Annotated in this window: 101 protein-coding genes and 6 pseudogenes (1 of these 107 cut by a window edge); 43 read left to right on the top strand and 64 right to left on the bottom strand. The window is 66.6% G+C overall.

Annotated features, from left to right (window positions below; all coding sequences use genetic code 11):
* Positions 1-21: pseudogene (locus VAPA_RS31575) on the bottom strand (IS630 family transposase) (its annotated part extends 525 nt beyond the left edge of the window); the annotation flags it as partial.
* A 117-nt stretch (positions 22-138) separates the two neighbouring features.
* Between VAPA_RS31575 and VAPA_RS31570 the strand changes: the two are divergent.
* A complete protein-coding gene (locus VAPA_RS31570) occupies positions 139-1,155 on the top strand; it encodes an IS110 family RNA-guided transposase (protein WP_021004311.1) in 1,017 nt (338 codons plus the stop codon).
* On the opposite strand, the gene VAPA_RS35665 is transcribed toward VAPA_RS31570, so the two are convergent.
* The 4 genes from VAPA_RS35665 to VAPA_RS31550 all read right to left on the bottom strand — a co-directional run bounded on the left by VAPA_RS35665 (position 1,112) and on the right by VAPA_RS31550 (position 7,170).
* The gene (locus VAPA_RS35665; protein ID WP_021004310.1) at positions 1,112-2,149 is read right to left on the bottom strand and encodes an IS630 family transposase; all 1,038 of its coding nucleotides are present in this window, start codon (positions 2,147-2,149) and stop codon (positions 1,112-1,114) included. The genes VAPA_RS31570 and VAPA_RS35665 overlap by 44 nt on opposite strands.
* 185 nt (positions 2,150-2,334) lie before the next feature.
* Positions 2,335-3,312, bottom strand: a complete 978-nt coding sequence (locus VAPA_RS31565) for an IS5 family transposase (protein ID WP_021004309.1) — start codon at positions 3,310-3,312, stop codon at positions 2,335-2,337.
* A 1,147-nt stretch (positions 3,313-4,459) separates the two neighbouring features.
* On the bottom strand, positions 4,460-6,091 hold the full coding sequence (ggt, locus tag VAPA_RS31555) for a gamma-glutamyltransferase (protein WP_021004307.1): 1,632 nt from the start codon (positions 6,089-6,091) through the stop codon (positions 4,460-4,462).
* 92 nt (positions 6,092-6,183) lie between these two features.
* Positions 6,184-7,170 carry a Bug family tripartite tricarboxylate transporter substrate binding protein gene (locus VAPA_RS31550; protein ID WP_021004306.1) on the bottom strand — a complete coding sequence of 329 codons (987 nt, stop codon included), beginning with the start codon at positions 7,168-7,170 and terminating at the stop codon, positions 6,184-6,186.
* A gap of 103 nt (positions 7,171-7,273) precedes the next feature.
* Here VAPA_RS31550 and VAPA_RS31545 point away from each other — a divergent pair, with 103 nt between their 5' ends.
* Positions 7,274-8,242, top strand: a complete 969-nt coding sequence (locus VAPA_RS31545) for a LysR family transcriptional regulator (protein ID WP_021004305.1) — start codon at positions 7,274-7,276, stop codon at positions 8,240-8,242.
* Between the two features lie 771 nt (positions 8,243-9,013).
* Here VAPA_RS31545 and VAPA_RS31540 read toward each other — a convergent pair.
* The 4 genes from VAPA_RS31540 to VAPA_RS31525 all read right to left on the bottom strand — a co-directional run bounded on the left by VAPA_RS31540 (position 9,014) and on the right by VAPA_RS31525 (position 11,679).
* A complete protein-coding gene (locus VAPA_RS31540) occupies positions 9,014-9,472 on the bottom strand; it encodes an SRPBCC family protein (protein ID WP_021004303.1) in 459 nt (152 codons plus the stop codon).
* On the bottom strand, positions 9,469-9,816 hold the full coding sequence (locus VAPA_RS31535; RefSeq protein WP_021004302.1) for an ArsR/SmtB family transcription factor: 348 nt from the start codon (positions 9,814-9,816) through the stop codon (positions 9,469-9,471). The genes VAPA_RS31540 and VAPA_RS31535 overlap by 4 nt, the downstream gene beginning before the upstream one ends.
* Before the next feature lies 1 nt (position 9,817).
* Positions 9,818-10,507 (bottom strand): glutathione S-transferase family protein, encoded by a 690-nt coding sequence (locus VAPA_RS31530; RefSeq protein ID WP_021004301.1) that lies wholly within the window; start codon positions 10,505-10,507, stop codon positions 9,818-9,820.
* A 128-nt stretch (positions 10,508-10,635) separates the two neighbouring features.
* Complete coding sequence (locus tag VAPA_RS31525; RefSeq protein WP_230559060.1) at positions 10,636-11,679, bottom strand: alpha/beta fold hydrolase; 1,044 nt, start codon at positions 11,677-11,679, stop codon at positions 10,636-10,638.
* Positions 11,680-11,985: 306 nt separating this feature from the next.
* Here VAPA_RS31525 and VAPA_RS31520 point away from each other — a divergent pair, with 306 nt between their 5' ends.
* Entirely contained in the window at positions 11,986-13,863 is a 1,878-nt protein-coding gene (locus VAPA_RS31520) for a CocE/NonD family hydrolase (RefSeq protein ID WP_021004299.1), read from the top strand.
* Between the two features lie 16 nt (positions 13,864-13,879).
* Positions 13,880-14,875, top strand: a complete 996-nt coding sequence (locus VAPA_RS31515; RefSeq protein WP_230559059.1) for an acyltransferase family protein — start codon at positions 13,880-13,882, stop codon at positions 14,873-14,875.
* 112 nt (positions 14,876-14,987) lie between these two features.
* On the opposite strand, the gene VAPA_RS31510 is transcribed toward VAPA_RS31515, so the two are convergent.
* Positions 14,988-15,737: an SDR family NAD(P)-dependent oxidoreductase gene (locus tag VAPA_RS31510; RefSeq protein WP_021004297.1), complete on the bottom strand. Its 750-nt coding sequence runs from the start codon at positions 15,735-15,737 to the stop codon at positions 14,988-14,990.
* Positions 15,738-15,841: 104 nt separating this feature from the next.
* Here VAPA_RS31510 and VAPA_RS31505 point away from each other — a divergent pair, with 104 nt between their 5' ends.
* Positions 15,842-16,729, top strand: a complete 888-nt coding sequence (locus VAPA_RS31505) for a LysR family transcriptional regulator (protein WP_021004296.1) — start codon at positions 15,842-15,844, stop codon at positions 16,727-16,729.
* Positions 16,730-16,741: 12 nt separating this feature from the next.
* Here the strand turns inward: VAPA_RS31505 and VAPA_RS31500 are convergent, their stop codons facing one another.
* The 5 genes from VAPA_RS31500 to VAPA_RS31480 form a co-directional block, all read right to left on the bottom strand.
* A complete protein-coding gene (locus tag VAPA_RS31500; RefSeq protein ID WP_021004295.1) occupies positions 16,742-18,199 on the bottom strand; it encodes a catalase in 1,458 nt (485 codons plus the stop codon).
* A gap of 12 nt (positions 18,200-18,211) precedes the next feature.
* The gene (locus VAPA_RS31495) at positions 18,212-18,808 is read right to left on the bottom strand and encodes an Ohr family peroxiredoxin (RefSeq protein WP_021004294.1); all 597 of its coding nucleotides are present in this window, start codon (positions 18,806-18,808) and stop codon (positions 18,212-18,214) included.
* Between the two features lie 36 nt (positions 18,809-18,844).
* Positions 18,845-19,426 (bottom strand): YceI family protein, encoded by a 582-nt coding sequence (locus tag VAPA_RS31490; protein WP_021004293.1) that lies wholly within the window; start codon positions 19,424-19,426, stop codon positions 18,845-18,847.
* 78 nt (positions 19,427-19,504) lie between these two features.
* Positions 19,505-20,260 carry an SDR family oxidoreductase gene (locus VAPA_RS31485; protein WP_021004292.1) on the bottom strand — a complete coding sequence of 252 codons (756 nt, stop codon included), beginning with the start codon at positions 20,258-20,260 and terminating at the stop codon, positions 19,505-19,507.
* Positions 20,261-20,327: 67 nt separating this feature from the next.
* Complete coding sequence (locus tag VAPA_RS31480; RefSeq protein WP_021004291.1) at positions 20,328-20,807, bottom strand: carboxymuconolactone decarboxylase family protein; 480 nt, start codon at positions 20,805-20,807, stop codon at positions 20,328-20,330.
* 289 nt (positions 20,808-21,096) lie between these two features.
* On the opposite strand from VAPA_RS31480, the gene VAPA_RS31475 reads away from it, so the two are divergent.
* Positions 21,097-21,393: a hypothetical protein gene (locus tag VAPA_RS31475; protein ID WP_021004290.1), complete on the top strand. Its 297-nt coding sequence runs from the start codon at positions 21,097-21,099 to the stop codon at positions 21,391-21,393.
* 74 nt (positions 21,394-21,467) lie between these two features.
* Here the strand turns inward: VAPA_RS31475 and VAPA_RS31470 are convergent, their stop codons facing one another.
* The 11 genes and pseudogenes from VAPA_RS31470 to VAPA_RS31425 form a co-directional block, all read right to left on the bottom strand.
* The gene (locus VAPA_RS31470; RefSeq protein ID WP_021004289.1) at positions 21,468-22,094 is read right to left on the bottom strand and encodes a peroxiredoxin-like family protein; all 627 of its coding nucleotides are present in this window, start codon (positions 22,092-22,094) and stop codon (positions 21,468-21,470) included.
* Positions 22,072-22,329, bottom strand: a complete 258-nt coding sequence (locus VAPA_RS34270) for a UBP-type zinc finger domain-containing protein (RefSeq protein WP_021004288.1) — start codon at positions 22,327-22,329, stop codon at positions 22,072-22,074. Before VAPA_RS34270 ends, VAPA_RS31470 begins: the two co-directional genes overlap by 23 nt.
* A 98-nt stretch (positions 22,330-22,427) precedes the next feature.
* Positions 22,428-24,110, bottom strand: a complete 1,683-nt coding sequence (locus tag VAPA_RS31465) for an electron transfer flavoprotein-ubiquinone oxidoreductase (RefSeq protein WP_021004287.1) — start codon at positions 24,108-24,110, stop codon at positions 22,428-22,430.
* A 12-nt stretch (positions 24,111-24,122) separates the two neighbouring features.
* Positions 24,123-25,022 carry a glutathione S-transferase family protein gene (locus VAPA_RS31460; protein WP_021004286.1) on the bottom strand — a complete coding sequence of 300 codons (900 nt, stop codon included), beginning with the start codon at positions 25,020-25,022 and terminating at the stop codon, positions 24,123-24,125.
* 223 nt (positions 25,023-25,245) lie between these two features.
* The gene (locus VAPA_RS31455; protein ID WP_021004285.1) at positions 25,246-25,665 is read right to left on the bottom strand and encodes a cupin domain-containing protein; all 420 of its coding nucleotides are present in this window, start codon (positions 25,663-25,665) and stop codon (positions 25,246-25,248) included.
* Positions 25,666-25,790: 125 nt separating this feature from the next.
* The gene (locus VAPA_RS31450) at positions 25,791-26,984 is read right to left on the bottom strand and encodes a bifunctional alpha/beta hydrolase/OsmC family protein (protein WP_021004284.1); all 1,194 of its coding nucleotides are present in this window, start codon (positions 26,982-26,984) and stop codon (positions 25,791-25,793) included.
* 17 nt (positions 26,985-27,001) lie between these two features.
* Entirely contained in the window at positions 27,002-27,388 is a 387-nt protein-coding gene (locus tag VAPA_RS31445; RefSeq protein WP_021004283.1) for an OsmC family protein, read from the bottom strand.
* Positions 27,389-27,445: 57 nt separating this feature from the next.
* Positions 27,446-27,631, bottom strand: a pseudogene (locus VAPA_RS31440) (flavodoxin domain-containing protein); the annotation flags it as partial.
* 43 nt (positions 27,632-27,674) lie between these two features.
* The gene (locus VAPA_RS31435; RefSeq protein WP_021004281.1) at positions 27,675-28,034 is read right to left on the bottom strand and encodes a hypothetical protein; all 360 of its coding nucleotides are present in this window, start codon (positions 28,032-28,034) and stop codon (positions 27,675-27,677) included.
* 13 nt (positions 28,035-28,047) lie between these two features.
* On the bottom strand, positions 28,048-28,665 hold the full coding sequence (locus tag VAPA_RS31430) for a glutathione S-transferase family protein (protein ID WP_021004280.1): 618 nt from the start codon (positions 28,663-28,665) through the stop codon (positions 28,048-28,050).
* 273 nt (positions 28,666-28,938) lie between these two features.
* Entirely contained in the window at positions 28,939-30,129 is a 1,191-nt protein-coding gene (locus tag VAPA_RS31425; protein WP_021004279.1) for an MFS transporter, read from the bottom strand.
* Positions 30,130-30,143: 14 nt separating this feature from the next.
* On the opposite strand from VAPA_RS31425, the gene VAPA_RS31420 reads away from it, so the two are divergent.
* A complete protein-coding gene (locus VAPA_RS31420) occupies positions 30,144-31,022 on the top strand; it encodes an AraC family transcriptional regulator (RefSeq protein WP_021004278.1) in 879 nt (292 codons plus the stop codon).
* Here the strand turns inward: VAPA_RS31420 and VAPA_RS31415 are convergent.
* From VAPA_RS31415 to VAPA_RS31335, 17 genes are all read right to left on the bottom strand, one after another.
* A complete protein-coding gene (locus VAPA_RS31415) occupies positions 31,019-31,624 on the bottom strand; it encodes an acyloxyacyl hydrolase (protein WP_021004277.1) in 606 nt (201 codons plus the stop codon). The two genes, VAPA_RS31420 and VAPA_RS31415, sit on opposite strands and share 4 nt — an antisense overlap.
* Positions 31,625-31,692: 68 nt before the next feature.
* Positions 31,693-32,493 carry a hypothetical protein gene (locus VAPA_RS31410; protein ID WP_021004276.1) on the bottom strand — a complete coding sequence of 267 codons (801 nt, stop codon included), beginning with the start codon at positions 32,491-32,493 and terminating at the stop codon, positions 31,693-31,695.
* A gap of 3 nt (positions 32,494-32,496) precedes the next feature.
* A complete protein-coding gene (locus tag VAPA_RS31405; protein WP_021004275.1) occupies positions 32,497-33,732 on the bottom strand; it encodes a hypothetical protein in 1,236 nt (411 codons plus the stop codon).
* A 146-nt stretch (positions 33,733-33,878) separates the two neighbouring features.
* Entirely contained in the window at positions 33,879-34,997 is a 1,119-nt protein-coding gene (locus VAPA_RS31400; protein WP_021004274.1) for an iron-containing alcohol dehydrogenase, read from the bottom strand.
* 123 nt (positions 34,998-35,120) lie between these two features.
* Positions 35,121-36,044, bottom strand: a complete 924-nt coding sequence (locus tag VAPA_RS31395) for a LysR substrate-binding domain-containing protein (protein ID WP_021004273.1) — start codon at positions 36,042-36,044, stop codon at positions 35,121-35,123.
* Between the two features lie 92 nt (positions 36,045-36,136).
* A complete protein-coding gene (wrbA, locus tag VAPA_RS31390) occupies positions 36,137-36,766 on the bottom strand; it encodes an NAD(P)H:quinone oxidoreductase (RefSeq protein ID WP_021004272.1) in 630 nt (209 codons plus the stop codon).
* 57 nt (positions 36,767-36,823) lie between these two features.
* On the bottom strand, positions 36,824-37,774 hold the full coding sequence (locus tag VAPA_RS31385; RefSeq protein ID WP_021004271.1) for a ring-cleaving dioxygenase: 951 nt from the start codon (positions 37,772-37,774) through the stop codon (positions 36,824-36,826).
* Positions 37,775-37,805: 31 nt separating this feature from the next.
* Complete coding sequence (locus VAPA_RS31380) at positions 37,806-38,486, bottom strand: nitroreductase (protein ID WP_021004270.1); 681 nt, start codon at positions 38,484-38,486, stop codon at positions 37,806-37,808.
* 171 nt (positions 38,487-38,657) lie between these two features.
* Complete coding sequence (locus VAPA_RS31375) at positions 38,658-39,545, bottom strand: tryptophan 2,3-dioxygenase (protein WP_021004269.1); 888 nt, start codon at positions 39,543-39,545, stop codon at positions 38,658-38,660.
* Entirely contained in the window at positions 39,542-40,945 is a 1,404-nt protein-coding gene (locus VAPA_RS31370; protein ID WP_021004268.1) for an amidase, read from the bottom strand. Before VAPA_RS31370 ends, VAPA_RS31375 begins: the two co-directional genes overlap by 4 nt.
* Before the next feature lie 113 nt (positions 40,946-41,058).
* Positions 41,059-42,081: a glutathione S-transferase family protein gene (locus VAPA_RS31365; protein WP_230559058.1), complete on the bottom strand. Its 1,023-nt coding sequence runs from the start codon at positions 42,079-42,081 to the stop codon at positions 41,059-41,061.
* Between the two features lie 200 nt (positions 42,082-42,281).
* Positions 42,282-42,905 carry a glutathione S-transferase family protein gene (locus VAPA_RS31360; protein ID WP_021004266.1) on the bottom strand — a complete coding sequence of 208 codons (624 nt, stop codon included), beginning with the start codon at positions 42,903-42,905 and terminating at the stop codon, positions 42,282-42,284.
* Positions 42,906-42,992: 87 nt separating this feature from the next.
* Positions 42,993-43,694 (bottom strand): dienelactone hydrolase family protein, encoded by a 702-nt coding sequence (locus VAPA_RS31355; RefSeq protein WP_021004265.1) that lies wholly within the window; start codon positions 43,692-43,694, stop codon positions 42,993-42,995.
* A gap of 21 nt (positions 43,695-43,715) precedes the next feature.
* The gene (locus VAPA_RS31350; protein WP_021004264.1) at positions 43,716-44,579 is read right to left on the bottom strand and encodes a hypothetical protein; all 864 of its coding nucleotides are present in this window, start codon (positions 44,577-44,579) and stop codon (positions 43,716-43,718) included.
* A gap of 36 nt (positions 44,580-44,615) precedes the next feature.
* A complete protein-coding gene (locus VAPA_RS31345) occupies positions 44,616-45,584 on the bottom strand; it encodes an alpha/beta fold hydrolase (protein WP_021004263.1) in 969 nt (322 codons plus the stop codon).
* Positions 45,585-45,703: 119 nt separating this feature from the next.
* Positions 45,704-46,747 (bottom strand): LysR family transcriptional regulator, encoded by a 1,044-nt coding sequence (locus tag VAPA_RS31340; protein ID WP_021004262.1) that lies wholly within the window; start codon positions 46,745-46,747, stop codon positions 45,704-45,706.
* Positions 46,748-46,913: 166 nt separating this feature from the next.
* On the bottom strand, positions 46,914-49,784 hold the full coding sequence (locus VAPA_RS31335) for an ATP-binding protein (RefSeq protein ID WP_021004261.1): 2,871 nt from the start codon (positions 49,782-49,784) through the stop codon (positions 46,914-46,916).
* 567 nt (positions 49,785-50,351) lie between these two features.
* On the opposite strand from VAPA_RS31335, the gene VAPA_RS31330 reads away from it, so the two are divergent.
* The 7 genes from VAPA_RS31330 (at position 50,352) to VAPA_RS31300 (ending at position 56,806) form a co-directional block, all read left to right on the top strand.
* Complete coding sequence (locus VAPA_RS31330; protein WP_080666938.1) at positions 50,352-51,125, top strand: sensor histidine kinase; 774 nt, start codon at positions 50,352-50,354, stop codon at positions 51,123-51,125.
* 162 nt (positions 51,126-51,287) lie between these two features.
* Positions 51,288-51,674: a hypothetical protein gene (locus VAPA_RS34265; RefSeq protein ID WP_021004258.1), complete on the top strand. Its 387-nt coding sequence runs from the start codon at positions 51,288-51,290 to the stop codon at positions 51,672-51,674.
* The gene (locus tag VAPA_RS31320) at positions 51,671-52,492 is read left to right on the top strand and encodes an alpha/beta fold hydrolase (RefSeq protein ID WP_021004257.1); all 822 of its coding nucleotides are present in this window, start codon (positions 51,671-51,673) and stop codon (positions 52,490-52,492) included. Before VAPA_RS34265 ends, VAPA_RS31320 begins: the two co-directional genes overlap by 4 nt.
* 38 nt (positions 52,493-52,530) lie before the next feature.
* Positions 52,531-52,779 (top strand): hypothetical protein, encoded by a 249-nt coding sequence (locus VAPA_RS31315; protein WP_021004256.1) that lies wholly within the window; start codon positions 52,531-52,533, stop codon positions 52,777-52,779.
* A gap of 82 nt (positions 52,780-52,861) precedes the next feature.
* The gene (locus VAPA_RS31310) at positions 52,862-53,491 is read left to right on the top strand and encodes a response regulator transcription factor (RefSeq protein WP_021004255.1); all 630 of its coding nucleotides are present in this window, start codon (positions 52,862-52,864) and stop codon (positions 53,489-53,491) included.
* Positions 53,488-54,108, top strand: a complete 621-nt coding sequence (locus VAPA_RS31305; protein WP_021004254.1) for a LuxR C-terminal-related transcriptional regulator — start codon at positions 53,488-53,490, stop codon at positions 54,106-54,108. The genes VAPA_RS31310 and VAPA_RS31305 overlap by 4 nt, the downstream gene beginning before the upstream one ends.
* Positions 54,101-56,806: an ATP-binding protein gene (locus VAPA_RS31300; protein ID WP_021004253.1), complete on the top strand. Its 2,706-nt coding sequence runs from the start codon at positions 54,101-54,103 to the stop codon at positions 56,804-56,806. The genes VAPA_RS31305 and VAPA_RS31300 overlap by 8 nt, the downstream gene beginning before the upstream one ends.
* Here VAPA_RS31300 and VAPA_RS31295 read toward each other — a convergent pair.
* The 9 genes from VAPA_RS31295 to VAPA_RS31255 form a co-directional block, all read right to left on the bottom strand.
* The gene (locus VAPA_RS31295) at positions 56,797-59,532 is read right to left on the bottom strand and encodes an ATP-binding protein (protein ID WP_021004252.1); all 2,736 of its coding nucleotides are present in this window, start codon (positions 59,530-59,532) and stop codon (positions 56,797-56,799) included. The genes VAPA_RS31300 and VAPA_RS31295 overlap by 10 nt on opposite strands.
* A gap of 224 nt (positions 59,533-59,756) precedes the next feature.
* Positions 59,757-60,113 (bottom strand): c-type cytochrome, encoded by a 357-nt coding sequence (locus VAPA_RS31290; protein ID WP_021004251.1) that lies wholly within the window; start codon positions 60,111-60,113, stop codon positions 59,757-59,759.
* A 10-nt stretch (positions 60,114-60,123) separates the two neighbouring features.
* Positions 60,124-61,884: a GMC family oxidoreductase gene (locus tag VAPA_RS31285; RefSeq protein WP_021004250.1), complete on the bottom strand. Its 1,761-nt coding sequence runs from the start codon at positions 61,882-61,884 to the stop codon at positions 60,124-60,126.
* Positions 61,885-61,897: 13 nt separating this feature from the next.
* The gene (locus VAPA_RS31280) at positions 61,898-62,647 is read right to left on the bottom strand and encodes a gluconate 2-dehydrogenase subunit 3 family protein (RefSeq protein ID WP_021004249.1); all 750 of its coding nucleotides are present in this window, start codon (positions 62,645-62,647) and stop codon (positions 61,898-61,900) included.
* Between the two features lie 61 nt (positions 62,648-62,708).
* Positions 62,709-62,942, bottom strand: a complete 234-nt coding sequence (locus tag VAPA_RS31275) for a hypothetical protein (RefSeq protein ID WP_021004248.1) — start codon at positions 62,940-62,942, stop codon at positions 62,709-62,711.
* Positions 62,943-63,535: 593 nt separating this feature from the next.
* The gene (locus VAPA_RS31270; RefSeq protein ID WP_021004247.1) at positions 63,536-64,633 is read right to left on the bottom strand and encodes an IS5 family transposase; all 1,098 of its coding nucleotides are present in this window, start codon (positions 64,631-64,633) and stop codon (positions 63,536-63,538) included.
* Between the two features lie 84 nt (positions 64,634-64,717).
* Positions 64,718-65,197, bottom strand: coding sequence for a carboxymuconolactone decarboxylase family protein (locus tag VAPA_RS31265; RefSeq protein ID WP_021004246.1), 480 nt, complete (start codon positions 65,195-65,197; stop codon positions 64,718-64,720).
* A gap of 120 nt (positions 65,198-65,317) precedes the next feature.
* Positions 65,318-66,235: an MBL fold metallo-hydrolase gene (locus tag VAPA_RS31260; RefSeq protein WP_021004245.1), complete on the bottom strand. Its 918-nt coding sequence runs from the start codon at positions 66,233-66,235 to the stop codon at positions 65,318-65,320.
* 247 nt (positions 66,236-66,482) lie between these two features.
* On the bottom strand, positions 66,483-67,895 hold the full coding sequence (locus VAPA_RS31255; protein WP_021004244.1) for an IS701 family transposase: 1,413 nt from the start codon (positions 67,893-67,895) through the stop codon (positions 66,483-66,485).
* Between the two features lie 334 nt (positions 67,896-68,229).
* Between VAPA_RS31255 and VAPA_RS31250 the strand changes: the two genes are divergently transcribed.
* Positions 68,230-70,023, top strand: a complete 1,794-nt coding sequence (locus tag VAPA_RS31250) for a PQQ-dependent methanol/ethanol family dehydrogenase (protein WP_021004243.1) — start codon at positions 68,230-68,232, stop codon at positions 70,021-70,023.
* Between the two features lie 10 nt (positions 70,024-70,033).
* On the top strand, positions 70,034-70,378 hold the full coding sequence (locus tag VAPA_RS31245) for a high-potential iron-sulfur protein (protein WP_021004242.1): 345 nt from the start codon (positions 70,034-70,036) through the stop codon (positions 70,376-70,378).
* Between the two features lie 46 nt (positions 70,379-70,424).
* On the opposite strand, the gene VAPA_RS31240 is transcribed toward VAPA_RS31245, so the two are convergent.
* The 4 genes from VAPA_RS31240 to VAPA_RS31225 all read right to left on the bottom strand — a co-directional run bounded on the left by VAPA_RS31240 (position 70,425) and on the right by VAPA_RS31225 (position 76,854).
* Positions 70,425-71,432, bottom strand: coding sequence for an FAD:protein FMN transferase (locus VAPA_RS31240; protein ID WP_021004241.1), 1,008 nt, complete (start codon positions 71,430-71,432; stop codon positions 70,425-70,427).
* Positions 71,429-73,543: a 4Fe-4S binding protein gene (locus tag VAPA_RS31235; RefSeq protein ID WP_021004240.1), complete on the bottom strand. Its 2,115-nt coding sequence runs from the start codon at positions 73,541-73,543 to the stop codon at positions 71,429-71,431. Before VAPA_RS31235 ends, VAPA_RS31240 begins: the two co-directional genes overlap by 4 nt.
* Complete coding sequence (gene pqqB / locus VAPA_RS31230; protein WP_021004239.1) at positions 73,540-74,472, bottom strand: pyrroloquinoline quinone biosynthesis protein PqqB; 933 nt, start codon at positions 74,470-74,472, stop codon at positions 73,540-73,542. Before pqqB ends, VAPA_RS31235 begins: the two co-directional genes overlap by 4 nt.
* 231 nt (positions 74,473-74,703) lie before the next feature.
* On the bottom strand, positions 74,704-76,854 hold the full coding sequence (locus tag VAPA_RS31225) for a sigma-54-dependent Fis family transcriptional regulator (RefSeq protein WP_021004238.1): 2,151 nt from the start codon (positions 76,852-76,854) through the stop codon (positions 74,704-74,706).
* A gap of 282 nt (positions 76,855-77,136) precedes the next feature.
* Between VAPA_RS31225 and pedF the strand changes: the two genes are divergently transcribed.
* The 3 genes from pedF to acs all read left to right on the top strand — a co-directional run bounded on the left by pedF (position 77,137) and on the right by acs (position 80,597).
* Positions 77,137-77,658: a cytochrome c-550 PedF gene (gene pedF, locus VAPA_RS31220; RefSeq protein WP_021004237.1), complete on the top strand. Its 522-nt coding sequence runs from the start codon at positions 77,137-77,139 to the stop codon at positions 77,656-77,658.
* 10 nt (positions 77,659-77,668) lie between these two features.
* A complete protein-coding gene (locus tag VAPA_RS31215) occupies positions 77,669-78,523 on the top strand; it encodes a substrate-binding periplasmic protein (RefSeq protein WP_021004236.1) in 855 nt (284 codons plus the stop codon).
* A 79-nt stretch (positions 78,524-78,602) separates the two neighbouring features.
* The gene (acs, locus tag VAPA_RS31210; protein WP_021004235.1) at positions 78,603-80,597 is read left to right on the top strand and encodes an acetate--CoA ligase; all 1,995 of its coding nucleotides are present in this window, start codon (positions 78,603-78,605) and stop codon (positions 80,595-80,597) included.
* A 46-nt stretch (positions 80,598-80,643) separates the two neighbouring features.
* On the opposite strand, the gene VAPA_RS31205 is transcribed toward acs, so the two are convergent.
* Positions 80,644-81,651, bottom strand: a complete 1,008-nt coding sequence (locus VAPA_RS31205; RefSeq protein WP_021004234.1) for a D-2-hydroxyacid dehydrogenase family protein — start codon at positions 81,649-81,651, stop codon at positions 80,644-80,646.
* Positions 81,652-81,665: 14 nt separating this feature from the next.
* Positions 81,666-82,658 carry a Bug family tripartite tricarboxylate transporter substrate binding protein gene (locus VAPA_RS31200; RefSeq protein WP_021004233.1) on the bottom strand — a complete coding sequence of 331 codons (993 nt, stop codon included), beginning with the start codon at positions 82,656-82,658 and terminating at the stop codon, positions 81,666-81,668.
* Positions 82,659-82,841: 183 nt separating this feature from the next.
* Here VAPA_RS31200 and VAPA_RS31195 point away from each other — a divergent pair, with 183 nt between their 5' ends.
* The gene (locus tag VAPA_RS31195; RefSeq protein ID WP_021004232.1) at positions 82,842-83,606 is read left to right on the top strand and encodes an IclR family transcriptional regulator; all 765 of its coding nucleotides are present in this window, start codon (positions 82,842-82,844) and stop codon (positions 83,604-83,606) included.
* 8 nt (positions 83,607-83,614) lie between these two features.
* On the opposite strand, the gene VAPA_RS31190 is transcribed toward VAPA_RS31195, so the two are convergent.
* Complete coding sequence (locus VAPA_RS31190; protein WP_041946703.1) at positions 83,615-83,956, bottom strand: lysozyme inhibitor LprI family protein; 342 nt, start codon at positions 83,954-83,956, stop codon at positions 83,615-83,617.
* 47 nt (positions 83,957-84,003) lie between these two features.
* Between VAPA_RS31190 and VAPA_RS31185 the strand changes: the two genes are divergently transcribed.
* Entirely contained in the window at positions 84,004-84,432 is a 429-nt protein-coding gene (locus VAPA_RS31185; RefSeq protein WP_021004230.1) for a hypothetical protein, read from the top strand.
* Positions 84,433-84,459: 27 nt separating this feature from the next.
* On the opposite strand, the gene VAPA_RS31180 is transcribed toward VAPA_RS31185, so the two are convergent.
* Positions 84,460-85,272, bottom strand: a complete 813-nt coding sequence (locus VAPA_RS31180; protein ID WP_021004229.1) for an alpha/beta fold hydrolase — start codon at positions 85,270-85,272, stop codon at positions 84,460-84,462.
* Positions 85,273-85,554: 282 nt separating this feature from the next.
* On the opposite strand from VAPA_RS31180, the gene VAPA_RS31175 reads away from it, so the two are divergent.
* From VAPA_RS31175 to VAPA_RS31165, 3 genes are read left to right on the top strand one after another with little or no spacing between them, the layout of a single operon-like run.
* Positions 85,555-86,577, top strand: coding sequence for an alpha/beta fold hydrolase (locus VAPA_RS31175; RefSeq protein WP_021004228.1), 1,023 nt, complete (start codon positions 85,555-85,557; stop codon positions 86,575-86,577).
* Between the two features lie 12 nt (positions 86,578-86,589).
* Positions 86,590-88,020 carry an aldehyde dehydrogenase family protein gene (locus tag VAPA_RS31170; protein ID WP_021004227.1) on the top strand — a complete coding sequence of 477 codons (1,431 nt, stop codon included), beginning with the start codon at positions 86,590-86,592 and terminating at the stop codon, positions 88,018-88,020.
* Positions 88,021-88,034: 14 nt separating this feature from the next.
* A complete protein-coding gene (locus tag VAPA_RS31165; protein ID WP_021004226.1) occupies positions 88,035-89,003 on the top strand; it encodes a quinone oxidoreductase family protein in 969 nt (322 codons plus the stop codon).
* An 8-nt stretch (positions 89,004-89,011) separates the two neighbouring features.
* Here VAPA_RS31165 and VAPA_RS31160 read toward each other — a convergent pair whose 3' ends face one another.
* Positions 89,012-90,010, bottom strand: a complete 999-nt coding sequence (locus tag VAPA_RS31160) for an AraC family transcriptional regulator (protein WP_021004225.1) — start codon at positions 90,008-90,010, stop codon at positions 89,012-89,014.
* Positions 90,011-90,190: 180 nt separating this feature from the next.
* Between VAPA_RS31160 and VAPA_RS31155 the strand changes: the two genes are divergently transcribed.
* The 5 genes and pseudogenes from VAPA_RS31155 (at position 90,191) to VAPA_RS31140 (ending at position 95,295) form a co-directional block, all read left to right on the top strand.
* On the top strand, positions 90,191-90,982 hold the full coding sequence (locus VAPA_RS31155; protein WP_021004224.1) for an SDR family oxidoreductase: 792 nt from the start codon (positions 90,191-90,193) through the stop codon (positions 90,980-90,982).
* Between the two features lie 28 nt (positions 90,983-91,010).
* Entirely contained in the window at positions 91,011-92,249 is a 1,239-nt protein-coding gene (locus tag VAPA_RS31150) for a styrene monooxygenase/indole monooxygenase family protein (protein ID WP_021004223.1), read from the top strand.
* A gap of 14 nt (positions 92,250-92,263) precedes the next feature.
* Positions 92,264-93,499 (top strand): annotated as a pseudogene (locus VAPA_RS35570) (styrene monooxygenase/indole monooxygenase family protein); the annotation flags it as partial.
* Complete coding sequence (locus tag VAPA_RS35335) at positions 93,473-93,997, top strand: flavin reductase family protein (RefSeq protein ID WP_223262507.1); 525 nt, start codon at positions 93,473-93,475, stop codon at positions 93,995-93,997. The pseudogene VAPA_RS35570 and the gene VAPA_RS35335, both read left to right, overlap by 27 nt.
* A 44-nt stretch (positions 93,998-94,041) precedes the next feature.
* On the top strand, positions 94,042-95,295 hold the full coding sequence (locus VAPA_RS31140; RefSeq protein ID WP_021004221.1) for a dienelactone hydrolase family protein: 1,254 nt from the start codon (positions 94,042-94,044) through the stop codon (positions 95,293-95,295).
* Between the two features lie 108 nt (positions 95,296-95,403).
* On the opposite strand, the gene VAPA_RS31135 is transcribed toward VAPA_RS31140, so the two are convergent.
* Positions 95,404-96,402, bottom strand: a complete 999-nt coding sequence (locus tag VAPA_RS31135) for a Bug family tripartite tricarboxylate transporter substrate binding protein (protein ID WP_021004220.1) — start codon at positions 96,400-96,402, stop codon at positions 95,404-95,406.
* 14 nt (positions 96,403-96,416) lie between these two features.
* Complete coding sequence (locus tag VAPA_RS31130; protein WP_021004219.1) at positions 96,417-97,538, bottom strand: aryl-sulfate sulfotransferase; 1,122 nt, start codon at positions 97,536-97,538, stop codon at positions 96,417-96,419.
* 107 nt (positions 97,539-97,645) lie between these two features.
* Here VAPA_RS31130 and VAPA_RS31125 point away from each other — a divergent pair, with 107 nt between their 5' ends.
* Together VAPA_RS31125 and VAPA_RS31120 are read left to right on the top strand one after the other, a co-directional pair.
* Positions 97,646-98,587 (top strand): LysR family transcriptional regulator, encoded by a 942-nt coding sequence (locus VAPA_RS31125; protein ID WP_021004218.1) that lies wholly within the window; start codon positions 97,646-97,648, stop codon positions 98,585-98,587.
* Between the two features lie 314 nt (positions 98,588-98,901).
* Positions 98,902-99,516, top strand: coding sequence for a hypothetical protein (locus VAPA_RS31120; protein WP_041946702.1), 615 nt, complete (start codon positions 98,902-98,904; stop codon positions 99,514-99,516).
* 798 nt (positions 99,517-100,314) lie between these two features.
* Here the strand turns inward: VAPA_RS31120 and VAPA_RS31115 are convergent.
* On the bottom strand, positions 100,315-100,980 hold the full coding sequence (locus tag VAPA_RS31115) for a hypothetical protein (protein WP_021004213.1): 666 nt from the start codon (positions 100,978-100,980) through the stop codon (positions 100,315-100,317).
* Between the two features lie 298 nt (positions 100,981-101,278).
* Between VAPA_RS31115 and VAPA_RS31110 the strand changes: the two genes are divergently transcribed.
* The 12 genes and pseudogenes from VAPA_RS31110 (at position 101,279) to VAPA_RS35660 (ending at position 113,301) form a co-directional block, all read left to right on the top strand.
* Positions 101,279-102,022: an NUDIX hydrolase gene (locus VAPA_RS31110; RefSeq protein WP_021004212.1), complete on the top strand. Its 744-nt coding sequence runs from the start codon at positions 101,279-101,281 to the stop codon at positions 102,020-102,022.
* 67 nt (positions 102,023-102,089) lie between these two features.
* Complete coding sequence (locus tag VAPA_RS31105) at positions 102,090-102,953, top strand: cysteine hydrolase family protein (RefSeq protein WP_021004211.1); 864 nt, start codon at positions 102,090-102,092, stop codon at positions 102,951-102,953.
* A 25-nt stretch (positions 102,954-102,978) separates the two neighbouring features.
* Positions 102,979-104,166, top strand: coding sequence for a nicotinate phosphoribosyltransferase (gene pncB / locus VAPA_RS31100; protein WP_021004210.1), 1,188 nt, complete (start codon positions 102,979-102,981; stop codon positions 104,164-104,166).
* 5 nt (positions 104,167-104,171) lie between these two features.
* Complete coding sequence (locus VAPA_RS31095) at positions 104,172-105,872, top strand: NAD+ synthase (RefSeq protein WP_021004209.1); 1,701 nt, start codon at positions 104,172-104,174, stop codon at positions 105,870-105,872.
* Between the two features lie 10 nt (positions 105,873-105,882).
* Positions 105,883-106,959 (top strand): NUDIX domain-containing protein, encoded by a 1,077-nt coding sequence (locus VAPA_RS31090; protein WP_021004208.1) that lies wholly within the window; start codon positions 105,883-105,885, stop codon positions 106,957-106,959.
* Positions 106,956-107,707: pseudogene (locus VAPA_RS35330) on the top strand (ADP-ribosylglycohydrolase family protein); the annotation flags it as partial. The gene VAPA_RS31090 and the pseudogene VAPA_RS35330, both read left to right, overlap by 4 nt.
* 223 nt (positions 107,708-107,930) lie before the next feature.
* Positions 107,931-109,949, top strand: a complete 2,019-nt coding sequence (arsA, locus tag VAPA_RS31080) for an arsenical pump-driving ATPase (protein ID WP_021004205.1) — start codon at positions 107,931-107,933, stop codon at positions 109,947-109,949.
* A 33-nt stretch (positions 109,950-109,982) separates the two neighbouring features.
* Positions 109,983-110,387, top strand: coding sequence for a DUF302 domain-containing protein (locus VAPA_RS31075; RefSeq protein ID WP_021004204.1), 405 nt, complete (start codon positions 109,983-109,985; stop codon positions 110,385-110,387).
* A gap of 171 nt (positions 110,388-110,558) precedes the next feature.
* Entirely contained in the window at positions 110,559-111,074 is a 516-nt protein-coding gene (locus tag VAPA_RS31070) for a hypothetical protein (protein ID WP_041946701.1), read from the top strand.
* A gap of 492 nt (positions 111,075-111,566) precedes the next feature.
* Positions 111,567-111,701: pseudogene (locus tag VAPA_RS34250) on the top strand (IS3 family transposase); the annotation flags it as partial.
* A 111-nt stretch (positions 111,702-111,812) separates the two neighbouring features.
* Positions 111,813-112,439: a type IV toxin-antitoxin system AbiEi family antitoxin domain-containing protein gene (locus tag VAPA_RS31065; RefSeq protein ID WP_461552109.1), complete on the top strand. Its 627-nt coding sequence runs from the start codon at positions 111,813-111,815 to the stop codon at positions 112,437-112,439.
* A pseudogene (locus VAPA_RS35660) lies at positions 112,436-113,301 on the top strand (nucleotidyl transferase AbiEii/AbiGii toxin family protein). Before VAPA_RS31065 ends, VAPA_RS35660 begins: the two are co-directional and overlap by 4 nt.
* Positions 113,302-113,454 lie beyond the last annotated feature (153 nt).

Raw genomic sequence — 113,454 nt, 5'->3', positions numbered from 1 at the left:
GCGATCCAGCGCCTGAATCTGATAAACATCTAGCCCGAGCGACTCCACCGTTCAACGGCCAGTCACTCGCTCGCGGCAGCGGGTGGCGCTTCTTGCTTGCGCGCGATTCACCATAGGGCGCCTACGAAGGAGATCGATATGGAACTGTACGCGGCGATTGACTTGCACTCGAACAACAGCGTCGTGATGGTGATCGATGCGCAGGATCGGACAATGTTCGCCGAGCGCCTGCCCAATGATCTCGGTGCCATCGTGGCCGCTCTTCGATCTTGCTCGGGCACGTTGCGCGGCGTGGCGGTGGAGTCGACCTACAACTGGTACTGGCTGGTCGACGGACTGCAGGATGCCGGCTTCACCGTGCACTTGGTCAATACCGCCGCGGTCAAGCAGTACGATGGACTCAAGCATGGAGGTGATTTCAGCGATGCGCGTCACCTCGCTCACCTGCTGCGTCTGGGCATTCTGCCGGTGGGTCATATCTACCCTCGCGCGCAGCGCGCCCTACGCGACCTGCTGCGCAAGCGCAGCCAGCTCGTGCGACAGCGCAGTACCCAGATCCTGAGCATCCACAACCTGATAGCGCGCAACCTCGGCGCGCGCATGAGAGGTGACTCGATCAAGCGCATGGAGCCAAAGGATGTCGATGCCATGGAACTGCTTGAGGAACAGAAGCAGGCCCTGAAGGCAAACCTGGCGGTGATGGATTGCCTCGACGAGCAAATCCACCAACTCGAGCGGAGCATCTTGGCCAAGCTCAAGTTGCGCGAAGACGTCAAGGCGCTCAAGACCGTCAGCGGCGTCGGCGACATTCTGGCGCTGACCATTGCGCTGGAGGCCGGAGACATTGACCGCTTTGCTGGCCCCGGCAACTTCGCGTCCTACGCGCGCATGGTCGACAGCCGTCGCGAATCGAATGGCAAGAAGAAGGGCGAGGGTAATGCCAAGTGCGGCAACAAGTTCCTCGCCTGGGCCTTCATCGAGGCGGCGCATTTTGCAGTGCGCTTCGACGCCACCATCAAGCGCTGGTACCAGAAGAAGTGCGCGAGTCGCTTGAGCGTCATCGCGATCAAGGCGGTGGCGCACAAGCTAGCGCGGGCCTGCTATCACGTGATCAAGCATGGACAGCCATTCGACGTTGCGAAAGCGTTCGGATGAGGCGCTCGAAAGGAGCTGAAACGATCAAAGGGACGACGTCGGACAGTGTTGTAGAAGAGCAGGAAAAACCACGAATCTGATTGCACGCTGACGTCGATCCCGCCCAACTCGACAAGTTCGTTGCGCCCGTACCGTGAGCCACAAGGAGTTGGATCACCATTCGGTGAAGCCATACATCTGTGCGGCCAGCTGGCCTGGCTGCAAGGCATGGACACGGTGGGGAACAGAGGGTTTTCTGGGGCTGCCAAGGCAGCCAGGGGCCAAGCACCGCTGAGGCGCGCAGGCCTTGATCCTGATGGGTGACTGGTGCGCTACGGCGTGACCACCGTTTGAGAACCAAGTGCGTGTCGAAATCGAAGATTGGGATTACAGGGATTGGAAGGAACGAGTGAGCGAAATGGCGGGGCGTCCGCAGAGATGTGCTCGGCCCTCTTGACGCGGGGGCTAATGGGTGGCTCTTCTCGTCCACGCACAGGACCATCGCCATGAGCGGCGGGTCCAAGTACAGCCCGACGATGTCGCGCACCTTCTCCACAAACAGCGGGTCGCTGGAGAGCTTGAAGGTCTCTTGGCGATGAGGCTGGAGCCCGAAGGCGCGCCAGATGCGAGACACCGCCGTTTGCGACAGCCCGGTCTCGCGCGCCATGGTGCGGGTGCTCCAATGTGTCGCCGCGTCGGGAACGCTCTCCAGCGTCTTGGCAATCACGGCGTCGACCCGCGCGTCGTCGATCGTTCGCGGTGCTCCAGGCCGAGGGGCGTCCAGTAGTCCGTCCAGCCGGTGCTCGACGAATCGGGCGCGCCACTTCGAAACCGTCTGCTGCGTCACGCGCTGGCGACTCGCAACCACCTTGTTGTCCACGCCTTCGGCGCAGGCCAGAACAATGCGAGCGCGCAACGCCAACGCCTGCGCGGTCTTGCGCCGCAGCGTCAGCGCCGTGAGCTGCTCGCGTTCGGATTCGCTCAGCACCAGTTCTGCCTTGGGTCTTCCTCGCATGGCCGCCTCGTCGTGTGCATACGGTACACGATTGATTCGGCTCTTCTCGATTAGTTCAACGAACTTCTAAGGAAGGTCTGAACAGGTCACCAATTGGCGTGCGATGAAGGCCAATGGTGTGCACGGAGACGAATCGCACCGCCAGATGCGCCGAATCGACGAGGTCTGCCCCTCATCCAGCGCCCTCAGGCTGTTTGCGGACACACCTGTCCCATCACCGCCATCAGTTTCTTGCGCGCCATCCACAGATTGGACAGCGCAAACAACGTGATCACATGCGCCGTGTTCTTGGCCAGCCCCTTGAACCTCACCTTCACGAGACCGAACTGGCGCTTGATCACCCGGAACGGATGCTCCACCTTTGCGCGCACTCTGGCCTTCTCATATTCGTTCTTGCGCGCTCTGGCCTTGGCACGTCCCTCGGGCATCTTCGCCATGTCGCTGGGCCGGCCCGCAATGTGCCACTGCACATCGCGCTTCACCCGCGCCTGCGCGCCCCGGTAGCCCGAGTCGGCCCACACCTGCTCTTCCTTGCCATGCAGCAAGTCATTCACCTGTTCCACGTCTGCCTCGTTGGCTGCGGTAGTCGTCACCGTGTGCACCAGTCCCGACTCGGCATCCACCGCGATGTGCGCCTTCATGCCGAAGTGCCACTGGTTGCCCTTCTTCGTCTGATGCATCTCGGGGTCTCGCTCGCCCGTGCTGTTCTTGGTGGAACTGGGCGCCGCGATGATCGTGGCGTCCACGATGGAGCCGCGCTTCAGGAGCAACCCCTTCCTGGCCAGGTGGGCGTTGACCTGCTTGAAGATGTCTTCGGCCAGATCGCTGGCTTCCAGCAGGTGACGGAAGTTCAGGATGGTCGTCTCATCGGGGATCGCCTCCAGACCGAGTCCGGCGAACGTGCGCAGCGAGGCGATCTCATACAGGGCTTCTTCCATCGCCGGGTCGCTCAGAGCGAACCAGTTCTGCATCAGGTGCACGCGCAGCATGGCTTGCAGCGGGTAGGGCCGACGGCCTCGGCCCGCCACTGGATAGTGGGGCTCGATGACCTTGAGCAGCGCTTTCCACGGCACCACCAGTTCCATCTCGGCAAGGAAGACTTCGCGCCTCGTCTTCTTCCTCTTGCCCGCTTGCTCCGCATCCGCAAAACTGATCTGACTCATTGCTCATGCTCCTTTGCAGGGGTCAATCCTTCATGCAAGAAACGTGCTCTTGTTCAGACCTTCCCTAACTCACGACACTAGGACACGATTGATGAAATCATCGCTGGGTCTTTATGACGAGAGTGCGTGTTGCCGCCTACGCGGCGGGCGGTGTTCCCCATTGGGCGGCTCACGCGCCAGGGCCAACGGTTTTTAACCAACCAACGGTAATGGGGTGTTTACGTGCCTTTGGTTATCGTCGGTTGGTCTGCGGCACCGGGCGAGGGGCATCACCGTGTAGGTGTGTGGCCTCAGCGTCCACGCCAAAACCGCCACCACCGGGGTCGTGTGGCCCTCATCTCGAGTGGCCTCATATCGAGGGTGTCGTAGTTGGTGAATGGCGCACCGGCACGCCTTCGCAATTCAGTTTCGAGTTCGTGGGCTATCCCGCGCGCGTGAAGCTCTCCCGCGAGCGCTTTCCTGCGCCACTCGATCGCCATCGCACTCAATGCTTCGTCGGTCCACTCCTGGTTTGTGATCATGAGTAGATTCTGCCGCTGCTGCTCATCTCTTTTACCCCGACTGCGCATGCGCTGTCGCGCGCAAGCCAATACTCAACACGGTGCCTCTGCATCATTCCGCTTTCGTAAACGCCCGTCTTGGCCAAGCGGCCATTGAGGAGTGACAGCGGTCGGCATCGAGGCGTTTCCCTGAGCAATTTCTTTCTTCCCCTTGCCTCTACCAGCGCCGAACCGCTGTCGAAAGCCAGTGTGCGCGGCGCAAGTGAAGCCAGAGTGAAGTCTGTGCAGGAGTCCCGTGAAACGATACCGGTCGTCTTGCAACAAGCCACCCTCGGATGGGAAAAGCATGCGCTTGCATGCAGCGAGGCGTGCTTGAGGCCATGCCCTCTTTCCGATTCGATCGCCGACAGCAGCGATACTCCATCGAAGCGACGGCCCCTTGCGAAACAGGGAAGACGGCTTGTGACAGGCTGTTGAGCGAGTTTCAGCAACTGAATGAGCGCTCCAGACAGCTCATACAACCGCGCAATCACACTCGACACCTCGTTGACGTGGTGCCGGTACGACATCCCGCCCGGCTTCTTGAGCTGGCATCAGCGGCTCTTCAATTCCCTCCAGCGCCCCAACAACAATTCGGACCCAGCCGATCAGCGCGCAGGATCCATGCGCAGCCGGTACGCCACGCCATCGCGGCCGGGGTCGGCGCCGCCGTGCAGGCCATCGGCCTGTACCTGCACGCCGTGCACCCAGCCGATGGTGTAGTTGTACGGGTTGCGGCCAATGGCGTAGCCCTGTGCTTCCAGTGTGCGCGTGACGGAACGCGGAATGCGGTTACACACGTCGATGGAGTTGCTGGTGGACGAGAAGCGCGGCGCCGACACGGCAGCCTGCACCTCCATGCCGTGGTCGATCACGTTGAGCAGCACCTGCAGCACGCCCATCGCGATCTGCGTGCCTCCGGGGGCGCCGAGCACCACGTCGAGCTCGCCGTCCTTGAAGGTCATGGTGGGGCACGACGAGGTGAAGCGGCTCTTGCCGGGCTGGATGCTGCCTGCGCGGCCCGGGCGCGGGTCGAACACGCCCATGCAGCCGTTGTAGAGGAAGCCCATGCCCGGGGTGATGATGCCCGAGGGCATGGCGAGCGAGTGAGTGAGGGACACGGCGTTGCCGTCAGCGTCCACCACGCTCAGGTGGGTGGTGTCGCGCGGCACGGGCGCACCGGGGTTCACGCGCTCCACGTTGAAGCGATGACCCGTGTGGATCTGCTCGGCCACTTCGCGGGCCATGTCCTTGGACAGCAACTGATCCAACGGCACGTCGAAGAACTTCGGGTCGCCGATGCAGCGGTCCTTGTCGATCGTGGCCTTTTTCATGGCCTCGCACACCTTCTGCAGGTAGGCGGGGCCGTTGTGCTCCAGGCTCGCCAGATCGAAGTGCTCGAGGATGTTGAGCATCTCCAGCAGCATGGCGCCGCCGCCCGGAGGTCGGTTGGTCGTGATGGTGCGGTCGCGGTAGCGGCCCACCAGCGGCGGGTTGCGCTGCACTTGGTAGCGGGCCAGATCGTCGCGCGTGATCAGCGCGCCCAGCGACTGCAGGTGCGCCACCATTTTTTGCGCCAGGTCGCCCTGGTAGAACGGGCGCGCGCCTTCCTCGGCAATCTGGCGCAGCACGGCGGCCATGCCTTCGTTGCGCAGCGGCGCACCGATGGGCTTGGGGCGGCCGTCGGGGCGGCAGTACAGCTGGCGGCTGTCCTCGCAGTACTGCAGTCGCTCCAAGTTGCCGACGCGGCCCATGGTGGGCTCGTCGATCCAGAAGGCGTGCATGCCGGGTCGCACAAAGTAGCCCTCCGCCGCCCATCGGATGGCGGGTTCCACCACCTGCTGCCACGGCAAGCGGCCATGCGCCTGGTGCATGGCCTCCAGGCCCTTGAGGGTGGCCGGCGTGCCGATGGACTGGGGGCCGATGTCGTTGACCCGGCCCTTGAGGATGAAACCAAAGCCGTCTTTGGTCTCGCCCTCCAACAGGTGCTCCCACATGTCTTCCCTGGCCGCCAGCGGCGCGGGCGAGTGGAAGTCGAAATATTCATGCACCTGGGCGCCGGGCAGGTACACGGCGGCGGTGCCAAAACCTGCGATGCCGCACATCAGCGGGTCGACCACCGTCTGGGCCAAGGCAGTGGCCACGGCGGCATCCACCGCGTTGCCGCCTGCGCGCAGGATGTCAATGCCGGATTCGGCGGCCTCCGGCTGCGGGCAGACCACCATTGCTTCTTTTTTCATGAGGTGTGATGACGAACCCCTTGCTGCATCGGCGATACGGCAAGGGGTGAAGATGGAAGGAAAAAGGGACGGCGCTTGCGCAAGCCGCCGGCTTACTTGGCGCTGAGATTCAGCGCCCCGAGCGTGGGGCCCCAGGCCTTGGCGTCACGCGCCGCCGTCTCCATGACCAGCGCGGAAGCGCCCGACATGGGAATCACGCCCATGCTCTTGAGCTTGGCCTGCACGTCGGGGCTGTTGTGAAAGGCTGCCGTCGCTTTGTTGAGCTTTTCCACGATCTCGGGCGGCGTGCCGGTGCGTGCCACCACGGCACTCCAGCCCATGTTGTCAAAGCCCTTCACGCCCAGCTCACCAAGGGTGGGCACATCAGGCAGCTCAGGGGTGCGCTGTGGCGACAACACGGCCAGTGGATTGAGCTTGTGGTTCTTGATGTGGGGCAGGGCCGTGCCATACACCGGTGCCATCACTTCGGTCTGCCCACCGATGGTGGCCAGGATGCCGTCGGCCTCGCCCTTGTAAGGGATGTGGGTCATCGAAATGCCCAGGGCATTGGACACGAGCTCGACCGCCAGATGGGTGGAGTTGCCCAGTCCGGCGGACGCGAAGTTCAGCTTGCCGGGCGCCGCCTTGGCTTTTTCCGTCAGATCCTTGAGCGTCTTGATGCCCGTGGCCGGATTGGCCGACAGCACGAACGGCACCGTGGTCAGCATGGTCACGCCAACAAAATCCTTCTCGGGGTTGTAGGGCAGCGGCTTGTAGGTGAATTGGTTGAGCACCATCAGCGACACGCTGCCCAACAGCAGGGTGTAGCCATCGGCGGGCGCATTCAGCGCGCTCTGTGCGGCAATGAGGCCGCCCGCACCGGGCTTGTTCTCCACCACGATGGTGGCGCGAATGGCCTTGCCTGCGTGCTCCGCCCACATGCGTGCAATCGTGTCGCTGCTGCCGCCCGGGGCCTGCGATACGACCAGGCGCACGGGCCGGCTGGGGTAGGAGGCTTGCGCGTACACGGTGGTGGCCGTGGCGGCCGCGACCGCGACGCCCATCAGGATCTTGTAGACGTTCGTGATTGCTTTAGGCACAGGGATTCCTCTGAGGGTCTGACACAAAAAGATGAAGTAATTTTCATGACAACCCTGCTATCCACCTAGTGAAAATGCAAAATGGATATATGAAGATTTACTCATGATTGAACGTTCAGAAGGCCTCTCCTGGGCGCGGGGCATCAAGGTCCGGCATCTGGAATCCTTTCTGGTTCTGGACGAGGTGGGCACGCTGACCGAGGCGGCGGCGCGGCTGCACATGACGCAATCTGCCATGTCGCACTGGCTGGCAGAACTGGAACGCGTGGCGGGCACGCCGCTGATGGTGCGTGGGCGCAAGGTGCAGCTGACGCCTGCGGGGCATCTGCTCAAGCGGCTGGCCATCACCGTGCTGGGAGATGTCGTCCGCACCGGCCGCGAGATGCATGCGGCGGCCGCGGGACGCGTGCCGCGTCTGAACGTGGGCAGCGTCTGGGCGGGCATCGCCGGCGGCCTGCCCGAAGCCGTGACCGCGTTCCAGCAGCGCCATGCCGATGTGGCCGTGTCCATTCACGACGGGCTGTTCGACGACCTGCTCAAGGGCCTGGACACGCGTGCCATGGACGCCGTGATCGGCGTTCTGGATGCAAGGGCGCACCAGCCGCAGCTGGCGCATCACGTGCTCTTCGACGACCAGGTGAGCATCGTCATCGGCCAGGGCAGCAAGCACTGGGACAGCGACCAGCCGCTGGGCTTTGCCGACGTACTGCGGGAGAAATGGGTGATGCCGCCCCTTGGCACGCTCACTCGCATCCAGATGGATGCCTATCTCATCGAGCAACAGGCATCGTGGCTGGTGCCCAAGGCAGAAACCGCCTCGCTGGCCATGATGCAGGCCCTGCTGCAAAAGGGCGACTATGTCGGCGTGTGTGCGGAATCCATGGCGGACTACATGGCCTCGCTGGGGCTGTTCCGGAAGATCGCCATTGATTCGAACATCCGCTTCGGCCCCATCACCGTGGTGTGGAACCGCGAACACGTCTCGGCCACGCTCATGGACTTCATTGCCTGCCTGAAGGCGCATGCGCGGAGCTTGCCTGCCGCGCCAGTGCAGGCGCCGCCCAGCGCGTAGCCCCCGCGCCAGCGCTGTGGTCGTTGTCGCTGGTTTGGGGATGGTTGGCGCAATCGGGTCATGCTTTCTGACCCTCCTTTCTTCGTTGCAGCCTGTTCACAGGCATCGCCCAGGTGGCAGCAGGCATCTCCGCTCCATGATCGCGAGGGCTCGCGCATCTTCACGCTCAAAGGCGGGCTTGTCACAAGCTAAAAGAATCGCGTCCAAGACCGCATCCTCAGCGGCTTCGTCAGCGTTGTCCCGACAGGCAGCGAGGAGTTCGATCTCGGTCTTCGCCTGTCGAGACGATTTGGATGACCCCCTTCCCAGGCACGGCCTACGTGCGCACCGCACCTCGGTGGCCTGGCTCGAGCATTGCCCAATTTAAAGCTCAAGTGAGGCATCGCACGCCCGATCAGTCGACGGCAATAGGGTGTTTACGTGCCTTTGGTTATCGTAGGTTGGCGTCATGGGCACCGCTCGGAGTTCAAGCGACACGGCCGGGAGAGATCGTCCAAGCTCACCCACCCGCCCGAGACCGCACGCGCCTCTACACCCCAATCATCCGGACCTTTCTTGTCGATACGGTGGCTCTCGTCGAGGGCTCGAGCGCTAGCGAGCCGACGTATTCTTCAGCGCGAAGCGAAGCGGAAGACTTGCAAGTAGAGGCTGATCATCAAGGCTTCGGGCACCGCAGCCAAGCGCTGGGCGCTGCGCCCTCGAACCTAGCAACGGGCCGCGCCCGTGTAGATAAATCCTGCCAACACTTGCGTTGTCAACCACGCACAAGTTCTAGAGTCGCGCTATTTGCAACCGAAGCCGGTCCAGGCCTTCTTCGGTTCCACGAATGCGCTCGGCGCGGTCTTCATGCCCGTTCAGGTACGTGAGCTGCTCCTTGTAGACCATGCGCGTGCCGCGCTTGTGGGCAAAGAATTCGACGGTCACGAGTGAGACCGACAGGCGGCGTGCGTCGAGCCGGATGTCATAGGCGAAGACGATGCGCCGCGAGGGCTCGATGTCGAAGAACACCTTCTCGATCTGCTGGATGCGCCCGTCGGGATAGGCGACCTGATGCATCTCATGCCCGAGCGGCCGGAAGTCCAGGCTGTATTCGGTGGTGTGCTCGGCGTGGCAGTCGGACCAGCGGCGCTTTGCCTGGGGGTCGGACCAGGCATGGAATACCGTCTCGGGCGCAGCATCGAACTCGCGTTCGATGACGAAGTCGGTGTGCGTGCTGGGGATGTGCTTCATGAGGTGGCCTTGCCTTTCTGCTCGGCCAGGTAGGCATCGAGCTGGTCGAACTGCGCGTTGAGCAGCGTCTTGCGCTTTGCGACCCATGCTTCCATGGCATCGAGCGCCTTGGGCTCGGCCGTGTAGGTGCGCACGCGGCCGCTTTTGCGGGAGGCGACGAACCCGCCTTCCACCAACACGGCCAGGTGCTTGACTGCCGAAGGCAGCGCAATGCCAAGCGATTCGGCCAGCTCGGACACCGAAGCCGGTCCTCGGCTCAGGCGATCGAGCATGCCGCGGCGGTACGCGTCGGCCAGCGCAAAGAACATGCGGTCGAGGCGGGCGGGATCGGCGATCGCCCGCATCTCAGACGCTCGCCGGATCGAAGAAGCGTCGGGACAGGCCCGCACGCCCAGGGTAAAACTTGAAGTAAGGGCGTGCCTGGTCGATGGTGGTCGCCACCGACGAATGATCCATCAACCGCTCGAAGTAGGCGGCCAGGTGAACATGCTGCGGTGATAACGGCACGTAGGTCACGGCATAGAACAAGGCTGGTGCTGCGGCGCAGTCGGCCATGCTGAATGCGTCGCCGGCAACCCAGGTCCGCCCCTCAACATGACGGTCGATAAAGGCGTAGGCCGATGACAAGCCATCTCGCGCCCTGGCCACCCCGCGAGCGTCGTGTTCACCTTCCGGCCGCAGAAGGTCGTCGGTCAGCGCTTGCATCGGCGTCATCACGTGCAGGTCGAAAAGCCGGTCCCACAAGCGCACCTCGAGCGCAGCGTCCGGATCCTCCGGGATGAGCGTGCGGCCCGGGCCTGCATGATGTCGCTGGAGATACTCGATGATGATGCTCGATTCGGGCACGGGCCGAAGCCGGTCCACCAACAGCGGCATCTTGCCCGTCGGCCACAGCGCGACGTGCGACGCCCGCGCTTCGGGATCTCCCAGGTTGAGCAGCCGCCTCTCTACTTCGATGCCCAACGCGTCGATCGCTATCAGCACCTTGTGGCAGTAGGACGAGAGCGGGTGGTAGTGCAGTGTGAGGGCATTCATGAGGCGACAAATACTTTCCTATTTCGGAAAGTATAGGCTCAGCGACCCGTCGAATCAAGTGCAGCTTTCGGGTGCCGTGCGAAGTCGAAAGCGGGAGGCGGGCGTGCCCTCCGCAGTGTTTTGCGGGCTCAATTCGCGCCGCGATCCGCGCGAAGGAGCTCGAGCACCGCGTCCGAAAAAGCGCGCGGCGCCTCTTGCGGCAGGTTGTGTCCCGCGCCCGCTATTACACGGTGTGTGCGTGGCCCCGTGAACTTCACCGCCTGGGCCGAACCGTCGGTCGGTTCATGGGCGCCATCGTCGTTGCCATCCAGTGTCACAGTCCGCACCGGTATCGTTGGCAGCGACGTGAGCCTGCGATCGATCTCGGCATAGGCCGGATCTCCTTTGACCGCGCCGAATCGATGGCGAAACGAATGTATCGAGACGTCGACGTGGTCGGGGTTATCGAACGATGCGGCGGTACGGGCAAAGGTCGCGTCGTCGAAGCGCCAAGTCGGTGACCACTGCTTCCAGAAAAGCCGGTTGAGCTCGCGGCGGTGCTTTGCATAGCCGGCCCGTCCTCTCTCGGTCTGGAAGTAGAACTGCCACCAGAGCGGAATTTCGCTTTCTGGCTTCGCCGGAATCAATGCCGCGGACGGGTCGGCGAACGCATAACCGTTGCCCGACACCAACCCCGCGCAGCGTTCGGGCCAGAGGGCGGCGACGGCGCTGGCCGCCTTGCCGCCCCAGTCGTAACCCGCGAGCACCGCGCGCGGCAACGCCAATGCGTCGAGCAGCGCCAGCAGGTCCGCGCCGAACGCCGAAAATTCGCCCGAACGCAGCGTGCCTGCATTCAGGAAGCGCGTGGGACCGAAGCCGCGCAAATAGGGAACGATCACCCGGCAACCCGCGGACGCCAGGATGGGGGCGACTTCCGCGTACGCCTCGATGTCATACGGGAACCCGTGAAGCAGCACCACCGCGGGACCATCGGCCGGACCTGCTTCGTAGTAAGCGATGTTCAAGACGCCTGCATCGACATTTTTCAAGCGTGCCAGGGCGAGAGCGGGTGATCCGACGCCCTTCGCGGATGCCACCCTGCCGCCCAGCGCCAGGCTCAGTCCAGCGATGCCGGCACCCGCCACGGCGTCGCGCAGCAGTCCGCGCCGCACGAAGTCCATGCGATCGTTCATGCGGGTCGGGATTACTGAATCCGTCATCTGAATCTTTCCGTGTGTGTGAGGAACTTGATAGCCGCTTCGATCGTAGGTTTGAGCAGGGAGGGCTACCAGCCACGTGCGAGGCTGCATCGTGTTGAGCGACGGACATCAATCGGTCCGATGGCGTGATCCGAGCCGCCGATCGCGACCGCAAGACAGCGTTGGCCGGTATGTACTTTCCTGCGCCAAGGTTTGTCGTGCGCAGGACTGCCGACAACGCAGCGATGCCCTAACATCGCCTCCCGCCGCCGATCCAGCAAGCCCCCGAGTACAAGAACCATGAAGAAGCTCATCGCCGCCGCCATCACACTCGCCACGGCGTTCGTCACATCGCTCGTGGCACATGGGCAGGATGCCTCGCTGGATCCCGACACGGGCCTGCCGGTGTCGCGGCCTTTCGATTTCCCCGCGCAGGGACCGGCCGCACCGTTTTGGGCCAAGCGCCTCACCGGCTATTTCACGACTTCCGACGGGATCAGGCTGCGCTACAGCGTGCTTCTGCCGAAGGCATCGGGTCGGGTCCCCGTCATCTTGAGCATCAACGGGTACGACGCCGGCTCGATCGGGGGAACGCCCTATCTCCAGTACAAGACATCGATGTCGGTCGAGCTCGACAAGCGGCTGGTCGAGTCCGGCTATGCGGTGATGGGCGTCAACGCCGCGGGCAGCGGATGCTCCGCAGGCCCGCTCGAGTACACGCGGCCACAGCTCGGAAGACACGGCGCCGAAGCCGTCGAATTCGCGGCGTCGCAAGCCTGGTCCGACGCCAAGGTCGGCATGGTCAACTGGTCGTACGGTGGTTCTTCCCAACTGGCGACGGCGCAGCACCGGCCGCCGCATCTTCGGGCCATCGTGCCCGGCATGGTGCTGACGGACTTCCGCGACGCCTTGATGCCCGGTGGCGTGCCGGCGCCCGGTTTCATCACGCCCCTGCGCGGCTCCATGCGCGCCTACTGGGAGAAGGTGGTCGCGCAGACCGCAAGGGAAGAGGGCGACGCTGCCTGCCTGGCGCAGATCCCGAAGAACCTCGCGGCCGAAGGGACGAACTCCGTGATGCACCTGTTCCTGTCGCATCCCTTGCGGGACGATCACATGAAGAGCTTCGACCTGGCGCCGCGTGCCGATCGCGTGCAGGTTCCTGTGCTGTCGCTCGAAGCGTTCCAGGACCAGGCCATCACGCCGCGCAGCGGCTACTACCAGTCCCGGCTCGATCCGGCGAGGCTGTGGTTGGTGCAGACCAACGGCCGGCACGACATGTACCTGGCCGCGGATTTCCAGGCGATGGCCGTGCGTTTTCTCGACCGCTTCGTCAAGGGAGAGAACAACGGATTCGAGCGTGACACGCTGCGTACCACCGTATGGATGGAAACCTCCGAAGCAACTGGCAACGCCCTGGAGCGGCGCGTTTCCCCCAGGGCCCGCTGGGTGGTGCAAAGAGGGTCGATCCGCCGCGACGACCTGGCCGTCAAGGCGTTCCACCTGGGTGCGGGCCAGACTCTCGCCGATGCACCTGGCTCCGGAGCCGCTGATGGCTTCGACTACCCGGGCGCCGGTGTGGTCGTCAACGACATTGCGGGAAGGGGCTTCTGGGGCCCGTTGCCTGGAGACTGGAAGACCACGGGCGTCGCCTACACATCGCCGCCGTTGGATGAAGACATGATGGTCTACGGACCGGGCAGTGCAGACCTCTGGGTCACGGCCAGCGCCGGGGATGCCGACCTGCAGGTCACCGTTACCGAACTCCGGCCGGACGGGCAGGAGACCTATGTCCAGCGTGGCTGGCTGCGCTTGTCGAACCGCGCCCTGGACACTGCGCGCTCGACGCCGTTGTTGCCCGTTCGGCTCGAACGGCCGGAGCAGCCGATGCCGCTGCTGCCGGGCCAGCCGGTCCTCGCCCGCGTCGAGATCCACAAGATGGGCCACTACTTTCGCAGCGGCTCGCGGCTGCGGATCTGGATCGACACGCCGGCCCAAACCGGCGGCCTGGTGTTCGACACCTTCACGCAGAAGCAGCGCCTCCATGTGCTGCACAACGCGAGGTACGACTCGGTGGTGCGGCTCGGCGTGCTGAAAGACGTCAAGGGGCCGGCAGGCTACCCGGCGTGCGGCGAGACGATCCTGCAGCCGTGCCGGCCGGACCCGCTGGCGAACCGCTGAGCGCGGACAGATGTCCATGCCCTACAACCCGGCCCTCGACGGCGTTCGCGCGCTGTCCATCCTCGCGGTCGTGCTGTTCCACTGCGAAGTCCCCGGTGCGCGCGGCGGCTTCATCGGGCTGGACGTTTTTTTCGTTCTTTCCGGCTACCTCATTACTTCGCTGCTGACGGCGGAATACCGTCATGGCGGCATCGAGATCGGCCGCTTCTACGCCCGCCGGGCGTTGCGGTTGTATCCGACGCTGCTGCTCATGGTTGCGGTCTACGTGGGGCTGGCCCCCATCCTCTGGCCGGCGGACGATCGCTGGCTGTCCGCCGTTCTCGCCGCACTCTACGTCTACGACTATGCGCTGGCCTTCCGGGAGCTGGCCTACACCATCGGCCACACATGGTCCTTGGGCGTGGAGGAAAAGTTCTACCTGCTGTGGCCCCTCGTGCTGCCGCTCTTTCTGCGAACGCGGCATCCTGTCGGATGGCTGGTATCCGCATTCCTGGCAGTGACTGCATGGCGGTACTTCGTGGCCATGAACTCGACCTGGTCGCAGGCGTATTTCCGCTTCGACACGCGAATGAGCGGCATCCTGCTCGGGGCCATTGCGGCGCTGACCCATTTCAAGGTATCGAAGCACGCGCTGGCCATGGCTTGCATGGCGCTGCTGGTCCTCATGGCCCTGCCTTCGCTGCCGACGAGCGACCAGGCCGAGGCGGTCACGCTGCGCATCACATTGGCGGAGCTGTCGGCCTTCGTGCTGATCTGCTTTGCCGCAGAGCATGGAAGAGCGGCATTCCTCGCGTCGCGGCCCTTGGTCTACATTGGCAGACTGTCCTATGGCATCTATCTCTGGCACTTCCCCTTGGCTCTGCTGCTCCGCGGTACGCAGCCGTTGTGGATCACGCTGAGCGCGACCCTTGCGTTCTCGTTCACGATGGCGGCGATCTGCCTGCATATGGTGGACACGCCTCTGAAGAGATGGCGCCAGAAGGCATGGCCGCAGGCCCGCAGCGCCGCGTGAGTACGCGGCATCGAACGGCGCAATAAGTGAATGCAGCTGCCCCCGCGCCGTCGCCCGGTGAAATGAAGCCGGAAATGATGGCCGAGTCCAGATGCCGGCGCGGTGCGGCCTTTCAGGTCAGCGCCATGCCGCCATCGACCTTCAGGTTGACGCCCGTGACGAACACGCTGTCGTCGCTCGCCAGGAACAGCGCCGCTTGCGCCAGGTCGTTCGGCTGGCCCAGGCGACCCAGCGGGATCGCTGCCGCCATGCTCTTGTCGAAATCAGGCCGTGCGGATTCCGTGATGCCCAGCTTCGCAAGGATCGGCGTGTCGACCGGGCCGGGGCTCAGCACGTTGACCCGGATGCGGCGGTCTTTGAGCTCGAGTGCCCAGTTGCGCGCAAAGGCCTCGATGGCGGCCTTGCTGCCTGCGTAGACCGCGTGGTTGTCCATCACCTTGCTGCCGGCGATCGAGCTCGTGAGGATGATCGAGCCGCCGTCGCGCATGAACGGCAGTGCCTTGGTCACGCCGAAGAACACCGCGCGCGTGTTGGTGTCGAACTGCACGTCGTAGTTGTCCACGGTCACGGCAGAGGACGGCTCGAGAATCGCCGTTCCCGCATTCGCCACATAGATGTCGATGGCGCCGAACCGTGCCTTTACCGCAGCGAGCAGGCGGTCGTGCATTGCCAGATCGGCCACATCGCCGACGAAGCCCAACGCGTCCGGACCGATGCGCGCCAACGCCGTATCCACGGCGTCCTGGCGGCGTCCCACGATGACGACACGGGCGCCTTCCGCCGCGAAAGCCTGGGCGCACGCCAGGCCGATGCCGCTGTTGCCGCCGGTGATCACCGCCACTTTGCCAGAGAGTTTTTGCATGATGCTTTTCCTTGTTCAATGAAGAGAGAAGCCTTCAATCTAGGTTGTCCACCTGCACTTCAGTAGTGGGCAAGAATGAAAACACTTGTGCCCCGGAGTCTTCAATGAATGTCCTCGACCACGCGCCCGGATTGGTGGCCTTTGCCAGTGCCGTGGAGGCCGGCTCGTTCAGCGCGGCCGCGCGGACGCTGGGGACGTCGCCGTCGGCGGTCTCCAAAAGTGTGGCGCGGCTGGAGCAACGCTTCGGTGTGCGGCTCTTCCAGCGCTCCACGCGGATGCTGTCGCTCACGCAGGAAGGCGCCGCGTACTACGAACGCATCTCGCCGCTGCTGCGCGCGCTCGACGAGGCCAGCGACGCGATGCGGCCCGCCGGCGTTGCGCAGGGCGTGCTGCGCATCACGGCGCCCGGAGACCTGGGGCGCATCCTCCTGGAGCCGGTGATCGACAGGTTCCTGCCCAGGCATCCGGAGCTGAAACTCGAGATGAGCCTTGCCGACCGGCACGTCGACCTGATCCGAGAGGGCTACGACATTGCCATTCGCGCAGGACAGGTGGCCGACTCCGACCTCACCGCGCGACGCCTTGCCGACCTGCCGCTCGTGCTGGTGGCGTCGCCCGGCTATCTGGCACGTCGCGGTACGCCCGATTCGATCGAGGCTCTGCACAGCCACGCGCACGTGCGCTACATGCTGGGCGGCAAGGCGTTTCCGATCCGCTTTGCCGATGGCGCCGTGTTGAACCCCGCCGGCGTATTCGACACGGACAACAGCGTCGCGCTGCGCATCGCGGCGCTCGGCGACCTGGGCATCGTGCAGATCCTTCGCCTGTTCGTGCAGGACGATATCGATGCCGGTCGGCTGGTGCCCGTGCTGCCGTCGCAGCCCCTGCCGCTCGTGACCATCGCGGCCCTGCATGCCTTCGGGCGCCAGGCGCCGGCGCGTGCGCGGCTTTTCATCGAGTTCCTGGCGGCGGAGCTCGAACGGCTGTCATGAGGCAGGGGAGCCTTAGAGCTCCAGCGCCTTCGCCACGCCCGCGCCGTACGCCGGATCGGCCTTGGCGCAGTTGCCGATGTGCCGCCGCTTGATGAACGCCGGCGCATCGCCCATCGCGCGTGCGGTGTTCTCGAACAGCACCTGCTGCTGCGCGGGCGTCATCAGCCGGAACAGGTCGCCGGGCTGCTGGTAGTAGTCGGCATCGTCTTCGCGGAAGTTCCAGAAGTCCGCCTCGCCGCGCAGTTGGAGCGGTGGCTCGCGGTAGCCGGGTTGCTCCTGCCACTGGCCGAAGCTGTTGGGCTCGTAGTGCGGCGTGCCGCCGTAGTTGCCGTCCACGCGGATCGCGCCGTCGCGGTGGTTGCTGTGCACCGGGCAGCGCGCGGCGTTCACCGGGATCTGGTGATGGTTCACGCCGAGCCGGTAGCGCTGCGCATCCGAATACGCGAACATGCGCGCCTGCAGCATTTTGTCGGGCGACGCGCCGATGCCCGGCACCAGGTTGTTGGGCGCGAAGGCGCTCTGCTCGACGTCGGCGAAGAAGTTCTCGGGGTTGCGGTTGAGCTCCATCACGCCCACCTCGATCAGCGGGTAGTCCTTCTTGGGCCAGACCTTGGTCAGGTCGAAGGGGTGGTAGGGCACTTTCTCGGCATCAGCCTCGGGCATCACCTGCACATACAGCGTCCACTTGGGGAAGTCGCCGCGACCGATCGAATCGAACAGGTCGCGCTGGTGGCTCTCGCGGTCGGCGCCCACGAGGGCCGTGGCCTCGGCATCGGTGAGGTTCCTGATGCCCTGCTGCGTCCTGAAGTGGAACTTGACCCAGAACCGCTCGTTCTGCACGTTGATGAAGCTGTAGGTGTGCGAGCCAAAGCCGTGCATGTGGCGGTAGCTCGCCGGAATGCCGCGGTCACTCATCACGATGGTGACCTGGTGCAGCGCCTCGGGCAGCAGCGTCCAGAAGTCCCAGTTGTGGGTGGCGCTGCGCAGGTTGGTCTTCGGGTCGCGCTTCACGGCCTTGTTGAGGTCCGGAAACTTGCGCGGATCGCGCAGGAAGAACACGGGCGTGTTGTTGCCGACCAGGTCCCAGTTGCCTTCTTCCGTGTAGAACTTGAGCGCGAAGCCGCGGATGTCGCGTTCGGCATCGGCCGCGCCGCGCTCGCCGGCCACCGTGGTGAAACGGGCGAACATCTCGGTCTTCTTGCCCACGGCACTGAAGAGCTTGGCGCGTGTGAACATCGTGATGTCGTGCGTGACGGTGAAGGTACCGAAGGCGCCGGAGCCCTTGGCGTGCATGCGGCGCTCGGGAATGATCTCGCGGTTCAGGTTGGCGAGTTTCTCGATCAGCCACACGTCCTGCATCAGCAGCGGGCCGCGCGGGCCGGCCGTCAGGCTGTTCTGGTTGTCGGGCACGGGGGCGCCGAAGGCGGTGGTCAGAGAGGTCTTGCGCGGGGTGTCGGATGAATCGCTCATGGAGGGGCTTTCTCAACGCAGGGGAGAGGGCGCCGACGGAGATTGGCGCCGATGTGTGAGTTCCTGGGTCGCCAGTGCCACGATGCTGGTGATCCCGTTGCGTGCCATCTTTGCGTAAGGGCAGAACCGTTCCGTGCTGCGCACCAGTTCTTCGGCCACGCTTTTCTCGACATCGGGCAAGTGAATCCGGACATCGGCTCTGAGCATGAAGAGCCCGTCGACGGGGTCGCGCCCGAAAGCGACGGACATCTGCACGTGGGCGTCGTGAACCGGGATCTTCTTTTTTGCCGCCAGCAGGTTCAATGCCCCATGGAAGCACGCGGCATAGGCCGCTGCGAACAGCTGCTCCGGGTTGGTGCCGCCACCGCCACCACCCAGGGCGGTGGGAAGCCGCAGCTGCACGTTCAGGTTGCCGTCGTCGGAGCGCGCCACGCCCGAGGCTCGTCCGTGTTCCGCTTCGCCGCCGCTCACCGTGACGACCGTCGAATAGATCGGTTCGAATTCCTGCCCCTTGTACCTGTCGAGCAGCGCGAGGGGAGGCGGCTGCAATGGGCCTGGTTGTGCGGCTTCGGCCGCGGAGGCGGTGGCTGTATCTGACTGCGTGGGCATTCCAGGCTTCCGTTCAATGATGGGGGAACGGTGCGCTCAGGCGGCTGAAGCTTCGAGTTCGAAGGCTGCGCTGATGATGAGGCTGAGTTCGTCGCCGATCATGGGGAGCGCGGCGGTCACTCCGTAGTCGCTGCGGCGGATGCGGCCACGAATGTCGAATCCGATCGTGTAGACCTGCTTGGCTGGATTCATGCCGGCACCGACGAAGCTCACGTCGAACGTGACGTTGCGCGTCACGCCATGCAGGGCGAGCGCGCCGGTCACCTGGAACGAATTCGCGGCCAGGGAAAGAGGCGCGGCGAAGTCGAAGGTGATCAATGGAAACCGCTCGCCGTCCAGCCAGTCGCGGCTCCTTAGTTCGTCGTCCAGGATCGGGCTCGTGGTTTTCACGTTGGCGACCGGTACGGACACCGCCAGGCGTGTGTGGCTTTCGCCTGCTGACAGCGGAACGTCGAGCGTGCCGCCGGGCATGGCGAACTCGCCGTGATAGGTCGAGATGCCGAAGTGCGACACGCTGAACAGCACATGCGAATGCACGGGATCGATGACGTAGCGCCCGCGGCTGACGTCGGCCAGGTTCGACGAGGCGAGTGTGGAGAGCTCGGAGGTGTCGGGCATGGGGGCACAAGGATGGGGAGAGGGACCTTGGGGCGGGGCCCCCGGCCGCACCAGGGGCGGCCGAGGGCGGGCTTCGTATCAGCGTGCTGGCTTGGGCAGTGCGAACCAGGCCTCGAAGCTGAGGGCGCCGATGCGTGGGTTGGCGCCCGGCACCAGTGTGTCGTCCTTCAGCTCCGCGCCGAAGTAGCGTGCGTGCACGTCCTGGACGACCTTGCGCGGATCGTTGGTCTTGGCGAGAAAGCGCTGGACCAGATCGGACAGGCGAACGCGCTCGGGGCCCGCAATTTCGACCACGCCGTTCACCGGGCTGCCCAGTGTGTAGTCCGCCACGGCAGTCGCGACGTCATCCGATGCGATCGGCTGCACGAAAGCCGGCGAGAGGTGCACGGTGTCACCGTCGGTGCCCGATTGCGCAATGCCGCCGAGGAACTCGAAGAACTGCGTCGAATGGACGATGGTGTACGGAATCCTCGATTCGCGGATCAGCTTTTCCTGCGCGATCTTGCCGCGGAAGTAGCCGCTTTCGGAGAGGCGGTCGGTGCCGACCACCGACAGCGCGACATGGTGCTTCACGCCGGCCACGGCTTCCGCGGCCAGCAGGTTGCGCCCCGAGGTCTCGAAGAACTCGAGCACGGCCTTGTCCTCGAACGAGGGCGAGTTCGCCACGTCCAGCACCACCTGCGCACTCTGCAGGGCCTCGGCCAGGCCTTCGCCGGTGATGGTGTTGACGCCCGAGGCGGGCGATGCGGCGACGACCTCATGGCCCGCGTCGCGCAGCTTGCTGACGACCTTCGAGCCGATGAGGCCCGAGCCGCCGATGACAACGATCTTCATGATGATTTCCTTGTAGCCCCGCGAAGGGGGTCGGGTGAATGACGGGGACGATTCCTGGCGGCGCGGATCAGGCGAGCTTTGCCTTGTCCAGGCCGAAGACCTTGTCGGAGGCGCCGGGCACGCTCTTGAAGCCGATGTTCAGGCGGCTCCATGCGTTGGTCGACATGACGAGGAAGGTGAGGTCGGAGATCTCCTTTTCCGACAGCTGCGTGCGCACGCGCTCGTAGATTTCGTCCGGCACGCCTTGCTCGGGCAGCTTGGTCAGCACTTCGGTCCAGGCCAGTGCCGCGCGCTCGCGCGGAATGAACAGCGTCGACTCGCGCCACGCGGCCAGGTGGTACAGGCGCAACTCGCGCTCGCCCTGGATCTTGGCCTGCTTGACATGCATGTCCAGGCAGAAGGTGCAGCCGTTGAGCTGCGCCGTGCGGATCGACACGAGGTTGCGGATCGGCTCTTCGATCGCGCCTTCCTTGATGGCGTTGAGGAACTCGACGAACTTCTTGAACAGTTCGGGCGATTGCTCGACATAGTTGACGCGTTGGGTCATGACTAACTCCTGGAATGGGTGGTGGATGCCTGGACTCAGAATCGGCTGAGTCATCCGTTGGCGAAGATCGCGTAGACAGGACGTAGCGTAGGTTTGGGAAGTCGCGACCGGTAGCCACGCACGAGGCTTCACGGTGTTGCCCGACGCGCACCAATCCGCTCGGGGACTCTGCATGTTTCCGAAATGGCACCAGTCGAAAGTGAAAACCAGTGAGGCCGCGTCCTAGAATTTTTTTGGACGCTTGCGCCATCGCGGTGTCATCCCATTCATTTTTCGGAAAGCCAATCCCATGTTCAAGCACATCACCGTCATCACCGCCACCTTCCTGGCCGCGACGAGCGTCTTCGCACAATCGGCGGAGAACCAGGCCATCACCGAAAGCAAGCCCCAGGTGCGAGCGCAGGCCAAGGTGGCGGCGAAATCGCAAGGCAAGGTTGCCGCGGTCTCGGGCGACACGATCAAGACCGCCGAAGGCGGCGCGATCGGAACCGACACGGCCGCCATTGCCGGCGAGAAGCGCCACCAGACGCGCGATACGCGCAAGCCGAATCGCCGCAAGCCTGTTCCTGGCGGCACGCCCGACTGAAGCTGCGAATCGCTTGAGGCCCATCGCAGGAAGCCCGCCAGTGACTGACTGGCGGGCTTCGTCGCATGGGGCCTTCAGCGGGCACTGGCTGACGCAAGGGCGCGGCTGCGGACCATGTCTTCGATCGCGCGCAGCACGTCGCCCGGTTCGGCGCGCTTTCGGATGTCCTCCTCGATGTGGGCGAAGCGAATGCGGCCATCTTCATCGATCACATAGGTCGCCGGAACCGGCAACACCCACAGGCCGTTGCCGTTCAGGACGGGAATATCGGTCCCCACCGAGCCGTAGAAACTGACGAGTTCGGGCGGAAGCGTGAAGGCCAGTTCGAAGCCATTGGCCGCCTCGAGGTTCGAATCGCTGAGCACGGTGAATGTGAACTGATTGTCCTCGGCCGTGCGCATCGAATGGTCGGGCGTCTGCGGAGAGATCGCCAGGAGCGTGGCACCGAGCCGTGCCAGGTCATCCGCTCGCTGGTGCCAGGCCCGCAACTGGAGGCTGCAGTAACCGCACCAGCCGCCGCGGTAGAAGACCAGCACGAGTGGTCCCTTGCGCCACACGTCCGACAGACGAACCTGACGGCCGGAACTGTCCGGCAATGTCGCGTCGGGCGCGAGGTCGCCGGCGCGCTTGGCACGGGCAGCAATGCCCGTGGCGTCGAACACCGCTTCGGCGGCGTTGTCAGACGAGCTTCTGGTCGACATAGCACCACCGCCAGGATTCGCCGCGTTCCGCAGACTGCACGACCGCGTGGCCGGTCTCGTGGAAGTGGCCGGTCGCGTGCTTTCCCTGCGACGAGTCGCAACACCCGACATGGCCGCAGGTCAGGCACGTGCGCAGGTGAACCCAGCGGCTGCCGGACCGCAGGCATTCCTCGCACCCGTGGGTGGTCGGCGTGACGGGGCGGACCTGAGCCAGGTGCGTGCAGCCGGCAGTCATGCATGCACCTGCGCGTGGGACGGTGACAGTGAATGCGAGGGGAGGGGAATCTTCATGGCATGGGCTCCTTGGCGTTCGCCAGCGGCGAACGGTTCGATCTACATGGATGCATAGGTGGGACCGTCGCCGCCTTCTGGCGCGATCCACACGATGTTCTGGGTCGGGTCCTTGATGTCGCAGGTCTTGCAATGGATGCAGTTCTGCGCATTGATCTGCAACCGGTTTTCGCCCTTGTCGTTCTGAAGGAACTCGTAGACGCCGGCGGGGCAGTAGCGGCTTTCGGGGCCGGCGTACACGCGCAGGTTGACGTCGACCGGCACCGCCGCGTCAAGCAGCGTCAGGTGCACGGGCTGGTCTTCCGCGTGGTGCGTATTGCTCAGATAGACAGAGCTCAGGCGGTCGAAGCTGCACACGCCGTCCGGCTTCGGATAGGCGATGGGCTCGCATTGGTCCGCAGGCCGCAGGCTCGCATGGTCCGGGCGCGTGTTGTGCAACGTCCAGGGCGGCGCGGCGATGCCCAGCTCGGGCATCAGCCACTGCTCGACACCGGTCATGAGCGTGCCGGCGAGCGAGCCCTTCTTGAACCACAGCTTGAAGTTGCGGGATTGGTGCAGCTCCGTGTGCAACCAGCTGCCTTCGAAGGCGCGTGGATAGTCGGTGAGTTCGTCGCCCGAACGCCCTGCGTGCAGCGCCGCGCAGGCGGCTTCCGCGGCCAGCATGCCGGTCTTGAGGGCTGCATGACTGCCCTTGATGCGCGCGGCGTTCAGGTAGCCCGCGTCGCAACCGACCAGGGCCCCGCCGGGGAACACGGTGCGCGGCAGGCTCTGCGGCAAGCCGTTGTTGATGGCCCGCGCACCGTAGCCGATGCGCTTGCCGCCATCGAGATACCTGCGAATCGCAGGGTGCGCCTTCCAGCGCTGGAATTCTTCGAACGGACTCAGCCAGGGGTTGCGGTAGTCGAGCCCGACGACAAAGCCCAGCGCCACCTGGTGGCCATCGAGGTGATAAAGAAAACCGCCGCCGAACGCCTCGCGGTCCATGGGCCAGCCTGCGGTGTGCACGACCAGGCCCGGTTCGGCGCGCGAGGGGTCGACTTCCCACAGCTCCTTGAGGCCGATGGCGTAGCTGGCCGCATCGCGCCCCGCGTCGAGCCCGAACCTCGCGATCAGTTGCCGCCCGAGCTGTCCGCGCGCGCCCTCGGCAAAGATCGTGTACTTGCCGCGAAGCTCGACACCGGGCTGAAACTCGGCAGTCGGCTTGCCGTCGCGGCCCACACCGACGTTGCCGGTGGCCACGCCCGAGACGCGTCCTTGCGGGTCGTAGAGGATCTCGGTCGCGGCAAAGCCCGCGAAGATTTCGACGCCAAGACTCTCCGCATGCGCGGCCAGCCACTTGACCAGCAGGCCGAGGCGCACGACGTAGTTGCCTTCGTTGCGAAAGCACCGCGGCACCAGAAAGCCTGGCGTTCGCATCGCGCGCTGCTTGCCGAGAAACAGGAACTCGTCGCGCGTGACGGGTTGGCTCAAGGGCGCACCCAGCGTGCGCCAGTCGGGCAGCAGTTCGTCGATGGCGCGAGGATCCATGACTGCCCCTGAGAGCGTGTGCGCGCCGGGTTCGCCGCCTTTTTCGAGCACTGCGACCGAGAGGCCTGCATCGATCTGCTTGATCCGGATGGCCGCCGCCATTCCAGCGGGGCCGCCGCCCACGATGACGACGTCGTAGTCGATCGACTCGCGCGGCCCGGGGAAGGGCGGCGCGGCTTGGCCGGGGGCAGCGGTCATGGGCGACGGCGCCTACAGATCGATCCGGATCGCGCCGTTGCTGACATAGCGCGAGAAGTTCTGGAACGGAATGGCCGCCTGTGCGCGATAGTTCTCGTCTTGCCAGCTGAACACCGTGTCCATCCGGGAGACCTCGATCTCCACGAGACCGCGGCGCACTTCGAGCTCGGCGCCGTCGCCCTCGCTGTATTCCACCATCCCGACCACTTCGGCATTCAGCGTGGTGGCCAGGTTGTCGCGTATCCGTTCGTTCAGGCGCATCAATTGATCGGGCGCGCTGTGCGCGCGCTCGGTGCGCGGCGCCAGGCCTTCCTCCATCACGAGCGCTGCATGCACGCCTTCGTCGGCATGCATCCGGCGAACGAAGGCCGTCAGGTTCTCGAAGCCATGTAAGCCGACCTTCGTGCCAATCGCCCAGCGCAGCATCACGAAGTGGTACGCGTCGGCAATGGAGCGCTGGCCCGTGAGCCATTCGCGCCCCTCGAGTTGAGAATCGAGCCGCCCGAGGTACTCGCGCACGTGGCCGCGCGCCGTGGCGGCCAGCTGTGCCGCCAGGCCGTCGTCCGGCAGGTAGCGCTCGGGAAAGAAGATCGGCCTGAACGCCTTGTGCACATCGGAGTTCAGGAAACCGAGCCAGCGCATCACCTCCGCCCGCGAGCGCGGCGAACCGTCGCCCGCCAGCTGCAGCTGCGGATGCAGGTCCGCGAGGTAGCCGAGGATGGCGACGTTCTCGGTCAGCGTGAAATCGCCATGCACGAGCAGCGGCACCGTGCCCGTCGGGTTGAGTGCCAGGTACTCCGGCGTCTTGATGCTGCGGCGGTCCATGCGCACCGTTTCGTACGGCTGGCCGGACCACTCGAGCACGGTGTGGTCGGCCAGCGCGCTGGCACCGGGCATGTAGAAGAGTTTCATGGCATGGGTCCTGTGTACTTGTGCCGGCCTCCTGTCGCAGGAAGCAAGAGATGCCTTCCACCCGCCGCGTCGCCGTGTTGCTGGTCGGATTTACGCGGGGACACCGCGCCGACGTGAGTCTGTCCCGTGCACGAACGGGTGGAAAGTGCACGCCTCATTACAGCCGCCTCGGCGATCTGACACCCGTCATCTTCGTTGCGGCGGGTGGAATGCAAACTGTGGGCTACTTCACCGGAATGAAGAACTCTGCACCCCTGTTCTTCACGAGCATGACGACGAACTTCGCGGGTTTGGTCTTGCTCGCGTTGCGGCCGACGGTGTGGATGTCGTCGGGGCCTTCGTAGAAGGTGTCGCCGGCCTTCAGCGTCACTTCCTTGCCGCCCTTCACGCCCATCACGATCGAGCCTTCGAGCACGTAGACGTAGCTGTGGGCGTCGTGACGATGCACCGGATCGACGGCGCCCGGCGGGTAGTCCACCGTGATCATCAGCACTTCCTTGCCGGGGATGTCCTTCATCTCCTGGGTCATCAGCGGCGTCACCTTGGCGTCCTTGGGCGTGCCGTGCGAGGCGGCGTGTTGTGCCGTCGATGCGCCTGCGGCGAACAGCAGTGTCAGCCCGATGCTTCTTGCAATCTTGATCATGGTCTTGCCTTCTTTGATGCGATGGATGAATCGTAGGATCGGGTGGCACGGCGCGGTAGACCTGTGCGACGGATCACGGTGTTGTCCGCGAGGCACCAATCGCACGTTGGCTGTGCGGCCCGCGCTCAGGCCGGTGACTCGCCTTCCACGGGCTCGAAGCGCGCTCCGCCTTCGAGCGTGCGGTGAACGGGGCATCGCTGCGCCATCTCGAGCAGCTGTGTGCGTTGCGCCTCGGTGATGGCGCCGTCGATCGACACCCGCCGGCTGAAGACGTCGGGCGGGGAAGTCGCCTTGTCCTTGCGGTGGTTGACCGCGGTGCGGATGCGCGTGACCGGCCAACCCTTGCTGTCGGCGTGGTGGCGCAGCGTCATGGTCGTGCAGGCAGCGAGCGCGGACGACAGCAGGTTGTAGGGTGTCGGACCCGAGCCGAGCCCGCCCACCGTCTCGGGTTCATCCGCGAGCCAGCGCGAGCCGCCCGAGCGCAGCGCGAGCTGGAATTTGCCCAGCCCCGTTTCTTCTGCCTCGGCATCCGCCGCGACCGGGTGGCCGGCGGGGGGCTCGGGCAGGTAGCGGGCCGCCCAGGTCGCGATGAGGTGCGCGACCTGTTCGGCGTCTTCGCGCTTCGACAGCAGGTGGTCCGCATCATCGAGCGAGACGAAGCTCTTGGGATGCCTCGCCGCCAGAAAGATGCGCGTGGCGTTCTCGATGTCGACCGTCCGGTCCTGCGGCGCGTGCAGCAGCAGCAGCGGCCGGCGCAGGGCCGCGATGCGCGCCCCCGGGTCGTGCGTGCGCAGGTCGTCCATGAAGGCCTTGCCGACGGCCATGGGCCGGCCAACCACCTGGACCAGCGCCTGTCCCTCGGTTTGGAGGCGCGCAAGAGCCGCGGGGTCCAGCAGGTGCAGCACCTGCGCCACATCGAACGGCGCGGCAATGGTCGCGACGGCGTGCGCGCTCGGAATGCGGCCGGCCGCGGCGAGGATGGCCGAGCCGCCGAGGCTGTGACCGATGAGCAGGCGGGGCGGCATGCCGGCCGCCTCCATGGCGTTGGCGGCCGACACCAGGTCCTGCACGTTCAGCGAGAAGCTCGCCTCGGCAAAACTCCCCTCGCTGTCGCCCAGCCCGGTGAAGTCGAAGCGCAGCACCCCGATCCCCACGCTGGCCAACGCCCGCGCGATGCGCACGGCCGCGAGGTTGTTCTTGCCGCAGGTGAAGCAGTGCGCGAACAGCGCCCAACCCCGCTGGATGCCCTCCGGCATTTCGAGTCTGCCCGACAGGCGGTGTCCGTTCGGGTTGAGAAATTCGAAGGAGCGAGTGGGCACGGGGCGAGTTCCTGTGTCTAAAGCAGATGCGTACGGATCGGGATGCCTGCCTTGAGCGTCAGGGTCACCGGGGTTCGCTCGGCGATCTCGGCCAGGCGCGCCCTCTGGGCGTCGTCCAGGCCGAAGATGCGCAGCGATCTTTCGATCACCATCGCGTTGTCTTCCCGGGAAAGATGGAGGTCGACCTGCACCGATTCGAGGGGCCAGCTTTTGAGGTCCGCATACATGCGCAGCGTGATGGCAGTGCAGGCCCCCAGGCCGGCAATCACCAGTTCGTAGGGCGTGGACCCTGCGCCTTCGCCGCCGAGGACGGAGGGCTCGTCCGAGATGAGCGTGTGGCCGCTGGCGAGGTCGACCTGCGTGCGGTAGTGGTCGCGTCCGATGCGCGCGGTGCCTTGGGCCAAGTTCGAACCTCTTTCTTGGGCCAGCGGGGCTCAGCGCGCCAGGCGTGCCGCCGCCGCGGCAATGGGCGCCGCCTGATCGGCCTTGCCGCCGGCCTGGCGGAACGCGTCGGGCGGCATGGTCCCGGGCACGCGCTTGAGGGCCACTTCGCAGCCATCGACCGATCGCGCACCTTCGGCGATCGCGCGGGCCATCGTTTCGAGATGGCCGTACATGCTGTAGTAGAGAACGAGAACTTTGCTCATGGTGAGGGTCCGGGGGGTGAGGGAAAAAGATCGATGGGTGCGCTCAGGCTTCGAGCGCGGTCGGGTCGCGCCAGCACAGCGCCGAGAGAACGGCGCCTTCGCCGTCGATCTCGAACTCTTCGGGCAGCGGCCCGTCGATGCGCTCCAGTTGCACGGCGCCCGCCAGCCGCTCGCGCAGGTCGCGCGCCCATCGGCTGCCATGTGCCATCCAGGCGGGGCTGATCTCGTCACCGTCTGGCGAGGGTTCCAGCAACACGATGACGCGCAGCATGGGATCGTCGGTCGCGCGGATCGCCCACAGGCGCCGCACGGCGGGCTGCTCGGCGTACCAGCGGGCGAGTGCGCTCGACGTGGCGCAGCCCGGTTGGGTGGCTCCAAGGGAAGATGCCAGCGATAGTCTCACGGCGTACCCCGGCTCACTGCGGCATGCTGCGCTCGACGCCCAGCGCGGCTTGCACGCCGGCGTCGCCGTCCATCATCCGGGCGAAGCGCGCGAGGTTGTCCAGGCCCTGCATGTCGATCTTCTTGGCCGCCGACCAGCGCGAGAGCACGAACAGGTACGGGTCCGCGATGGACCGCTCGCCGGTCAGCCAGTCGCGCCCTTCGAGTCGGCCGTCCAGCCGCGCGAGGTATTCGCGCACATGGCCGCGCGCGTTGTCGGCCAGCACGGGCGCCATCGCCGCGTCTTTCAGGAAGCGCTGCGGCGTGAAGATCGGCTTGAACGCCTTGTGCACGTCCGAGTTGAGAAAGCCCAGCCAGCGCATGACCTCGGCGCGGGCGCGCGGCGAGCCGTCGCCCAGCAGGCGCGCTTCGGGGTACAGGTCGGCCAGGTAACCGAGGATGGCGACGTTCTCGGTGAGCGAGAGGTCGCCGTGTGCCAGCAGCGGCACCGTCCCGCCCGGGTTGATGGCAGGGTAGTCGGGCGACTTGATGCTCTCCAGGCTCATGCGCACCGGCTCGTGGTCTGCGCCGATCCACTGGAGAACGATCAGGTCGGCGAGGGAGCAGGCGCCGGGCATGTGATAGAGCTTCATGAGAGATCCCGTTAGATGGATGCGACGATGCTAGGCAGGCGTGCGCAGCGGCGGTAGGCATGCGCCGGGGCGCACCGTGTTGCCGCGGGCGCACCAATCGCGGTGTCGGCGCATCGATGCATTGGTGCGCGCGGGGCAACACCGCGGTCACTCCTCCGCACCTACCGCTGCCGGCGGAGCGCTCCTACGATCCCCGGTGAACCCGACCCCGGAGCACACATGCCATCGACCGAACATGGCGAATCCGACAACGACGTCGGCGGCCTGTGCCATTCACTGGCCGATGTGCGCGGACCGGCCCACCGACAGCCCCAGCACGCACATCGCCAGGCACAGCACCAGGCAGGCGGCCAGCGGCATCGTCCAGTTGCCCGCGGCTTCGTGCAGGAAGCCGACCAGCGTCGGACCAACGCCCGCCAGCAGGTAGCCGATGCATTGCGACATGCCTGAGAGCGACGCGGCGATCTGCTGGCTGCCGGCGCGCAGTCCGACGAAGGCCAGGCTCAGGATCAACGCCGATCCCATCCCCATGCCGAAGGCGAAGATCCACAGCGGTGTCAATGCGGGCAGGGCCAGCAGGCCCGCCAGGCCACAGGCACTCAGTGCGGGCGATGCGAAGGCGATCCAGCGCTGGTCGGGCATGCGGTGCAGGAGCGGCATGAGCAGCAGCGCGGGCACGGCCCCCGCCAGCTGCATCCACCCATGCAGCGTGCCGGCACGCGCGCTCGAGAAGCCGGCCTCCTGGAGGATCGAAGGCAGCCATGCAATCGCCGCGAAGTAGATGAAGCAGGTGAGGCCCAGATACCCCGCCACCTGCCAGGCCAGCGAGGCCTTCCACACCGATGACGCCCGTGTACCGGTGGCGGGGCCCGGCGCCGAGACGGTGCGAAAGCGCAGTTGCGGCAGCCACAGCAACGCGGCAACCAGCGGCAGCACGGCCACGGTGCCCAGCGAGGCGGGCCACCCGGCGCCCAGCGCATGGTCCAGCGGCACGGCCACGGCCGACGCGATGCCTGCGGCGGCGATCATCGCGAGGGCATAGCAGGCCGTGAGCTTCGCCACATGATGAGGAAAGTCCCTTTTGAGCAAGCTGGGCAGCAGGACGTTGGCGATGGCGATCGCACCGCCGATCACGCAGGTTCCCGCATAGAGCATCGACACGGTGCCGGCCGAGCGTACGGCGATGCCGGCGACCAGCAGGGCCAGCGACGCGAAGAGCGCGCGCTCCAGGCCGAACCGGTGCGCCAGGGGCGCGGCAAGCGGCGACACCAGGGCGAACGCGAGGAGTGGCAGGGTGGTCAATAGGCCGGCCTGCGAGGCGTTGAGTGCAAAGCTTTCGCGCACGGGTTCGAGCAAAGGCCCGAGCATGGTGATCGGTGCCCGCAGACTGGCCGCGATGAGCAGGATGCCGGCGATGAGAATCGCGGCGCGGGGCGAAGAATCTACCGTTTGCGAGGAATGCATGGAGGTCCGAAGTAATGCGGGATGCCACCGATGAATCTACTGACGATGCGCGGATTCGAATGCCTGCGGGCCGACTGAATATGAGCAAATCCGGTCAAGATGAACCGTGGGGCATGCGCCGCCAAGACCCCTGGACTTTCGAGTTTGACAAGATGAAGGCCCGCGTGGCCGCCGTGCGGATCCGCACCCAGGCGTTCACGGAGGAATTGCCGGTGCATCAGCATCCGCAGGGGCAGCTGGCAATGGTGTTGCGCGGCACGGTGACGTGTGAAGTGCCGGGTGCGCTGTGGATGGCGCCGCTGCACGGCGGCTTCTGGATTCCCGGAGGCGTGCCCCACAGCCTCCGTGTCTCGGCGGACGGGAATGTCTGCTTTCTTTTTGTGGAAGACGCCGCCGCAGCCATGCCGAAGACCTGCTGTGCGTTGAGCATCAGCCCCTTGCTGCGCGAGCTCATTCTTCACCTGGCCGCCTTGCCAGAAGGCGCGCAGCGCGAGCCGCAGGCGCTGCGGCTGCATGCCGTGCTGCTGGACCAACTGGTGCGCATGCCAACCGAGGCCATGCACCTTCCGGTGTCGGACGAGCCGCGCCTGCGCCGCCTGATCGATGCGCTGATGCGCGATCCGGCGGACCGCACCACCGCAGCGCAGTGGGCCTCGCGCCTGGCCATGAGCGAGCGGACCCTGACCCGCCTCGTGCAGCTCGAAATGGGCATGTCCTTCGGCCGCTGGAGCCAGCGCCTGCGCCTGATCGTGGCGCTGCAGTCGTTGACGTCCGGCCTCCCGGTGCAGCAGGTGGCCCATGACCTGGGCTATGACTCGGTGAGTGCCTTCATCGCCATGTTCAGGAAAGCCATGGGCCAGCCGCCCGCGCGTTATCTTGCGCGGCGCCGCTAGAACCTGCGTGCGTATCGGATCTGGACGAAATTCTCGCCGGGGTTCGGGTGCTTGATGCCCGCATTCGAAAAATGCTCGAGGCGCAACGCGATCTCGTGCTGGCGTTGCGCACCGAAGTTGCGGCCGACCGCCAGGTGGGTGCCGAAGTTGAAGCTCGTCGAAAAGCTCTTCTGCCGGGTCCTGTAGACCGACGAGGTGGCAGTCACCCCCAGCCCGGTTTCAAAAAACCACGGCGACGCCCCATCCGCGGGGCGATAGCGCAACACTGGAATCAACGCGAGCTGCGACAGGTGCGAAAGCCCCACCCGGTCCATCGACTGGATCTGCCAGTACGCGTAGGAGGCTTCCAGATAGCTGCTCAGCTCGCCTGGGCCCAGTTGCCAACGGTAAGGCAGGTCCCAGGTCAGTCCCGCGGTCAGCGTGCGGGTTCCGTGCGCCGAGCCGAACTGAGTGAAGAGGGAAGAGGGGGGGTGCAACGGCGTGTCGGCGCGCGCCACCTGCGAGATGCAGGCGACGATGCCGAGAAGGACCATTGCCGCGCCATGTCGCCGGCGGCGGAGTTGCGGCAGCCGGAGGTTGAAGCGGAAAGTTCGATCGGACATTTGATTTGCGGATGCATCGAGCGGCAAGGGCCTCGCGGCGGCGTCGAATGCATGAAAGGCTCAGAGGTTCAGGGGCGATGCGCGCTGGCCGATGACGGGGCCGGGCCCACGGTGAATGCAAGCGCGGCATCGGCGGGCGCAGCCGCCGGTGCATCTGCGGGCGTTTCGAAGCGCCCGCCAAGGCGATTGCCGGCCGAGTCTTCGAGGGTGCCGCGCGCGATGAGCCGGTATTCGCCTGCGCGCCATGGGGCGTGCGGCGTGAACGCCCAGGTGCGCTCGCCGTCTTTCAGCAGGGCTTGACCACTCACGCGCCGGCCGCGCGGGTCCGCGATCGCGATGTAGTCGGCTTCCCGGCCATCGATGGCGTCGTCCAGCGTCACGACCAGCGCTTGCCTCGACGCGGCGCGCACGGACGACAGGCGCCATGCCGACACCGCCGGACCGCTCGCGTCCGCGGGTCCGACGCGCCAGTGCTGGATGGGATGGCCGTCCAGCGTCAAGGTCACATCGTCTCCGTCGACCAGGATCGGCCCCAGGACCTCACGCGCGTTCAGGCCGGTCTTGACGCGGCCTGGATGCATCAGCACGGTCAGGATCCGGCCGTTGGGCGACCAGAGTTCCTGCGCGAGAAACGGTTGCGCGAGCGGCTTTCCGTCGGGGCGCAGCAGCGCGAGCCTCGGCAGCACGGGGCCTTCGATCCGCGCCGCGAACTCGATGGACAGGCGCAGCAGGTTGGCCGGCACCTGGCCGGCGGATGGCTGGACGCGCACCATTTGCGCAGCCGCGGGGGGTGGCGTGGGTGGCGCTGCGTGCGACGCGCCCAGCGCCACGGCGAGCGCCACGGCGCCGCACAGTCGGCGAAGACGCACGGCTTACTCCGACGCCTTGATCAGGTCCGGGAAGCCTTCGTCCTTCAGCAGCATGTCCTGCCGGGGCTTGATGTTCTTCAACTGGAAGTTGTCGCCCTTGAAGCTGTACTCCGCGAAGGCGTACTCCGAGACGTGGTCGGTCAGCCGGAAGCTCAGTTCCTTGCCGATGGACACGAGCTGCAGTGCGTCCTTCTCGAGCCGGCGGCGCACGACCACGAACGATTTTTCGTCCAGGTTGTCCAGCCGCAGCGTGCCGGCCAGCGGCGCCTGCATCACCTCGACGCCCGCGAGCTGCCCGAAGGGCACTTGCTTATCCATGCCGGGCCGGGGACCCGTGGCCTCCAGCTGCGACACGGGAATGACGTTGGACACGCGGTCGAAATTGGCCAGCAGCAGGAAGTCTTCGGTCTTGCCCTGCTCGGTGCGCGAGTAGGAGACCATGTCCGCCGGCGTGTTGCCGTAGCCGAGTTCGGCGACGGTCTTGCCGCGGATATGCGCGCCGTCCCTCAGGTCGTCCAGCGGGATCGTCACGAGTGGCGTGCAGGTGTAGGCGGCCACCAGGTAGCTTTTGCCGCCCCAGCTCGCGAAGCTCATCGCGCGGATCGGGGCGCGTGTCTCGATCAGGTTGTGGCCAGCGTGGTAGATCTCCACCGAGGTGATCGACTGCTTCGCGTCGAAGGGGTACTTCACCCGGCGCAGCGTCGAGGCGAAGTCCTGGTTGGAGAGGCCGGCCACGAAGAGTTCGCCTTCTCGCCATTTCATGTCGGTGACGGTGAAGCTGCGCTCGGGCGTTTCCTTCCAGAAGCTGTAGTCCGAGGTGGGCGCGTCGCGCAGCGCGACCGACGTCGAGGCCGCCGCCTTCAGGTCGACGCGGCGCGCCTTCTTGTCGCTGGTGACCGTGATGAGCGCCGGCGTCTTCGCGGCGCCGTAGCTCACAGCCACATACACCTGCGCGGTGCCAGGCCGCACGACCATGTCCTCGACCGTGACCTTGGCACCGCCGACCTGGGCGGAGAGCAGGCTCTCCAGGTCGAGGATGTTGAACGCCGTACCCGCCGGCTGCTGCTGTGCCGACGGCAGCGAGATCGCGTGGACGCGGGCGGCTTTCCAGTCGGCGAGGAACAGGACGTTGCCGGGACCCGCGGCAAGGCGGGAGATGGACTTCACATCCGCCGCGGCGGCGTGGAGGGAAGCGCCGAGGCAGCAGGCGAGGGCGATGGTGATGGTGCGCAGACGCATGGGGAGATCCTTGAAGGGTGGGATGGACCCCACCGATCCTAGGAATGGCCGGCCCTCGGCGGTAGGCATGCGCGAGGGACCACGGCGTTGTCTGCATGGCACCAATGCGTTCTCGGCCAGGCGCTCATCGAAGGCTCACCAAGGGCTTACCAGAGGCTCTCGAGCAGCGCGTCCAGCTTGACGCTCGCGTTGTTGCCCAGGTCGGCCACTTCATTGGGGTAGTTCTTCTTCAGCAGCCTGGCCACTTCCGGCAGCTTCGCCTTGTCGAGGTCGAAGGCGCCGATGCGGTCCGGAAGCCCGAGCGCGCTGACCACACCCGCGATCCGGTCGGCCAGCTGCGTGGGGGCGTCCGCCTGCGCCGTGCGTGCGCCGAAGATCTCGAGCTTGTCGCCATAGAAATCCGCACAGGCGCGAATGACGGGCGCCAGGGTGATGCAGGACGTCGCGCTGTGCGGCAGTCCGAAGGTGCCGCCCAGGATGTGGCCGATGCGATGGCTGAGACCATAGATGACCGACGCCGGCGAGAAGTAGCACTGCCAGGCCGCCAGCTGGAGCTGCAACAGGTCGTCGGGCGTCACCAGCGCCTCGTCCAGCGCATCGCGCGTCGTCATGGCAGGCGGCCACTTCTGCAGCACCTTCACAAACCGCTCCAGGCCGCTGGCCGCCATGATTGCGTGCGGGTGCTCCTTCGTCACCTTGCGCATGCCCTCCACTGCATGGTCCATGCCCTTGATGGCGGAGGACAGCAGCAGCGCGCGCGGCGTGTCGAACACGAGCACGGGGTCGATCACGACCACCTTGGGCACCGTCTCGCGCACCGCATAGCTGCGCTTGAATTTCTCCGGACCGTCCGTCTCCGTGATGCCGAAGTAGTGAGAGAACTCGGAGCCCGACAGCGTCGTTGGCAATGCCGCGATGGGCAGGTAGCGTCCGGTCTTCTCATGGTGCAGGTGGGACACCGCCTTGGCCGCATCGAGCACCGATCCGCCGCCCAGCGCCACGATCGACTCGGCCTCGGCGCGAAGGCAGGCGTCGAGGCCGGCTTGCACCGCCACGTCCGGCACGTGCGCCGGCAACTCCATGAAGCTGCCCACGGACTGCTTCAGATTGGGTCGCACGCAATCCTGGTAGAGCTTCGTCAGCGGTTCGACAGTGAACGTCATCGACCGATGGATGCCGTGGTCGCCGAGCCGTGCCACTGCGCCTTGCAGGATGTGCTGGCCCCAGAGAATGCCGTCTTGCGGCAAGCAATTCAAGTGATTCATGTCGATCGGCCTTGTGGAAGTCAAGGCCGACAAGATAGGTGCTCCACCCGGCGCTCACAAGCCGCTCTTTGCCAGACACAGCGTCCATGTTCGTGGACGACGCAGCCGTGCCCAGCGCACGCTTCACTCGAAGCTGCGAGGATGGTCGAATGCCGTGACGACCGGCATTTCCACAGCGAGAAAATCGACCAGCGAACGCACTGCGGGAAGGAGGCCGGTGCGAAACGGAATCAGCGCCGAGATGCGCGCATCCGCCGCCGACCAGTCGGGCAGCAGTTGCTGCAAGGTCCCGTCCCTGAGCTCCGACCTGCAGATGTAGCCCGGAAGCGCAGCGATGCCCAGGCTGGCGCAGGCCGCCTCCTTCAGAGCGACCATGTTGTTGCTTTGGAAGCGCGGGTCGATGGGCATGGCGAGCTCTTCGCCGTGCGGCCCTTTCAGCTGCCACTGCAACGGACCATTGCGCACCATCGCAACGCTCGCGTGCTGGCCAAGGTCTGCGGGGCTCTCGGGCACACCGCTTTGCGCGAGGTACCTCGGGCTTGCGAACAGGTACCAGGGAACATCGGCCAGCGCGCGCTGCACCAGCGTGGAGTTCTGCAGCGATCCCGTGTGCCCGCGTATCGCAAGATCGAAGCCTTCGCCCACCATGTCCACGTACCGGTCGGTCGCGATCTCGACGATGCGCACCTTTGGATGCCGATTCAGGAAGACGGGAAGAATCTCGCGCAGCGCGAACTGCGCAATCTCCACGGCCGTGGTCAGCCGGATCACGCCGCTGGGTTCGGCCAGGCGCTGGCGCACCGCCTCTTCGGCGACGTCGGAGCTGTGCAGCATCGCGACCGCGTACTGGTAGAACTCCTTGCCGATGTCGGTCATGCCGAACTGGCGTGAGGTCCTGTTGAGCAGGCGCACGCCCAGGTCCCCCTCGAGCTCCTGGATGCGGTGGCTCAGCGTCGACTTCGGCAGACGAAGGGCCGACCCGGCGGCCGTGAAGCCTCCGCGGTCGACGACTTGGACGAAATAGAAGACATCCTTCAGGTCCAGCATCGCAATCCTGGTGAGAGAGCAGGGAGGCCGCGCAGCAGCGACAGCGCTACCGCCGAGGATAGCGCTACGGCTCCCCGTTCGCTATCCCCGTCTCAGGCTGCTTCCGGCACCGGCTGCGCCACGCGCAGCGACCGCGCCACCGTGGCGACGCGTCGGCCCTGGTAGCTCGCGACGGCGAGGTCTTCGGCGCCGGGCATCACAGAGTCGCGGTTGGAGACGTGGGTCGCGCCATAGGGCGTACCTGCCGCGAACATTGCCGGATCGGCATAGCCGAGCGGCACGATGATCAGGCCCAGGTGCGCCATCGGGCCGTAGAGCGACAGCAGCGTCGCCTCGTTGCCGCCGTGCCTGGAAGAGGTCGAGCCGAATACCGAGCCGGCCTTGCCGTTCAGCTTGCCCTGGAACCAGAGTCCACCGAGCGAGTCGATGTAGGCCTTGAGCTCGGCGGCAATGGAGCCGAAGCGCGTCGGCGTGCCGAAGACGATCGCATCGGCCCATTCGGCATCCGCCTCGGTCGGGGCTTCGTACTTGGCGTTCATCTCGCTGGCCCGCTCGGACCACTCGGGCACCTGGCGCATGACCTCCGGTGCGACGAATTCCCGTGCGCGGCGGAGCCGGACTTCCGCGCCCTCGGCCATGGCGCCTTGCGCGACGGCCTTGGCAAGAAGCTCGGTGGAGCTGTTACGGGAATAGAAAGCGATGAGGACCTTGGGTTTGGACATGGGTTGACCTGTGTTGGGAAGCAAAGAAAAGAAGGCAGAAAGTGTCTGGTTGCACCGTCAGACGGCAATGGGCTCCAGGCGCGCAAGCAGCTCGTCCTTGCGGTCGCGCAGCCATGGCGGCAGCTGGAACTCGGCGCCGAAGTGGCCGGGCTCTTCGTCGATGGCAAAGCCGATGTCGGTGGTCGCCGCCTCGAACATCACGCCGCCCGGCATCTTGAAATACATCGAGCGGAAGTAGTTGCGGTTGACGGATTCGGAGGTGTCGATGTGGCCCATCGACATCAGCTTCTCCTTGATCTGCATCTGCTGCTCGACGTTGTCCACCGCGAAGGCGACATGGTGGATCGTGCCCTCGCCGTAGATCGACGAGCCTTGCAGGCGGTCGGGTTCGTGCACGAATTCGACGATGGTGCCGGGCTTGCCGTCGGCGGCTTCGAAGCGGTGGTGCGGGCCGGACTGGCCGGCATAGTGGAAGTCCAGCGCCTCTTTCATGAAGATGATGGATTCATCGACTTCGCGCAGCGACAGCGTGATGCTGTGCACGCCCCGGATCGCGACCTCGTTCGGGATGTCGTCCGCGATGCAGGGCGGGCGTGTGTCGTGCTCGGAGGCCACGAGGTCGAACTCGATGCCGCAGGGGTGCTGGAAACGCTGGCGCTGCTCGCCGAAGCGCTCGACCACGGCCTTGTCGAAGACCACGCCGCGGGCGCTGAAGCGTTTACGCCAGAAATCCAGCGAGCCCGCCGGCACCGAGTAGTTGATGACCTTGATCTGGCCCGAGCCGCGGCGCCCCTTCACGCCCTTCTGCTTGAAGGGGAACGACGTGACCAGCGTGCCGGCATCGCCCTGTGCGTTGCCGTAGTAGAGGTGGTAGACGGGCTCGTCGCCGTCCAGCAGAACGGTTTTCTTGACCAGGCTCTGGCCGAGCAGTTTCACGTAGAAATCCACGTCTTCCTGTGCGCCGCTGACGCACGCGGTCAGATGGTGAAAGCCTTTGATGATCGACATGTGGGTACCCTTGTATGGATGCGGTTGGTGGTTATTGGACGAACGACGCGAATTGCTCGACCGGCGTTTTCTGCAAGGCCATGCGGTTCTCCGGCATGCCGTTGTTGGCCCAGCCCATCGACATGCCGGCAATCACCATCTCGTCCGCGGGAATGCCGAGTTCTGCGCGCAGCACGTGGTGTTGCAGCGACCAGATCTGCTGCGGGCAGGTGTCCAGGCCCCGGCCCTTGGCGGCCAGCATGACGTTCTGCAGGAAGCAGCCGTAGCAGAGAAAGCTGGCCCATTCGAGGCGGCGGTCCATCGTGAAGATGATCCCGACCGGCGCATCGAAGAACAGGAACTGGCGCTCCACGTCGCGCAGGCGCCCAGCCTTGTCGCTGCGGTGCACGCCTTGCGCATCGCCGAGCTGGCCGCGGAAGGTGTTGAAGCGGGTGCCGTACGGTTCGTGCAGCGGCTGGGGGAAGAAGGGGTACTCCGGGGCCAGCGTGGCATGGTTGGCACGGAACTCCGCCACGGCGGCCCGGGTGACGCGGTCGCGGGCTTCCCCGGTCACGACATAGCAGCGCCAGGGTTGCGTGTTGCTCGAGCTGGGCGCATGGCTCGCGGTCGAAAGAATGTCTTTCACCGTATCGAGCGGAACGGGCCGATCGAGAAAGCCGCGCTTGCTGCGTCGATCCCGGATGAGGTTATCGATGAAAGGTGCCACATTCATTTCCAGAATCTCCATCAGTAGGTTGGCTGACACGGTTGTCTCCTGAAGTCTTGTTATTGGGGTCACGCGATCTCGCGAACGCTGGGGAAATCGTAGGGAGGCAGATGGCGCCTGAGAAGACGCCGCTTCTTGCACGCACGGTCCGGAAATCGCGAACGATCGAGTGGGTGTTCATTTCCCCTGCCGGGCCATGTGCGGGCACACGGGCGGCGGGTCTCCGATGAAGGTGCGCGCCGACCAGAGTTCGGGGAACGGAATCTCGTCCATCGTCGGCGCGAGCCACGCGACGCCTTCGGTGCCGAAGTAGGCCGGCCGTGCACCGAAGGTTCGCCGCGTCGCCATCAGATGGCGGAATTTCCAGTTGCAGAATCCCTCGGCAATGTCGGCCAGGGTCTCGCCGAGCTGCTGGAGCTCGATGTTCGCGTTGGGGTCGGCGTAGATCTGGCGCCAGACCTCTTCGATCTCCTTGCGGGACTTGTAGGGCGCGGCCAGGTCACGCACCAGCACCTCGGCTGGCACATTCAGCCCGCGGCGTCGGAGGAAGGCGAGCACGTCGTCATACAGGCTGGGTTCGGCCAGCGCCTTGTTGAGCTGTTCCCAGCGATGGGGTTGCGGCTCGAAATGCTGCAGGTGCTCGGCCTGCTTGATGCCCAGCAGATAGACCATCTGCCGGTACGTCCAGCCTTGCAGCGCCGTGTCCTTGCCGTGCGTGGCGACAGCGCGCGAAAGGATCGCGAGCAGGTCGTTCGGCGTCATCCAGTCGATCGAGCGCCAGATGGCGTCCAGCGGCGCGTGGTGCGCAACAACGCGCTGCAACGTGCGCCAGGCCTGCGGGAGGTCGTCGGCCCGCAGGAACGCCTGGGCCGACTGCATCTCCTTGATGATGAGCATCCAGTAGAGCTCGGACACCTGCACGTGCACGATCCAGGCGTGCTCGCCCGGATGGTCGCTGACGGTGCGCTGCAGCGAGTGCAGCGTGTCGGTCTGCATCCATGCGCTGTAGGGTGTCTGGCCGGACGCGGGACGTTCGAGGGCCGGAAGGGTGGGGGTGTCGCTCATGGTGTGCTCCTGGTGGTGGGGGGATACGTCGATGCGCCGGCGTGCATGAGGCCTTCGATCTGCTGTGCGATCTGCAGCAGGGCGCCGTCGCGGCCCGGCTTCGCCACGATCTGCAGCCCGGCGGGCAGGCGGCCGTCGCGGGCGGCAAGGGGAATCGAGATGGCCGGGAATCCCGCGACGTTGAAAGGCGCCGTGTAGGCCATCAGCGCCTCGCGCACCGTGCCGGACCAATGGCCGATATCGATCGATGGCTGGCCCACCCGCGGCGCGGTGCTAGGGCAGGTCGGCAGCACGAGGTAGTCGAGTTCCGACATCGCGAGATGCAGCCGGGCGGTGAAGTCGCGCCGAGCCTGCTGCGCGCGCGCGTAGTCGCCCAGCGTGATGGTCTTGGCGCGCTCGAGCCTCTCGATGGTTTCGCGGCCGTAGTGGGTAGCGATGCGATCGGCATCGTTGCGGCGGAAGTGCTCGACCCCGCCTTCGGCGAGGACGATGTGCGCAAAGGCCTCGAAGACGCCGTCGAACAGTCCAGGTTCATCGACTGTCGCGCACGCAAAGAATTTTCCGAACTTCGCAACGGCAGTGTCGAACGCAGATGCGACTTCGGCGCTCGGCGGCACGGGCGCGATCTCGCGCACCACCCCGAGGCGCAAGGAGGCGGGCGCGGCGTGCTGCGACGCATGGATGCCGAATGCGCCGGCAAGCAGCGAGACGTCGTCGACCGTCGCGCCAAGGAAGCCGGGATGGTCCAGCGTCGGCGCCAGCGGAAAGATGCCGCGCGTAGGCAGCGCGCCGAACGTCGGCTTGAAGCCGACGACCCCGCACAGCGCGGCCGGGATCCGCACGGATCCCCCAGTGTCCGTGCCAAGGCTGGCCGCCACGGCGCCGTACGCGATGGCCGCCGCCGCGCCACCGCTGGAGCCGCCGGGAACGCGCGTGCGGTCCAGCGGGTTCAATGTGTCGCCGAAAGTGCCGCTGGCGGTGGTCACGCCCCACGCGAATTCATGCGTGGCCGTCTTGCCGATGGGGATGGCGCCGCGCTCGATCAATGTGCTCACGATGTCGGCGTCGGAGGCTGGAAAGTGCCCCAGGTAGGCGGCGGAGCCGTAGCTGGTTTCGATGCCCCGGGTGTCGATCAGGTCCTTGACGCCGATGGCCAGTCCTTCCAGCGGCCGTTGCCGGCCTTGCGCATAGCGCCTGTCGCTTTCTGCCGCGGCGGCCAGCGCGCCGTCCCGCTCGATGGCGGCGAAGGCGCGCAGGTCGCGCTTGCTGGCCTGTGCGGCGTCGAGCGCCTGCTCGATCAGGGCCACAGCCGTGATGCGCCGGGCGGCCAGGGCATCGAGCGCGGGGCGCAGGCCGGGTGCGCGAGGGGCCACGGGGGATGGCGGGCGATCGGCGTTCAAGGTTTTTCTCCGGGTTCAGGAAGAAGCAGGGGACGACCGCACCTACCATCACGACGTGACGGGTGAGGGAATCGGGGTTTGAAAGCGCAGTGGCTTCGCTGCGCGGCGAGACGTCAGGCCAGGGCTTCGGCCCGGCAGTCCGCCATGGCATCCATGGCGCGGGAGTGCGGCATCGAATCGATCGACGCGTGGATCGCTTCCTTGCACAAGGAAGGCCGCCTGGCCAGCGCATCGACATAGCGCGCGACATGAGGCAGCGCATCCCACATCGACGCCAGGCCGAGATAGTTCAGGCGCACCAGGTTGACGCCCCAGAACGCATCGGCCAGGGAGAAGGCGTGGCCGTTCAGGCAAGCGAACGAACCTGCAGCCAGGTCGCGCTCCAGGCCGATCAGCAGTTGCTTCGTCTGCTGGCGAGCAGCGCGTTGGAATGCCGGATCGCGGCACACTTTCTTGCCGCCGCTTTCCTTCACGATCTTGGCCCGGTAGGCCGACACCAGTTCGGGTTCGCCGGCGTTTTCGGCGATCATGCGCTCGAGCACCATGAGCTTGTAGTCGTAGACCGTCTGCATCGACGCCTTGAGCGCCTCAGGCCGCAGATCCGCGTCCGGATGAAAGCCGTAGAGCAGGGCGCCGTTCGCAATCCTGTCGACAATGCCGACCTGGCGCATCACCTCGGCGCGTGCATCGGGCGCGTCCGGAACGAGCTGGACCGGCTCGCGCGACACGGCATCGAGGTAGATGCAGATGCGCTGCGAATCGGCCAGCACGCGGCCGGTGTCGTAGTCGACGAGCAATGGCACCACGCAGGGATCGAAGCCCTCCGTTTCGACCGATGTCCGTCCGCTGTAGCCACTGACGTATTCGCTGTTCAGCTCGCGCGCGGCGACCAGGCGCAGGCGGATGTAGGCCGGGCTGTAGTGTTCGGCCGGAACCAATCCATCGCTACCCATGGTGCTCAGGATCCGCATGTCGTTGGAGCGGTACGAGAACGCCTTCTCATGCAGCACGGTGCGCACCTTTTGCGAGCACAGCGAGCTTGCCGCATGGAAGAGCTCGAACCGGGGCTCCGAGCGGTCGCCCACGATGGTGGCGCGGGCGGGGTCCGCCAGGGTGGCGCGCGCGGCGGCGGCCATTTGGATCAGGGAGGCACGACTCGTCATCACATTCCTCATCTGCCTGCGCGGCAGGCACACCAACCAACAATCAATGAGCGCTTTGCGTTCGATCCGGTTCAGGAAGAACGCAGGCAAATCGTAGGGAGGCGAGGGGTGGTTGAGAAGGCGTCGGACCTTGTACGCACGGTCCCGGAATGCCGAACGATCGAGGGCGCGGCTCAGCGACGGGCCGCCTGGCCGTCTTCGGGGATCAGCGGCACCCAGCCGTGCTGGCCGTGCACGCGCACCAGCCACTCGCGGATGCTGGCAAAGCGCGCCATGTCGTAGCCGCCCTGGCCGGCCAGCGAAACGTAGGCCGAGAGTGCGAGGTCGGCAACGGTGTAGTGATCGCCGACGAGCCACGTGCGGCCGAGCAGCCACTGGTCCAGCTTCTCGAGGCCTGCGTACCCGTCGGCGTGGAACCGCTCGATGTCCTGCTGCCTTTCCTGCGCGAGGCCATGCAGGTGGAGCACGCGCGGGACGGCAATGGCTTTCTGGAGGTCGGCCTGCTCGAAGAAGAGCCAGCCCGTGACCTCCGCTCGCAGGTACGGGTCGCCCGGCAGGTAGGGCGTGCCCTGGGCGAGATGCAGCAGGATCGCGCCCGATTCCACGATCGGGCGGCCGTCTTCCAGCACGAGGACCGGCACGCGCGAGAACCGGCTGATCTGGCGAAACGCGGGTTCGCGCGCCTCGCCTTTCTGCAGGTCCAGCGTGACGCGGTCGTACGCCAGGCCCAGTTGGCTCAGCAGGATGCGGATCTTCCAGGAGTTGCCCGACAGACGGCTGTCATAGAGACGCAACATGGTTGACTCCTCAAGTGATGGCCCGCGAAGGCCGTCCGCGGATTTTCGCTGGAGAAAGCCGTTGCTGCTACCGATGCGCCGGAAAGTTCAGCGCGGCTGCAGATGAAGGGCCAGGAAGGCCGTGGTCCTGCCGTTGGCCAGGGCCGCCGCTTCGGCGTCGTAGGCGATGCCGCGGTGCCGTGCAAAGGCGTGGCCGCGATCCGGGTAGCTGTAGACCTGCACCTGCGGGCGCTCCTTCAAGGCAGCCGATATCTCCCGTTGTGCGTCGGCGGGGATGTATTCGTCTTTTTCCGCGAGGTGAACGATCAGCGGGCTGGCGATCTGGTCCGCTTCCCGGAGGTATTTGTCGGCGTTGCCAGGGTAGTAGGCCACCGCTGCGTCGGGGCCCACGCGTGCGGCCGTGAGGAAGGCCAACAGACCGCCGAGGCAGTAGCCGACCACACCGACCTTGCCCGTGGCGTCCGGCATGGCGCGGGCGGCCTGCAGGGCGGCGGCGATGTCGTTCACACCGGCATCGAGGTCGAAGGCGTTGTACAGCGGCAGGGCCCGCGCGCGTTCCGCTTCCGTGCGGTCGGTGAGTTCGACGCCCGGCGCGATTCGCCAGAACAGGTCGGGGCAGATGGTCAGATAGCCTTGCGCCGCGAGTTCGTCGCAGGACTGGCGCATGTCGGCATTGACGCCGAAGACTTCATGGATGACGACGATAGCTGGCGCGGGAAGTTTCTGCGGACGGGCGACGTACGCGGTGAAGCTGCCGCCGGGGGTGGTGATTTGCAGCGGGTCGTGCATTGCTTTTCCTTGGGTGCCTGCTCAGGCGCTGAGCCAGAACGCGACGTTGCGCACGTACTGCTTCGTCGAGCGAAGCGCTTCGGAGAAGCGGATGATTCCATCGCCGGCCGGTTCCGCCACGAAGGAAGGACAACCGGCCGAAGGGTCCCAGTTGTAGTCGGCGAAATGATGAAAGGTCGACTGCGCGATGGCCCGGCCACCGTGCTCGGAGCGCTCGAACGCGACCGCGATGTTGTAGCGCCTGCCGGACACCGAGCTCTGCCCTTCCATGACCACGCGGCAGCTCGAATCGCCGGGCGGTACGCCGACCGTGCCTTCATGCGGATGCGCGGGCAGGTACTGGATCACACCCGTGGCCGAGCGCCTGTCGCGCATCACCGGGTGAATGCTGCCGACCGAGCGGATGCGCTGGTAGTCGCCATTCGCGCCCGAATGGTAGTTGGGCCAGGAGATGGCTCCCGAGAACGGGTTGTCGACGCATTGGCGATTCGTATCGGGCTCGCAGTTGCGGCTGTGGAAGTGGTGCGCGGCGCCGACGCCGCTGAGGTTGCAAATCGAACTGCCCAGGTCCATGTGGTCGCGCGTGACCATGAGGCCGCCGCCGCGACGGCGGAATCGGCTGATGCTCGCGCAATCTTCCGGTGTCAGGCCGTCGCCGGTGTCGACGGCAAAGAGCCAGAGCTGGTCGAAGTCCGATTCATCCAGCGTCGACAGCACGGGGTCGGGGGCCGCGCGCGGCGCGCGGTCGCGCGCGGTCACCCGGAAGGCGGGCCGCCCGTCGTCGTCCTGCAGCTGCGAGAGAAACGAACCCAGGCGACTGAAGCGCGCAATGTTCCAGTCGTCCGGGTCTCCTTCGATCGTGGTTTGCAGCAATAGATTCAGCATGGTGCAAGTTCGAGGTCGGTCGGTCGTGTGCGTGGTTCAGCTCTTGAGGAAGGCAAGCAGGTCCGCATTGATCTTGTCCTGCATCGTGGCGGTGAGCCCGTGCGGCGCACCGGGGTAGTAGATCGCCTTGGCTCCCTTGATCAGCTGCACGGACTTCTTCGCCGAGTCGTGGATGGGCACGATCTGGTCGTCCTCGCCGTGCATGATCAGGGTGGGCACATCGATCTTCTTCAGGTCTTCGGTGAAGTCGGTTTCGGAGAAGGCCTTGATGCACTCGTAGGAGTTCTTCTGGCCGCATTGCATGCTCCAGAGCCAGAACTGGTCCAGGATGCCCTGCGACACTTTCGCGCCCGGGCGGTTGGCGCCGAAGAATGGGATGGCGAACTCCTTGTAGAACTGCGAACGGTCGCCGGCGACCCCGGCGCGAAGGCCGTCGAACACCTCGATCGCCAAGCCTTCGGGATTCGCCGCGGACTTGAGCATGACCGGCGGCACTGCGCCGATGAGCACAGCCTTGGCCACGCGCTTGCTGCCGTGGCGCCCGATGTAGCGCGCCACCTCGCCGCCGCCGGTGGAGTGGCCGACCATCGTGGCCTTCTTCAGGTCGAGCGCCTCAAACAGAACCGCGAGGTCGTCGGCATAGCCGTTCATGTCATTGCCCGACGAAGACTGGCTCGAGCGGCCATGCCCGCGCCGGTCGTGCGCGATGACGCGAAAGCCGTTGCGCGCCAGGAAGAGCATCTGTCCGTCCCACGCGTCGGCGTTGAGCGGCCAGCCGTGAGAAAAGGTGACGACGGGACCTTCGCCCCAGTCCTTGTAGTAGATCTGCGTGCCGTCGGGGGTGGTGATGGTGTTGCTAGTCCTCGAGGGGCTTGGAGTTTGGGCCGGCCGGTTGCGGGTTGCTGCGCCGGCTGCGTCCTGCATGCCGAACGCGAGGGTGCCGGTGGCGACGGCAGCGCCGGTCGCAATCAGGTGTCGGCGCGAAGGATTCTGTGTGGTCTTCATGGTTTCCTGCGGTTGAAATTGAGACGTCGGACCACGGTGCGCGAGCGCTGCGGCAGAGCCCGTGGAACGATTGAAATGCTAGGTTCGCCGAAGGCGAGGGGGTAGGCCTGCGCAGGGACTCACGCTGTTGTCGCGTCGGCACCAATCCCGGCGTCGGCCTGCAGCTTCGGGCTGAGGTCGGTGAGGCAGTCCAGGTCGGCGGCCCGGATCTTCGAGGTCATGAAGTCGATGAACACGCGCATGCGCGAAGGCAGGTGCTGCCGGCTCAGGTAGCAGATGTAGTGGCCGCTGTCGTCGGGTGCGTACTGTGTCAGGCACGGGACCAGCGCACCCGTTCTCAGTGCCTCGCAGGCCAGGTAGCCCGGCAGCTGGGCGATGCCGTGGCCGTCGAGCACGGCCTGCAGCACCAGGTCCGCGTCGTTGTAGGTGAGCTTGGCCTGCGGCACGAGCTTGCGTGGCTGGCCCCCGACCTTGAACTCCCATTCGAAGATGCGACCGGATGAAAAGCGGAAGTTGATGCACTCGTGCCGGGCGAGCGCTTCCACGCTGTCGGGCAGTCCGTGGGCCGCCTGGTAGGCGGGGGAGGCGCACAGCAGCAGCTGCATGGGGATGATCTGCTTGGCGATGATCTGGGCGTCTTCCATGCGGCCGTTGCGAAACGCGATGTCGACGCGGTCGGAGGTGAAGTCAGTCGGCTTGTCGTTCAGCAACAGGTCGATGGTGACCTCCGGGTAGGCCGCGCGAAATTCGCCCAGCAGGGGCGCCACGACCCGGCGGCCGAACCCGACCGCGGCGTTGATGCGCAGATGCCCGCGGGGCGGGCCTTGCCGCAGGTCACGCATTTCTTCCACGGCCTGGACGATGCGGTCGACCCCGGTGTGGCAATTGGCGTAGAAGAGGTCGCCTTCGCGCGTGAGCGTGGTGCTTCGCGTGGTGCGCAGGAAGAGCCGGACGTTCAACTGGTCTTCCAGCTTCTGGACGCTGCGGCTCACGGCGGAGCGGCCGATGCCCAGCCGGTCGGCGGCCCGTGCGAAGCTGCCTTCCGTGACGACGGCAATGAAGGCGACCACCCCGGCATAGCTGGTGGCGAAGCTGGAGGCCAGTGGGTCCGCGCGTGGCGCGAGGGGGATGGAAGAGGGTGAAGGGAGGGCAGAGGTTGTCATGAGTCGGCTTCTCGGTTCGAGGGATCAGGAGTCCTGGATCCCCCCATGAAAGCGAAGCGGCCACTCTGCGCGCAAAGCCGTGCCGAGGCCAGTTAAGCCCTGTCAAGGTTTGTTATGGGCCGGCCATCCGGCGCTGTACAGTGCGCTTGATGCGGCGCGGTGTCTTTCAGGTCCGGGAGATTTCGTTGCGCAGCGCGCGGGCTTGCGCAAAGCCGGGGTGCTCGCCGCGAGGTGCCGCGCGCGCGCAGATCTCGTCCAGCAGTTCGAGGGCGTCCTTCGCCTTGCCCAGGCGAACCCACAGCCTTGCAACGCTGACCGCCGCACGAAATTCCCAACCCAACGCGCCTTGCTGCCTGGCGGTGTCGATGGCACGCCGGTAGAACGCCTCGGCTTCATCGTCGAGGCCGCGCTGCTCGCAACACCGGCCCGCAGCGCGCCAGGTCTCCGCCGCGCTCCATTGGCCGTGTCCGTCGCCGGCCCGCGCGATCGTCTCGTCGTCGATCCAGTCGGCGCAGAAGGTTACGAGCATTTCCTTGCGTGGCGCGTCGAAGTCACCGAGTTGCTGCGCGACCTGGCGGATATGGCGGTCGGGGTCGTCCGCGGTGCGCGCCTGCAGGCCCAGCGCATAGCAGTGGGCCCACTGGTGCCAGTACATCAGACCTCTGCGCTGGGCCTCGTCCAGCAGCATGCGAACCCATTTGCGCGCCAGTTCCAGCTCGCCCGACCACAGGGCGACCGGGCATGTGCCGAACAGCGCGAAGCACAGCGACAGCGCATTGCCCCCGGCCTCGGCAAGAGCCACCGCGCGGGTGGCGGTGGCCATGGCCTTCGCCGCATTGCCCTGGAGCCAGAGCGTGCGGGCCAGCAAGGCGTTCGATGCGACGGCGGCATCGACCTGGAACAGGTTGACGGGTGTCTGGCGCACGGTGCCGCTTACAAGGATCGCCGCCTGGGCGCCGGCACTGGCCGCAGAAAAGTCTCCGCAGAAGTGACTCGCCAGCGCGGTCACGCGATGTGCCAGGTTGAGCGCGGCGGGGTCGGGGGCCGATTGCGCGAATTCGAACAGCACCTGCGAGTGGTGCAGCGCGGCCGCGTACTCGCCGCGAATCGCATGCAGCACGCAGATGCCCCAGCGGGCCTGGAGCTCCAGCACGACCGACCGGACCGACATGGCCACAGCAAGCGCCCGATCGTAGGCGGCGCCCATTTCGGGGACCGGTCCGCGGGTGTGCCACAGCGCGTTGCCCAGGGCGATCTGCAGCCACGCCTCTGTCTCTGTGCCCGGCCCCGGCTGTTGCACGAGGCATGCGAGCGCGGCGATGACCCGGTCGCGGTACTCCTCGACCTGCGAGACATGAAACCACAAGGGCGCCGAAGCGACGGTGAGCGCGGCGCCGGTCTCCCAATCGTCCTGCTGCGCCAGGCAGGCGTCCAGCGCACTGCGCACGTCGTCCAGCCGGTGCGCGTAACGCGCGTTCCAGGCCTGCATGGTGAGTTCACCCGAATCCGACGTCGCGGCGCCCATCAGCTCGCGCATGAAGAGCGCATGGCGCCGCTGCAACGCCGGGCCTTCATCGGTCTGCGCGAGAAGTGCGGCGGCGTAGCTGCGCGTCGTCTCGAGCAGCCGGTAGGGCGCGATGCCGTCGCTGTTGTCGAACGACACCAGCGACTTGTTCGCCAGCGAGATCAATGCATCGAACGCCACTTCGGAATCCATGTCCGCCCGGGTGACGCTCAGCGCCGACTCGACATCGAAGCGCCCCCGGAAAACCGAGAGTCGCCGGAAGAGCCGCAGTTCCGCGTCGTCCAGCAGTGCGATGCTCCAGTCCAGCGCGGCCGCGAGCGTGCTGTGCCGGGGCAGAACGGCCCTGCTGCCCGCGGAGTAGAGCCGCATGTGGTCATTCAGCCGGAACGCAAGATCGCCGATCGGCTGGACGCCCAGACGTGCCGCCACCAGTTCGATGGCCAGCGGGATGCCATCGACCTGCCGGGCGACTGCGGCGAGCAACCGGCCATCGGAATCCTCGAACGCGCGGGCACCCACGGCCTTCGCACGCTCGACGAGCAGTTCGACCGCTGGCGACACCATGGCTTCGGCCAGGTCGGCACATTCCGCGCCGGGCACCGCGAGCGGCGACAGCCGTTCGACGTGTTCTCCCTCGATGCGAATGGCCTCCCGACTGGTTGCGAGGATGCGCAAGCCGGGCAGGGCGCCGAGCAGTTCGGTGATGAGAAGCGCCAGCGCGTCGAGCATGTGCTCGCAGTTGTCGATCAGCAGGAGCACATCGCGGTCCTCCAGGCGCTGGAGGATGGCTCGCGTCGTGTCGGGGGTGTCCGCCGGTGCGCCGAGCGCGCGGGCCACCGTGCTCGCCAGATGGGCCTGCGAGACCAGCGACGAGAGATCGATGAATGCCAGCTGCATGGCCGTGCGTTCTGCATGGCATTCGGCCGCATGGATGGCGACACGGGTCTTCCCGATGCCGCCGGTGCCGACGATGGTGACCAGCCGGCGCGTGGCGAGTGCCGCCAGCACGCGGGCCATGTCGGCGTCGCGGCCCACCAGCCGGGTGAGGCGCTCCGGCAGCTTCGCGAAAGACAGCGCGGGCAGGGCCGCCGCCCGCGGCCGATCCTCGGTCGGCATGCCGACCTGTTCGCGAAAGACCGTTCCATTGAACCGGTAGCCGCGCAGGGGAAAGTTCGAAATCCATTCCTTGCAGTTGTCCCCGTCTTGCGGCTCGCCCAAGGCCTTGCGAAGCGCGGAGATGTGGACTCGCACACTGGACTCCTCGACCACCACGCCGGCCCAGACGGTGGCGAGCAGCTCGTCCTTGCCCACGACTTCGCCCACGCGCCTGAGCAGTTGCAGCAGCAACTCGAACGAGCGGGAGCCCAGGCGCACGCTTTGCCCGAGTCTTTCGAGCCGGCGCTGGGCCTCCCAGAGGATGAATGCGCCAAAGCGCCAGCGGACCTCGCCCGGCCCCTGCGCCGCGCGGGGATGCGCCTCCACTGGCGTGGAGCGCGCCGCGATGTCGTACATGTCACCCACTCGCCGGACCTCGCGATGCTTGCGCTGCGGGCAGGTCCGCGCGGCGTTGGACCGCGACGATCCGCTTGCCCGCGATGGGAGATGCCTCGAGCGCAGATTTCTTCATTCGATGATCCAGTCAAGAAGATGAAGGCCGCAGCCATTCGGGCCCCACGACGGGGGGGAGGAACTGCCTGCCTGCCGGCCGGGGACGCGCCCCTTTGAGATGCAAGACGGCCAGGCCTGGGGTTTTGTGACAGGAATCGCGATGTGCGCCTTGCATGGGCAGCAATCGCCGCTGTCGGTGATGTCGAACTATTGGATGCGATGAGGGGCCGTTCAGGAACCCGGCTCGTGTGAACGAAGCGTCCTGAGATCACGAACGATGTGCCGCGGCCGGCTCTGGCCGATTGGTGTTCCGCCGGCAACACGGTGCGCCACCGCAGCGCCCTTCTGCGAGGAGATGCGGCTGCCTACGATCGGTGCCATCGCGAAGAACCAGAGAACAACGTCGTTCATCACCGAGGCCCCCTGCCGCGATGAATCCGGGGTGGCCGCATCAAGAAGCACGGATTCCTCGTGGAGCTTTATCACACCGGGGGCGCGCAAGCCGCCCTTCAGACCCCGCACGACGGTCGAGCCGCAACGAGCTTGCGCTGCAGCACCCGGGACCGGGCGCTGGCCGTCATCTCGCACGAACTCAGGCAGCCCCTGAATGTCATTCAGATGAACGCCAGCCTGCTCCAGCGCCTGCCCGCATCCGCGGAACCCTCGCAACTGCAGCGCATCGCCCAGGCGATGCAGCGCGCCGTCGAAAGCCAGACGCGGCTCATCGACGACCTGCTCGATTTCTCGCGCGTACGAACCGGCAAGCTGGCGCTGCGCCGCGCGGAGGTCGACTTCGGCGCACTCGCGCTGGACCTTGTCGCCGCATTCGGCGCACGCTGGCCTTCGGGGCGCATCCGTGCGCAGATGAAGGCGGGCGATCCGTTGATCTGCCATGCCGACCCGGTGCGGCTGGAGCAGGTCGTGGGCAACCTGTTGGACAACGCGATCAAGTTCTCGCCCGCCGGCGCGGAGGTTCAGGTGCGCCTTTCCTCCGAGGACGGCTTTGCACGGCTTGCGGTGGCGGACAGCGGCTGCGGCATCGCGCACGAATTCCTGCCGCATGTCTTCGGCCTGTTCAGCCAGGCCGGCACCGGGGAGGGCGGCTCGCGCGGTGGGCTGGGCATCGGCCTTGCGCTGGTTCACGGCCTTGCGGTCGCCCACGGCGGGTTCGTGAAGGCGACCTCCGCGGGGCCGGGACGCGGCGCCGAGTTCAACGTGTGGCTTCCTCTTCATCGGCGCGCCTGACGGTGCGATGCACATTGATGCCGGGCATGCAACACGGCAGTACCTCCTGCATGCCTACCGCAACCGAGATGCGAAACCTAGCATTCGAGCCGTGCCGCGATGTTCGCGAACCGGAGCCCAGCCGTCCTGAGGCCAGGGCCATCACGCCCTCGAGGAGTCACCATGACGCAGCGCATTCAATCCTTCGCGCCACCGGGCGCGACACGCCGCACGCTCAAGGCGCGCACGCAGGCCTTGCAGGCGGCCGCCGACGCCGCGCCGCGAGGTGCGATCGATCGGGTCTGCAGCGCGGGATACATGAGCATCTCGCTGCTGGCCATCGCGGCCGCCTGCGCGGTCGCAGGCGGTGAGGCGGCGAACGGGGAGCTCCGTTTTGCCACCGTGGCCACGGGTGCGCCGCCGCTCGTGCAGGACACCTGCTCTGCAGGCGGCGCCCCGTATGCCAGCCCGTTGGCGCAGGCGTGCGCGAGCACCCTTGCGCGATGCATCCCGCATGGGGTGCGAAATTTTCAAGTCAGATCATTTATTCATCAAAGGAAATCGGCATGAAAAATCTTCCCAGTTTCGTACGCGCATTCACCGCCCTCGGCATCGTGGCGCTGCACCTCTCGGCGCCTGCAAGCGCGGCCACTGCGAGCGAGCCGCCGGCAAGGCCCACCATCATCCTGGTCCACGGCGCGTTCGCCGAATCGGCCAGCTGGAACGACGTGGCGCGTGACCTTCGTGCACGCAGCTTTCCCGTTGTCGCGGCTGCCAATCCGCTGCGTGGCGTGAAGTCCGACGCGGACTATGTGGCCGCCATCGTGGGTTCGATCCCCGGGCCGGTCGTGCTGGTCGGACATTCGTATGGAGGCGCGGTGATTTCCGCCGCTGCGGTTGGAAAACCCAATGTCCAGGCGCTGGTCTTCGTTGCGGCGTTCGCCCCTGAAGTGGGCGAATCGGCAGCCGACCTGTCGGGCAAGTTTCCCGGCAGCACGCTCGGCCCTACGCTGGCCGCGCCGGTGCTCCTTCCGGACGGCGCCAAGGACCTCTACATCCAGCAGGACAAGTTCGCCAAGCAATTCGCCGAAGATGTTGCGCCGGCGCTTGCCCACCTGATGGCCGTGTCGCAGCGCCCCATCACCGAAGGCGCCCTGGGCGAGCCGGCGCCTGCCGCCGCCTGGAAGAATCTTCCCTCCTGGTTCATCTACGGCGATCGCGACAAGAACATCCCGCCCGCCGTGCAGGCCTTCATGGCCGACCGCGCAAAGTCGATGAAGACGGTCGTGGTCAAGGGTGCTTCGCACGTGGTCATGATCTCGCGGCCGAAGCTTGTGGCCCGGATGATCGCGGAGGCCGCTGACGCGGTCGCGACGGCAAAGCCCTGAGGTTGCGCCCCCTCGCGCCCTGACGCCCCCCGCACCCGATGAAGATCTCGCTGCCTCCTCGTGGCGTCCGGATGGAATGGATCAAGAACGTTGCCTGCGCCGTGGCCGTGACAGTCGCGGCCGGTGCCGGCGCGGCAATTGCCGCCTCCGAGTCGCTGCAGCCCATGCCCGGGAACGCCATCGTCGGGCTCTGCGGCGCCATCGGACATTGTCGGGGGCCGATGCATCCGGAGGCGCCCGTCCCCGAGCGCGCCGTGGTCCAGTCCCTGGCGCATCCAGCCCCTTAACAAGGCTTGACACGGCTTAACTGGCAACGGTTTTGCCAACTGAGCAGACTTCCACCCATGACTTCCAGAAGGACTTGAGCCCATGACCGCGCCGACCCAGGCCAGGCAGATCCATGTGGCAGTCGCACACCGCGACCCCTACGTAGCCGCCGGCATCGCATCGCTGCTGCGCTCCCGCGCCGACTTCGTCGTTCAATCCGGACTTGCCGACATCGATGGTGGCGACGACACCGTGGACGTGCTCGTCACGGACTACGCAACCGGCGTTCACAAGGCGACGAATGTCCCGCCCGGCCGGGGCGGCTCCGCATCGAGATCTTTCCTCGTGGTCACGGACCAGAGCACCGGGTGGCAGATACGCCGCGCCGTGGACGCGGGCGTGCGCGGCTACCTTCTGCACGATTGCTCTGCCGAGGAACTGTCGGATGCGGTGCGCTGCGTTGCAGAGGGCCGCAGGTACCTGTCTTGTCCCGTGGCCGACCAGTTGCTGGACAACCTCTCGTCTGCAGTGCCAACCGCCCGCGAACTCGAAGTGCTCCAGCTCATGGCGGAGGGCTTGGCCAACAAGGACATCGGCCGGCGACTCGATATCGGCGAAGGCACCGTCAAGGTCCATGTGAAGGCGATCCTGCGCAAGCTCCGGAAGCCGACGCGGGTTGCCGCGATCAGCGAAGCCTTTCGCCGCGGACTGCTTCTGGAGGCATCGTCATGACCGATTCCCTCGATCTGCACGTGCGTGTGTGCCATGGCGACCCGCTCGCCATGGCCGGTCTCGTCTCTCTCCTCGGCCAGGAACCCGGCTTCCACGTGCAGGCGGGGGACGGGCCCGACGAGGCCATCGTGGACGTGGTGGTGGCGGATCACGCCTGCGCGCTGAGCCTGCTCGCTTCGGCTCCGGCACTGGATCTGCCGGGCGGGGCCGGCGGTTTTCGCGTGCCGCGCATCGTCGTATTGGCCTGGCGGGCCAAGGAGGGGGAGGTCATGCAGGCGGTTGCCAGCGGGGCGCACGGCTATGTGTGCCAAGACGCGAATCCGGCCGAGCTGATGGATGCCATCCGCTGCGTGGCTCGAGGAGGCTCTCTCTATCTCTGCAAGCGCACGAAGGCGCTTTTCAGGCACGGCACGCCGCGCGCAGGCTTCACCGCCCGGGAGGAAGACGTGCTGCGCTTCCTGGTGAAAGGCGATTGCAACAAGGGAATCGCCCGCAAGCTGGACATTTCCGCCAGTACCGTCAAGGCACACGTCTCCCGAATCTGCGAGAAGCTGCATGTCGGCTCGAGGGCGCAAGTGGCCGTCAAGGCTAAGCAGCGCGGGCTGGTCCGTGTCTGAGATTCGCCGGTGGCGCTTCGGCGCCTTCGCGCTGTGGGAAGCCGACCCTAGGCTCGAGCGCGACGGGCAGCCCGTGCGGCTCGGATCGCGCGCGCTCGGCCTGCTGGCGGTGCTCGTGGGTCGCGCCGGCGAAGTGATCAGCAAGGACGAGCTGCTCGCGGCGGTCTGGCCTGACACGGTGGTCGAGGAGGCGGGCGTTCGGGTCCATATGTCGATCCTGCGCAAGGCCCTGGGTCCGCCCGGAGCGCAGGACGGGTGCCTGGAATGGATCGCCAACATTCCGCTGCGAGGCTATCGCTTTCTGGGGCGGGTGCACTGCGAATTCGTGCCGTCCGCTGTCGCCGCGCAAGCGGCACATGCATCGCTGCGGGATGCGCCCGCCGGCTTGCCGGCCCGCTTCTCCAGTCTCGTGGGGCGCGAGGTGGAGGTCGAGCGCCTGCTCGGCATGCTTGCGGCGAGCAGGCTGGTCACGGTCGCGGGGCCCGGCGGCGTGGGAAAAACCAGCGTTGCCATCTGCGTCGCCGCGCGATACCGCGAACGGCCGCACGCCCAGGTCTGCTTCGTCGATCTCGCGCCCCTGACCTCGCAAGACCACGTGCTGACGACGATGGCGCGCGCCATCGGCGTGCGAGGCGGCGTAACGGACATCGAAGAAGCCATCGTCCAGCGCCTCGAAGGCCAGGCGACGCTGCTGCTCGTGGACAACTGCGAGCATGTCATCGAGAAGCTGTCGCCGCTCCTGGGCAGGTTCCTGGCGGCGTTGCCCAGGCTGCAGGTCCTTGCAACCAGCCGCGAGGTGCTGCGCGTGGGCGGCGAGCATGTCTTTCGCCTGGCGCCCCTGGCGGTTCAGCAGTCCCAGCCCGGCTCCCTGGGGTATGCGTTGCGCTCGCCGGCGGTGCAACTGCTCGTCGAGAGAGCCTTGGCCGCGGGCGCCAGCGCATTCGACGACGCGAGCAGCGGTCCGCTCACCAGGATCTGCCAGCAGGTCGACGGGATCCCGCTGGCAATCGAGCTGGTCGCGGCCCGCCTGGGGGCCCAATCCGCGAGCGACCTGGCCTTCCGGCTCGACGATCACATGCGCCTGCATTCCACCGCCAGACGGGCTGCGCTGCCAAGACACCGCACGCTCGCGGCGACGCTGGACTGGAGCATCGGCCTGCTGGGTGACGCCGAGTTGCTGCTGTTTCGCAGGCTGTCGGTGTTCCGCGCATATTTCGGCATCGAGGCGGCGCTCAGTGTGGCAGCCAGCGCGCTGGACCCCGACGTGGCCTCCGACGCATTGCTGAACCTCGCCAGAAAGTCGCTCGTCGTGTATGACACCGACCAAGCCGCGGAATCACCCTACCGCCTGCTCGATACCACCCGCAGCTATGCGCATGCCCTGCTCGTGCGGGCAGGGGAGAGAGACGCGGTGTCGAAAAGCCATGCCCTTTTCATGCTGGACCTCATGGGTATTGCCACCGCGGACCTGGCCTTGCTGGATGCCGAGGCCTGGACGCAGCGCTACCGCGGCTGCCTGGACGACGTTCGTGCGGCTCTGGATGCCTGCATCGGCCACCACGAAGACATGACGATCGCGGGCGCGCTCACTGTCGCATCGGCGCCACTGTGGTTCCGCCTGTCCGAGGTCAGCGAGTACCGGGATCGCGTTCGCGCGGCGCTGGACCATGTCGATGCGCTGAAGGCACCCGACCGCCTGATGGCCGGACGGCTGGAGATTGCGCTCTACAACGCGTTGTGGCACACCGGCGGCACGGTGCCGGAGATGACACAGGCGTGCGAGCGGGCGCTGGATTGCGCATTGGAACTCAAGGTGAAGACACTCGAATTCCAGGCTCGGTGGGGCCTTTGCGCGCTGAACATCACGCGCGGCGCGTACACACCGGCGTTGCGGCATGCCGAGATCCTGAGCGAGTTTGCGAGCCACTCGACCGTCGCCGTGACGCGCAACCTGTCGCACCGGATGCTGGCGCTCGCCAATCACTTCTGCGGCGCGTTCGCCGAGGCCAGGGTGCACGCCGAAGCAGCGGCGGACGTGGACGACGCGACCCGGCGCAACCATGCCAACGCGTTCCAGCCCGACGCGCGCACCACTGCAATGGCCATTCTTGCCAGGACGCTGTGGATCCAGGGCGAGAGCCGTCTTGCCATGGTCACTGCCATCCGGTGCATGGAGGAGGCCGAGGCGCTGGGACACACGCTGTCCCTGTGCGTTGCCCTCTTCTGGATCTGTCCCATGGCCATATGGGCCGTCGAACGACGGGCAGCCCGCGCCTGGATCGACACGATGCTGCGGCAGACCCGGTCCAAGGGTTTCGCCTACTGGCATGACTGGGCCCTCTGCTACGACGACGCCATGAAGCTCGGCGAGGTCGACGACGCCGGCGCGCACATCGATGCCGTCGCGGCAAAGGTCCTGGCCATGGATGAGCCCCGCAGGGAGATGATGGTCACGTTCTGCGACCAGTGGGTGGACGATGACCTGGTTGCTCGCGCGATGCGGGGCGAAGGCCAGTGGAGTGCCGCCGAGGTCTACCGTGTGGCCGGGCGGCGAAAGGAGCTGTTGGGCGACGACGCCGAAGCCCAGGCGCTTTATCTGCAGGCCCACGCCCTTGCGCGCTCGCAAGGCGCACTCGCCTGGGAACTGCGTGCAGCGGGTACGCTGGAAGGACTGCGCGCCAGGGCAGGTCAGCGATGAACCGGCTGCGCGCCGGGCCGGCGGACCCGTGCCAGTGCGGCGCGCTTTTCCCAGGCGATGGCGCCTTGTTGCCTCGCAGTCTCGATTGCCCGGAGGTAGAAAGCGTCTGCCTCGTCGGGTGCAGCGTTCTGCTCCGCGCGCCAGCCGGCAGCGCGCCAGACCTCGGCGGCGATCCATGGACTGTCTCCGCGCGAGACGCGCTCGATCATCTCGTCGTCGACCCAGTCGATGCAGAAGGTCGCGAGCATCTCCCTGTGGGGTGCGTCATAGCTTGAGAGCTGGCCGGCCACCTCACGCACGTAAAGGTCCCGGTCCGGCGCGATGCCCAACTGCAGCCCTTGGGAGAACCATTCGGCATAGCGCAGCCAGCCCACCAGGCCCTTGCGCTGTGCTTCGTCCGTCATCAAGTGAATCCATTGAGCGGCAAGCTCGAGTTCTCCGGCCCACAGCGCGACCGGGCAGGCGCCATACAGCGCGGAGCACAGAGAGACGGACTTGCCGGCCGCCTGCGCTCGGTCCACCGCGTCGCTGGCCTCTTCCAGGGCCCGGGCCGTTTCCCCTTGGACCCAGAGCGTCCGGCTCAGCATGGCTTTCGCCGCAACGATGGCGTTGACCCCCACCATGTTGGCCCGGGCATGGCCGAGGCCGCCGCCGATGCGCACCGATGCTTCGCTGTGCATCCTCGCCACATCGAAGTGGCCGCAAAAGTGGCTGGCCATTGCCGTCACCCGGTGGGCGAGATTGAGCGCGGCGGGGTCGGACCAGGATTGCGCGGCCGCCATCAGCGTGTGCGCCTGATCCAAGGCCGCCGAATACTCGCCGCGGAACATGTCGTGCGTGCACCGCCCCCAACGGGCTTGCAGTTCCAGCACGGGGATCTTGACGGCAAGCGCGCCGGCCAGGGCCTGGTCCGCGGCGGCACCCAACTCCGGTGTGGATCTGCCGGTGTGGAGCAGGGCGCTGACCAGGGCCGTGTTCAGCCAGGTCGCCGTTTCCGTGTCGCGCGTGGGTTGACGATCGACCAGTGCTAGCGCTGCGGAGACCCGGTCGCGGTATTCGACGACCTGGGCCAGGTGAAACCACAATGGCGCGGAAGCCGTCACCAGCGAGGCGGCCATCTTCGCGTCGGGCTGCTGCGTCAGGCAGGCTTCGAGTGCAAAGCGCACGTCGTCCAGGCGGTGTGCATAACGGTCGGCCCAGGCCTGCTCGGTCAGGTCAGAGAGTTCCGCCGCCGCAGCCTTCATGAGATCGCGCATGAGGACCGCATGGCGCCGCAGCAATGCCGGTCGTTCATCACTCTGCGCGAGAAGCGCAGCGGCATAGCTTCGCGTCGTGTCCAGCAGCCGGTAGGGCGCGACAGCGTCGTTGCTGTCGAAGAAGACAAGCGACTTGTTGACCAGAGAGATCAGTGCGTCGAATGCCACCTCGGCGTCCAGGCCGCCGGCGCTCACGCCTAGCGCGGATTCCACATCGAAGCGCCCCCGAAACACCGACAACCAGCGAAAGAGCCGCAGTTCCGTATCGCTCAGAAGCGCGATGCTCCAGTCCAGCGCTGCGGCGAGCGTTCGGTGCCGTGCGAGCGCGGCGCGGCTGAAGGCATAGAGGCGCATGTGGTCGTCCAGCCTGCGCGCCAGATCGACGACCGGCTGCACGCCCAGGCGCGCGGCCACCAGTTCGATGGCCAGGGGGATGCCGTCGACCTGCCTGGTGATCTGGGCCAGCAGGGGGCCATGCGATTCGTCGAACGCACCCGCACCCGCGGCCTTGGCCCGCTCGACCAGCAATTCCACGGACGGCCAGTGCAGTGCCTGCGTGAGCGAGAGTTGCTCGGCGCTCGGGATGGCAAGCGCCGGCAACCGGAAAACATACTCGCCCGTCACGCGAAGCGCCTCGCGGCTGGTTGCCAGGATGCGCAGGTCGGGCAGCACGGAAAGCAAGCCGGCGATCGGCGGCGCCAAGGAGTCCACCACGTGCTCGCAGTTGTCGATCAACAGCAGCACGGTGCGCCCCATCAGGCGGTGCGTGATGGCCCCGACGGTGTCGGGCAGGTCGGCGGGCACCCCCACGGCGCGCGCCAGGGTGCCGAGCACGTGAGCCTGGGAGATCAGCGACGACAGATCGACGAAGGCGATCTCCGTGCCGTGCGTGTGCTGATGGCTCTCGGCGGCGTGGATCGCGAGACGGGTCTTGCCGATGCCACCCGTGCCTACGATCGTGACCAGCCGGTGCGTTTCGAGCGCTTCGAGAACGCTCGCTGCGTCGGCTTCGCGACCGACGAGTTCCGTCATCCGAACCGGCAGCGGGGTGAAGCCGGGGTCGGGCAGTGGTTCCAGTGCCACGGGCCTGGCCGGGATGCCGGTCGCCTCGCGCCGGACACGTCCGTTGAAGCGGTAGCCGCGCAGCGGAACGTTGGAGATCCACTCCTTGCATTCGTCGCTGTCGCCGGGTTCGCCCAGCGCCTTGCGAAGCGTCGACATGTGGACCCGCACGCTGGCCTCTTCGACCACGACGCCACGCCAGACCGCTGCGAGCAGGTCGTCCTTGCTCACGAGTTCACCGGCCCGCTTGATCAGTTGCAGCAGCAGATCGAAAGAGCGTGGCCCCAGCCGCACGGTGTCGCCGGAGCGCTCGAACCGGCGCTGCGCCTCCCAGACAACGAAATCGCCGAAGTACCACCGGACTTCCGTCGACGCTGGGTCAGGTGGCTCCTCGGACTGCGCTTGCATGATGAGTCTGCGTACTGGCCGTCTCACGTCGCCGGGAGCTGGGCACGGGCCACGCAGGGCTGTTGACCGGATAGGCGGATCGGGCGGGCGGTTTCCATGCGTTGAGACTCAAGTTTCTGTTCGAGATCGTAGCGCGGCATCGCGCGACGTCGGGCTCTAGTCCCTGAAGTCCATAAGTCATAGGGGCATGCAGCCCGAAGCCACCAGTGAATAAAGGCGGCCTGCTATCGCAGCGTCTTCAGGTACCTGACGAGTTCCGCAACTTCACCGGGATCGGTAACGCCTGCAAAAGGCATCCTGTTGCCCGGCACGGCTTGCTGCGGATCGCTCAGGAAGGCGGCCAGGGATTTGTCGTCCCAGGTGATCTGTGCATTCTTCATGGCTCGGCTGTAGCCGAACCCCGGCGACGAGCCGGCCTTTCGGCCCACTACGCCGGCAAGCGGCGGCCCAATGGCGGCTGCGCCTTGCGCCGCATGGCATGCCGCGCAGGTCGTCCATGTCTTGGGCGGCTGCACGGCCGATTGACCGTGCGCCAGGTTCACGAATGCCGCGGCGCAGGCCGAGAGAAGGAGTGTTCGCATGACGGGCTCCTCAAAGCATGCGCGGTTGCCTGGCATAGCGCACCAGGTCGTCGCCAAGGCGCAGTGCCAATGCCGCGAGCGGACCGGTGGGGTTGTAGCCCGCGTTGTGCGCGTACACGGATGCGCCGACCACGAAGAGGTTCTGCGCATCCCAGTGCTGCAGGTGGGGCGACACCACGCTCGTCGACGGGTCGGCACCCATGACCGTGCCGCCGGTGGTGTGCGTCGTCTGGTACTGCCGCGCGTCGAAGTCGCCGCGCCGGGGTTGCGGTGCGCCGACCTTCGTGGCACCCATGGCGCGCGCAATACCGGCGGCCTTGTCAGTGACGTACTCGCTCATCCGATGGTCGTTCTCGCGGAAATTGAACGTCATGCGCAGCAGCGGCGAGCCGTAGGCATCGCGGTACGTCGGATCGAGGTCGAGGTAGTTATGGCTGTGCGGGTAGTTGCTGCCATGCACCGCGACGTTGAAGGCGTGCGCGTACCAGTCGGCATTGGCCTGCTTCCACGCGGATCCCCAGCGCGGCGTTCCGGCCGGATGGAGCCGGGCATTGATGGGGCGGCCGTTCGTCACGTTCGAGTAGATGTAGCCGCCGCCGAAGAAGCCCAGCCCTGCGTGGTCGAAGTTGTCGCCGTTGAATTCATCCACCACCATCTGCGAGGCGCCGGACGCCATGAAGGGGTTGATCCAGCGGTCCTTGAAGAACACCGGCACCGATGACATCACCTGGTAGCAGAAGTTCTTGCCGACCACGCCCTTGCCCGCCTTCGGGTCGTAGGGACGCCCGATGCCGCTCGTGAGCAGCAGCTTGGTGTTGGTCATGGTGAAACCGGACAGCACGACGACGTCGGCCGGTTGCTCGTACGCTTGCGCGGTCTGCAGATCGATGAACCGCACGGCCGTCACGCGCCTGGCGTGCTTGTCATAGACGAGGCCGGTCACCTGCGAGTGAAGACGGATCTCGAAATTTCGCTGTTTCAGCAGCAGGGGATACAGCAGCACCGCCGGACTGGCCTTGGCATTGGCCTCGCAGATGAAGCGCTCGCAGTGGCCGCAGTACTGGCACGGCGCGAGGCTCGCACCATCGGGGTTGGTGTAGGCGCGCGGAGAGTTGGCCGCGGGCAGCGGGAACGGCTTGTAGCCGAGGCTTTGCGCGGCAGCCTTGAAGACGCGGCCCGACTCGAGGATCTCGAGCGGCGGCTGCGGAAAGCCGCGTTTTCGGGGCGCCTCGAAGGGGTTGCCGCCTTCGATCAGTTGCCCCCCGACATTGCCCGCCTGGCCCGCGATGCCGAAGAGCCGCTCGAACAGGTCGTGGTACGGCTCCATCTGTGCGTAGCTGACGCCCCAGTCCTGCACCGTCATCTCGCGCGGGATCGCGGCCTTGCCGTAGCGGGACTCGAGGCGTGTGCGCAGAGCCGGGTCGTACTCGGCCCACCGCCAGGTCTGGCCGTTCCAGTGATTGGCCGCGCCGCCCATGCCTTCGCCGGGAAGGAAGGCTTCCATGCGGCGTACCGGCAGCGCGCTCTCGCTGATTGAATGACGTAACGTGTAGGTTTCGTTGGCCCAGTTCTGCACCAGGCTGTTGCGCACGCCCCAGCGCAATTCGTCGCGCTGGTTGGGCAGTGTGGCAGCCGCACTGCCGGCGAGATCGCCACCGCGCTCGAGCACCAGCACGTCGATGCCGGAGTTCATCATCTGCCGCGCCGCCAGGCCGGCGGTGAGGCCGCCGCCGACGAAGACGACGGCGCGTTTGGGAAGTTTGTGAGTCATGGGTGTTGAGCCTTCAGCTGAAGTCCTCGATCGACTGCGGCTTGGCCGCACCGGGAAAAGGCAGGCCGCGGTACTGGACCACGTTGCGGCCGTGAAAGGCGGGCAGGCCGGGGAAGCCGACGGCGCGCCAGAAAACTTTGTCGCGGTTGCCGCCGTACATCGGGTCGGCAAAGCAGGCTTGAACGAACAGCGGATAGAAAAAGTCGTTGAACCACGCACCGAGCGCATAGCGCTCGTCGTCCATCCGGCCGGCATCGACCTCCTGCAGCAGGACGTCGAGCGGGCCGGCCTCGAGCTGCTCGATGGCCTTGCCCGTGCGTTGCTGAGCCTCGCGGCGCAGCACTGCGAGGCCGGCCTTGAAGTGCTGCTCCGGTGCGAGGGGCGACTGGTAGCCCTGTTGCGGTTTGCCAGGGCGCCAGGGGCCCTGGCGATAGAGCTGGTCGCCACGTCCCCAGGCGCCGGCCAGCTGGCGATCGATGTACAGGTGCAAGCCGCAATCGACACCGTTCGGTGTCATGGCATCGGCCGGACACATCACGTTGACGAGGGCCTCGACGCAGGCGGCCTCCTGCGGGCCCAGCGACAAGTAGCCCGAAGAGCGGGCAGTGTCGGCCGGGCGGGCCGCGGCGTCCTGCGCCGAAGCGAGCGGACTGGCGAGGCCACCCAGCAGTGCGGGCGCCGCGAGCGCTGCGACGCTGGAAGCGCCGCCGATCTGGCGCAGGAAGAGACGCCGCGCGGGCGGCTCTCGGTCGTTGAGGGACATGGGGTCTTTCTTCGAGGGGCAAGAAGGTTGCGCGAAGGACGCGTGCGTTTCAGCGCATCGATCAGAAGGGTTCGTATTTCGCGGCGCCCACTGTTTCGGTCGGCGTGATCGGCGTGCGGTCCATCGGCTCTTGGGGCGCCGGATAGGAGAGATCGGACGAGGGGAAGGGGATTGCGACCGAGGCATCGCTCGTTGCTTGAAGAATGGCGACAGCACCGGCCGGCTGAATCGCATAGATCGAGACCGAGGCCGTGAGACTGACCAGCAGTGCCGCAAAGAAGATTCTTTTCGTCATCAACTACTCCTGAAAATTTGAGCGAACCCCTCGAACGGAAACCCCGTTGAAGGGGGCAGACAGTCGATGCATGCGACGAAAAAGAGTGGTTCGCGCGTTGTGCATCTGTCGCACTCAAATCTAGGTTTGGGCAGGTCAATGCGGTAGACCTTTCGAGCGAAACGCCGCAGTGAGCCAACGGAATCAATAGGCGCGCGAGGGCGCTTCAGTTCGACCCGAGGCGTGCCCTGAAAGCGCATGGCTGTGCCCTCGGCGACGGGGCCGTGGCATGGCAAGAAGGCACTCGAGGCACGGGAGAGAGGGTGCTGGTCTGCGAGGCGCAGCCACCATTGGCGAGTGGAGGATGCGCTCACAGATCGCCGTCGAAACTCGGCGCGAAGAACATCGCCGAGCAGGAATGCAGCAGCAGGCGAAGGCACCGCTAGAGGCGGTGACGCTTGCTGCTGCGAGGGCTTAGCAGGCTGCTGAAGTACCAAGCGCGCCGACGACATCCTGCGGCCTGAAGAAGGCGATTGGGCGATTTCTGCGTTCCAGGTTCGCTGCCGTCGCCGTTTTCCCGTTTCGAGAGCCCGTTTTCGGCTCTCGTTGCCCCGCTACGAGGCCAACGGACGGACTTCTGCCAAGGTCCGCATGCGCACGAGGTTGTAGGCGGCCATCGTCAGCACGAACAACTGGTCGACCTTCTGGATGCCGCGCACCATCACCTGCCGGATGGGGCCGACGAACTTGGCCCAGCCGAAGCCTTGCTCGATGAGCTTTCGCTTGCGCTGCGAGATCGCATAGCCCTCGCTCCGGGCGATCTCGTCGGCCACCGCCGAACGACGCCCCGCTTTGTTCTGCGCCACATGCGGCGTGACGTTCATGCGATGCAGCGCCTCGATGAACTCGGCCGCGTCATAGCCCTTGTCGGCACCGAGCGTGACCTCGGTATCCGGGCTCGCGGTGGCTTGACGTGCGTCCCTGATCATGACCTTGGCCGCTTCGCGTTCGGCAAAGCCGTCGGCTTGCGTGACCATGGCGTTGACGACCAGGCCGTGACGGTTGTCGGTCAGCGTGTGCCCCATGTAGCGCAACTCGCTGGCAGTCTTGCCCTTGCGGTACAGCCTCGAATCGGGATCGGTCTTCGACTCGTGCGTTTCGTTGCTGCGTCGCTGCCCCTTGAAGTCCCCGCCGCTGCCGGCATCGTCGTCACCGTCCTTGCGAACGAAGCTCTTGTGTCCTGCCCAGGCCTGGATCAGCGTGCCATCGACGCTGAAGTGCTCTCCCGACAACCAATCCTTGTTCTCCGCCGTCTCCAGCACTTCGTTGAAGAAGGCGACGACCGCGTCGTGCTCGATCAGGCGCTGGCGGTTCTTGCTGAACACCGTCGGCACCCACACCGCGTCGTCCATCGCCAGGCCGATGAACCAGCGAAACAGCATGTTGTATTGCGTCTGCTCCATGAGCTGGCGCTCCGAGCGGATGCTGAACAGGATCTGCAACAGCATCGCCCGCAGCAGCTTCTCCGGCGCGATGCTCGGGCGGCCGCCCTTGATGTCGGCCTCGTACATCCGAGAGAACAACTCGTCCATCTTGGCCAGCGCCTCATTGACCATCACCCGGATGCGGCGCAGCGGATGGTCGGCGGGAACGAAGTCGTCCAGCCGTCTCATGGTGAACAAACCTTCGGTGAATGTGTCAGGGCCGCGCATCGGAGCAGGTTTTGTGGGTCTGCAAAGACAACGCCTCAGGCCCGCTTTCGGGCGACCCTTCAAGGGAGGTATTTCAGCAGCCTGTTAGGCGAGGTTCGCCTTGTTCAGCCCGAAGGCCTTGTCGGATGACCCGGGCACGGTCTGGAACGCGACGTTCACGCGGTTCCATGCATTGATGGCCATGACGCTGAAGGTCAGGTCCGAAAGCTCTTTTTCCGACAACTGCGTGCGCACGCGCTCGTAGATGTCGTCGGGCACGCCGTGCTCGGGCAGCTTGGTCAGCACTTCGGTCCAGGCCAGGGCCGCACGCTCGCGCGGAACGAACAGCGTCGATTCACGCCATGCGGCCAGATGGTGGATGCGCAGTTCGCGCTCGCCGTGGATCTTGGCCTCCTTGATGTGCATGTCGAGACAGAACGCGCAGCCATTGAGCTGTGATGCGCGGATCGCGACGAGGTCTCGAACCGTTTGCTCGATGGTGCCGTGGTCCACGAGCGTGCTGAACTCGATCAGCTTCTTGAAGAGTTCGGGCGATTGCTTGATGTAGTTGAGACGATGGGTCATGTGTGCTCCGGCCTCAGTGCGGCTGAGGTACCCGTTTGCGAAGATTGCGAGAGAAAAAAATGGAGATCGACGATGCGGCGCTGCATGCCGGCGGCTTGCTCGCGTACCGTCGACCCGGGTTCAGTAGTCCCAGATGATCGGAACCCAGCGAAAGATGTCGCCGTCGATCGCCACCCGGCCGAGGGAGGGGAAGGGCAGGTGAGCGGCTACCAGCAGTCCGCGGGTCTGCGCCAGCTCGCGCAAGAGGCCGATGCGAACTTCGGCCGCTTTCTCGGGGTCGTGCTCGAAGCCGTTCTGCCAGTCGGGGTGGTCGAACGCGACCGGGAACATGGCGTCGCCGGCGAACGTCAGGCGCTCACCGCCCGACACCAGGTCGACCACGCTGTGCCCTGGGGTGTGGCCGCCCGTACGGCGGACCACCACGCCCGGCGCCACCTCGCGTCGCTCCTCGAAGGTCTGCAGCCGGTCGCGGTATGCGTTGTAGAAGCTCTTGGCCGTGGAGCGGAGCACCTCCGGCACCGGCTTGGGCATGACTGTGTGGGAGAAATCGGGCGAAATCCAGAAATCGACTTCGGCCTTGGCCACGTGGATGCGCACGTCGGGGCGCAGGCGCTCCTTGATGCCGGGAACGAGCAGCCCACCCACGTGGTCCATGTGCATGTGGGTGAAGATCACGTCGGTGACGGACTCAAGCTCGATGCCGGCCGCGGCCAAGCGTTGTGGGAACTGCCCGGCGCGCGGGAAGCCCGGGAACTGGCCGCCCAGACCGGCGTCGATGAGGATGGTCTGGTCGTCGCTGCGGGCCACCATCACGTTCAGCGGCCAGTCGTACTTGTCGGGCGGCATGAACATCTGGTCCAGCCAGCTCGCCAGGTCTGCCGGGTCGGCGTTGGTGGCCATGGTCGAGGTGGGCAGCGGCAGCACGCCATCGCTGACCACCAGCGCGTCGATATCGCCGATGCGCAGAGCGTAACGGGAGGGCACCAGATCTTTAGGTTTCTCGCTCGTGGGTTGCAAGGTCTCATCTGTGGGGGACATGGCGGGATCTCCAAAAGGGCGGCCCGATTGCGCGGGCCAAATTTGCCAGGAGACTGGCAGCAAGTTGCCGTTCAACTCCCAGGGGTTGTCAGGCACGGATCACGGCGGAAGGCCGCATGCCATTCATCGTAGGTAGCCAATGAGCGGGGCGGTAGGCTCGAAAACGGACGCACAGTGGTGCCTGATAGGCACCAAACGCGTGGAGAAGATTGGGTCCTCGGAGCTGACGAGAGCTGTGCCACTAGTCTTACTGTGTCACAAGCGTAGCCTTGCGTTTTCGCGCAGGCAGCACGGACATCGGGGCAGCGTCTTGAGCAAGGCTGCGGCGATAAGCAGCCGCAAAGTCGTGATGGACGATGGGACGTGGCGCTGCGTGCGCTGGGCTGCCGCGAGGCTTGTAATGCGTGGGTAGGGCAGATTCTTTGCTTCGTGCGGAGTTTTTTTTACCGGCTCCCTCGGGATGCCGCAGTTGCCGCGCCATCAAGAAACCGTAAGCGGCGATGCTCAGGCTGGCGTGGTGATGGAACCCCCGCCAGCCCCGGCCTTCGTAGTGGCCCAGCCCCAATTCCTGCTTGAGGTCCTGGTAGTCGCGCTCAATGCGCCAGCGCATCTTGGCCTCCAGCACCATGCGCTGCAGCGACACGGCCTCGGGCAGCGTGGACAGCCAGTACTTCATCGGCTCCTTGTGGCCTTCGGGCCACTCGATGAGAAGCCACTGCTGAGGGCGCAACTGCGAGCGCTGATGATCGCGATGGGCTGCATGTACGCGAACGCGGGCGAAGCGAGATCGCAAGGCGAAGTTGGTGCCCTCGCGCCACTCGAGGGTCTGCCATTGAGAAGGATCCAGCTCGAAGGCCAACTCCTTGACCGATAGCGGGCGCTGGTGCCTGGCATTCCCCAAGCGCTGCCGGGTAGGCACGTTGCCACGTCCGCTGTACGGCTCGGGCGGCAGCGGCGCATGCCCGGGCGGCCACACCGTCACCTGGCCCGTCACGCCCACCACGTAGGGCAGGCCCAACTCGCTCAGGCGTTCCCGAAACGCCGTCTCCATGCCGTAGCCGGCATCGGCCAGCACGCAGTGCCTGGGGGCGCCTTGCGCCATCAGCCGCTCGATCTGCGCCAGCGCAATCGCCGGCTTGGTGGCGAACGCCAAGTCTTGCGGAACGCCCGCCTTCTCGCGCCGCTCCCTGTCGACGGCCCATTCCTGAGGCAGGTACAGCCGCCAGGCTACCGGCAGGCTGCCCGCCTGGCATGCCAGCGTCACGCTCACCGCCACCTGGCAGTTGTCCTGCTTGCCCAGCATGCCGCAGTACTGGCGCGCCACACCCACCGAATGCCGGCCTTGCTTGGGAAAGCCGGTGTCGTCGACGATCCACCAGCCGCCGTCGCTGAAGTCCATCGCCGGTACGACCCACTGCGCCACGCGCAGCAGCATTTGTTCGTCAGACCAGGCCGAATCGGCCACGAAGTGGTGCAGCGACTGGTGGCGCGAGCGCGTGGCCGCAGGTGCCAGGTGCGCCGCCATCGGCTCCACGCTCTTGCGCTTGAGCGGCGCCATCAGGCCGGTGCAATACCCGCGCAGTCCGGCCTGCCGGTCGGCATGGCCCAGACCCTCGCCCAAATGCGCCAGGTAGCGCTCAAACTCATGCAGTTCCTTCATCAAGGCTCACCTCCTGCTCGAAGAAGTTCGCATAATGCCTTGATTCTGTTCAAATTACTAACACAGTAAGACTGGAACCCTGCCGCAGCAACTCCGTTGCACGACCGGAGCCTTCCGGCGATCACTGCGCCGGGATGCAACGGTCCCGGCGCGTGCGCTGTTCGACCTTGTAGCAATGCAGCGGGAAAACCCGCGACCGACGGGCCCGGGCGACGCTCGGAATGGCGCCTGGAAGGCCGCATCGCGCGTGGCATGGAGATTGCCCTTGACTCCCGTGGAGGCATGCCCGCGTGGCACGCCCGAGCCGCCATCCACACCCACGAGGAGACACCCCATGCAATTGAAACTCTTGAACGCGCTCATGGCCATCGGCCTGGCCGCGGCCGGCAGCGCCGGCGCGCAAGTCACGGACAAGATGATCCAGTCCGAAGCCACGGCGAACGGCAACGTCCTGACCTGGGGTGTGAACACCCAGGGCCAGCGCTACTCGCCGCTGAAGCAGGTCAACACCGGCACCGTGTCCCGGCTCGCGCCGGCATGGGCCTTCTCCTTCGGCGGGGAGAAGCAGCGCGGCCAGGAGGCGCAGCCCGTGATCCACAAGGGCAAGATGTTCGTCACCGCCTCGTACTCGCGCATCTACGCCCTCGACGCCACCACCGGCAAGAAGCTGTGGAAGTACGAGCACCGCCTGCCCGAGGGCATCATGCCCTGCTGCGACGTGGTCAACCGCGGCGCGGCGCTGTACGACAACCTGGTCATCTTCGCCACGCTCGACGCGCAGCTGGTGGCGCTCGACCAGAACACCGGCGACGTGGTCTGGAAGGAGAAGATCGACGACTACGCGGCCGGCTACTCGGCCACCGCGGCGCCGATCATCGCCAACGGCCTGATCCTCACGGGCGTGTCGGGCGGCGAGTTCGGCATCGTCGGCCGCGTCGAGGCGCGCGACGCCAGGACGGGCAGCATGGTCTGGTCGCGCCCCACGGTGGAAGGCCACATGGGCTACACCTACGACAACGACGGCAACAAGAAGGAGGCGGGCGTCTCGGGCACCGTCAACAAGAGCTGGCCGGGCGACCTCTGGAAGACCGGCGGCGCCGCCACCTGGCTGGGCGGCACCTTCGATCCCAAGACCGGCCTGGCCTACTTCGGCACCGGCAATCCGGCGCCGTGGAACAGCCACCTGCGCAAGGGCGACAACCTGTTCTCATGCTCGACCGTGGCCATCGACGTGAAGACCGGCCAGATCAAGTGGCACTACCAGAACACGCCCAGCGACAGCTGGGACTTCGACGGCGTGAACGAGTTCGTCACCTTCGACATGGACGGCCGGCGCGTGGGCGGCAAGGCCGACCGCAACGGCTACTTCTACGTGAACGACGCCACCACCGGCCAGCTGCTCAACGCCTTCCCCTTCGTGAGGAAGACGACCTGGGCCGACGGCATCGACCTGAAGACCGGTCGCCCGAACTTCGTGCCCGAGAACCGCCCGGGCGATCCGGTCGCCAGCGCCGACGGCAAGAAGGGCGGCGCGGTCTTCGCGGCGCCGGGCTTCCTGGGCGGCAAGAACCAGATGCCGATGGCCTACAGCCCCGACACGAAGATGTTCTACGTGCCCGCCAACGAATGGGGCATGGACATCTGGAACGAACCCGTGGCCTACAAGAAGGGCGCGGCCTACCTCGGCTCGGGCTTCACCATCAAGCCGCTCAACGAGGACTACATCGGCGCGCTGCGCGCGGTCGATCCGAAGACCGGCAAGATCGCCTGGGAGGTCAAGAACGGCGCGCCGCTGTGGGGCGGTGTGCTCACCACCGGCGGCAACCTGGTGTTCTGGGGCACGCCCGAGGGCTACCTGAAGGCGGCCGACGCCAGGACAGGCAAGGTGCTGTGGGAGTTCCAGACCGGCTCGGGCGTGGTCGCGCCGCCGGTCACCTGGCAGCAGGGCGGCGAGCAGTACGTGGCCGTGGTCTCCGGCTGGGGCGGCGCCGTGCCGCTGTGGGGCGGCGAAGTGGCCAAGAAGGTCAACCTGCTGGAGCAGGGCGGCATGGTGTGGGTCTTCAAGATCCCCTCTGCCGGCACGACGCGCAGCGCCCGGGCGGGCGAGGCTCGCGTGGCGTCCAACTGAAGGAGGCGGCATGACGGATCGCAAGAGCGAAGGGGGCCGCGACGCCTCCCGCCGGGAGTTCGTCGGTCGCGCGGCCGGCGGTGCCTGCCTGCTGGCGGCGCTGCCGGTGCACGTGCTGGCCGCGCCGCCGCGCGCCGAGGAGAGCGACGAGACGGCAGCGCAGCTGGGCTACAGGCACGACACGAAGAGCGTCGACAAGAAGAAGTACCCGCGCCATGCGGCCACGCAGGAATGCGTGAACTGCGCGATGTGGCAGGGCTCGCCCACCGAGGCCTGGGCGGGCTGCGCGATGTTCGGCCGCAAGCAGATCGCGGCCAAGGGCTGGTGCATGGCGTGGGCGCCGAAGCCCGCCTGAGCGCCAGGGCCAGGTTCCATTCCCCGGCCCGCCCGCTCGGCCTGGGCTACAGCTTCGGCTGCCGAGCGGCGGGTTCGATCCGCAGGCCGGGCGTGGCCTCCCAGCGCCCGGCCTTGTCGACCCACAGCGCATCGACCTGCCACTGGCGCGCGACCTGCCGCGCCTGCGCGGGCCCGGCGACGAAGAACACCTTGGTCAGTGCATCGGCCAGCGCGCCGCTGGGCGCCGCCACTGTCACGGCCGACAGGTCCGGCGGCGAGTAGCCGCTGTGCGGATCGACGATGTGGTGGTGCCGGCGGTCGGCGCTGAAGAAGGCCTGGCTGTCGGCCGAGGTGGCCACGCAGCGCCCGTCGGCCAGCAGCCGCGCGATCAGGGCGGATTCGGCCTGCGGGTCGGCAATGCCGAGCGACCACGCCTGCGCGCCGCCGCGCAGCCCGAGCGGCGCGAACTCGCCGGCATCGACCAGCGCGTGCCGGATGCCGCGCGCCGCCAGCGCCTGCCGCACGCAGTCCGCCGCGTGGCCCTGCGCGATGCCGTTGAGCGTCACGGCCATGCCCGGCGTGTCGAAGCGCACCAGCCGGCGCCGCGCATCGAGCGCGCGCCAGTCGACCCGCGCGCGCGCCGCCGCCACTTCCCGCGCGTCCGGCAGGCGGCCTTCGCGCTTGGCGGCCGCGAAGGCCTCCCACAGCGGCTGCACCGTCACGTCGAAGGCGCCGCGGCTCTCGCGCGACACCTCGTGCGCGATGCGCAGCACCGCCAGCAGCTCTTCCGGCGGCGAGGCCAGCCGGCCCTCGCGGTTCAGCCGCGACAACGCGCTGGCGGGATCGAACAGGCTCATCTGCGCCTCGATGCGGCGCAGCACTGCGACGCCGTCGTCCAGCGCCCGCTCCACGACGGCCCGGCGCTCGTGCCCGGCCTGCAGGCTCAGCGTGGTGCCGAAGCCCAGCAGATCGCGCCGGCCCCAGTGCAGCGCGGTGCCGGCAGGCGCCACGGCCGCGCAGCCGGCCAGCGCGCCCAGCCCGAGCGAAAGGCGCAGCAGCTGGCGCCGCTTCATGCCGCGCTCCGGACGGCGGCCGCCGCGTGCACCGGAATCACCCGCTGGCGACCGCGCGCGATCAGCGGCGCGCAGCGCTGCGGGCTGTCGTGGATGGCCACGCAGTCCAGGCACTGGAAGCACTCGCCGTAGACGATCGCGCCGTCGGGCTTGATCGCCTGGTACTCGCAGCGGTGCCGGCAGGTCTGGCACGGCGTGCCGCATTCGGCGCGGCGCGGAATCCACTTCAGCAGCCGCGCGTGCCCGAGCAGCTTGAGCCCCGCGCCGAGCGGGCACAGGTAGCGGCAGAAGCCCTTGTAGAGCACCAGGTTCAGCAGCACCAGGCCGCCCGCCCAGGCCACGAAGGGCCAGGCGCGCACGAAGTTCAGCGTGATCGCGGTCTTGAACGGCTCGACTTCCACCGCCCGGTCGGTCCACGCCGGCGAGACGGCCGCCAGCACCAGCACGACGGCCAGCACCGCGTACTTGAGCCGCTTGAGCCGCGCATCGAGATCGCGGTGCGGCCGCAGGTGCTTCCTCAGGCCCGCGCGCCGCGCGATCTGCGCCGCCAGCTCCTGCAGCGCGCCGAAGGGGCAGAGCCAGCCGCAGAAGGTGCCGCGTCCCCAGACCACCAGCGTGAGCGCGACGAAGGCCCACAGCGCCACGCTCATCGGGTCGTACAGCAGGAAGGCCAATGGGCGCCCGGCCACCAGTGCCTGGATCGCGGCGGTGATGTGGACGATGGAGAGCTGGCCCTGCGCGAACCAGCCGATGAAGACCAGCGTGAAGACCAGGTAGCCGGTGCGAAAGCGCGCCAGGCGCCCGGGCGTGGCGACGATCCAGCGCGGCCGCGCCAGCACCACCGCCAGCAGCGCCAGCGCGCCCGCGAGCACCGCCAGTTCCCAGGCGCGCGTGCGCCAGACGGCCTGCCAGCCCTTGGCGTCGCTCTCCGGCGCGATCACCTGGTCGGCCGGCAGCCTGTAGGGCAGGGCGAAGTCGCGGCTCACCCGCTCGCCGTAGAGCATGCCCTTCTCGCGCGTCACGCGCAGCGCGAAGTCCAGCGGCCTTGCCGGGTCCAGCCCCGCCGGCCCGATGACGCGAAAGACCTTGGCATCGGCGCGCCGCAGCGCGGTCGGCAGCCGCAGCGGATCGTCCAGGTCGAGGTCGCGCAGCTCCAGCGGCAGGTCGCCCTGCCTGAGCGTCAGGCGGTCCGGCACGGCGCCGCGCACGAAGCTGTCGCCCACGAAGGTGTAGCGGCCGGTGGCGATCGCCAGCAGCGCATGGTCGCCCTCGTCGATGCGGCCCAGCAGGTGCTGCCAGCCCGCTTCCGACAACAGGTTGCGGCCCACGGCCGGGGCGTTCAGGTAGGCCAGGTACAGCTCGATGAAGGTCTCGTCGAAGTTCTCGCCGGCGCCGCCCGCCTCCTCGACACCGGTGCCCGCGAAGGCACGTTCCACCTGGCCGCGCGAGAGCCGCACGCGCTGCACCAGCCCGGCCTGCATCAGCGCGTCCCAGTCCATCGGCCGGAAGCCGTCGCGCCGCACGCGCGCCAGCAAGGCCGGGTCGCTGCCGGCGGCAAAGCCGAGCCGGGCGCGCGCCACCCGCAGCGCGGACGCCAGCAGGCTCTGGTGGAGGATGCGCACCGACGCGGTGGCCCTGGCGACCCCGTCGATGTAGACGTTGGCGCTGCCGTGCTGTTCGCTGCGGTTGGCGTTGGAGCCGATCTTGATGTTCTGCCGCAGCGACAGCCCCTTGTACTGCTCGGCGAATCGGAACAGCGGCCCTTCGCCCAGCCCCTCGAGGAACACCGGCTCGTGGTGCGAGAGCACGCGCACGTCGAGGAACGCGCCCTTCGGATCCAGCGCCACCAGCAGGTTGATCGGCGTGCCCGAGAAGCCGGGGATCGGCGCCAGGTCGATCGACTCGAAGACGTAGCCCGCCAGCACCGGGCTGGTCATGTCCTGCTTGAAGATCGGCCAGACCGGCAGCTGCGCATCCTTCTCGCCCACGGTCCACGGCGGCGGGAAATGCCGCTGCAGCGTGGCGCGCGTCATCACACCCGCCTGTGCCGCCAGTGCCGCAAGCGCCAGGCCCGCCAGCAGCACCGCCGGCAGGAGGCGCCGCCGGATCACAGCGAGATCTCCATGCCGTCGTACGCCACCTCGATGCCATGGCCTTCGAGCAGCTTGCGCTGCGCGCTGGCGGCGTCGAGGATCGGGTTGCTGTTGTTGATGTGGATCAGCACCTTGCGCCGCGCTGACGTGGCCAGCATCGCGTCCACCATGCCGGCGCGCGGGCCGGCGCCAGTCTGCGGCAGGTGGCCCATGTCGCTGGCGGTCCGGGTGCCCAGGCCGGCTCGGCGCATCTCGTCCTCGGCCCAGAAGGTGCCGTCGAGCAGCAGGCAGTCGGCGTCGTGCATCCAGCGCAGCTCCGGCGGGCCGACTTCGGCCAGGCCCGGCGCGTAGAAGAGGCGCCGGCCGCCCTGCAGGTCCTCGATCAGGAGGGCGATGTTGTCGCCCACCGTCTGCTCGCGGCGGTGCGGCGAATACGGCGGTGCCTTGCCGGGGATGGCCACCGCGGTGAAGCGCAGCGAGGGAAAGCCGGCAACGCTGAAGTCGACGCGGGTCTGGGTGCCGGCCACGGCCAGCATGTGCCAGCGCGTGCCGCAGTAGTGTTCCAGCACGCCGAGCACGGGGAAGGAGGTGGTCAGGTCCTCGAACACGCACGGCGTGGCATAGAGGTCGATGCAGGGCCCTTCACGCAGGCCGAGCAGCCCGGCGACGTGGTCGATCTGCGCGTCCATCAGCACCACCGCCTTGATCGGCGTGTCGCGCAGTCCGTGGCGTGGGTGCAGCTGGGCATGGCTTCGGATCTGCTGGCCGATGTCGGGCGATGCGTTGAGCAGCACCCACGATTCGCCGTCGGCGGAGACGGCGATCGAGCTTTGCGTGCGCGCGCAGGCATCGAGCATGCCCTGGCGCTGGCCTGCGCACAGCCGGCAGTTGCAGTTCCATTGCGGAAAGCCGCCGCTTGCACCGGAGCCGAGGACAAGGATTCTCATGCGTCTTCCAACGCGAGGGGCGGCCATGGCATGAAGTCTCCTTGTGTGGGCTGTACGGCGGCATTTCGCAAGTCGCATGCCCAGGAGGGGCGGTGCGCGAAGCGCGCCGAAAGCCGGGGATTGCCCTGAGGAGACGGGACGAAAAGAAGCCGTTTGCGCGAACTGCTCCAGGCTGGTACAGCGCCGTGCGACGCTGGCACAGGGTTTCCCCTGGACCTCGCAGGGGCGGTGTCAGCCGCCCTTGTTCCAGCGCAGCTTGCGATAGATGGTGTTGCGGCTGATGCCCAGGCGCTTGGAGGCGACGGAGATGTTGCCGTCGGCCGCCGCGAGGGCGCTGCGGATCATGTCGATCTCGGCCTCCCCCAGCGTGCGCGGGGCGTCCGGAAGGGCGGCGGGCGGGGGCTCGGCATCGCGCGAGGCGGGCGGCGTGTACCCGGGCGCGACAGCGTATGCCGTCTCCGGGAGGGCGGGCGCCTCAGGGGGAAGGGGCGCCGGTGCGGTCGCGGCCGGCGCGGGGCGGGAGCGCACGCGCCGCACGTCCTCCAGGAAGTCGTCCGACAAGTGGTGTTCGCAGATGTGGCTTTCGCCCGCGCCCATCACGGCGGCGGTGCGCAGCACGTTGGCGAGCTGGCGCAGGTTGCCCGGCCAGGCATAGGCCTTGAACAGCGCCAGCACCGAGGCCTCGATCTCGGGCGTGTCCTGCGGACATTCGGCCAGCAGGATGCGCTGCGCCACCACGTCGAGGTCGCTGCGCTCGCGCAGCGCCGGCAGCCGCACCACGAGGCCGTTGAGGCGGTAGTACAGGTCTTCGCGGAAGGTGCCTGCGTCGATCATCTCGCGCAGGTTGCGGTGCGTGGCGCCGATGACGGCGATGTCCACCGGAATCGACTTGAGGCTGCCCAGCGGGGTGACGTTGCGTTCCTGCAGCACCCGCAGCAGCCGCGCCTGCAGGGGCAGCGGCATGTCGCCGATCTCGTCCAGGAACAGCGTGCCGCCGTTGGCCTGCACGATGCGCCCGACCGCGCCCTTGCGGCGCGCGCCGGTGAAGGCGCCTTCCTCGTGGCCGAACAGCTCGGCCTCGATCAGCGACTCGGGAATGGAGGCGCAATTGACCGGCACGAAGGGCTGCCGCGCACGGTTCGAGTCCTGGTGCACGGCACGCGCGAGCAGTTCCTTGCCCGTGCCGGTCTCGCCGAGCACGAGCAGCGGAATGTCGCGGTTGATGACGCGCCGCACCTTTTGCAGCGTGGCCGCGATCTGGGCATCGCCGGTGTCGAGGTAGTGCAGTCCGGAGAGGGACGGATGCGAGGAAGGGCAAGGGTGTCGCGCCGCCGCCGCGGCAGCAGCAGCAGCAGCGGCGCAGTCTGCGGCCGCGGGCGACGGACGTGCGCGCGCCTCGCCGGACATGCGCGCCTCCACCGAGGTCACGGACACGTCCAGCACCATGCTGCGCTGCGGCCCGTTGAATCGGGCGCTGACATGGAACTGCTGCCCGTTGGCCGCGTGCAGCATCATCGGCGTGGGCAGCGGCGTGCGGAAATGGTCGAACACGGCCGAGGCCGTGATGCCGAACAGGCTCGGCAGGCTCTGCATGCGCAGCGCGGCGATGCTCATGTCGAGCTGGTCCAGCGCGCTGCGGTTGGCGCCCAGGATCTTGCCGTCGACGCCGACGACGATGATCCCCTCGAGCAGCGTGCCGATGAACTCCGCGCGGCCATGGAAGTGCAGCCGCAGTCGGTTGCCGTAGTCGTCCGACAACCACTGGTTCTCGATCATGCGCGCCGACATGCGCACCAGGCCCATGGTGTGCTGGTGATAGGAGCGCTGGTCGCCGGTGACGTCGAGCACGCCCAGCATCTCGCCGCGGGGGTCGAAGATCGGCGCGGCCGAGCAGGTGAGGAAGTTGTTGGCGTGGATGAAGTGCTCGCCGCCATGCACGACCGTCGGCGTTTCCTCGACCAGCGTGGTCCCGATGGCGTTCGTGCCCTTGGAATGCTCGGCCCAGCTCACCCCCGGCGTGAGCGCCACCTTGTTGGCGCGCTGCAGGAACCGGTCGTCGCCGACGGAGTGGAGGATGGTGCCGGTGGTGTCGGCCAGCACGATCATGCTGTCGGTGTCGACGATCTGCTCGAGCAGCATCTCCATCACCGGCGCCGCATGCGTGAACAGCCGCTGGTTGCGCTCGCGCGCCACCGCGAGGTCGCTGCGCCGCAGCGGATCGAAGTCCGGACGCTCGACGCGCGACAGGCCCAGCGCGGCGCAGCGCTCGTGCCACTGCTGGATCAGCTCGCTGCGGCCGGCCTGGGGCGGAGTGACGGCCAGCGCCGATGGCTGGATCCAGCCATGGGGAGGGCTGGCCGGGGCATGAAAGGCGTCAACCATTTGCTGTCTCCTGTCCCGCTTCTTTTCTGCGGGCAACTTGTCTCTGGCCAGTTTCGAATGCTGTTCACTGGTCGCTTCATTTTGGAACACCCCTCGTGGGCCAGGTGTTCCGTGCCGGCGCTGCGGCGGCAAGGATGCCACAGCAACCGGCCCTTGTGGGCATTGTTCAGGGGCCGGGCCGGTACAGGGAAGGCAATTTGTGTTCCCGCTTGCAGCAATGGGCCGTTGGCACAGCGATTGCGAATTTGTGCGGGTTCCCCATCACCACAACGGAGACCCGACATGATGAATCCCGAACCACGAACCCTGCGGCCCCTGGCCCGTCCGCCGAGGCTGCGCAAGGCGGCCGGTGCCGTGCTGGCGGCGGCGGTGCTGAGCCTGGCCGTTTCCGGCGCTGCCTGGGCCCACGGCGATGTCACGCCGCAGGCCGTGGACACCTCGTCGCTGCCGAAGCTGGGCGAGCAGTGGCGCGCGGAGAACCCGTTCCGCGGCAACGGCGGGGCCGTCACGATCGGCACATCCGCTTACAACCAGAACTGCGCGCGCTGCCACGGCATTGACGCGATCTCCGGCGGCATCGCGCCCGACCTGCGCAAGCTCGACAACGATTGCGTCTCCGTCAAGGACGCGGCGCGCAAGGCGGCCTGCGTGAAGGAGATCGACGACTTCTTCCTCACCACCGTGCGGCGCGGCCGCACGCGCAACGGTGCCGTCTACATGCCGCCGTTCGAAGGAACGATGAACCAGGAGGCGATCTGGGCGATCAAGTCCTACCTGGAGACGCGGCGCGACAAGCCGATGTGAGGCCACGGCGATGCACACACTTCCTTCTTCCTCGCGGCCGTCGCGCCGCGACTGCCTGCGGTGGGCCGCGGCTGCCGGCGTGGCCGCGCTCGCCGGCACGGCGCGCGCGAGCGCGCTCGACAGGATCCGCGCGCGCGGCACGCTGAGCGTGGCGATCTACCAGGACATGCCCCCGTTCCACCTGGCCGGCCAGGGCATCGACATCGAACTGGCGCACGCGCTGGCCGGCGCGCTGGACGTGAAGCTCTTGCTGCTGCCGTTCCTGGCCGACGAGAACATGGGCGACGACCTGCGCAATATGGTGTGGCGCGGCCACTACCTGGGCTTCGGCCCGGCCGACGTGATGCTGCACGTTCCGGTGGACCGCCCGCTGATGGACGAGACGCCGCAGGCGCTCATCTTCGCGCCCTACTACCGTGAGCGCGTGGTGCTGGCGCGGCGGCTCGACCGCCTGCCGCAGCTGGACACGCTCTCGGCGCTGGGCGACGCGAAGGTGGCCGTGTCCGGCAAGACGCTGGCAGGCTGGCTCATGATCGGCGCCGACAACGGCGCCTACCGCGACCAGCTCGACACCCAGCCGAAGGACGGTGCCGAGGCCGCCCGTGCTCTGCAGCGCGGCGAGGTGGCTGCCGCCGCGGGGCTCGCTTCCGAGATCGAGTCGGTGCTGCGCGGCGACGCGCGCTTCGCCATCGCGCCGCTGCCCTCGCCGCGCATCCAGCGCAACGGCTGGGCAGTGGGCATGGCGGTCAGGAAGGACGCGACCGACCTGGCCCAGGCGCTGCAGGCCGGCGTCAATGCCCTCGTCCAGGACGGGCGGCTGCGCACGATGTTCGAAGGGGGAAACGTCGCCTGGCAGGCGCCGTGAGTCGACGAGCAATGGCAACGATCTTGCGCTTTCCAGCGGATACCAACGACCAACGAAGGACGACTTGTCCGAAGACCCCATGAACATGCCCAACTCCATTGAATCCGTACTGGTCGAGAACCGCGTGTTCCCCCCCGACGCCCGCGCCAGCGAGGGCGCCCGCATCTCCGGCATGGCCGCCTACGAGGCCCTGTGCCGGGAAGCCGAACAGGACTTCGAGGGCTTCTGGACCCGCCTGGCCCAGGGCAACCTGCAGTGGACCAGGCCCTTCACCAGGACCCTGGACGAGTCCAAGGCGCCGTTCTACGAATGGTTCGGCGACGGCGAGCTCAACGCCAGCGCCAACTGCCTGGACCGCCACATCGGCACCCCCGTCGAGCACAAGACCGCCATCGTCTTCGAGGCCGACGACGGCGCCGTCACCCGCGTCAGCTACAAGGAACTGCTCGCCCGCGTGAGCCAGTTCGCCAATGCGCTGAAGGCCGCGGGCATCCGCAAGGGCGACCGCGTCATCATCTACATGCCCATGACCATCGAGGGCGTGGTCGCCATGCAGGCCTGCGCGCGCATCGGCGCCACCCACAGCGTGGTGTTCGGCGGCTTCTCGGCCAAGGCGCTGCAGGAGCGCATCATCGACGCCGGCGCGGTGGCCGTCATCACCGCCAACTACCAGCTGCGCGGCGGCAAGGAACTGCCGCTCAAGGCCATCGTCGACGACGGCATCGCGCTCGGCGGCTGCGAATCGATCCAGACCGTGTTCGTCTACGAGCGCACCCCCACCGCGTGGGCCCGCGTCGAAGGCCGCGACAAGAGCTTCGCCGAAGCGCTGAAAGGGCAAAGCACCGACTGCGCTCCCGTGCCGGTCAATGCCGAGCACCCGCTCTTCATCCTCTACACCTCCGGCTCCACCGGCAAGCCCAAGGGCGTGCAGCACGCCACCGGCGGCTACCTGCTGTGGGCCAAGCTCACCATGGACTGGACCTTCGACATCCGGCCCGAGGACGTGTTCTGGTGCACCGCCGACATCGGCTGGATCACCGGCCACACCTACGTGGCCTACGGGCCCCTGGCCGCCGGCGCCACCCAGGTGGTGTTCGAGGGCATCCCCACCTTCCCGCACGCCGGGCGCTTCTGGCAGATGATCGAGCAGCACAAGGTGTCGGTGTTCTACACCGCGCCCACCGCCATCCGCTCGCTCATCAAGGCGGCCGAGGGCGACGAGAAAGTGCATCCGAAGAACTGGAACCTGGACAGCCTGCGCATCCTCGGTTCGGTGGGCGAGCCCATCAATCCCGAAGCCTGGATGTGGTACCACCGGAACATCGGCCGCGAGAAGTGTCCGATCGTCGACACCTTCTGGCAGACCGAGACCGGCGGCCACGTGATCACGCCGCTGCCGGGTGCCACGCCGCTGGTGCCGGGCTCGTGCACCTTGCCGCTGCCGGGCATCATGGCCGCCATCGTCGACGAAACGGGCAAGGACCTGCCCAACGGCGCCGGCGGCATGCTGGTCATCAAGCGGCCCTGGCCCTCGATGATCCGCACCATCTGGAACGACCCCGAGCGCTTCAAGAAGAGCTATTTCCCCGAGGAGATGGGCGGCACGATCTACCTGGCCGGCGACGGCGCGGTGCGCAGCGCGGACCGCGGCTACTTCCGCATCACCGGGCGCATCGACGACGTGCTGAACGTGTCGGGCCACCGCCTGGGCACGATGGAAATCGAATCGGCGCTGGTGGCCAAGACCGACCTCGTGGCGGAAGCCGCGGTGGTGGGCCGGCCCGACGACGTGACGGGCGAGGCCGTGTGCGCCTTCGTCGTGCTCAAGCGCTCACGCCCGACCGGCGAGGAGGCCAGGCAGATCGCCAACGAGCTGCGCAACTGGGTGGCCAAGGAGATCGGCCCCATCGCCAAGCCCAAGGACATCCGCTTCGGCGACAACCTGCCCAAGACGCGCAGCGGCAAGATCATGCGGCGCCTGCTGCGCAGCATCGCCAAGGGCGAGGCCATCACGCAGGACATCTCCACGCTGGAAAATCCGGCCATTCTGGAGCAGTTGGCGCAGAAGAACTGAGTCGAAGTGGACATGGTGCTCGTTGTGGAGAGCGTGACGTGGAACTTCAACCTGGACTGCAGGGCCGCTGAACTTCACGCTTTCCGGCCGGGCGCAAGACCGAGGGGTTGAGCGCCTCCTTCAAGCGCCCTGCGGCAAACGCGTTGACGTGGTCGAAGGCGATGCCGAAGTAGCGCTCGTAGTTGTCGCGCTCGACATAGCCGATGTGCGGCGTGCACAGCGCGTTGGGCAGATGCAGGAGCGGATGCTCGTCTGGGCGTACGGGCTCTTCCTCGAACACGTCCACGGCCGCGAAGCCGGGCCGGCCCGCCACCAGCGCGCGTTCCAGCGCACCGGGCGCGACCAGCTCGGCGCGGCTGGTGTTCACCAGCAGGGCGCTGGTCTTCATGCGGGCCAGGTCTTCGTCCGAGACCATGCCCCGGGTGTGCTCGTTGAGCCGCACATGCAGGCTGATCACGTCGCTCTGCGCGAAGAAGGCCTCGCGCGAGGGCGCCACTTCGAAGCCGTCCGCGCGCGCCGCCGAAGTCGAGCCTTCGCGGCCCCACACCCAGACCTTCATGCCGAATGTGCGCCCGTAGGCGGCCACCTGGCGGCCGATGCGCCCATAGCTCCACACGCCGAGACGCTGGCCGCCGAGTTGCTGGCCCAGGTGGCCTTGCCACCGGCCCTGGCGCAGGCGCGTGGCTTCCTCGACCAGGCGCCGGCGGCTTGCCAGCGTCAGCGCCCAGGTCAGTTCCGCGGTGGCCGAACCTGCGCCGCTGCCTTCCGCCACCGCCACGCCGCGGGCCGTGCAGGCCGCCAGATCGACGTGGCCCGCCAGCTTGCCGGTCTGGCTGATGAGACGCAACCCGGGCAAGCGCTCGAGCAGCGCCGCATCGATGCGCGTGCGCTCGCGGGTGAGCACGATCGCCTCGGCGTCCGCGAAACGCGCGGCGAGTTCATCGATGCTCTTCACCGTGTCGTTGAAGATGCGGACCTCGTGCCCGTCGAGCTTGCCGAAGCAGTCGAGCGTGCGGACGCAGTCCTGGTAGTCGTCGGGAATGACGATGCGCATGGGGCAGCGCTCCTTTATTGCAAGGTGATGTTCAACTGCCCGACCGTGCGCTTCCACAGCGCGAGGTCGTCGCGTATCAGCGCCGTGAATTCGGCCGGCGGCATGCCTCCGGGCTCGATGCCCTGGGCCTGGAAGATCTCGCGCACTTCCTGTGTATCGAGCGAGCGCTTGACCTCGGTATAGAGCCGCTGCACGACCGGTGCGGGTGTGCCGGCCTTCAGCAGCAGCCCGTACCAGCCATGCACGTCAAAGCCGGGATAGCCCTGCTCGGCGACGGTCGGCACATCGGGCAGGCCGGCGAAGCGCGACTTGGGCGCGACGGCGAGCGCGCGCAGCTTGCCCGCCTTGATCTGCGCCAGTGCCGAACTCATGTCGAGGAACATGAACTGGATCTGCCCGCCCAGCAGGTCCTGCACCGCCGGGCCGGCGCCACGGTAGGGCACGTGGACCGCGCGCATGCCGGCGCGCTGCACGAACAATGCGGCGCCCAGGTGGGCAGAGGTGCCATTGCCCGAGGAGCCGTAGGAGAGGCTGTCGGGCTTGGCCTTGGCCATCGCAACCAGTTCCTGCAGGCTCCTGGCCGGGAAGTCCGGCTTCACCACCACCGCGTGCGGAATGAAGCCCACCACCGTGAGCGGTGCAAAGTCGCGCAGCGTATCGAACGGATAGTTCGGCATCAGCGCCGGGTTGGTGACCGCGAGGATCGAGGGAAAGACCATCGTGTAGCCGTCGGCCGGACCGCGCGCGATCTCGCTCATGCCGATCACGCCGCCGCCGCCCGGCTTGTTGTCGACGATCACCGGCTGGCCGAGGCTGGGGGCCATGTTCTTGGCGATGGCGCGCGCCATCAGGTCGGTCGGGCCGCCGGCCGCAAAGGGCACGACGATGCGGATCGGCTTCGACGGAAAGGCGGACTGTGCCTTCGCGAGCGGGCTCAAGGCCGCCAGCGCGATGCCGGCGCCCGCAGCGGCGTTGAAGCTTCGGCGCGAAATGCGATTCGGGTTCATGGTGTCTCCTGTTTTTGTCATGCATCGGATCAAGCGGCGAGCACGGCCACGCCGTCGGCGGCGCGCACGGATGTCTCTCTTTCCCGCTTGTCGGTGTGTCCCGAGCTTAGGACGCATACTTCGCCAGCGCACCTGCCTCCTTCCACTGCATGGAATTGAAGAGCGGCCGCAAGGAGACATCGAATGCCCACCCCATCCAACCGCTCGCTCGAACGCGGGATCGAGATCCTGCGTGCCTTCCGGCCCGGCTCCACGCTGCTGGGCAACGGCGAACTCGCGGAGCGCACCGGCCTGGCGCCGGCCACGGTGAGCCGCCTGACACAGACGCTGGTCGGTGCGGGCCTGCTCGAGCACGACCGGCCCGCGCGCGCCTACCGGCTCGCGGCGCCGGTGCTGAGCTTCGCGCACGCCATGCGCACCGGCTCCACCGTGCTGCAGGTGGCCGCCCCGCGGATGCGGGCGCTGGCCGAGAAGCTGCGCATCAATGTCGGGCTCGCGGTCGCCGATCGTTCGGAGATGCTGTACCTCGAGTCGATCCGCTACAACAAGAAGGCGTCGCTGCGCAGTGTGGTGAGCGGGCAGCGCGTGCCGATCGAACTCACCTCGCTCGGCCGTGCCTGGCTGGCGACGGCGCCGCCAGTTCGCCGCGCCGAGCTGATGAAGGAGTTCGAGGCGCGTCGCGGCAATTGGCCGCGGCTTCGCAGGGAAATCGACAAGGCCATCGAGAGCGTGCACCGCCGCGGCTGGTGCGTGGCCTCATGGCAGCCCGAGATCGTTGCGCTGGCCACGCCGCTGGCGCTTCCGAACGAGCGCGTGCACGTTCTCAATGCGAGCCTCTCCACCAGCGAGCCGGCGAACGAGGTGGCGCTCGAGATGAGTGCATCGCTGTTGGCGCTCGGCGAGCAGATCGCCCATGAATTCAGTGCGCGTGGCGGCAATCCCGCGTAGGCCGTTCGTCAGATGGCAACGGTCATGGATTGAATGCTGCCGCCGGTTGTCCGCACAGTTTGCAAGGCGCACTCGGCGTCGCGGAAGCCCAGCCATTTTTTCTGGGCGTCCACCAACAGCTTGCCGGTGCGCTGATCGCCCCGAGGGTCCTTCGTCGATTCATTGCACAGGCCCCAGACCTTATTTTTTGATCGCGCTGCAAAGAAGATACAACGATGGCCCACCGATTTGGCGAGCTCGACGCGGATGTAAATCGAACGTTCTCTAGAACGTTCGGCATGCATCGCTACACTGAAAAAAGCGGTCCACATGGCCCAACGAGTCGTCAACAACACCAAGAGTCTCGACATCTGCTTTCCATCTCGAGATCGCTCGAAATACAGAAAGGCCAAAAACAATGTCGATCTTCAAATCCGTCGCGAGCGCCGCGCTCGTCGCGGGCTTCGTCAGCGGTTGCGCCACCGTGCGCCAGCAAGATCTGGACGCCTGGGTAGGCGCTCCCGTGGAGGCCCTGGACGCGCACCCGTTGTTTCTCACGATGCCTGTCTATCGCGCGCAGACCGCGAGCGGCGTCGAGACACGGAACTACGTCAACAGCAGGGAAGTGGAGCAATGCTTCACCAGCCATGGTGCTCGCCGAGGAGATGGAAAGTACGTGAGCCACACCGCATTCACTACCTGCTCGGAGAGCAGTGTTGCATGCAACAACCTGTTCTACATTCAAGGCGGCAAGGTCATTCGCTATGTGCCGACCGGTGCCTGCTACACCAACGACAGCGTACGGCCGAACATCGGCTATCTGACGCCCAAGCCGGTCGGGCAGTGAGGTCCTGAGGTTCGCGAGACATCGCGTTCAGTGTGCGGCCGCCTCGGCAATCACCTTCGTCACCGCATCGGGCTGCGACGTCATCACCACGTGCGACGCACCCTTGACCACCACGGTCTTCACGGCCTTCGCGCGTTCGGCCATGAAGGCCATCGCCGCGGGCGGAATGTTCCTGTCGCGGTCACCGTAGACGAACCACGAGGGCACCGACTTCCAGGCCGGCGCCTCGGCCGGCTCGTTCAGCGCGGCCTCGGCAATGGGGCGCTGTCCCGCGGCCATCAGGCGCGCCTTTCCGAGCGGCACGTCGGCCGCGAACTGGGCGGGGAATTTGTCCTGCTGGATGTACAGGTCCTTGCCGCCGTCGGCCAGCGGCACTGCCGGGGCGAGCGTCGGGCCGAGCGTGCTGCCCGGGAATTTGCCGGTGAGGCCGATTGCCGTCTCGCCGGCTTCGGGCGCGAACGCCGCCACGAAGACCAGCGCCTTGACGTTGGCCTTTCCGCTGGCGGCCGCCGAGATGACCGAGCCCCCGTACGAATGGCCGACCAGGACGACCGGCCCCTTGACCGAATCGACGATGCTGGCGACGGCGGCGGCGTCGAACTTGGGCCCGCGCAGCGGGTTCGCAGCGGCGATCACCGGGTAGTGCCGGGCCTGCAGGCCGCGCACCACGCCGTCCCAGCTGGACGCATCCGCGAACGCCCCGTGCACGAGCACGACCGTGGGCTTGGGCGGCTGCGCGGCCGCAGCCGGCTGTGCGAAGGATTGCAGTGGCACAAGGGCGGCCAGGCCGACGGCGCCGGCAATCAGGGCCATGCCGATGCGGCGGGAGAACTTTGTCATGACGGTCTTTCCTTGGTTCGACGTTGAAAAACAAGAGTCGGCTGAAAACCGACGACGTCGAATCTAGGAGCGGCACGCGCGCCAGCCGGCCTTCTCTGTATGCGCGTGTGTCCGCGGCTCGCCTTGCGACATTACTTTGCAAACGGCCTGCGCCCGGGCGGCCTGCAATTGAAATTTATTGTTGACGAAGCCGGCCCAGATACAGAGGCATACGCAAGCCGATCGCCAGGCCGCCTGTGCGCCGAACAATCGCACCATCACTTCGCAATCCAGGAGATTCCAATGACCACTTCCCGCCAATTGCCCCGCCGCTCGTTCCTCGGCAGGGCGGCGCTCGGCATCGCCGCCGCCCAGCTGGCTTCGATCGTTCCCGCTTTCGCTCAATCCGCCGGCACAGGCAGCGTCAAGCGCCTCGAGCCACTCAAGAGCATCGAGGCCGGCAGCCTCAGCGTCGGGTACTTCGAGGCGGGGCCGGCCGACGGCGCGCCGGTGATTCTTCTTCACGGCTGGCCCTACGACATCCACATGTTCGTGGACGTCGCACCGCTGCTTGCCGCCGCGGGCTTCCGCGTCATCGAGCCGTATCTGCGCGGCTACGGCACCACGCGCTTCCTGTCGGCCGACACGCCGCGCAACGGGCAGCAGTCGGTCGTCGCCGTCGACATCATCGCGCTGATGGATGCCTTGAAGATCAAGACCGCCACGGTGGCCGGCTGCGACTGGGGCGCGCGCACGGCATGCATCATGGCCGCGCTGTGGCCGGAGCGCGTGAAGGCGCTGGTGTCGGTCAGCGGCTACCTGATCGGCAGCCAGGAGGCCGGCAAGACGCCGCTGCCGCCGCAGGCCGAGCTGCAGTGGTGGTACCAGTACTACTTCGCGACCGAGCGCGGCCGCGCGGGCTACGAGAAGAACCGGCACGACTTCGCCAAGCTCATCTGGCAACTCGCATCGCCGAAGTGGAACTTCGATGCGGCCACGTTCGAGCGCAGCGCGGTGGCATTCGAGAACCCCGACCACGTGGCCATCACGGTCCACAACTACCGCTGGCGCCTCGGCCTGGCCGACGGCGAGGCGAAGTACCAGGCGCTCGAGAGCCGGCTCGCCAAGGCGCCGGTGATCGGCGTGCCGACCATCACGCTCGAAGGGGACGCCAACGGCGCGCCGCATCCGGAACCCCGCGCCTATGCGAAGAAGTTCTCGGCGCGCTACGAGCATCGGCTGGTCAGCGGCGGCATCGGCCACAACCTGCCGCAGGAAGCGCCCGAGGCCTTCGCGAAGGCGGTGGTCGACGTGGCGCGCGGGTGAGGCGGCGGCCCCATGTGGAACATCGACCAGGCCTACATCGATGGCGCCTTCGTGCCCGTGCAGGGCAGCGAGCGGCTGGAGATCTGCAACCCCGCGACCGAACGGGCCATCGGCACGGTGACGCTGGCGAACCGCGAGGACGCGAAGCGCGCCATTGCCGCGGCGAACCGCGCCCAGCCGGCGCTCGCGCGAAGCACCAGGGCGCAGCGCATCGACATGCTCCGGCGCCTCGAGGCCGCGGTGCTGGCACGCACCGACCAGATCCGCGAGGCCACCATCGAGGAGTACGGCGGCCCGCTGGCCCGCTCGCAGTGGGTCAGCAACTACGCCTCGCAATGCTTCGCCACCACGGCGCAGGCGCTGCGGGACTACGCCTTCGAGCGCCGGCTGGGCGAAGCCGCCGTGGTGATGGAACCGGTCGGCGTCGCCGGCCTCATTGCGCCCTGGAACGCCGCCGCCGGTAGCATCTGCAGCAAGCTGGCTTCGGCCATCGCCGCGGGCTGCGCCTCGGTCGTCAAGCCGAGCGAGCTGGGCCCGCTGCAGGCGCAGGCCGTGACCGAGGCGCTGCACGACGCGGGCCTGCCGCCCGGCGTTTTCAACGTGCTGCTCGGGCGCGGCAGCGATGTGGGCGACGAGATCGCCACCAGTGCGGGCATCGCGAAGATCTCGTTCACCGGTTCCACGCAGACCGGAAAGCTCATTGCGCGCGCGAGCCTGGAAACCATGAAGCGCGTGAGTCTCGCGCTCTCGGGCAAGTCGGCCACCCTGGTGCTGGACGACGCCGACCTGGCCGCCACGCTGCCCCTGGCGCTGAATGCCGCCTTCATGAACAACGGCCAGGCCTGCGTGGCGGGCACGCGCCTGCTGATCCCGCGCGCGCACATGGAGGCCGCCGCCGAACACGTGCGAGCGGCGGTGGCGGCCCTGCGCGTGGGCGATCCGCGTGACCCTGCCACCGCGGTCGGACCGCTCGCGAGCCAGGCGCAGTTCGATCGCGTGCAGCACTTCATCCGCCGCGGTCTGGCGCAGGGCGCAACCCTCGTGGCCGGCGGCGAGGGTCGGCCGGACGGTCTTGAAAAGGGTTGGTTCGTGCGGCCCACCGTGTTCGCCGAGGTGCGCAACGACATGGACATCGCGCGCGAGGAGATCTTCGGGCCGGTGCTCTCGATGATCGGCTATGGCGACGAGAACGACGCCATCGACATCGCGAACGACTCGCCGTACGGCTTGCAGGCCTACGTCTTCTCGTCCGACGCGCAGCGTGCCCTGCGCGTGGCCTCGCGGCTGCGCGCCGGCACGGTGCTGGTGAACCGCATCACGCCCGAGTTGGCCGCGCCCTTCGGCGGCGTCAAGCAGTCGGGCGTCGGCAGGGAGTTCGGCGTCTTCGGCATGGAGGCTTTCCTGGAGCCGAAGACCATCGCCGTCGCGAACGGCATTGCGTGAAAAAGGAAACAACGATGAAAGCAGTGGTGATGAACCGGACCGGCAACGTCGACGTGCTGGCGTATGTGACGCGGCCGGACCCTGTGCCCGGCCGCGGGATGGTGCTGGTGCAGGTCGCCGTCGCCGGCGTCAATTTCATGGACATCGGTGTGCGCCAGGGCATGGCGTGGAACGAGATGCCCAACCCGAAGATCCTGGGTGTCGAGGGCGCGGGCCGCGTGCTGGCCGTGGGCGAAGGGGCCGAGGGCTTTGCCATCGGGCAGCGCGTGGCGTGGGTCTATGCGCCCGGCAGCTATGCGCAGAAGATCGCCATTGCGGCCACGTCGCTGGTGCCCATCCCCGATGGCATCGACGACAAGACCGCGGCGGCGGTGATGATGCAAGGCCTGACCGCCAGCCATTTCGCCACCGACTTCTATCCGGTGCAGCCTGGCGATATCGCCTTCGTCCACGCGGCAGCCGGCGGCCTCGGGCTGCTGCTGACGCAGATCGTCAGGCTGCGCGGCGGGCGGGTGATCGGCCGCGTGTCATCGACGGACAAGGTGGCGGTGGCCACGGCGGCCGGCGCGGATCACGTGATCGTCGACAGCGAAGGCAGGTTCGCCGAGCAGGCGCGACAGCTGTCCGGCGGCGAGGGCGTGCACGTGGTGTTCGACGGCTCGGGCCCCACCACCTTCCAGGGGTCGCTGGACGTGCTGCGCCGCTCGGGGACCTTCTGCTGGTACGGCCCGGTGCTGGGCGGGCCGGGTGCCATCGACATCATGAGCCTGCCCAGGAGCGTCAAGCTGGGCTACGCGGTGTTCTCCGATCACATCCATACGCCGGAACTGCTGCGCGCGCACTCGGCGCGGCTGTTCGACTGGATCGCCGAAGGCAAGCTGAAAGTCCATGTCGGCGGCGTATACCCGCTGGCCGATGCGGCCAAGGCCCACGCCGACATGGCCAGCCGCGCGACCACCGGCAAGCTGCTGCTGCTGCCCTGACGCCAAAGTCAGGAGGCGCGCAGTGCCCGAGTCTCCGACGGCCGCTCGCCGAAGCGGGCGCGGTACTGTGCCGCAAAGTGGCCCATGTGAAGAAAACCGTACTTCGCCGCAACGTCGCGTACGCCGCCGTGGCCCGGCACGCGCAGTTCGGCGCGCACCTTGTCGAGGCGTTGCTCGCGCAGGAATTCCATCGGACCCAGGCCCGCATGCTGGCGAAACGCGAGTTGCAGCGCACGCGCGCTGCAGCCGACTTCGCGGCAAACGTCGGCCAGCGACAAGGGCTGCTCGGCGTGCGCGGCCATGTAGTCCTGCGCCCTGCGGACCACGCGCGGCAGCAGGCTGCGCCGGGCATCGCCGGCCAGGGCGCGCGAATGGTTGTGCCCCGCGGACATCAGCAGGCTGGCCATCAGGTACTCCTCGGCATGCTCGGCCAGGCGGCCGCCGGCCTGCAGGGCGGTGCCGCTGTCGAGCGTGAGCCGCAGGTAGTCGATGAAGTGCACCACCGGCGCCAGTGCGGGGGTGTCGAGCGGCACGCCGAGGTCGAACACCAGGTGCTGCCTGGCGGGCGCCTGGAGCAGGGATTCGAGCCGCGAGAGCAGCGCGGAGCGAGCCAGCCGCACGATCAGGTGCGGGCTGTCGTCGGCCCAGCGCATCGACAGCGGCTCGGTCGGCGAAGGCAGCGAGGCCAGGCGGGGGCTCGCATCCACATGCTGCGCGCCGCAACGGATCTCGGCGCCGCCGCGCAACGGAATCTGCAACAGGAAGAAATCTTGCAGGTAGCCGGGGTCGATCTGCACGCCCGGGCCGTACTGCACGTAGTTGAGGCTCACGTCCCGATGCAGGCGCGCGCTGTGATGGCAGGCGTCGAGCTCGGTGCGGGGCCGCAGCATGACCAGGCCGTGCGGGCAGAACACGCGGGCCACGCTTTCACGGGCCTCGTCCATGTCGTGGCTCTCGAAAAGCCGGTAGCGCTGCAGCGGCAGCGGTGGGGTCGTGGCGGTTTCCATGGGGCGAGGCCACCCTAGCAAAAACCATCCCCGGCCACAATTCGGACCAGCCCTCGATAAAACCTGCGCGCCAGGGACAGGCGCTGCGTTTGCGGGACTCGCCGAAGGCCTGCTGCCTCGTAACGTTCGCTCCCACAGGCCATCCTGGCCTGCCCGACCGAACCGAGGAGAGCAAGCGTCATGTTCAAGGGACTCGAGGGCAAGAGCGCCATCGTCACCGGTGGCTCCACACTGATAGGCGCCGGCGTGGTGCGCGCGCTGCACGCGGCGGGTGCGAAGGTCGTCGTTGCCGACATCGATGCCGCCAACGGCCAGGCGCTGGCGGATTCGCTTGGCGCGGGCGTGCATTTCGTGCGCACCGACATCACCGACGACGCGCAGGTGCAGGCTTGCGTGGCGGAAGCGGCCACGCGGCACGGCGGCGTGCACTTTCTCGTCAACCTGGCGTGCTCCTACCTGGACGACGGCTTCAAGTCGCAGCGCGCCGACTGGCTCGCTTCGTTCAACGTGAACGTGGCGAGCGCGGTGGCGATGCTGCAGGCCGTGCATCCGCACATGGTCGCGGCCGGCGGCGGGGCGGTGGTCAATTTCACGAGCATCTCGTCGCGCGTGGCGCAGACGGGGCGCTGGCTCTATCCGGTGAGCAAGGCCGCCATGGCGCAGCTCACCCGCAACATGGCGATGGACCTGGCGCCGGACCGCATCCGCGTGAACAGCGTGTCGCCGGGCTGGACCTGGTCGGCCGTGATGGACCGGCTCAGCGGCGGCGACCGCGCCAAGACCGACCGCGTGGCCGCGCCTTTTCATCTGCTCGGGCGTGTCGGCGATCCGGACGAGGTGGCGCAGGTGGTGCTGTTCCTCTGCTCGGACCACGCGAGCTTCGTGACTGGTTCCGATTACGCGGTGGATGGCGGTTATTCCGCCATGGGCCCCGAGCAGGCCGTGCCGGCCATTCCCAAGTTGATGGACTAGCTCCCAACGGAGCAGCAAGGAGCAAGCAATGAAGCGAATCGCAATCGTCGGCGCGGGCCAGTCGGGCCTGCAATTGGGGCTCGGGCTGCTCGCAGCAGGCTGCGAGGTCACGATGTTCAGCAACCGCACGGGCGAGGACATCCGCCGTGGCAAGGTCATGTCGAGCCAGTGCATGTTCCACACCTCGCTGCAGATCGAACGCGACCTGGGCCTGGACCTGTGGGCGCACGACTGCCCCACGGTGGACGGCATCGGCCTGGCCGTGCCGCATCCCGAGCAGAAGGGCGCCAAGGCCATCGACTGGGCCGCGCGGCTGAATTCGAGCGCGCAGTCGGTCGACCAGCGCGTGAAGATTCCCGCCTGGATGGAAGTATTCCAGAAGAAGGGCGGCGAACTCGTCTTCAAGGATGCGGGCATCGACGAGCTCGAAGCCTGCACGCAAAGCCACGACCTCACGCTGGTCGCGAGCGGCAAGGGCGAGATCTCGAAACTCTTCGAGCGCGATGCCCACAAGTCGAGCTTCGACAAGCCGCAGCGCGCACTGGCGCTGACCTATGTGAAGGGGATGAAGCCGCGCGAGCCGTTCTCTGCCGTGTGCTTCAACCTCATTCCCGGCGTGGGCGAATACTTCGTGTTCCCGGCACTGACGACGACGGGGCCCTGCGAGATCATGGTGTTCGAGGGCGTGCCGGGCGGACCGATGGATTGCTGGGCGGACGTGAAGACACCGCAGGAGCACCTCGCACGCAGCAAGTGGATTCTCGAGACCTTCCTGCCGTGGGAGGCCGAGCGCTGCGGGAACATCGAATTGACCGACGACAACGGCATTCTCGCGGGCCGCTTCGCGCCGACGGTGCGCAAGCCGGTGGCAACCTTGCCCTCCGGGCGCAAGGTGCTGGGCCTGGCCGACGTGGTGGTGCTCAACGACCCGATCACCGGCCAGGGCTCCAACAACGCGGCCAAGTGCGCCGACACCTATCTGAAGAGCATCCTCGCGCGCGGCGAGGGCGCGGCCGATGCGGCGTGGATGCAGCAGACCTTCGACCGCTACTGGTTCGGCTATGCGCAATGGGTCACGCAGTGGACCAACATGCTGCTCGCGCCGCCACCGCCCCATGTGCTCAAGCTGCTCGGCAGCGCCGGCGCGATACCGCCGCTGGCCAGTGCCTTCGCCAACGGTTTCGACGATCCGCGCACCTTCTTCCCGTGGTTCGCGGATCCCGCGGAAGCGGAGCGCTACATCGAAACCTGCGCGGCTGCCGTATAGCCTGGAGCGAACGCATGAAGCGACGCGTGGCCATCGTCGGCGCCGGACAGTCCGGCATGCAGCTCGCGCTCGGCCTGCAGCGCGCGGGGCACGAGGTGACGGTTTTTTCGAACCGCACGGCGAGGGAGATTTTCGAAGGGCCGGTGATGTCGAGCCAGTGCATGTTCGAGACCGCGCTGCAGACCGAGCGCGAGCTGGAGCTGGACTGGTGGGCGGGCGAATGCCCCCTCGTGGAGGGCATCGGCATGGCGGTGCGCAACCCGGAAGGCGGCAAGGCCATCGAATGGAGTGCGAGGCTCGACGGACCTGCGCAGTCGGTCGACCAGCGCCTCAAGATACCTGCCTGGATGGCCGGGTTCGAGAAGCGCGGCGGCCGGCTGGTGCTGCAGGAAGTGGGGATCGACGCGCTGGAGGCCTGCGCTGCGACGCACGATCTCGTGGTCGTCGCCAGCGGCAAGGGCGAGATCTCGCAGCTGTTCGAGCGCGACGCGGAGCGCTCGCCGTTCGACCAGCCCCAGCGCGCACTGGCGCTGACCTATGTGAAGGGGATGAAGCCGCGCGAGCCGTTCTCTGCCGTGTGCTTCAACCTCATTCCCGGCGTGGGCGAATACTTCGTGTTCCCGGCACTGACGACGACGGGGCCCTGCGAGATCATGGTGTTCGAGGGCGTGCCGGGCGGACCGATGGATTGCTGGGCGGACGTGAAGACACCGCAGGAGCACCTCGCACGCAGCAAGTGGATTCTCGAGACCTTCCTGCCGTGGGAGGCCGAGCGCTGCGGGAACATCGAATTGACCGACGACAACGGCATTCTCGCGGGCCGCTTCGCGCCGACGGTGCGCAAGCCGGTGGCAACCTTGCCCTCCGGGCGCAAGGTGCTGGGCCTGGCCGATGCGGTGGTGCTCAACGACCCGATCACGGGGCAGGGCGCCAACAACGCGGCCAAGTGCGCCGACATCTACCTGAAGCGGATCCTCGAACACGGCGATGCACCGTTCGGCGCCGCCTGGATGCAGGAGACCTTCGACCGCTACTGGGAAGGCTATGCCCGCTGGGCGACCGACTGGACAAACAGCCTGCTCGCAGCGCCGAAGCCGCACTTGCAGAAGCTGCTCCAGAGCGCGACCCACATGCCCGCCGTGGCGAGCACCATCGTCAACGGCTTCGACGACCCGCGTGCCTTCGCGCCCTGGTGGTTCGATGCCGTCGAGGCAGACCGCTTTCTGGAGACCCGTGCGCGCGAAGCCGCTGTCGACCGCTTCGACCGGCGCGACTTCCGCAAGGCTCTCGGGCAGTTCAGCACCGGCGTGACCGTCATCACCACCCGGGCGATCGACGGCCGCCGCGTGGGCATGACCGCCAATTCGTTCTCCTCGGTCTCGCTGGACCCGCCGCTGGTGCTGTGGAGCCTGGCCCGGCAGGCGCCGAGCGTGGGCGACTTCACCGGCGCCAGCCACTTCGCGATCAATGTGCTGGCGGCCCACCAGCATCACCTGTCGCGCCAGTTCTCGACGCCGCAGGCGGACAAGTTCGGCGGGGTGGACTGCTGCGAGGGCACGGCCGGCGTGCCGCTGCTCAATGGCGTCATCGCCCGGTTCGTCTGCCGCAACGTGAAGCAGTACGACGGCGGCGACCACCTGATCTTCATCGGCGAAGTCGAGCGCTACGACCGCTTCGACGGCGAACCGCTGGTCTTCCATTCGGGCTACTACCAGGTGACGACGCGCCACCCGGAATGCGTTCAGTGAGCGCGCGGCCCGCACCTTCCCATTCTTGAACGGAGCAAGTCCACATGCAGGAAAACAGAGCAACCAGCGCCACGCAGCACGTCCGCATCCAGGCCACCGACGGCAGCGGCAGCTTCAACGGCTACCTCGCCATGCCGCGCTCGGGCAGCGGCCCCGGCCTGGTGCTCGCACAGGAGATCTTCGGCGTGAACGCGACAATGCGCGAGGTGGCCGACTACTACGCCGAGGAAGGCTACGTGGTGCTCGTGCCCGACCTGTTCTGGCGCCAGCAGCCCGATGTCGAGCTCGGCTATTCGCCGGACGACTGGCAGCGCGCATTCGCCCTCTACAAGGGTTTTGACGAGGCCCGTGGCATGGAGGACATGCAGGCTTCCATCAGCGCGCTGCGCCTGCGGCCCGAAGTGCAGGACGCCAAGGTCGGCGTGCTCGGCTTCTGCCTGGGCGGCAAGCTGGCCTACCTGGCGGCCTGCCGCACCGATGCGGATGTCGCCGTCGGCTACTACGGCGTGGGCATCGATGCGGCGCTGGACGAGGCCGGCAACATCCGCTGCCCGCTCGCCCTGCATGTGGCCGAGCTCGACGGTTTCTGCCCGCCCGAAGCGCGCGAACGCATCGTGCAGGCGCTGCGCGGCCGGCCCGATGTCGAGGTGCATGTGTACCCGGGTGTGGACCACGCCTTTGCACGGGTGGGCGGCGAGCACTACCACCGCGCCTCGGCCCTCATGGCCCACGAGCGCAGCATTGCCGCGCTCAAGTCCGCCATCGGCCCGCACTACGACCTGGCCGCGCTATGGGACAAGCACTGCGAGTACGAGTTCGCCACGCGCAACGTCGACGACACCATGTCCACCATGGTGGCCGAACCCTACGTCAACCACATTCCCACCATGACCGGCGGCGTGGGCTACGAGGCGCTGCACAGCTTCTACAGCAACCACTTCGTCAACAGCAATCCGCCCGATACCTCGCTGGTGCCGATCTCGCGCACCGTGGGTGCGTCGCAGGTGGTCGACGAGATGCTGTTCTGCTTCACGCACACCACCGAGATCCCGTGGATGCTGCCGGGCGTGCCGCCGACCGGCAAGCGCGTGGAAATTCCGTTGCTGGCGGTGGTCAAGTTCCGCGGCGACAAGCTCTACCACGAGCACATCTACTGGGACCAGGCCAGCGTGCTGGTGCAGGTGGGCCTGCTCGATCCGAAACTGCTGCCCGTGGCCGGTGTCGAGACCGCGCGCAAGCTCCTGGACGAGACGCTGCCATCGAACAGCCTGATGCATCGGGGCGAGAACGTCGATTGAAGGACGAAAGATCCTTGTTCGCTCCTGCGCGTCCTGTGCGTCCTGCACGTTCGGAGGGCCGCCTTGGACGAGCCCGCATTCGCCGCTTCTTGCGCCTCACGCTTCACCCTAGTCGACCTTGATCGCCGCCGCCGCGATGGTGCGTGCCATGTCGCTGCGCTCGCTCGCGAGGTGGGCCGCGAACTGCGCAGGCGTCATCTGCATCGGCTTGAACCCGGCATCGGCGAGCTTGCGCACGGTCTCGGGCTCGGCCAGCACGGCGGTCATCTCGCGGGCCAGCCGTTCGACGATGGCCGGGTCCGTCTTCGCAGGCACCAGCAGGCCGTGCCATGCCTCCACATCCAGGCGCTTGAGCTCCGGCGTCTCGGACAGGCTGGGTACGTCGGGCAGGCCCGGCCAGCGGGTACGCGAGGTCACGCCGAAGGCTTTCACCTTGCCGTCGCGAACGAAGCCCTGCACCAGCGACACCGGCAGCACCGCCAGGTCGATCTGGCCGCCGGCCAGCTCGGTCAGTACCTGCGGGCCGGACTTGTAGGGCACGTGCACCATGTCCAGGCCGGCCTTCTGCTTGATCATCTCGGCCGTCACGTGCAGCCCGGTACCGACGCCATCCGTTCCGAAGTTCAGCTTGCCGGGCTGGCTGCGGACCAGCCGAAGCAGTTCGCTCGTGGTGCCGACCGCCAGGGTCGGCCTGCCCACCAGCACGAACGCCGAAGCCGCGACCGGCACCACCGGCACGAGCTCCTTCAGCGCGTCGTAGCGGTACGTTTTGGGCGACACGAGCGGCGCGACGTTGATCGGGCTCGCCACGGCGAACAGCAGGGTATGGCCATCCGGACGTGCGCGGATCACGCGCTGGGTGGCGATGGTGCCCGAGGCGCCGACCGTGTTCTCCACCACGACCGGCTGCTTCAGCCTTTCCGAGAGGCGGGGCATCAGCAGCCGGGCCGCCACGTCGACGCTGCCGCCGGCGGAGAACGGGACCACAGCGACGATGGGGTCGGAAGCGCCGGGGCCTGGCTGCGCGCCCACCGCGAGGGCGAGTGCGAACAGGCCCGGGCCCAGGGCGCAGCGCAGCGGCGCCAGCAGGACATCAAGGGAAGACATGGCGTGACCTCGCATCAACGCTGCAGCCAGGGCAGCTGGCTGGCCTGGTAGCGGTGGGTCTGGAACACGCTGTTGAGGCGCCCGGGCCCGGTCTTGCGGGCGGCCTCGTCCGGGTACTCGGCGAACCACGGCAGGATGTACTCCCACACCACCTCGCCGGCCGGTGTCACCTCGAACAGGCGTCCCGTTGCGGACTCGGTGATGTGCGTGTTCCCGTTGTGCAAGCGCTGCGCGTTGCCCATGAAGGCCGTGAAGAAGGCATTGACCATCTCGTCCGCATAGGACCAGACCACCGCTTGTGTCGCGGGGTCGATCTCGACCACGCGCGAGAACGGCACGTGCGCCCCGCTGCGGAAGTTGCCGTTGTCGAATGCGAGGATGTTGCCGTTCGGCAGCGCCACCGGCGCATGCTGGTGCGAGACCACGCTCGGGGGGATGTGCAGCTTCACCTCGCCGCTGGCCTTGTCGACGGCGACGATGCCGGCGGTGGTGCGCAAGCTCATGAGCACGCGGCCTTCGCCATCCACGTCCAGGCCGTTGACCAGGGGCCAGTGGTATCGGCCGAAGCCGGGGTGGATCGGATGCTTCGACGGGTCCAGGTGCTCCCAGGCCTTCCATTCCCAGACCTGCTCTCCGGCGCGGTTCACTTCGCGGATCACGTCGCCCCACATCGGCTCGTCGGGGTGGTGCGCCGTGCCGCCCTTCACCCGGTCGGCGAAGCCCGCCGGCACAAGCTCGCAGGCAGCGTAGAGCAAGTTGCCGTTGTCGAGCCACCGGGCGTCGTGATGGTGCCCGGGGTCCTCGAAATGCCAGACCACCTCGCCCTGCGGCGTCACCTCGGAGAAATCGCCGCCGTGCCACATCGACCAGGGCGCATAGCGCTCCGGCGAGTCCGGATGGCTGCCGTTGTAGCCCATGTTGCCGTTGGGCAGGATCACCGCGTGGCGCCCGGCGCGCAGCGGCATCTTCCACTGGTGGACCACCGTTCCCTGCATGTCGATCAGGTAGACGTTGCCGTCGGCCGTCTGCGGCGCGATGAGCGTGTATCCGCCGGCCGAGAGCGCGGGATCGTGGGCGATCAGGCCGACGCCGCGGCGGCGCTGCGTGATCTGGTCGACGGTGGTGCTGGAGGTCATTGCGGTCCTTCGTGTGTGGGTACGGGATGCAATCTAGGCGCGAAGTGTCGTCAGGAAAAGCTGTTTGTTTCGAACGCCCTGTCAATCAAAACCGTACACTTCGCGCGATGCTTGTCGTCTCGCAATCCTTCCGCTGCTTCGACGAGGTCGCTCGCCGGGGCTCCATCCGCAAGGCGGCCGAATCGCTGCACCTCACGGCGGCGGCGGTTCACCAGCAGGTGCTCAACCTGGAGGCCCAGGTCGGCACGCCGCTGTTCGATCGGCTGCCCCGCGGCATGCAGCTGACCACCGCCGGCGAAATCATGCTGGCCGCCATCCGCCGCGGGCAGCGGGACATCGACCACGCGGTGACCCAGGTGGAAGATCTGCGGGCACTGCGCCGGGGCCACATCAACCTGGCGGTGTCGCAATCCTCGGCCGAGCAACTGGTGCCAGACGCCATACGCGCCGTGATGGCGCGCCATCCCGGCGTGACCTACACGGTGCGCACCGGCAGCGGCGAGCGAATCCTGGGCTGGGTCGCCAACGGCGAGGCGGACATCGGCTATTGCCTGCGCCGCAAGCCGCCGCCGGGCGTGGAGGAGGTGCGGGCCTTCGCGCAGCAACTTGGCGTCGTCGCGCCGCCAGGCCATCCGCTTGCCGCGCCAGCGCGCGCCCGGCGCCTGCGTGACTGCCTGGACGCGCCGCTCATCCTCATGACGACGGACACGGAACTGCGGGCAATGGTCGAGCAGATCGGCCAGCGCGAGCACCGTCCCTCGCGGCCGCTGATCGAGACCAGTTCGGTGGCAATGGCCCGGCGGCTCGTGGCGGAAGGTCTCGGCGTGAGCTTCCTGATCCCCGAGAACGTGGCGCAGGACGTGGCGGCCGGCCGCCTGGCCTGGAACGCACTGGCCGACGAGGGCGCCCGCTCGCACAGCTGCCTCTACCAGCGCACCGGTCAGGCCACCGCGGCGGCGATGGGCATGTTCCTGCAGTATTTCGAAGCCGAGCTCTCGGCGATCTCCGAGCAATTCGGCCCGCCAAAGCGCCGCGTGCGCGCCCGTTGAGCCTGGCCTGCATGAGCGAAGCACGGTCAATCGCGTCTGACCGGGCGTACGATAGGCGGCAGGGTGAAAGGCACATGAAGATCGACGCATTTGACGAAGGGCTCGAGCACCGGAATATGTCTGTGCCTCGGTCTTGCATGGCGGGCGCCGCTTCAACATCAACATTCACATCTGCCACCGGGGTGACCCGGTTCACAAGGATTCGATGGCATTCATGATCGAGGCTCAGATCCGTCGGGCATCGCTCAAACAGTGATGGGGACCACGTCCAGATGTTCTTTTCTCGCAAACCGAAGCCGCCCTCATCGAGGCTCATGCAGCTGCACGAGTACATCGACCTGCTCCACGGAGGCACCGAGGATCACGCCGGAAGCGATGCGGTCAAACGCAGCGCCGTGGAGCTTGCGCACAGCCTTCGCGAACCCCTGCAATTGAAAGCACGGACGGCCCCGGAGTTGGCGCAGGTTTTCGCCCGCCGCTCCAGGGCGCACGATGCACTGCTGGTTCATGTGCCCCTTCACATCAGTGATTGCTTCTTGATCGCCATATTCAGGAACGGTGCGCCCACCGCGCAGGAGCACCTTCTCTTCGACATCGGCGCGGAATATCAGGAGCCCATGCTGGATTGCCCCGAGTTCGGCGTGGCGGAACCGGCGAACGAAGCCAATATCCGTCACTGGATTCCGTTGTTGCAAGGCCAGCCGTCCGCGTTCGCGGTCATTGAACGACGTGGTGGAACGTACATGCAGGTGTTCGCCGATCTCGAAGGCTTTCATCTGGAGCACCAGTTGGTCACCCCTGGGTCGCACTATCGCAGGACCGAGCCCGTCAGCGCGGATGAAGCCGTCGACACCCTGGTGTCCTATGCGTGCGAAAAATACGAGTGGGCCTACAAGCCTTGGGAGCGGCTCGAACTTCAGGCCACGTGATCCGCTCTCGGCCGCCCGGCAGATAGACTCCGCAGGCATGAATCCACGCGCACGCCCTGTGCCGGCAAGCTCTCGACCTGGCTCGTGATCGAAGCCACCCGATCGCGGAAGCAACGGCGCAATTTGCGGCAGCTCCACACGAAGGAGAATTCAAGCACTTACCGCACGCCGCACATGTTCTGCCATTACATCGACGTCGGCCATCCGGTGCTCGCCCTCCCATGAACATCCGCATCCTCGCCCCCTCGCGCGCGGCGATCGGCGAAACGGGAAGGAAATCCTGCTCACCTGCGCGATGGAAGCAGCGCCGCCAGCGCGTCGGCTTCCTTCTTCATGGCCAATGCCAGGTCGGTGCCGGCCGTGCCGGCCAGTTTGTCGGAAAGACCAGTGGCGACAAGCGTGTGCGCGACGCCTCAGCCTCACGCAACGCATCGCGAGATGGTGTACGCCCGCGATGGCCACAAGGGAATCGGTCTTCCTACCCGTTTGCGTGGTACGCCAGGTTCGCCGGGCGCCAGTCCTCGGCCTTTCAATTCAGGCGCCGTTTGCGTCCTGAATTCGCTCGGATTCACCGCGCTTGAAATCGATCAGCTCTTTGCCGACGGTATCGTGCCCATGCCGAGGCTGGATGCCGGACATGCGGCGCAAGCGTGAGCCATCAGTGCAAGGAGCTGTAGCCGGCGGAGTTCCATGCTTGCAGAAGCAGCGCGGCCGCCGTGCCCATGGCTGATGCTGCAACGGGGATTGCGCCGAACAGGCTGGCTCACCTGGCGGATGCCCTGCCTGCGCGAGATGGTCTTAATGCGACCCGCTCCGGTGCTGAGAAAGAGATAGTGCGGCCAGCTTCTTCCTTGCGCTTTGCAGCAGGCCGAGCCGCTCGGTCGGCAGCTGTGCCTTGGTGTCTCCTGGCGCGATGATCTCGAACGCCGAGGCGGCCGCCAGTTTTGCGGTGAGTGCGTCGCGAGACGTCAGTCCTTCGAGTCTGGCGTTCGAGATCACGTGCACCTGCAGATGGCGGTGGAGGGCCTTCGACAGCTTCCGGCAGGCCTCCGTCATGGTCGCCTCGTCGGGCGTCACCGCGCCGTGCACGACCAGGAGTTCTATGACATTGTCATTGTCCTCCCCCAAGACGAAGGCGCGCACGACCGAGTTCTTGAACTTGGAACGCAGCATGGAACGGATCGGCTCGGCCGCAGCGAACGACTTCAACGCGATGCTGCGCAGCTCGCGATAGAAGACGAACGAACGGTTCGCTTTGACGGTCTCGGTCTGATCTGCCATTGCCTTTTGTTTTGCCAGGATGCCGCTCTTGACGAGGTGTTCCACTGTGGCGTCGACCTCGCTCGGCTCCAATTTCGTTCGTTGGGCCAACTCGTTCACCGAGTACGGGTGATCGGGGGCTGCATATACGACCTGCATGAGCTTCTGCACAGCGGGGGACAGGAGAAAATCTGCAGCACTCACGGGTGTTGTTGCTCGTTCAGGTCTTTGGGAAAAGCCTGGATTATGAAGTTGGCGGACGCACCTGTGCTTCAGAAGTCCCTGCGCGCCTCGGGCCGTCCCCGGATCATCCAGGGCGGCTGCGCACAAGGGTATGCTGATCGCGGTGCTCGTAGAGAGCATGGCTGCCGGCATTTCTGGCAGTCGCTTCGGATACGTTGCTCGAAATGCCGCTGGCTGGGAAAACCCGGACGCACACGCGGTCGCTATATTCCCCTTCCAGAGTTGTTCTGTACAACCCAAATCAAGAGGAGCTCGCGTCTTGAAGCCATCCAGAAAAAATCAGGCCGATCTGAACTTTCCCAGGCCGCTGGTCACCGTCGACGTGGTCATCTTCACCGTGCTGGAAGATGCGCTGAAGGTCATGCTGGTACGCCGCCCGAACGGCCTCGACGATCCCTTTCCCGGTCGCTGGGCCCTTCCCGGAGGGTTCATCGACGTCGACAAGGACACCAGCCTGCTCGACTGCGCGTTGCGCAAGCTGCGGGAGAAGACCGGCGTTGCCGCACCGTATCTCGAACAGCTGGGCAGCTGGGGCGGCGCGCACCGCGATCCGCGGGGCTGGTCGGCCACGCATGCGTTCTTCGCGCTGATGCCGAGCCAGGACCTGGTGCTCGAGAAAGGCGTGAACGCCGCGCAGGTCGAATGGATGGACGCCGCGGCCGCGAGCCGCAAGCGCCTGGCGTTCGACCATGCCGGGATCCTGGAGAGCGCCATCGCACGGCTGCGCAGCAAGGTGGAATACACCTCGCTTCCGGCCTTTCTTCTGAATGAGCCCTTCACGCTGCCGCAGCTGCAGCACACCTACGAGGTCGTGCTCGGCCGCGCCGTCGACAAGAGCGCCTTCCGCAAGCGGATGCTCGACGGCGGCTTCATGGAGGAGGCCGGCACGGTGGAGGGTGCCTCCGGCCGGCCGGCCATGGGCTACCGGTTGCGCGACCGGTCGCAGGCCGCCTTGTTTCCCCGCACCTTCAGTCCGCGGGACGCCGAGGTGCCGGATGCTTGACTTTTTCTTTCGTGGTTGTACAGTGCAACCAACAAGAGTTGTACAGTACAACTAACAAGAGGACGCCATGAAGCAGAACATCCATCTCCTCGTGATCGATCCGCAGAACGATTTCTGCGACCTGCCGCCCGACTGGCTCGGGGCGGATGCGTCCACGGGCACCCAGCTGCAGCCGGCCCTGCCGGTTGCAGGTGCCCATGCCGACATGCTGAGGCTGGCCGACCTCATCCGCGAAGGGGCGGGCGGCATCGCCGGCATCACCGTCACGCTGGACTCGCACCACAGGTTCGACATTGCGCATCCCACGTTCTGGCAAGCGCGCGATGGCGGTGCCGTGGCGCCTTTCACCGCAATCACGGCAGCGCAGGTTCGCGGCGGCGACTATCTGCCTCGCGACGCCGCGGCCCTGCCGCGCGCGCTGGCCTACCTCGACGAGCTCGAGCGCAGGGGCCGCTACACGCTGATGGTGTGGCCGGTGCACTGCGAGATCGGCAGCTGGGGCCACAACGTGCACGCGGCCGTCAAGGCTGCCTATAACGCCTGGGAAGACGAACAGGCCGGCGTGGTGGAAAAGATCGCCAAGGGCAGCAATCCCTGGACCGAGCACTACAGCGCCATCCAGGCCGAGGTGCCGGATGCGGACGATCCGGGCACCTCGCTCAACATGCGGCTGGTCGAGTCGCTGGACCGCGCCGAGCTGATCGTCATCGCCGGCGAAGCCAGCAGCCATTGCGTGAAGGCCACCACGGAGCACATCGCCGCCAACCTGCCGTCGGGCAGGCCCGCCAAGCTGGTGCTCGTGACCGACTGCATGAGCCCGGTGACCGGCTTCGAAGCCCAGCACCAGGCCTTTCTGAACGACATGGCCGCGCGCGGCGTGCAGCTTCGCTCCAGCGCCGAAGTGCTCCCCCTGCTGGCGGCCAACGCCTGACGCCAACCCGCCAAAGGACCACACCATGCAACCCATCATCCAGAGCCTGCTGGATACCGACCTGTACAAGTTCACGATGTGGCAGGCGATGCTGCACAGCCACCCGCAGACGCAGGCCGAGTACAGCTTCGTGTGCCGCAACCAGCCGGCCTATCCGTTGGCCGAGCTGCTGGCGGACGTCAACGAGCAGCTCGACCATCTCTGCACGCTGCGCTTCGCGCCCGGCGAACTCGCCTACCTGCGCGACCTGCGCTACATCAAGAGCGACTTCGTCGACTTCCTGCGCATCTTCAGCTTTCAGCGCGAATTCATCACCGCTGCGGCCGATGGCGATGCGCTTCGCATCCGCGCGGTCGGCCCGCAGGTCCACACCATGGCGTTCGAGATCTTCGTGCTCGCGATCGTCAACGAGCTGTACTTCCGCCGCTTCGATGCGCAGGCGGCGCTGGCCGAGGGCCGGCAGCGCCTGCAATCCAAGATCGAGTTGCTGCGCAGTTTTGCCAAGGAGCCGGCGGCCCGGCATCCTTTCGAGTTCTTCGACTTCGGCGTGCGCCGCCGCTTCTCCCGCGACTGGCAGCGGGAGGTGGTCGGCACGCTCAAGCGCGAAGTGCCGATGTATTTCAAGGGCACCTCCAACGTGCTGCTGGCCAAGGATCTGGAGCTGGTGCCCATCGGCACGATGGCGCACGAGTATCTGCAGACCTACCAGGCGCTCGGCGTGCGGCTGCGCGACTTCCAGAATGCCGCGCTGGAAGGCTGGGTGCAGGAGTACCGCGGCGACCTGGGCGTGGCGCTGACCGACGTGGTTGGCATGGATGCCTTCCTGGCCGACTTCGACCTGTACTTTGCCAAGCTGTTCGACGGCCTTCGCCATGACTCGGGCGATCCGATCGTCTGGGGCGAAAAGGCGCTGGCGCACTATGCCAGGCTGCGCATCGATGCGCACACCAAGCGGCTGGTGTTCTCCGACGGGCTCGACCTGCAGACAGCCATCCGCCTGTACCGGACCTTTGCCGACCGCACCCAGACCGGCTTCGGCATCGGCACCAACCTGAGCAACGACGTCGGCCTCACGCCGCTGAACATCGTGATGAAGCTCACGGGCTGCAACGGCCAGCCCGTCGCCAAGCTGTCGGACAGCCCGGGCAAGACGCTGTGCGAAGACCAGACCTTCCTGGCCTATCTGCGCCAGGTCTTCCATATCGAGGAGTGAGCGCCATGCTCCGCATCACCGTCGCCCAACTCAACTACACCATCGGCGACCTGGCCGGCAACGCCGCGCGGATGATCGAGGCCGCGCGCCAGGCCACGGCCGACCAGGCGGACCTGGTGGTCTTCTCCGAGATGTCGCTGACGGCCTACTACCCGGCCGACCTGCTGGAGGAAGAGGGCTTCATGGACCGCGTGGAGGATGCGTTCGGGCAGTTGCTCTCGGCGTCGCGCGAGATGCCGGCACTGCATTGGGCGATCGGGCTGCCGGCGCACCGCGAAGGCGCGGGCAAGAAGCTTCGCAACGTGCTGCGTGTCATCTGCGCGGGCGAAGTGCGGCTCGAGTACGCCAAGCAACTGCTGCCGACCTACAACGTCTTCGACGAGCGCCGGCACTTCGAGCCGGGGCCCGACGTGGCGCGCGTACTCCGCATCCGCGACACGCGCGTCGGCCTGCTGATCTGCGAGGACGGCTGGAACGACGAGGGCCAGGACTACCTCGTCAATCCGTTCGACCGCATGCGCGATGCAGCGCCCGATCTCGTGGTGTCGATCAACGCGAGTCCGTCGAACATCGGCAAGCGCGAGCAGCGGCACCGCATCTTCAGCGCGGCCAGCCGCCGCAACGGCCTGCCCATCCTTTACGTCAACCAGGTGGGCGGGCACGACCAGCTGGTGTATGACGGGGCCTCGTTCGCCGTCGAGCCGCAGGCCGGCGTGGTCTACGAGGCGCGGCGCTTCGCAGAGGACGTGCGCACGCTGCGGTTCGACGAGGGCCGTTTTCTCGCGCCGGGCGGCGAGGCGCCGTCGCGCGTACCGCCGCAAGGCCTGCCGACGCTGGAGTTCTACCGCCAGCAGATCGTGCTGGGCCTGCGCGACTATGCGCGGCGCTGCGGCTTTCGGCAGGCCGTGGTCGGTTCGTCCGGCGGCATCGACTCGGCGCTGACGCTCGCGCTGGCGGTCGAGGCGCTGGGCGCGGAGAACGTCGTCGCCATCACCATGCCGTCGCGCTTCTCCTCAGCCGGGTCGGTGGACGATTCCGAAACCCTGTGCCGCAACCTCGGCGTGCCGCTGAAGGCGCATGCCATCGCCGGCATCGTCTCGCAGTTCGAGCAAGGGTTCGAGACGGCGTTCGGCCGCGGGCTGCACGGCGTGGCGCTGGAGAATCTGCAGGCCCGCGTGCGCGGCACGATCCTCATGGAATACTCCAACAGCTTCGGCCACCTGCTGCTCACCACGGGCAACAAGTCCGAGATCTCGGTCGGCTACTGCACGCTGTATGGCGACACCAATGGCGGCCTGGGACTGATCGGCGATCTCTACAAGACCGAGGTGTTCGCGCTGTCACGGCACATGAACGCGCAGGCCGGACGCGAACTCATCCCGCAGGCCATCATCGACAAGGAGCCCTCCGCCGAGCTGGCGCCGGACCAGAAGGACGCCGACAGCCTGCCGCCGTATGAAGTGCTGGACGAAATCCTCAAGATGCTGATCGAAGGCCAGCGGCTCGCGGGAGGGGAGTACGAGCAGGCGCGCGCCTTCGTCGGCCGGCTGCGCGCCACGCCCGAGGGCGAGGCGCTGGTCGAGCGCATCCGCGGCATGGTCGCGCGCAATGAATACAAGCGGCGGCAGTCGCCGCCCATCGTTCGGGTCAGGCCGCGGGCATTCGGCTCCGGTCGCCAGATGCCGATCGCTGCCCGATGGCCGTGAGGACCAAGAGATGACACGCATGAACAAGGCGCCCGATGTCGCCGTCTACATCGGACGGTTCCAGATCTTCCACAACGCCCAGCTGGCGCTGCTGCGCCGCGCACTGGCCGCCGCGCCCGAATGCGTCGTGGTGCTCGGCTCGGCCTTCCAGGCGCGTACGCCGCGCAATCCCTTCACCTGGGAGGAGCGTGCGGAAATGATCCGTATCGCGCTGCCGGAGGCGGACCGCCTGCGGCTGAAGTTCCTGCCCGTGCGCGATTACTACAACCTCGCGCAGTGGGTCGCGGCGGTGAAGAAGGGCGTGGCCCGGCTGCATTCCGGCCAGCCCTCGGTGGTGCTGGTGGGGCACCTGAAGGATGCGACCAGCAGCTACCTGCGCGACTTTCCCGACTGGGCGCTCGACGACGCCGGGCGCCGGGGCGACATCCATGCCAGCGCGCTGCGCGACGCCTATTTCGGGGCGGCCCGCGACGGCTCGCTGGAGGCTGCCCTCGCGGCCCTCGTCGGCCAGGCGCCGGCCAGCACGCTGCAGTTCCTGCGCGCCTGGGCCAGCCTGCCGCCTTACGCCGTGCTGGCGCAGGAATGGGAGAACCTGCGCCGCGAGAAGGCGCTGTGGTCCGGCTCGCCGTACCCGCCCGTCTTCGTCACGGTCGATGCCGTCGTGCAGTGCGCACGCCAGGTGCTGCTGATCCGGCGCGGCCGTTCGCCCGGCAAGGGGCTGTTCGCGGTGCCGGGCGGCTTCATCGAGCCGCGCGAGACCGTGTGGCAATCGGCCTTGCGGGAGCTGGCCGAGGAAACCGGACTGCGGCTCTTGGACAGCGACGTCGAAGCCGCCTTCAAGGCGGTGCGGGTGTTCGACCATCCCGACCGCAGCCAGCGCGGCCGCGTCATCACCCATGCGCACTGGTTCGACCTGGGCCCGCGCCGCCCGCCCGAGCTGACTGCCGGCGACGATGCCTCGGAAGCCCGGTGGGTGCCTATCGATCAGCTGGCCGGCATGGAGGACCAGTTCCATGACGACCACTTCCACATCCTCGATTTCTTCTTCGGGTTGACGGCGGATGCCGCGGAAGGCAGCGCCGCATGAATGACCGGGAGCGATACCGCGGCTGCCTCCTCGGACTGGCTTGCGGCGATGCGGTGGGAACGACCGTCGAGTTCATGCCGCGGGGAACCTTCGAGCCCGTCACGGGCATGGCCGGCGGCGTGCAGCCGGGCGAGTGGACCGACGACACCTCCATGGCGCTGTGCCTGGCGACCAGTCTCGTCTGGCGGCGCGGTTTCGATCCCGTCGATCAGATGAACCGCTACTGCAACTCGCGCAGCGTCGGCTATCGCCGCATCCGCGTGTTCCTGCGCCGCAAGGGCTTCGAGCTGAGCGGGTCTCGCACACATCGCCTGTGGCGCCAGGCAGGCCTGCTGGTGCCCCGGAAACGGCCGCACAAGCGCATCGCCTCGGTGCGCCCGCGCATCCCACGCCGTTCAAGGCCAACATGGTCTGGGCCTACGACTTCGTCTTCGACACCACGGCCAGCGGCCAGCAGATCAAATGCCTGACGGTGCTGGACGAGTAGGCCCGCGAGCGCCTGGCCATCGATGTGGCCGGGGCCATCCGGTCCAAACGGGTGATCGAGGTGCTGCCGCGCCTGGTGAGCCTGCACGGGGCACCGCTGTTCATGCGCTCGGACAACGAGCCCGAGTTCGTCAGCCAGGCCATCCTGGAGTGGATCGCGCACGCCGGCATCGCCACTGTGCTCAACGACCCGGGCAAGCCTTGGCAGAACGGCACCGACGAGAGCTTCAACGGCAAGTTCCGCGACGGCTCACGGAGCCTATCGCGTGTATGACCTCTCGCGGGGCAGCGACCCGTGCGGCGTTTGATACAGATCAAGGGAATGATCGAATCGGCTCGAAGCATCACGGCAGTTGCAGCCTCGCCTTGTCGATTGAGCATGACTTGATGAATCGCAAACCCACGTTTCGCATTTGACGCACAGTTACTCAAATGGGCGAAGGCCTTGTCTGCCTTTCACGACGACACGCACAGGTACATCCATCATGGAAATCAGGGTTCTGGGCTCGGGGTGCAGCAAGTGCCGCAGCACGATTGCACTGATCGAGCGGACAGCGCAGGCCGCGGGCGTCGAGGTCGAGATCGTCAAGGTAGAAAGCCCCGACGAGATCAGGCGACTGAGCGTACATGCGACCCCCGCTGTCGTCATCGGCGAGAAGATCGTTCACAGCGGCGGGATTCCTTCGCACGAGATGGTGCAAGGCTGGCTGAAGCCCGATCTCCCGGGGTTCCTGAAAATGCCGACACGGTATCTGTTCTTCACGGGCAAGGGTGGTGTCGGCAAGACCTCGCTGTCCACTGCCGCGGCCCTGGCGCTGGCAGATGCGGGCGAGGCGGTTCTGCTGGTCAGCACCGATGCGGCTTCCAACCTGGACGAGATGCTGGGGGTTGAACTGCGCAATACGCCCGTTCCGGTTCCTGGCGCGCGTGGTCTGAGTGTCCTGAACATCGACCCGGACAACGCGGCCGAGTCTTATAGGCGCCGCGTCCTGGCGCAGATGGACATCGATGCATCCGAAGCCGAACGCGCGAACGTGCGTGAACAGTTGTCGGGCGCATGCACCACCGAGATCGCCTCCTTTGACGAGTTCGCATCCCTGTTGTCCGACGGTGCTGGGGCCTTCGATCACATCGTCTTCGACACGGCACCGACCGGACACACGCTGCGTTTGCTCAGCCTGCCCAAGGCGTGGAGCGGATTCCTGCAGGACAACGATCGTGGGGCATCGTGCCTTGGGCCGCACTCGGGATTGAAGATGCAGGAGGAGCGCTTCAAGGACGCGCTCGACGCTCTGGGCGATCCGGCCCGTACGACCGTGGTCCTGGTGACGCGACCCGACATGGGCGCGATGGCCGAGGCGGCGAGGACGTCCGAGGAGTTGCGCGCGCTAGGCTTGGGCAACCAGCGTCTGGCGATCAACGGCGTGTTCCATGCCAGCGAATCGACGGACGCGGTAGCTTGCGCCATAGAGGCACTCGGGCAGCGAGCGCTGGCGCAGATGCCCCAGCCACTGCGCGCCTTGCCGCAAGACAGCGTGCCGCTGCGTGCATTCGATACGGTCGGTCTGCCGGCCCTGCGCGCGCTGCTGGGCACCACAGCGGCCCCGGTCCCGCCCGAAGCGGCCATGCCACTCGAACCCGCGCCGCCGTTACAAGGGCTGGACGCCTTGGCGGACGAATTGGCCATGGCGGGCCGGGGACTGATCATGGTGATGGGCAAGGGCGGTGTCGGCAAGACAACGGTCGCGGCGGCACTGGCCTTGGGCCTCGTCCAGCGCGGCAAGACCGTTCACCTGAGCACCACCGATCCGGCCGCGCACCTGGTGGGCACGCTCGATGGCGATGTGCCGGGGCTGCACGTGGACCGGATCGATCCGAAGGTCGAGACCCAGCGCTATGTTGACAAGATCATGGCGGCCAGGTCGCCCGGCCTTGACGCGCAGGAGCAGGCGCTGCTGCGGGAAGACCTGCGCTCCCCATGCACGGAAGAAGTGGCCGTCTTCCACGCTTTCTCGCGCATCGTCGGAGAGGCGCGCACGGCCTTCGTGGTGCTGGACACCGCGCCCACCGGACATTCGCTGCTGCTGATGGACGCCACGGGCGCATACCACCGGCAGATGGTGCGGGAGTTCGAAGGGCAGGGGAGCATGCGCATCGTCACGCCGCTGATGAGGCTGCAGGACGCTGCGTACACAAGGATCATTCTGGTGACGTTGCCGGAGATCACGCCGATCTCGCAGGCCGCCGCCTTGCAGGAAGACCTGCGCCGCGCCGGCATCGAGCCCTATGCGTGGGTCCTGAACAAGAGCGTCTTGGCTGCAGGCACGCACGACCCCTTGCTGGCGACCCGGCTGGCGGGCGAGCGCAGGCAGATGCAGCGCATGTCCAACGGTCTGGCCAAGCGCATCTTCACGCTGGCCTGGCTGATCCGTCCGCCGATCGGGTTTACGGAACTGTCCGGATTGGTCGCCAAAGAAGGTGCCGTGGCGACAGCACACCCATGAACTTACTTACTCACCCACTTATCGAGGTTCCCCATGTACGGATTCAGCACAGCACTCAGTGGCATGTCGTTCGAACAAGCGCTCTCCAGGACCGTTGCCGCACTCAAGGCCGAAGGCTTCGGCGTGCTGAGCGACATCGACGTGCAGCACGCCATGAAAGAAAAGCTGGGCGTGGAGATGGCACCCTATCGCATCCTTGGTGCGTGCAATCCGCCACTGGCGCACCAGGCTCTGCAGGCCGAGCCCGATATCGGACTGCTGCTGCCGTGCAACGTGATCGTGCGTCAGGAGGCTCCCGACCGGATGGTGGTGGGTTTCCTCGACCCGCAGGTGATGACTCAGTTGGTTGACGAGCCTTCGGTCAAGGCTGTGGCCGATGAGGCTGAGCGACGCTTGCGCCGCGTATGTCTGAGCCTTGGACCGCCTGCTGGTCCCTAAGGACAGAGGGTCGATGAGGCGCCGGGGGCGCACGCGAGCGACAGGGGTCTTTGCGGCTTGCAGATAGCCCGCGCGCTCGAAGCGCGCATGACAAAACCTCATGAGCGCTTGCGACCTGGGCCCAGAATGACAGCAATGCCAACGAACGGGATTTCTCTCGAGCTATCTCCCATGAACAAGCGCTTCCTGGCCGTGGCAGCCGCCGCCTTCATCCTGCTGCCCTGGAGTTCACACGCCGCTGACCCCGCACGACAGGCCGAGGTTGCAGGCCGCGGGGCAGACGTCATGCCGTTCAACCTCAAGGCAACAACGCATGTCTTCACCAAAACAACGCACGGAGGCGTGCAGCGAGTCGTGGCCAAAGGCGCCGCCGAAAAGCAGCAAGTCGAGCTGGTACGCGCTCATCTTCACGAGATTCAGGACCAGTTCATCAACGGTGATTTTTCGGGGCCGTCCCACGTCCATGGTGCCCAGATGCCCGGTCTGGCTCAACTCCAGGCGGCCAAGCCGGGACAGATTTCCATCGATTACAGAGAAGTGGATGGTGGCGCGGAGTTGACGTATCGGGCTAGCGACCCGAAGCTTGTTTCGTCACTGCATGCCTGGTTCGACGCGCAGCTTTCGGACCACGGAGCTGATGCGATGCCCGGCCAACATCACACGCACGACAGCGTGTCGCCACGGTAGTTCGAACCGACCCGCAGCACATTGATAACCCTGCCTTTGCCGCAAGGCAACTGTATGGTCGGTCGTCTCACTGTCTGCGGCGAGCGACCTCATGCAGCTTGCGCGCCGGCGGGTCATGGTCGTCCCGCTTGCAAAAGCAATATGCGAACTGCTGAGGTGTTCCCCAGGGTGTCTGATGCACTTCGATACTGCTGTCGACCAACTCAAAGGGTTCTCCGAAACTTGCATGCAGTGCATCCGGTCCCTAACGTGCCACTGGCAAACCACTGCATTTTTCAGGTCCTTCGGGCCTGAAGGCGCCAACGATTGCGTGCCCGCCGGGCTTGAGGGGGCCCTGAGCACCTGCTCGACATAGGGTGGCCGCTGTTCGGTGCTGCTGGGAAAGTGGAACACCGCCCGGTCGTGCCACATCTGCACTCAAGAAGCGAAGGGCAAGGAGAAGGTCGCTCGGGCCGAACTGGAGTACGCATACACCGCGAAATCCAGCGATCGAAGACCACAACCCTTGAGCAGTTCATTGAGGTAGTCGATTCCTATATCCGTTGGTACAACGAAAAGCGGATCAAGATCTCCCTTGGCTCTCTCAGCCCCATCGAATACCGAGAGAGTCTCAGACGTACGGCATAAAACCAGTCCGAATTTTTATCCGCCCCCCCATGACCAAGGACATGCGCACTCTTTTCGCAAGCTGTTCTACTTGTTCCTTAATTTCGTCAGATAATAGAAAGTGACGAAAAAATGGAACATACTGCGAAAATCATGCGGCAAGACACCCACGCCCGGCGCGTCCTTGATCTGCTCGCGCAGAAGGGAATGCTGCGTCCCAGCGATCTGGACGCCATTGAAGCGCCCCGGGTGGCGCTGACGCGCATGACAGCGGCCGGCCTGGTGGAGAAAGTGGGCCGCGGCCTTTACCGCCTGCCCGAGCGCGGAGGCTCCGAGCACGAGAGCCTGGCGGCGGTTGCCGCCAAGGTCCCCCAGGCAGTGTTCTGTCTACTCACCGCCCTGCAATTCCATGGGCTGACCACACAGTTGCCGCGCCAAGTCTGGATTGCCATGCCGCGCGGCAGCCATGTGCCGAGGATCGACTATCCGCCCCTCAAGATGATCCAGGTTTCTGGCGAGGCCTACGCGGCGGGCATCGAGGTGGTTGAACGCGATCACGTGCAATTGCGTGTCTACGGCGTGGCCAAGACCGTGGTCGACTGCTTCAAGCATCGCAACAAGATCGGCCTGGACGTGGCGCTCGAAGCCCTGCGGGATGCGCGGGCCCAGCGCAAGGCATCGGCGGACGATCTCTGGCACTACGCCAAGATCTGTCGCGTCGCCAACGTGATGCGCCCCTACCTGGAAGCTATCGAATGAGCAAGGAGCTTCCGGCGTCCGTGCGGGCGCGTCTGCTCAATATCGCCAAGGCGCAAGGCGTCGACTTCAACCAGGTGCTGGTGCGCTTCGCCCTGGAGCGCATGCTCTATCGCTTGGGCCAGTCGGCGCATGCCGATCGCTTTGTGCTCAAGGGCGCACTGCTGTTCACCCTCTGGTACGACATGCCGCACCGCGCGACGCGGGATGCCGACCTGCTCGGCTTCGGGGCAAGCGATCTGGCGTCCATTGCCCAGACCTTTCGGGATATCGCGAGCGTGCAAGTGGATGATGGCATCACCTTCGATCCGGCCTCGGTCAAGGTCGAGGAAATCCGCAAGGACGCCGGTTATGCCGGGGCGCGGGTCTTGATCGATGCCGACATTGCGAGGGCGCGCTGCAAACGCAGATCGACATCGGCTTTGGTGACGCCGTCACGCCAGAGCCGGTCGAGGCGGTCTATCCAGTCCTGATCGCTGATCTGCCGGCGCCATGCCTGCGCACATACCCGGTCTATACCGTCGTTTCGGAGAAGCTGCACGCGGTTGCCGTGCTGGGCATGACCAACAGCCGGCTCAAGGACTATCTGGACCTGTCGGTCCTGCTGGAGCGCGAGGCCCTGGATGTCGACACGCTGGCCAGCGCCATTGCCGCAACGTTCACCCGGCGTGGCATGGTAGTGCCGAGTTCGCTGCCCGTAGGCCTGACCCACGAGTTCGCGAATGATCCGTCACGCCAAGCGCTGTGGCTCGCGTTCCTCAGGAAGAACGATATGGCGGTGCACCCGTTGGCCGATGTGGTTGCGCTGTTGCGCGACCAGCTTGGGCCGGCCATCCTGAAGGCTGCAGCATTGCGCGTTATTTGAACTGGGTGCGGAGGAAGGCACTGCTGCGCGGTAGCCCACCGGATCTTCTCTTCGGGCACGGACCACTGCCGCGCCAGTAGCTTCGCCCCGCCTTCACCAGCAAAAAACTCTTGACGACCTCGAGCCTGAACTCTGTTTGATACTTCTTCATGG

Source organism: Variovorax paradoxus B4 (assembly GCF_000463015.1).
GTDB lineage: Bacteria > Pseudomonadota > Gammaproteobacteria > Burkholderiales > Burkholderiaceae_C > Variovorax > Variovorax paradoxus_E.
The sequence above is the reverse complement of the archived record's forward strand: the minus strand, read 5'-3'. Positions and strand labels throughout refer to the sequence as shown.

Bases quoted from the DNA above. Each gene is read 5' to 3' on its own strand.
- VAPA_RS31465 (WP_021004287.1), bottom strand. From the start codon at position 24,110: ATGACCGCTGCCCCCGGCCAAGCCGCGCCGCCCTTCCCCGGGCCGCGC.
- VAPA_RS31505 (WP_021004296.1), top strand. From the start codon at position 15,842: ATGAATGTCCTCGACCACGCGCCCGGATTGGTGGCCTTTGCCAGTGCC.
- VAPA_RS31570 (WP_021004311.1), top strand. From the start codon at position 139: ATGGAACTGTACGCGGCGATTGACTTGCACTCGAACAACAGCGTCGTG.
- VAPA_RS31290 (WP_021004251.1), bottom strand. From the start codon at position 60,113: ATGCGAACACTCCTTCTCTCGGCCTGCGCCGCGGCATTCGTGAACCTG.
- VAPA_RS31460 (WP_021004286.1), bottom strand. From the start codon at position 25,022: ATGAAACTCTTCTACATGCCCGGTGCCAGCGCGCTGGCCGACCACACC.
- VAPA_RS31105 (WP_021004211.1), top strand. From the start codon at position 102,090: ATGAAGCAGAACATCCATCTCCTCGTGATCGATCCGCAGAACGATTTC.
- VAPA_RS31310 (WP_021004255.1), top strand. From the start codon at position 52,862: ATGACCGCGCCGACCCAGGCCAGGCAGATCCATGTGGCAGTCGCACAC.
- VAPA_RS31195 (WP_021004232.1), top strand. From the start codon at position 82,842: ATGCCCACCCCATCCAACCGCTCGCTCGAACGCGGGATCGAGATCCTG.
- VAPA_RS31500 (WP_021004295.1), bottom strand. From the start codon at position 18,199: ATGAGCGATTCATCCGACACCCCGCGCAAGACCTCTCTGACCACCGCC.
- VAPA_RS31225 (WP_021004238.1), bottom strand. From the start codon at position 76,854: ATGGTTGACGCCTTTCATGCCCCGGCCAGCCCTCCCCATGGCTGGATC.
- VAPA_RS31510 (WP_021004297.1), bottom strand. From the start codon at position 15,737: ATGCAAAAACTCTCTGGCAAAGTGGCGGTGATCACCGGCGGCAACAGC.
- VAPA_RS31520 (WP_021004299.1), top strand. From the start codon at position 11,986: ATGAAGAAGCTCATCGCCGCCGCCATCACACTCGCCACGGCGTTCGTC.
- VAPA_RS31155 (WP_021004224.1), top strand. From the start codon at position 90,191: ATGTTCAAGGGACTCGAGGGCAAGAGCGCCATCGTCACCGGTGGCTCC.
- VAPA_RS31525 (WP_230559060.1), bottom strand. From the start codon at position 11,679: ATGAACGATCGCATGGACTTCGTGCGGCGCGGACTGCTGCGCGACGCC.
- VAPA_RS31340 (WP_021004262.1), bottom strand. From the start codon at position 46,747: ATGACAACCTCTGCCCTCCCTTCACCCTCTTCCATCCCCCTCGCGCCA.
- VAPA_RS31075 (WP_021004204.1), top strand. From the start codon at position 109,983: ATGTACGGATTCAGCACAGCACTCAGTGGCATGTCGTTCGAACAAGCG.
- pedF (WP_021004237.1), top strand. From the start codon at position 77,137: ATGATGAATCCCGAACCACGAACCCTGCGGCCCCTGGCCCGTCCGCCG.
- VAPA_RS31495 (WP_021004294.1), bottom strand. From the start codon at position 18,808: ATGCCCACGCAGTCAGATACAGCCACCGCCTCCGCGGCCGAAGCCGCA.
- VAPA_RS31415 (WP_021004277.1), bottom strand. From the start codon at position 31,624: ATGTCCGATCGAACTTTCCGCTTCAACCTCCGGCTGCCGCAACTCCGC.
- VAPA_RS31355 (WP_021004265.1), bottom strand. From the start codon at position 43,694: ATGCACGACCCGCTGCAAATCACCACCCCCGGCGGCAGCTTCACCGCG.
- VAPA_RS31295 (WP_021004252.1), bottom strand. From the start codon at position 59,532: ATGCAAGCGCAGTCCGAGGAGCCACCTGACCCAGCGTCGACGGAAGTC.
- pqqB (WP_021004239.1), bottom strand. From the start codon at position 74,472: ATGAGAATCCTTGTCCTCGGCTCCGGTGCAAGCGGCGGCTTTCCGCAA.
- VAPA_RS31305 (WP_021004254.1), top strand. From the start codon at position 53,488: ATGACCGATTCCCTCGATCTGCACGTGCGTGTGTGCCATGGCGACCCG.
- VAPA_RS31090 (WP_021004208.1), top strand. From the start codon at position 105,883: ATGACACGCATGAACAAGGCGCCCGATGTCGCCGTCTACATCGGACGG.
- arsA (WP_021004205.1), top strand. From the start codon at position 107,931: ATGGAAATCAGGGTTCTGGGCTCGGGGTGCAGCAAGTGCCGCAGCACG.
- wrbA (WP_021004272.1), bottom strand. From the start codon at position 36,766: ATGTCCAAACCCAAGGTCCTCATCGCTTTCTATTCCCGTAACAGCTCC.
- VAPA_RS31130 (WP_021004219.1), bottom strand. From the start codon at position 97,538: ATGACCTCCAGCACCACCGTCGACCAGATCACGCAGCGCCGCCGCGGC.
- VAPA_RS31240 (WP_021004241.1), bottom strand. From the start codon at position 71,432: ATGAAGCGGCGCCAGCTGCTGCGCCTTTCGCTCGGGCTGGGCGCGCTG.
- VAPA_RS31315 (WP_021004256.1), top strand. From the start codon at position 52,531: ATGAAGATCTCGCTGCCTCCTCGTGGCGTCCGGATGGAATGGATCAAG.
- VAPA_RS31490 (WP_021004293.1), bottom strand. From the start codon at position 19,426: ATGCCCGACACCTCCGAGCTCTCCACACTCGCCTCGTCGAACCTGGCC.
- VAPA_RS31185 (WP_021004230.1), top strand. From the start codon at position 84,004: ATGTCGATCTTCAAATCCGTCGCGAGCGCCGCGCTCGTCGCGGGCTTC.
- VAPA_RS31160 (WP_021004225.1), bottom strand. From the start codon at position 90,010: ATGGAAACCGCCACGACCCCACCGCTGCCGCTGCAGCGCTACCGGCTT.
- VAPA_RS31515 (WP_230559059.1), top strand. From the start codon at position 13,880: ATGCCCTACAACCCGGCCCTCGACGGCGTTCGCGCGCTGTCCATCCTC.
- VAPA_RS31420 (WP_021004278.1), top strand. From the start codon at position 30,144: ATGCGGGATGCCACCGATGAATCTACTGACGATGCGCGGATTCGAATG.
- VAPA_RS31530 (WP_021004301.1), bottom strand. From the start codon at position 10,507: ATGAATGCCCTCACACTGCACTACCACCCGCTCTCGTCCTACTGCCAC.
- VAPA_RS31200 (WP_021004233.1), bottom strand. From the start codon at position 82,658: ATGAACCCGAATCGCATTTCGCGCCGAAGCTTCAACGCCGCTGCGGGC.
- VAPA_RS31380 (WP_021004270.1), bottom strand. From the start codon at position 38,486: ATGAATGTGGCACCTTTCATCGATAACCTCATCCGGGATCGACGCAGC.
- VAPA_RS31455 (WP_021004285.1), bottom strand. From the start codon at position 25,665: ATGATCAAGATTGCAAGAAGCATCGGGCTGACACTGCTGTTCGCCGCA.
- VAPA_RS31150 (WP_021004223.1), top strand. From the start codon at position 91,011: ATGAAGCGAATCGCAATCGTCGGCGCGGGCCAGTCGGGCCTGCAATTG.
- VAPA_RS31140 (WP_021004221.1), top strand. From the start codon at position 94,042: ATGCAGGAAAACAGAGCAACCAGCGCCACGCAGCACGTCCGCATCCAG.
- VAPA_RS31215 (WP_021004236.1), top strand. From the start codon at position 77,669: ATGCACACACTTCCTTCTTCCTCGCGGCCGTCGCGCCGCGACTGCCTG.
- VAPA_RS31430 (WP_021004280.1), bottom strand. From the start codon at position 28,665: ATGAAGCTCTATCACATGCCCGGCGCCTGCTCCCTCGCCGACCTGATC.
- VAPA_RS31070 (WP_041946701.1), top strand. From the start codon at position 110,559: ATGAACAAGCGCTTCCTGGCCGTGGCAGCCGCCGCCTTCATCCTGCTG.
- VAPA_RS31470 (WP_021004289.1), bottom strand. From the start codon at position 22,094: ATGTCGACCAGAAGCTCGTCTGACAACGCCGCCGAAGCGGTGTTCGAC.
- pncB (WP_021004210.1), top strand. From the start codon at position 102,979: ATGCAACCCATCATCCAGAGCCTGCTGGATACCGACCTGTACAAGTTC.
- VAPA_RS31320 (WP_021004257.1), top strand. From the start codon at position 51,671: ATGAAAAATCTTCCCAGTTTCGTACGCGCATTCACCGCCCTCGGCATC.
- acs (WP_021004235.1), top strand. From the start codon at position 78,603: ATGAACATGCCCAACTCCATTGAATCCGTACTGGTCGAGAACCGCGTG.
- VAPA_RS31540 (WP_021004303.1), bottom strand. From the start codon at position 9,472: ATGAAGCACATCCCCAGCACGCACACCGACTTCGTCATCGAACGCGAG.
- VAPA_RS31285 (WP_021004250.1), bottom strand. From the start codon at position 61,884: ATGACTCACAAACTTCCCAAACGCGCCGTCGTCTTCGTCGGCGGCGGC.
- VAPA_RS31175 (WP_021004228.1), top strand. From the start codon at position 85,555: ATGACCACTTCCCGCCAATTGCCCCGCCGCTCGTTCCTCGGCAGGGCG.
- VAPA_RS31275 (WP_021004248.1), bottom strand. From the start codon at position 62,942: ATGACGAAAAGAATCTTCTTTGCGGCACTGCTGGTCAGTCTCACGGCC.
- VAPA_RS31475 (WP_021004290.1), top strand. From the start codon at position 21,097: ATGTTCAAGCACATCACCGTCATCACCGCCACCTTCCTGGCCGCGACG.
- ggt (WP_021004307.1), bottom strand. From the start codon at position 6,091: ATGAAAAAAGAAGCAATGGTGGTCTGCCCGCAGCCGGAGGCCGCCGAA.
- VAPA_RS31360 (WP_021004266.1), bottom strand. From the start codon at position 42,905: ATGTTGCGTCTCTATGACAGCCGTCTGTCGGGCAACTCCTGGAAGATC.
- VAPA_RS31180 (WP_021004229.1), bottom strand. From the start codon at position 85,272: ATGACAAAGTTCTCCCGCCGCATCGGCATGGCCCTGATTGCCGGCGCC.
- VAPA_RS35665 (WP_021004310.1), bottom strand. From the start codon at position 2,149: ATGCGAGGAAGACCCAAGGCAGAACTGGTGCTGAGCGAATCCGAACGC.
- VAPA_RS31120 (WP_041946702.1), top strand. From the start codon at position 98,902: ATGCAGCTGCACGAGTACATCGACCTGCTCCACGGAGGCACCGAGGAT.
- VAPA_RS31095 (WP_021004209.1), top strand. From the start codon at position 104,172: ATGCTCCGCATCACCGTCGCCCAACTCAACTACACCATCGGCGACCTG.
- VAPA_RS31245 (WP_021004242.1), top strand. From the start codon at position 70,034: ATGACGGATCGCAAGAGCGAAGGGGGCCGCGACGCCTCCCGCCGGGAG.
- VAPA_RS31265 (WP_021004246.1), bottom strand. From the start codon at position 65,197: ATGACCCATCGTCTCAACTACATCAAGCAATCGCCCGAACTCTTCAAG.
- VAPA_RS31405 (WP_021004275.1), bottom strand. From the start codon at position 33,732: ATGCGTCTGCGCACCATCACCATCGCCCTCGCCTGCTGCCTCGGCGCT.
- VAPA_RS31250 (WP_021004243.1), top strand. From the start codon at position 68,230: ATGCAATTGAAACTCTTGAACGCGCTCATGGCCATCGGCCTGGCCGCG.
- VAPA_RS31135 (WP_021004220.1), bottom strand. From the start codon at position 96,402: ATGTCTTCCCTTGATGTCCTGCTGGCGCCGCTGCGCTGCGCCCTGGGC.
- VAPA_RS31480 (WP_021004291.1), bottom strand. From the start codon at position 20,807: ATGACCCAACGCGTCAACTATGTCGAGCAATCGCCCGAACTGTTCAAG.
- VAPA_RS31345 (WP_021004263.1), bottom strand. From the start codon at position 45,584: ATGAAGACCACACAGAATCCTTCGCGCCGACACCTGATTGCGACCGGC.
- VAPA_RS31125 (WP_021004218.1), top strand. From the start codon at position 97,646: ATGCTTGTCGTCTCGCAATCCTTCCGCTGCTTCGACGAGGTCGCTCGC.
- VAPA_RS31350 (WP_021004264.1), bottom strand. From the start codon at position 44,579: ATGCTGAATCTATTGCTGCAAACCACGATCGAAGGAGACCCGGACGAC.
- VAPA_RS31365 (WP_230559058.1), bottom strand. From the start codon at position 42,081: ATGGCCGCCGCCGCGCGCGCCACCCTGGCGGACCCCGCCCGCGCCACC.
- VAPA_RS31545 (WP_021004305.1), top strand. From the start codon at position 7,274: ATGATTGAACGTTCAGAAGGCCTCTCCTGGGCGCGGGGCATCAAGGTC.
- VAPA_RS31485 (WP_021004292.1), bottom strand. From the start codon at position 20,260: ATGAAGATCGTTGTCATCGGCGGCTCGGGCCTCATCGGCTCGAAGGTC.
- VAPA_RS31260 (WP_021004245.1), bottom strand. From the start codon at position 66,235: ATGTCCCCCACAGATGAGACCTTGCAACCCACGAGCGAGAAACCTAAA.
- VAPA_RS31335 (WP_021004261.1), bottom strand. From the start codon at position 49,784: ATGTACGACATCGCGGCGCGCTCCACGCCAGTGGAGGCGCATCCCCGC.
- VAPA_RS31165 (WP_021004226.1), top strand. From the start codon at position 88,035: ATGAAAGCAGTGGTGATGAACCGGACCGGCAACGTCGACGTGCTGGCG.
- VAPA_RS31565 (WP_021004309.1), bottom strand. From the start codon at position 3,312: ATGAGTCAGATCAGTTTTGCGGATGCGGAGCAAGCGGGCAAGAGGAAG.
- VAPA_RS31270 (WP_021004247.1), bottom strand. From the start codon at position 64,633: ATGCGCGGCCCTGACACATTCACCGAAGGTTTGTTCACCATGAGACGG.
- VAPA_RS31425 (WP_021004279.1), bottom strand. From the start codon at position 30,129: ATGCATTCCTCGCAAACGGTAGATTCTTCGCCCCGCGCCGCGATTCTC.
- VAPA_RS31280 (WP_021004249.1), bottom strand. From the start codon at position 62,647: ATGTCCCTCAACGACCGAGAGCCGCCCGCGCGGCGTCTCTTCCTGCGC.
- VAPA_RS31400 (WP_021004274.1), bottom strand. From the start codon at position 34,997: ATGAATCACTTGAATTGCTTGCCGCAAGACGGCATTCTCTGGGGCCAG.
- VAPA_RS31205 (WP_021004234.1), bottom strand. From the start codon at position 81,651: ATGCGCATCGTCATTCCCGACGACTACCAGGACTGCGTCCGCACGCTC.
- VAPA_RS34270 (WP_021004288.1), bottom strand. From the start codon at position 22,329: ATGACTGCCGGCTGCACGCACCTGGCTCAGGTCCGCCCCGTCACGCCG.
- VAPA_RS31535 (WP_021004302.1), bottom strand. From the start codon at position 9,816: ATGCGGGCGATCGCCGATCCCGCCCGCCTCGACCGCATGTTCTTTGCG.
- VAPA_RS31065 (WP_461552109.1), top strand. From the start codon at position 111,813: ATGGAACATACTGCGAAAATCATGCGGCAAGACACCCACGCCCGGCGC.
- VAPA_RS31385 (WP_021004271.1), bottom strand. From the start codon at position 37,774: ATGTCGATCATCAAAGGCTTTCACCATCTGACCGCGTGCGTCAGCGGC.
- VAPA_RS34265 (WP_021004258.1), top strand. From the start codon at position 51,288: ATGACGCAGCGCATTCAATCCTTCGCGCCACCGGGCGCGACACGCCGC.
- VAPA_RS31255 (WP_021004244.1), bottom strand. From the start codon at position 67,895: ATGAAGGAACTGCATGAGTTTGAGCGCTACCTGGCGCATTTGGGCGAG.
- VAPA_RS31190 (WP_041946703.1), bottom strand. From the start codon at position 83,956: ATGTCGAGACTCTTGGTGTTGTTGACGACTCGTTGGGCCATGTGGACC.
- VAPA_RS31170 (WP_021004227.1), top strand. From the start codon at position 86,590: ATGTGGAACATCGACCAGGCCTACATCGATGGCGCCTTCGTGCCCGTG.
- VAPA_RS31395 (WP_021004273.1), bottom strand. From the start codon at position 36,044: ATGCTGGACCTGAAGGATGTCTTCTATTTCGTCCAAGTCGTCGACCGC.
- VAPA_RS31375 (WP_021004269.1), bottom strand. From the start codon at position 39,545: ATGAGCGACACCCCCACCCTTCCGGCCCTCGAACGTCCCGCGTCCGGC.